This window comes from Shinella sedimenti, assembly GCF_022601905.1.
GTDB lineage: Bacteria > Pseudomonadota > Alphaproteobacteria > Rhizobiales > Rhizobiaceae > Shinella > Shinella sedimenti.
This window is the reverse complement of sequence record NZ_JAKVIN010000001.1, coordinates 699021-809886: the sequence shown is the minus strand read 5'-3', so window position 1 is coordinate 809886 and position 110866 is coordinate 699021. Positions and strand designations below refer to the sequence as shown.

The 110866-nt window shown below is 64.3% G+C and carries 112 protein-coding genes and 1 tRNA gene (2 of these 113 only partly in view); 54 read left to right on the top strand and 59 right to left on the bottom strand.

What is annotated here, in order from left to right; genetic code table 11:
- Both fdhA and MKI86_RS04070 read left to right on the top strand, forming a co-directional pair.
- Positions 1-1033: the 3' portion of a formaldehyde dehydrogenase, glutathione-independent gene (gene fdhA, locus MKI86_RS04075; RefSeq protein WP_241597648.1), read on the top strand. 158 nt of this gene lie to the left of the window's left edge; 1033 of the gene's 1191 nt are visible here — the last part of the coding sequence; the start codon falls outside the window, past its left edge; the stop codon is at positions 1031-1033.
- A gap of 116 nt (positions 1034-1149) precedes the next feature.
- Positions 1150-2232, top strand: a complete 1083-nt coding sequence (locus MKI86_RS04070; protein ID WP_241597646.1) for a DUF6925 family protein — start codon at positions 1150-1152, stop codon at positions 2230-2232.
- 4 nt (positions 2233-2236) lie between these two features.
- Here the strand turns inward: MKI86_RS04070 and MKI86_RS04065 are convergent, their stop codons facing one another.
- Positions 2237-2869, bottom strand: coding sequence for a histidine phosphatase family protein (locus tag MKI86_RS04065; RefSeq protein WP_241597643.1), 633 nt, complete (start codon positions 2867-2869; stop codon positions 2237-2239).
- 174 nt (positions 2870-3043) lie between these two features.
- On the opposite strand from MKI86_RS04065, the gene MKI86_RS04060 reads away from it, so the two are divergent.
- Positions 3044-3748 (top strand): SDR family oxidoreductase, encoded by a 705-nt coding sequence (locus MKI86_RS04060; RefSeq protein WP_241597640.1) that lies wholly within the window; start codon positions 3044-3046, stop codon positions 3746-3748.
- A 14-nt stretch (positions 3749-3762) separates the two neighbouring features.
- Here MKI86_RS04060 and MKI86_RS04055 read toward each other — a convergent pair whose 3' ends face one another.
- The 13 genes from MKI86_RS04055 to betI (MKI86_RS03995) all read right to left on the bottom strand — a co-directional run bounded on the left by MKI86_RS04055 (position 3763) and on the right by betI (MKI86_RS03995) (position 16733).
- Positions 3763-4506: a class I SAM-dependent methyltransferase gene (locus MKI86_RS04055; RefSeq protein ID WP_241597637.1), complete on the bottom strand. Its 744-nt coding sequence runs from the start codon at positions 4504-4506 to the stop codon at positions 3763-3765.
- A gap of 69 nt (positions 4507-4575) precedes the next feature.
- Entirely contained in the window at positions 4576-4911 is a 336-nt protein-coding gene (locus MKI86_RS04050) for a hypothetical protein (RefSeq protein ID WP_241597634.1), read from the bottom strand.
- A 222-nt stretch (positions 4912-5133) separates the two neighbouring features.
- Entirely contained in the window at positions 5134-5418 is a 285-nt protein-coding gene (locus MKI86_RS04045; RefSeq protein WP_241597630.1) for a putative quinol monooxygenase, read from the bottom strand.
- A gap of 45 nt (positions 5419-5463) precedes the next feature.
- Complete coding sequence (locus MKI86_RS04040; RefSeq protein ID WP_241597627.1) at positions 5464-5622, bottom strand: hypothetical protein; 159 nt, start codon at positions 5620-5622, stop codon at positions 5464-5466.
- 132 nt (positions 5623-5754) lie between these two features.
- Positions 5755-5831, bottom strand: a tRNA-Pro gene (locus tag MKI86_RS04035).
- A 548-nt stretch (positions 5832-6379) separates the two neighbouring features.
- Entirely contained in the window at positions 6380-7867 is a 1488-nt protein-coding gene (gene cysN, locus MKI86_RS04030; protein WP_241597623.1) for a sulfate adenylyltransferase subunit CysN, read from the bottom strand.
- Position 7868: 1 nt separating this feature from the next.
- Positions 7869-8822 (bottom strand): sulfate adenylyltransferase subunit CysD, encoded by a 954-nt coding sequence (cysD, locus tag MKI86_RS04025; RefSeq protein ID WP_241597620.1) that lies wholly within the window; start codon positions 8820-8822, stop codon positions 7869-7871.
- Between the two features lie 47 nt (positions 8823-8869).
- On the bottom strand, positions 8870-9622 hold the full coding sequence (locus MKI86_RS04020; RefSeq protein ID WP_241597617.1) for a phosphoadenylyl-sulfate reductase: 753 nt from the start codon (positions 9620-9622) through the stop codon (positions 8870-8872).
- 235 nt (positions 9623-9857) lie between these two features.
- Positions 9858-11219 carry a chloride channel protein gene (locus MKI86_RS04015; RefSeq protein WP_241597614.1) on the bottom strand — a complete coding sequence of 454 codons (1362 nt, stop codon included), beginning with the start codon at positions 11217-11219 and terminating at the stop codon, positions 9858-9860.
- Between the two features lie 83 nt (positions 11220-11302).
- Positions 11303-12955 carry a choline dehydrogenase gene (gene betA, locus MKI86_RS04010; RefSeq protein ID WP_241597611.1) on the bottom strand — a complete coding sequence of 551 codons (1653 nt, stop codon included), beginning with the start codon at positions 12953-12955 and terminating at the stop codon, positions 11303-11305.
- Positions 12956-13065: 110 nt separating this feature from the next.
- Positions 13066-14529, bottom strand: a complete 1464-nt coding sequence (gene betB, locus MKI86_RS04005; RefSeq protein WP_241597595.1) for a betaine-aldehyde dehydrogenase — start codon at positions 14527-14529, stop codon at positions 13066-13068.
- Position 14530: 1 nt separating this feature from the next.
- A complete protein-coding gene (gene betC, locus MKI86_RS04000; protein ID WP_256465726.1) occupies positions 14531-16057 on the bottom strand; it encodes a choline-sulfatase in 1527 nt (508 codons plus the stop codon).
- A gap of 40 nt (positions 16058-16097) precedes the next feature.
- Entirely contained in the window at positions 16098-16733 is a 636-nt protein-coding gene (gene betI / locus MKI86_RS03995) for a transcriptional regulator BetI (protein WP_241597585.1), read from the bottom strand.
- 149 nt (positions 16734-16882) lie between these two features.
- On the opposite strand from betI (MKI86_RS03995), the gene MKI86_RS03990 reads away from it, so the two are divergent.
- The 4 genes from MKI86_RS03990 (at position 16883) to MKI86_RS03975 (ending at position 21156) form a co-directional block, all read left to right on the top strand.
- A complete protein-coding gene (locus MKI86_RS03990; protein WP_241597583.1) occupies positions 16883-17431 on the top strand; it encodes an HdeD family acid-resistance protein in 549 nt (182 codons plus the stop codon).
- 209 nt (positions 17432-17640) lie between these two features.
- Complete coding sequence (crcB, locus tag MKI86_RS03985) at positions 17641-18024, top strand: fluoride efflux transporter CrcB (RefSeq protein ID WP_241597582.1); 384 nt, start codon at positions 17641-17643, stop codon at positions 18022-18024.
- A gap of 191 nt (positions 18025-18215) precedes the next feature.
- Positions 18216-20030, top strand: a complete 1815-nt coding sequence (locus MKI86_RS03980; protein WP_241597580.1) for a bifunctional diguanylate cyclase/phosphodiesterase — start codon at positions 18216-18218, stop codon at positions 20028-20030.
- A gap of 127 nt (positions 20031-20157) precedes the next feature.
- The gene (locus MKI86_RS03975; protein ID WP_241597577.1) at positions 20158-21156 is read left to right on the top strand and encodes an NAD(P)H-quinone oxidoreductase; all 999 of its coding nucleotides are present in this window, start codon (positions 20158-20160) and stop codon (positions 21154-21156) included.
- Positions 21157-21217: 61 nt separating this feature from the next.
- Here the strand turns inward: MKI86_RS03975 and MKI86_RS03970 are convergent, their stop codons facing one another.
- Positions 21218-22195, bottom strand: a complete 978-nt coding sequence (locus MKI86_RS03970; protein ID WP_241597575.1) for a sensor domain-containing diguanylate cyclase — start codon at positions 22193-22195, stop codon at positions 21218-21220.
- A 150-nt stretch (positions 22196-22345) separates the two neighbouring features.
- Positions 22346-23083 (bottom strand): DUF3750 domain-containing protein, encoded by a 738-nt coding sequence (locus MKI86_RS03965; RefSeq protein WP_241597556.1) that lies wholly within the window; start codon positions 23081-23083, stop codon positions 22346-22348.
- Between the two features lie 84 nt (positions 23084-23167).
- On the opposite strand from MKI86_RS03965, the gene MKI86_RS03960 reads away from it, so the two are divergent.
- Together MKI86_RS03960 and MKI86_RS03955 are read left to right on the top strand one after the other, a co-directional pair.
- The gene (locus MKI86_RS03960) at positions 23168-24175 is read left to right on the top strand and encodes an asparaginase (protein ID WP_241597553.1); all 1008 of its coding nucleotides are present in this window, start codon (positions 23168-23170) and stop codon (positions 24173-24175) included.
- A gap of 107 nt (positions 24176-24282) precedes the next feature.
- Positions 24283-24678, top strand: coding sequence for a VOC family protein (locus MKI86_RS03955; RefSeq protein ID WP_241597550.1), 396 nt, complete (start codon positions 24283-24285; stop codon positions 24676-24678).
- 64 nt (positions 24679-24742) lie between these two features.
- Here MKI86_RS03955 and MKI86_RS03950 read toward each other — a convergent pair whose 3' ends face one another.
- Positions 24743-24937: a hypothetical protein gene (locus tag MKI86_RS03950; protein ID WP_241597547.1), complete on the bottom strand. Its 195-nt coding sequence runs from the start codon at positions 24935-24937 to the stop codon at positions 24743-24745.
- A 103-nt stretch (positions 24938-25040) separates the two neighbouring features.
- On the opposite strand from MKI86_RS03950, the gene MKI86_RS03945 reads away from it, so the two are divergent.
- Complete coding sequence (locus MKI86_RS03945) at positions 25041-25982, top strand: LysR substrate-binding domain-containing protein (RefSeq protein WP_241597544.1); 942 nt, start codon at positions 25041-25043, stop codon at positions 25980-25982.
- Here the strand turns inward: MKI86_RS03945 and MKI86_RS03940 are convergent.
- Positions 25942-26601, bottom strand: coding sequence for a glutathione S-transferase family protein (locus MKI86_RS03940; protein WP_241597541.1), 660 nt, complete (start codon positions 26599-26601; stop codon positions 25942-25944). The two genes, MKI86_RS03945 and MKI86_RS03940, sit on opposite strands and share 41 nt — an antisense overlap.
- 232 nt (positions 26602-26833) lie before the next feature.
- On the opposite strand from MKI86_RS03940, the gene MKI86_RS03935 reads away from it, so the two are divergent.
- Entirely contained in the window at positions 26834-27217 is a 384-nt protein-coding gene (locus tag MKI86_RS03935; RefSeq protein ID WP_241597537.1) for a hypothetical protein, read from the top strand.
- A 140-nt stretch (positions 27218-27357) separates the two neighbouring features.
- Entirely contained in the window at positions 27358-27843 is a 486-nt protein-coding gene (locus MKI86_RS03930) for a copper chaperone PCu(A)C (RefSeq protein ID WP_241597535.1), read from the top strand.
- A gap of 100 nt (positions 27844-27943) precedes the next feature.
- On the opposite strand, the gene MKI86_RS03925 is transcribed toward MKI86_RS03930, so the two are convergent.
- On the bottom strand, positions 27944-29314 hold the full coding sequence (locus MKI86_RS03925; RefSeq protein WP_241597531.1) for a TIGR03808 family TAT-translocated repetitive protein: 1371 nt from the start codon (positions 29312-29314) through the stop codon (positions 27944-27946).
- Positions 29315-29547: 233 nt separating this feature from the next.
- Here MKI86_RS03925 and MKI86_RS03920 point away from each other — a divergent pair, with 233 nt between their 5' ends.
- The 3 genes from MKI86_RS03920 (at position 29548) to MKI86_RS03910 (ending at position 34780) form a co-directional block, all read left to right on the top strand.
- Positions 29548-31839, top strand: a complete 2292-nt coding sequence (locus MKI86_RS03920) for a putative bifunctional diguanylate cyclase/phosphodiesterase (RefSeq protein WP_241597529.1) — start codon at positions 29548-29550, stop codon at positions 31837-31839.
- A gap of 63 nt (positions 31840-31902) precedes the next feature.
- Positions 31903-32913 (top strand): ligase-associated DNA damage response exonuclease, encoded by a 1011-nt coding sequence (locus tag MKI86_RS03915; protein WP_241597527.1) that lies wholly within the window; start codon positions 31903-31905, stop codon positions 32911-32913.
- Between the two features lie 229 nt (positions 32914-33142).
- Positions 33143-34780 (top strand): cisplatin damage response ATP-dependent DNA ligase, encoded by a 1638-nt coding sequence (locus MKI86_RS03910; protein ID WP_241597525.1) that lies wholly within the window; start codon positions 33143-33145, stop codon positions 34778-34780.
- Here the strand turns inward: MKI86_RS03910 and MKI86_RS03905 are convergent.
- The 3 genes from MKI86_RS03905 to MKI86_RS03895 form a co-directional block, all read right to left on the bottom strand.
- Positions 34777-35736 (bottom strand): glutathione S-transferase family protein, encoded by a 960-nt coding sequence (locus MKI86_RS03905; protein ID WP_241597523.1) that lies wholly within the window; start codon positions 35734-35736, stop codon positions 34777-34779. The genes MKI86_RS03910 and MKI86_RS03905 overlap by 4 nt on opposite strands.
- A 263-nt stretch (positions 35737-35999) precedes the next feature.
- The gene (scpA, locus tag MKI86_RS03900; protein WP_241597521.1) at positions 36000-38132 is read right to left on the bottom strand and encodes a methylmalonyl-CoA mutase; all 2133 of its coding nucleotides are present in this window, start codon (positions 38130-38132) and stop codon (positions 36000-36002) included.
- A 205-nt stretch (positions 38133-38337) separates the two neighbouring features.
- Positions 38338-39732: a methylmalonyl-CoA mutase family protein gene (locus MKI86_RS03895; RefSeq protein WP_241597519.1), complete on the bottom strand. Its 1395-nt coding sequence runs from the start codon at positions 39730-39732 to the stop codon at positions 38338-38340.
- A gap of 232 nt (positions 39733-39964) precedes the next feature.
- On the opposite strand from MKI86_RS03895, the gene MKI86_RS03890 reads away from it, so the two are divergent.
- Positions 39965-40741, top strand: a complete 777-nt coding sequence (locus tag MKI86_RS03890) for a L,D-transpeptidase (RefSeq protein ID WP_241597517.1) — start codon at positions 39965-39967, stop codon at positions 40739-40741.
- A gap of 172 nt (positions 40742-40913) precedes the next feature.
- On the opposite strand, the gene purN is transcribed toward MKI86_RS03890, so the two are convergent.
- Together purN and purM are read right to left on the bottom strand one after the other, a co-directional pair.
- The gene (gene purN / locus MKI86_RS03885) at positions 40914-41582 is read right to left on the bottom strand and encodes a phosphoribosylglycinamide formyltransferase (protein ID WP_241597512.1); all 669 of its coding nucleotides are present in this window, start codon (positions 41580-41582) and stop codon (positions 40914-40916) included.
- The gene (gene purM, locus MKI86_RS03880; RefSeq protein ID WP_241597509.1) at positions 41579-42652 is read right to left on the bottom strand and encodes a phosphoribosylformylglycinamidine cyclo-ligase; all 1074 of its coding nucleotides are present in this window, start codon (positions 42650-42652) and stop codon (positions 41579-41581) included. Before purM ends, purN begins: the two co-directional genes overlap by 4 nt.
- Before the next feature lie 248 nt (positions 42653-42900).
- Between purM and MKI86_RS03875 the strand changes: the two genes are divergently transcribed.
- The 5 genes from MKI86_RS03875 to MKI86_RS03855 all read left to right on the top strand — a co-directional run bounded on the left by MKI86_RS03875 (position 42901) and on the right by MKI86_RS03855 (position 49218).
- Positions 42901-44037, top strand: coding sequence for an AI-2E family transporter (locus tag MKI86_RS03875; protein ID WP_241597506.1), 1137 nt, complete (start codon positions 42901-42903; stop codon positions 44035-44037).
- 22 nt (positions 44038-44059) lie between these two features.
- Positions 44060-44773 (top strand): DnaA regulatory inactivator HdaA, encoded by a 714-nt coding sequence (gene hdaA, locus MKI86_RS03870; RefSeq protein ID WP_241597503.1) that lies wholly within the window; start codon positions 44060-44062, stop codon positions 44771-44773.
- A 126-nt stretch (positions 44774-44899) separates the two neighbouring features.
- Entirely contained in the window at positions 44900-47092 is a 2193-nt protein-coding gene (locus MKI86_RS03865) for an RNA degradosome polyphosphate kinase (protein ID WP_241597871.1), read from the top strand.
- A 12-nt stretch (positions 47093-47104) separates the two neighbouring features.
- Positions 47105-48625, top strand: a complete 1521-nt coding sequence (ppx, locus tag MKI86_RS03860; protein WP_241597500.1) for an exopolyphosphatase — start codon at positions 47105-47107, stop codon at positions 48623-48625.
- Between the two features lie 8 nt (positions 48626-48633).
- On the top strand, positions 48634-49218 hold the full coding sequence (locus tag MKI86_RS03855) for a DUF922 domain-containing Zn-dependent protease (protein WP_241597497.1): 585 nt from the start codon (positions 48634-48636) through the stop codon (positions 49216-49218).
- Positions 49219-49301: 83 nt separating this feature from the next.
- On the opposite strand, the gene MKI86_RS03850 is transcribed toward MKI86_RS03855, so the two are convergent.
- Together MKI86_RS03850 and MKI86_RS03845 are read right to left on the bottom strand one after the other, a co-directional pair.
- Positions 49302-50660 carry an esterase-like activity of phytase family protein gene (locus tag MKI86_RS03850; RefSeq protein WP_241597494.1) on the bottom strand — a complete coding sequence of 453 codons (1359 nt, stop codon included), beginning with the start codon at positions 50658-50660 and terminating at the stop codon, positions 49302-49304.
- A gap of 161 nt (positions 50661-50821) precedes the next feature.
- A complete protein-coding gene (locus tag MKI86_RS03845) occupies positions 50822-51742 on the bottom strand; it encodes an AraC family transcriptional regulator (protein ID WP_241597491.1) in 921 nt (306 codons plus the stop codon).
- On the opposite strand from MKI86_RS03845, the gene MKI86_RS03840 reads away from it, so the two are divergent.
- The gene (locus MKI86_RS03840) at positions 51729-52136 is read left to right on the top strand and encodes a DUF2000 family protein (protein WP_241597488.1); all 408 of its coding nucleotides are present in this window, start codon (positions 51729-51731) and stop codon (positions 52134-52136) included. The genes MKI86_RS03845 and MKI86_RS03840 overlap by 14 nt on opposite strands.
- A 3-nt stretch (positions 52137-52139) precedes the next feature.
- Here MKI86_RS03840 and rnd read toward each other — a convergent pair whose 3' ends face one another.
- From rnd to MKI86_RS03810, 6 genes are all read right to left on the bottom strand, one after another.
- Positions 52140-53285, bottom strand: a complete 1146-nt coding sequence (gene rnd, locus MKI86_RS03835; protein WP_241597868.1) for a ribonuclease D — start codon at positions 53283-53285, stop codon at positions 52140-52142.
- 109 nt (positions 53286-53394) lie between these two features.
- Complete coding sequence (locus MKI86_RS03830; RefSeq protein ID WP_241597865.1) at positions 53395-54786, bottom strand: multicopper oxidase family protein; 1392 nt, start codon at positions 54784-54786, stop codon at positions 53395-53397.
- 77 nt (positions 54787-54863) lie between these two features.
- Positions 54864-56105: an MFS transporter gene (locus MKI86_RS03825; RefSeq protein WP_241597485.1), complete on the bottom strand. Its 1242-nt coding sequence runs from the start codon at positions 56103-56105 to the stop codon at positions 54864-54866.
- Positions 56106-56232: 127 nt separating this feature from the next.
- Positions 56233-56607 (bottom strand): response regulator, encoded by a 375-nt coding sequence (locus tag MKI86_RS03820; protein WP_241597484.1) that lies wholly within the window; start codon positions 56605-56607, stop codon positions 56233-56235.
- A complete protein-coding gene (locus MKI86_RS03815) occupies positions 56576-58528 on the bottom strand; it encodes a sensor histidine kinase (RefSeq protein ID WP_241597464.1) in 1953 nt (650 codons plus the stop codon). Before MKI86_RS03815 ends, MKI86_RS03820 begins: the two co-directional genes overlap by 32 nt.
- A 103-nt stretch (positions 58529-58631) precedes the next feature.
- Complete coding sequence (locus MKI86_RS03810) at positions 58632-59123, bottom strand: MarR family winged helix-turn-helix transcriptional regulator (protein ID WP_241597460.1); 492 nt, start codon at positions 59121-59123, stop codon at positions 58632-58634.
- A gap of 108 nt (positions 59124-59231) precedes the next feature.
- On the opposite strand from MKI86_RS03810, the gene MKI86_RS03805 reads away from it, so the two are divergent.
- The 4 genes from MKI86_RS03805 to MKI86_RS03790 all read left to right on the top strand — a co-directional run bounded on the left by MKI86_RS03805 (position 59232) and on the right by MKI86_RS03790 (position 61221).
- Positions 59232-59654, top strand: a complete 423-nt coding sequence (locus MKI86_RS03805; RefSeq protein ID WP_241597456.1) for an organic hydroperoxide resistance protein — start codon at positions 59232-59234, stop codon at positions 59652-59654.
- A gap of 151 nt (positions 59655-59805) precedes the next feature.
- Complete coding sequence (locus MKI86_RS03800) at positions 59806-59982, top strand: hypothetical protein (protein ID WP_241597453.1); 177 nt, start codon at positions 59806-59808, stop codon at positions 59980-59982.
- A 143-nt stretch (positions 59983-60125) separates the two neighbouring features.
- Entirely contained in the window at positions 60126-60503 is a 378-nt protein-coding gene (locus MKI86_RS03795) for an MbcA/ParS/Xre antitoxin family protein (protein ID WP_241597450.1), read from the top strand.
- A complete protein-coding gene (locus MKI86_RS03790) occupies positions 60463-61221 on the top strand; it encodes an RES family NAD+ phosphorylase (protein WP_241597447.1) in 759 nt (252 codons plus the stop codon). Before MKI86_RS03795 ends, MKI86_RS03790 begins: the two co-directional genes overlap by 41 nt.
- On the opposite strand, the gene MKI86_RS03785 is transcribed toward MKI86_RS03790, so the two are convergent.
- Together MKI86_RS03785 and MKI86_RS03780 are read right to left on the bottom strand one after the other, a co-directional pair.
- Positions 61210-62730 (bottom strand): ABC-F family ATP-binding cassette domain-containing protein, encoded by a 1521-nt coding sequence (locus MKI86_RS03785; RefSeq protein ID WP_241597444.1) that lies wholly within the window; start codon positions 62728-62730, stop codon positions 61210-61212. The two genes, MKI86_RS03790 and MKI86_RS03785, sit on opposite strands and share 12 nt — an antisense overlap.
- A 460-nt stretch (positions 62731-63190) precedes the next feature.
- Positions 63191-64756 (bottom strand): helicase HerA-like C-terminal domain-containing protein, encoded by a 1566-nt coding sequence (locus MKI86_RS03780; protein ID WP_241597861.1) that lies wholly within the window; start codon positions 64754-64756, stop codon positions 63191-63193.
- Positions 64757-65000: 244 nt separating this feature from the next.
- Here MKI86_RS03780 and MKI86_RS03775 point away from each other — a divergent pair, with 244 nt between their 5' ends.
- Positions 65001-65390: a hypothetical protein gene (locus tag MKI86_RS03775; protein WP_241597437.1), complete on the top strand. Its 390-nt coding sequence runs from the start codon at positions 65001-65003 to the stop codon at positions 65388-65390.
- A 40-nt stretch (positions 65391-65430) separates the two neighbouring features.
- On the opposite strand, the gene MKI86_RS03770 is transcribed toward MKI86_RS03775, so the two are convergent.
- The 4 genes from MKI86_RS03770 to MKI86_RS03755 form a co-directional block, all read right to left on the bottom strand.
- The gene (locus MKI86_RS03770; protein ID WP_241597435.1) at positions 65431-65943 is read right to left on the bottom strand and encodes a ClbS/DfsB family four-helix bundle protein; all 513 of its coding nucleotides are present in this window, start codon (positions 65941-65943) and stop codon (positions 65431-65433) included.
- Positions 65944-65949: 6 nt separating this feature from the next.
- Positions 65950-67104 (bottom strand): MFS transporter, encoded by a 1155-nt coding sequence (locus tag MKI86_RS03765; RefSeq protein WP_241597431.1) that lies wholly within the window; start codon positions 67102-67104, stop codon positions 65950-65952.
- A 106-nt stretch (positions 67105-67210) separates the two neighbouring features.
- On the bottom strand, positions 67211-68044 hold the full coding sequence (locus MKI86_RS03760; protein WP_241597416.1) for an aldo/keto reductase: 834 nt from the start codon (positions 68042-68044) through the stop codon (positions 67211-67213).
- A 62-nt stretch (positions 68045-68106) separates the two neighbouring features.
- The gene (locus MKI86_RS03755) at positions 68107-69300 is read right to left on the bottom strand and encodes an MFS transporter (protein WP_241597414.1); all 1194 of its coding nucleotides are present in this window, start codon (positions 69298-69300) and stop codon (positions 68107-68109) included.
- Positions 69301-69448: 148 nt separating this feature from the next.
- On the opposite strand from MKI86_RS03755, the gene MKI86_RS03750 reads away from it, so the two are divergent.
- Positions 69449-70342, top strand: coding sequence for a LysR family transcriptional regulator (locus MKI86_RS03750; protein WP_241597403.1), 894 nt, complete (start codon positions 69449-69451; stop codon positions 70340-70342).
- Between the two features lie 5 nt (positions 70343-70347).
- Here the strand turns inward: MKI86_RS03750 and tam are convergent, their stop codons facing one another.
- From tam to MKI86_RS03725, 5 genes are all read right to left on the bottom strand, one after another.
- The gene (gene tam, locus MKI86_RS03745; protein WP_241597400.1) at positions 70348-71121 is read right to left on the bottom strand and encodes a trans-aconitate 2-methyltransferase; all 774 of its coding nucleotides are present in this window, start codon (positions 71119-71121) and stop codon (positions 70348-70350) included.
- Position 71122: 1 nt separating this feature from the next.
- Positions 71123-71773, bottom strand: a complete 651-nt coding sequence (locus MKI86_RS03740; protein ID WP_241597397.1) for a haloacid dehalogenase type II — start codon at positions 71771-71773, stop codon at positions 71123-71125.
- A 107-nt stretch (positions 71774-71880) separates the two neighbouring features.
- Positions 71881-72918 carry a serine hydrolase domain-containing protein gene (locus tag MKI86_RS03735; protein ID WP_241597395.1) on the bottom strand — a complete coding sequence of 346 codons (1038 nt, stop codon included), beginning with the start codon at positions 72916-72918 and terminating at the stop codon, positions 71881-71883.
- 73 nt (positions 72919-72991) lie between these two features.
- On the bottom strand, positions 72992-73624 hold the full coding sequence (locus MKI86_RS03730) for a CatB-related O-acetyltransferase (RefSeq protein ID WP_241597393.1): 633 nt from the start codon (positions 73622-73624) through the stop codon (positions 72992-72994).
- A 187-nt stretch (positions 73625-73811) separates the two neighbouring features.
- On the bottom strand, positions 73812-74852 hold the full coding sequence (locus tag MKI86_RS03725) for a zinc-dependent alcohol dehydrogenase family protein (RefSeq protein WP_241597391.1): 1041 nt from the start codon (positions 74850-74852) through the stop codon (positions 73812-73814).
- 197 nt (positions 74853-75049) lie between these two features.
- Here MKI86_RS03725 and MKI86_RS03720 point away from each other — a divergent pair, with 197 nt between their 5' ends.
- A complete protein-coding gene (locus MKI86_RS03720; protein WP_241597389.1) occupies positions 75050-75931 on the top strand; it encodes a branched-chain amino acid aminotransferase in 882 nt (293 codons plus the stop codon).
- Between the two features lie 53 nt (positions 75932-75984).
- Here the strand turns inward: MKI86_RS03720 and MKI86_RS03715 are convergent, their stop codons facing one another.
- Positions 75985-76377: a hypothetical protein gene (locus tag MKI86_RS03715; protein ID WP_241597387.1), complete on the bottom strand. Its 393-nt coding sequence runs from the start codon at positions 76375-76377 to the stop codon at positions 75985-75987.
- 207 nt (positions 76378-76584) lie between these two features.
- Between MKI86_RS03715 and MKI86_RS03710 the strand changes: the two genes are divergently transcribed.
- The 6 genes from MKI86_RS03710 (at position 76585) to MKI86_RS03685 (ending at position 79973) form a co-directional block, all read left to right on the top strand.
- Positions 76585-77187, top strand: coding sequence for a superoxide dismutase (locus MKI86_RS03710; protein ID WP_241597384.1), 603 nt, complete (start codon positions 76585-76587; stop codon positions 77185-77187).
- A gap of 94 nt (positions 77188-77281) precedes the next feature.
- Entirely contained in the window at positions 77282-77563 is a 282-nt protein-coding gene (locus MKI86_RS03705; RefSeq protein ID WP_241597381.1) for a toxin-antitoxin system TumE family protein, read from the top strand.
- Positions 77564-77932, top strand: a complete 369-nt coding sequence (locus tag MKI86_RS03700; RefSeq protein WP_241597378.1) for an HVO_A0114 family putative DNA-binding protein — start codon at positions 77564-77566, stop codon at positions 77930-77932.
- Between the two features lie 254 nt (positions 77933-78186).
- A complete protein-coding gene (locus tag MKI86_RS03695) occupies positions 78187-78630 on the top strand; it encodes a c-type cytochrome (protein ID WP_241597375.1) in 444 nt (147 codons plus the stop codon).
- Between the two features lie 120 nt (positions 78631-78750).
- Complete coding sequence (locus tag MKI86_RS03690) at positions 78751-79659, top strand: cytochrome c (RefSeq protein ID WP_241597365.1); 909 nt, start codon at positions 78751-78753, stop codon at positions 79657-79659.
- 50 nt (positions 79660-79709) lie between these two features.
- Positions 79710-79973, top strand: coding sequence for a hypothetical protein (locus MKI86_RS03685; RefSeq protein ID WP_241597362.1), 264 nt, complete (start codon positions 79710-79712; stop codon positions 79971-79973).
- Between the two features lie 37 nt (positions 79974-80010).
- Here MKI86_RS03685 and MKI86_RS03680 read toward each other — a convergent pair whose 3' ends face one another.
- From MKI86_RS03680 to MKI86_RS03650, 7 genes are all read right to left on the bottom strand, one after another.
- Positions 80011-80661 carry a pyridoxamine 5'-phosphate oxidase family protein gene (locus MKI86_RS03680; protein WP_241597360.1) on the bottom strand — a complete coding sequence of 217 codons (651 nt, stop codon included), beginning with the start codon at positions 80659-80661 and terminating at the stop codon, positions 80011-80013.
- Between the two features lie 286 nt (positions 80662-80947).
- Positions 80948-81430 (bottom strand): DJ-1/PfpI family protein, encoded by a 483-nt coding sequence (locus tag MKI86_RS03675; RefSeq protein WP_241597356.1) that lies wholly within the window; start codon positions 81428-81430, stop codon positions 80948-80950.
- Positions 81431-81547: 117 nt separating this feature from the next.
- Positions 81548-82048 (bottom strand): GNAT family N-acetyltransferase, encoded by a 501-nt coding sequence (locus MKI86_RS03670; RefSeq protein ID WP_241597353.1) that lies wholly within the window; start codon positions 82046-82048, stop codon positions 81548-81550.
- 218 nt (positions 82049-82266) lie between these two features.
- Entirely contained in the window at positions 82267-82731 is a 465-nt protein-coding gene (locus MKI86_RS03665; protein WP_241597350.1) for a hypothetical protein, read from the bottom strand.
- Between the two features lie 67 nt (positions 82732-82798).
- On the bottom strand, positions 82799-84475 hold the full coding sequence (locus MKI86_RS03660; protein ID WP_241597347.1) for an ABC transporter ATP-binding protein: 1677 nt from the start codon (positions 84473-84475) through the stop codon (positions 82799-82801).
- A gap of 117 nt (positions 84476-84592) precedes the next feature.
- On the bottom strand, positions 84593-86926 hold the full coding sequence (locus tag MKI86_RS03655; protein ID WP_241597344.1) for a glucose/quinate/shikimate family membrane-bound PQQ-dependent dehydrogenase: 2334 nt from the start codon (positions 86924-86926) through the stop codon (positions 84593-84595).
- 171 nt (positions 86927-87097) lie between these two features.
- A complete protein-coding gene (locus MKI86_RS03650) occupies positions 87098-88606 on the bottom strand; it encodes a protein adenylyltransferase SelO (protein WP_241597341.1) in 1509 nt (502 codons plus the stop codon).
- A gap of 158 nt (positions 88607-88764) precedes the next feature.
- Here MKI86_RS03650 and MKI86_RS03645 point away from each other — a divergent pair, with 158 nt between their 5' ends.
- Positions 88765-89034 carry a hypothetical protein gene (locus MKI86_RS03645; protein WP_241597338.1) on the top strand — a complete coding sequence of 90 codons (270 nt, stop codon included), beginning with the start codon at positions 88765-88767 and terminating at the stop codon, positions 89032-89034.
- On the opposite strand, the gene betI (MKI86_RS03640) is transcribed toward MKI86_RS03645, so the two are convergent.
- Positions 89016-89642 carry a choline-binding transcriptional repressor BetI gene (betI, locus tag MKI86_RS03640; protein WP_241597335.1) on the bottom strand — a complete coding sequence of 209 codons (627 nt, stop codon included), beginning with the start codon at positions 89640-89642 and terminating at the stop codon, positions 89016-89018. The genes MKI86_RS03645 and betI (MKI86_RS03640) overlap by 19 nt on opposite strands.
- A gap of 112 nt (positions 89643-89754) precedes the next feature.
- On the opposite strand from betI (MKI86_RS03640), the gene choX reads away from it, so the two are divergent.
- Positions 89755-90684 carry a choline ABC transporter substrate-binding protein gene (gene choX, locus MKI86_RS03635; protein ID WP_241597331.1) on the top strand — a complete coding sequence of 310 codons (930 nt, stop codon included), beginning with the start codon at positions 89755-89757 and terminating at the stop codon, positions 90682-90684.
- On the top strand, positions 90681-91502 hold the full coding sequence (locus MKI86_RS03630; protein ID WP_241597327.1) for an alpha/beta fold hydrolase: 822 nt from the start codon (positions 90681-90683) through the stop codon (positions 91500-91502). Before choX ends, MKI86_RS03630 begins: the two co-directional genes overlap by 4 nt.
- Positions 91503-91505: 3 nt before the next feature.
- On the opposite strand, the gene MKI86_RS03625 is transcribed toward MKI86_RS03630, so the two are convergent.
- Together MKI86_RS03625 and MKI86_RS03620 are read right to left on the bottom strand one after the other, a co-directional pair.
- Positions 91506-93599 carry a S9 family peptidase gene (locus tag MKI86_RS03625; RefSeq protein ID WP_241597325.1) on the bottom strand — a complete coding sequence of 698 codons (2094 nt, stop codon included), beginning with the start codon at positions 93597-93599 and terminating at the stop codon, positions 91506-91508.
- A gap of 94 nt (positions 93600-93693) precedes the next feature.
- Entirely contained in the window at positions 93694-94824 is a 1131-nt protein-coding gene (locus MKI86_RS03620; protein WP_241597321.1) for an AI-2E family transporter, read from the bottom strand.
- Between the two features lie 163 nt (positions 94825-94987).
- Here MKI86_RS03620 and MKI86_RS03615 point away from each other — a divergent pair, with 163 nt between their 5' ends.
- Positions 94988-95401, top strand: a complete 414-nt coding sequence (locus MKI86_RS03615; RefSeq protein ID WP_370879875.1) for a DUF930 domain-containing protein — start codon at positions 94988-94990, stop codon at positions 95399-95401.
- A gap of 54 nt (positions 95402-95455) precedes the next feature.
- Here MKI86_RS03615 and MKI86_RS03610 read toward each other — a convergent pair whose 3' ends face one another.
- On the bottom strand, positions 95456-96316 hold the full coding sequence (locus tag MKI86_RS03610) for a VOC family protein (protein ID WP_241597855.1): 861 nt from the start codon (positions 96314-96316) through the stop codon (positions 95456-95458).
- Positions 96317-96614: 298 nt separating this feature from the next.
- On the opposite strand from MKI86_RS03610, the gene MKI86_RS03605 reads away from it, so the two are divergent.
- Positions 96615-96938 (top strand): TraR/DksA family transcriptional regulator, encoded by a 324-nt coding sequence (locus tag MKI86_RS03605; protein WP_241597318.1) that lies wholly within the window; start codon positions 96615-96617, stop codon positions 96936-96938.
- Between the two features lie 73 nt (positions 96939-97011).
- Positions 97012-97698, top strand: coding sequence for a PAQR family membrane homeostasis protein TrhA (trhA, locus tag MKI86_RS03600; RefSeq protein WP_370879874.1), 687 nt, complete (start codon positions 97012-97014; stop codon positions 97696-97698).
- 9 nt (positions 97699-97707) lie between these two features.
- On the opposite strand, the gene MKI86_RS03595 is transcribed toward trhA, so the two are convergent.
- The gene (locus MKI86_RS03595; protein WP_241597315.1) at positions 97708-98211 is read right to left on the bottom strand and encodes a hypothetical protein; all 504 of its coding nucleotides are present in this window, start codon (positions 98209-98211) and stop codon (positions 97708-97710) included.
- A gap of 113 nt (positions 98212-98324) precedes the next feature.
- On the opposite strand from MKI86_RS03595, the gene MKI86_RS03590 reads away from it, so the two are divergent.
- Positions 98325-98828 carry a GNAT family N-acetyltransferase gene (locus MKI86_RS03590; RefSeq protein WP_241597312.1) on the top strand — a complete coding sequence of 168 codons (504 nt, stop codon included), beginning with the start codon at positions 98325-98327 and terminating at the stop codon, positions 98826-98828.
- A 4-nt stretch (positions 98829-98832) separates the two neighbouring features.
- Here MKI86_RS03590 and msrB read toward each other — a convergent pair whose 3' ends face one another.
- The gene (gene msrB, locus MKI86_RS03585; RefSeq protein WP_241597309.1) at positions 98833-99240 is read right to left on the bottom strand and encodes a peptide-methionine (R)-S-oxide reductase MsrB; all 408 of its coding nucleotides are present in this window, start codon (positions 99238-99240) and stop codon (positions 98833-98835) included.
- Positions 99241-99462: 222 nt separating this feature from the next.
- Between msrB and MKI86_RS03580 the strand changes: the two genes are divergently transcribed.
- The 10 genes from MKI86_RS03580 to MKI86_RS03535 all read left to right on the top strand — a co-directional run bounded on the left by MKI86_RS03580 (position 99463) and on the right by MKI86_RS03535 (position 107669).
- Complete coding sequence (locus MKI86_RS03580; RefSeq protein WP_241597306.1) at positions 99463-101787, top strand: putative monovalent cation/H+ antiporter subunit A; 2325 nt, start codon at positions 99463-99465, stop codon at positions 101785-101787.
- Positions 101784-102203, top strand: coding sequence for a Na(+)/H(+) antiporter subunit B (locus MKI86_RS03575; RefSeq protein ID WP_241597303.1), 420 nt, complete (start codon positions 101784-101786; stop codon positions 102201-102203). Before MKI86_RS03580 ends, MKI86_RS03575 begins: the two co-directional genes overlap by 4 nt.
- Complete coding sequence (locus MKI86_RS03570; RefSeq protein WP_241597300.1) at positions 102200-102580, top strand: Na+/H+ antiporter subunit C; 381 nt, start codon at positions 102200-102202, stop codon at positions 102578-102580. Before MKI86_RS03575 ends, MKI86_RS03570 begins: the two co-directional genes overlap by 4 nt.
- 17 nt (positions 102581-102597) lie before the next feature.
- Complete coding sequence (locus MKI86_RS03565) at positions 102598-104139, top strand: Na+/H+ antiporter subunit D (protein ID WP_241597299.1); 1542 nt, start codon at positions 102598-102600, stop codon at positions 104137-104139.
- Between the two features lies 1 nt (position 104140).
- A complete protein-coding gene (locus MKI86_RS03560; RefSeq protein ID WP_241597296.1) occupies positions 104141-104614 on the top strand; it encodes a Na+/H+ antiporter subunit E in 474 nt (157 codons plus the stop codon).
- Complete coding sequence (locus MKI86_RS03555; protein ID WP_256465725.1) at positions 104614-104970, top strand: cation:proton antiporter; 357 nt, start codon at positions 104614-104616, stop codon at positions 104968-104970. Before MKI86_RS03560 ends, MKI86_RS03555 begins: the two co-directional genes overlap by 1 nt.
- Positions 104970-105326: a monovalent cation/H(+) antiporter subunit G gene (mnhG, locus tag MKI86_RS03550; RefSeq protein WP_241597290.1), complete on the top strand. Its 357-nt coding sequence runs from the start codon at positions 104970-104972 to the stop codon at positions 105324-105326. Before MKI86_RS03555 ends, mnhG begins: the two co-directional genes overlap by 1 nt.
- Positions 105327-105749: 423 nt before the next feature.
- Positions 105750-106184, top strand: a complete 435-nt coding sequence (locus MKI86_RS03545; RefSeq protein WP_241597278.1) for a Ros/MucR family transcriptional regulator — start codon at positions 105750-105752, stop codon at positions 106182-106184.
- A 224-nt stretch (positions 106185-106408) separates the two neighbouring features.
- Positions 106409-106876: a helix-turn-helix domain-containing protein gene (locus MKI86_RS03540; RefSeq protein WP_241597276.1), complete on the top strand. Its 468-nt coding sequence runs from the start codon at positions 106409-106411 to the stop codon at positions 106874-106876.
- A complete protein-coding gene (locus MKI86_RS03535; protein ID WP_241597275.1) occupies positions 106869-107669 on the top strand; it encodes a DUF6456 domain-containing protein in 801 nt (266 codons plus the stop codon). The genes MKI86_RS03540 and MKI86_RS03535 overlap by 8 nt, the downstream gene beginning before the upstream one ends.
- A 25-nt stretch (positions 107670-107694) precedes the next feature.
- Here MKI86_RS03535 and MKI86_RS03530 read toward each other — a convergent pair whose 3' ends face one another.
- Together MKI86_RS03530 and MKI86_RS03525 are read right to left on the bottom strand one after the other, a co-directional pair.
- Complete coding sequence (locus MKI86_RS03530; RefSeq protein ID WP_241597272.1) at positions 107695-108114, bottom strand: SufE family protein; 420 nt, start codon at positions 108112-108114, stop codon at positions 107695-107697.
- A gap of 164 nt (positions 108115-108278) precedes the next feature.
- A complete protein-coding gene (locus tag MKI86_RS03525) occupies positions 108279-108698 on the bottom strand; it encodes a DUF5330 domain-containing protein (protein ID WP_241597270.1) in 420 nt (139 codons plus the stop codon).
- Positions 108699-109181: 483 nt separating this feature from the next.
- On the opposite strand from MKI86_RS03525, the gene MKI86_RS03520 reads away from it, so the two are divergent.
- Positions 109182-110729 carry a sensor histidine kinase gene (locus tag MKI86_RS03520; RefSeq protein ID WP_241597266.1) on the top strand — a complete coding sequence of 516 codons (1548 nt, stop codon included), beginning with the start codon at positions 109182-109184 and terminating at the stop codon, positions 110727-110729.
- Positions 110701-110866, top strand: partial view of a peptidoglycan-binding domain-containing protein gene (locus tag MKI86_RS03515; RefSeq protein WP_241597263.1) — the 5' end (the start) only. It continues 554 nt past the right edge of the window; 166 of the gene's 720 nt are visible here — the first part of the coding sequence; its start codon is at positions 110701-110703; the stop codon falls past the right edge of the window. The genes MKI86_RS03520 and MKI86_RS03515 overlap by 29 nt, the downstream gene beginning before the upstream one ends.

The following is a 110866-nucleotide window of genomic DNA, read 5'->3' as shown; positions in this document are numbered from 1 at the left end:
GGTGCGCGGCCGCACGACGGCCATGCCCGGCCTCGTCCTCGGCCACGAGATCACCGGCGAGGTCATCGAGAAGGGTATCGACGTCGAGATGCTGCAGATCGGCGACATCGTCTCGGTGCCGTTCAACGTGGCCTGCGGGCGCTGCCGTTGCTGCAAGTCGCAGGACACCGGTGTGTGCCTCACCGTCAATCCGTCGCGGGCGGGCGGTGCCTATGGCTATGTCGACATGGGCGGCTGGATCGGCGGCCAGGCCCGCTACGTCACGATCCCCTATGCCGACTTCAACCTGTTGAAGTTCCCGGATCGCGACAAGGCCATGTCGAAGATCCGCGACCTCACCATGCTCTCCGACATCCTGCCGACGGGCTTCCACGGCGCGGTGAAGGCCGGTGTCGGCGTCGGCTCGACAGTCTATGTGGCGGGTGCCGGCCCGGTCGGGCTTGCGGCGGCCGCATCCGCGCGCATTCTCGGCGCGGCGGTCGTGATGATCGGCGATTTCAACAAGGACCGTCTGGCGCACGCCGCCCGGGTGGGCTTCGAGCCGATCGACCTTTCCAAGAGCGACCGCCTTGGTGACATGATCGCCGAGGTCGTTGGAACGAACGAGGTGGACAGCGCCATCGACGCCGTCGGCTTCGAGGCCCGTGGCCATGCGGGCGGCGAGCAGCCGGCCATCGTGCTGAACCAGATGATGGAGATCACCCGCGCCGCCGGCTCTATCGGCATTCCCGGCCTCTATGTCACGGAAGATCCGGGCGCTGTCGACAGCGCGGCCAAGCAGGGCAGCCTGTCGCTGCGCTTCGGCCTCGGCTGGGCGAAGGCGCAGTCCTTCCACACCGGCCAGACGCCTGTTCTCAAGTACAACCGGCAGCTCATGCAGGCCATCCTGCACGACCGCCTGCCCATCGCCGATATCGTCAACGCGAAGATCATCTCGCTCGACGATGCCGTGCAGGGCTACGAGAGCTTCGACCAGGGCGCGGCGACGAAGTTCGTGCTCGACCCGCACGGCGACCTGCTCAAGGCCGCCTGAAAAACCGGTACCGCGCCGGCCGCCTCTAGACGGCCGGCGCGGTCCAAACCGATGCAATGTCGCGGCCTCGCTTTCCGAAGCCGGGTTCGCGGCGTTCATTCGAGAAGGAGGAAACCATGGCGGATATCAGGGATGTCCTGATCGATCATCTCATCGACCGGCGGGCAGGGTGGAGCATGGGGTCGTATGGCGCCGTTGCGGAATTCCACCAGGACCCGGGCGAGTATCTGCAGGCCGATGCTCCGTCGCTTTTCGTACGCGCCACACCGCGCGGCGCCATCCGGCTCGATGCCGATACGGTCGGGCAGATCGTGCCCGTCGCCTACGAGGCGCTGAGCTGCCGGCCGCAGCGCTGGAGTCATGGTGTGGCGCTGTGCCTGCCGCAGCGAGACGCGGCGATGAACGGTCGCAAGGCGCTGACCGAACTCGGCCCGGATACGGAAGCCGTGCGCGTGACGGACCGGGCGGCCATCCTCTTCGATCTCGGCCTTGCCCTGCCGCAAAGCGATTTCTGTATCCGCACCGACGATCCCGCGCTGCTTGCCATCCTGCGGGCGCAGATCGGCCGCAGCCTGTTCGATCCGCACAATCCGGCGACGGCGGCCATCATGAAGGCGCATCCGCACCGCGTCGCGCTGACCCGACTCGGCCGCATCGAGGTGTTCCAGAAGATCGGCGGCCCGGATACCGGCGGCGTCTCGCCGCCGGGGCCGCACACCCATCTCCTGCCGCACCTCATCCGCTCGCGGCGTACCCATTCGGCCAACACGCCGATCCCGAAATACCATGTGCCGCTCGGCTATCTGCATCCCCCCAATCCCGTGATGGACAGCATGGGCCGCGATCTCGATTTCGATATCGACGACCATGCGCGATTCCAGGACCTGTTCGCGCAGTTCGCGCGCCCGGACCTGCCCATCCTGCGCAAGGCGGTGCTGGATGGCCTGGCGCGGCGGGTGGAGCCGGAATCCTTCCTCTCCCACACGGATCGGTTCAGCCGTGCGACCGTACGCATCACGCTGCGCCAGCAGGACAGGATGGCCCGGCGCTTCGGCGGCGGCTCCTATCTCGAACTGATTTCGCAATGGCGCGCCGTTCTCGACAGGGGCGCGGAGGGCATAGCGGCGGATGAAGACGCGCCCGGCCACGCGGAGACCGGCGCCGTCGTGTCGTTCTTGCCGCTCGCCGCGACGGGCTGAGCCGTCAAACGCCGTCGTCGTGACCAGCCGCTGGCAGGCCCGCGCCGAAACCGCGCAGCGCCCAGCGGCGTCCATCGCTCGACAGGTCGAGAAAGCCGAGCGGCTCGACATCGATGCGCCAGACCGCCGCCAGCGGTGCGCCCACGACATGCGCGAAAACCAGCTTGAGCAGGATGCCGTGCGTCACGGCAAGGACGCGCCCGCCCGTGCCATGCAGGCCGTCGAGCCAGCCCGTGGCGCGTGTGGCCGCCGTCTCGAAGCTTTCTCCGCCATGCGGTGCCGCAGCCGGATCGGCCGTCCAGTGTCGCAGCGCGTCTGGAAAGCGTCCCGCGATCTCGTCTGCGGTCTGTCCGTTCCATGAACCATAATCGAGATCGCGCAGCGCCGGGCAGGGGATCGGTGCGGCGGAAAAGGCCGCTGCCGTTTCGGCCGCACAAGCTTCCGGCGCGCAGAACACCCGGTCGAAGGGCCGCAAGCTCTTGGCAAGCGCCGCCGCGCGGGCCGGCTCCTTCGGCAGGAGGCTATCACCGGCTGAGAACCGCGCCTGCCGGTTGGCAGCGGTGGCGCCGCGGCACAGCAGGGTGATGCGGGTTGCCCGGCTCGCTCGCGCTGCGGGCGCGTCTTCTGGCGTCGTCACGATCTGTCATGCTCCATGGCAGGGGCGCTCGGTTTTTCGATTGATAGTCGCATCGGCGCCGGTGGCCAAGCGGCTTTGAAAATCGCATTTGCGGCAGGCCGGCGACGGAAGGTGCTTCGCGCGCGAGGGCGGAAGATGCTATCAACGGTTCTCATTCGAAGACGGGAGACAGGCATGAGCGAGAACAAGGTAGCGGTGATTACTGCCGGTGGCAGCGGCATGGGCGCGGCCTCGGCACGGCGGCTGGCGGCAGATGGCTTCAAGGTGGCCATCCTGTCTTCTTCCGGCAAGGGCGAGGCGCTGGCCGCCGAACTGGGCGGTATAGGCGTCACCGGGTCCAACCAGTCCAACGACGATCTCAAGCGGCTCATCGACCTTGCCGTCTCGACCTTCGGCCGCATCGACGTGCTGGTCAACAGCGCGGGCCATGGCCCCCGCGCCGAGATCACAGCCATCACCGACGAGGACTGGCACAAGGGCATGGACGTCTATCTCATGAACGTCGTGCGGCCCGTGCGGCTGGTCGCGCCCGTCATGAAGGCGCAGAAGTCCGGATCGATCGTCAATATCTCCACTGCCTGGGCCTTCGAGCCGTCGTCGATGTTCCCGACCTCAGCCGTCTTCCGCGCCGGGCTTGCCGCCTATACGAAGATCTTCGCTGACACCTATGCGGCCGACAATATCCGCATCAACAATGTCTTGCCGGGCTGGATCGACAGTCTGCCGGGCACAGAGGAGCGGCGCGAGAGCGTGCCGATGAAGCGCTACGGCACCAGCGAGGAGATTGCCGCGACCGTCGCCTTCCTTGCTTCGGAGGGTGCCGGTTACATCACCGGCCAGAACATCCGCGTCGATGGCGGGTTGACGCGCTCCGTCTGACGGATGCCGGGGCGTCAGGCAAGCGTGCCGAGCGGTATGAGCTCCCGCGCGCCCGGCGTCCAGGCCGTGCCCTGCCAGTCGCCGTACCAGCGCTCGACCCGCAGACCGGCTTCGACAATCAGCCTCTCCAGCTCTTCCCTGGTTGGAAAAGCGATGCGCGAGGCGGCGGACAGGCGCTGGCCGGTCTGCTCGATCTCGTAATGCGTTTCATAGGTCACGACGCCGGTCTCGTCGTCGAAAGCCGCATCGTTCCACGCCTGCACGGCGCCGAACCGGGGATGCGCGAGGCGGCGTCGCGATTCGTCCGGGCCCCATTCCTCCCATTCCCGGCAGGCGGGCTCGCGGCTGTCGAAGATGAAGCGGCCGCCGGGGGCCAGATGCGCGGCGATGGTGGCGAGCGCGGCACGCCGATCCTCCTGCGTGAGGAACACCTGGAAGGCGTGCCCCGTCAGCATGACCAGCGCGAAGCGCCGCCCAAGCCGCAGCGTGCGCGCATCTCCCTCGATGAATTCGACACGCGCCGCACCCGGCTTGGCGCGTGCGATTTCCAGCATGGCGGGTGCCGGGTCGACCCCGACGACCATCCTGTTGCCGGACAGCGCGACCGCCAGTTCCCCCGTGCCGCAGCCAAGGTCCAGCACGCTGTCGGCCTCGGCGGCGAGCGCCTGGCAGAAGGTGAAGTCCTCGGACCGGTCCCAGCCGTTTTCGAGATCGTAGAAATCGGCAAGGGCAGGGTCGTGGTAAAGGCGGTCTTCCATGTCTTCCTCCATGAAAAAAGGCCATGCGTCACCGCATGGCCTTGTCATCTCTGCTGTGTCAGCCGCCCATCATTTCTGCGCGGCGTCGAGCACGGTCTCGCAGTGGCTCGGGCCGCCCTTCGGATCGACGCGATCGGCGATCGCGCGGATATTGGTGATGCGGTAGGCGTCGTTCACGGTCAGCTCGACGGAGCAGGACCGGCCCTTCGAGAATCCGCCGCGCCACTTGTAGAGCGTCGTGCCGCCCGCGCTCGTGTCGGAAAGCGGCGGGCCATAAGCCGCGAAGAAGCTGCCGGCGGTCTTGCCGTTCCAGCGCGCTTGCAGCGGGTTCGTCGGAACGCTGACGGTGGTGCATGCGGTAAGGGCAAGCGCCAGGCCTGCCAGGAGTGCGATGCGGGAGTTCATATGTGCCATTTCCTTGGACTTCGTTCAGCCGTTCCCGGTGACTCGGGACGGGCCCCTGATTTCGCCATAGCGCAGTGCTCGCAAAAGGGGAATCACTCCCGCGCCAAGTTTGTGGTCATCCCCGGACATGGGGCGGGATACGTGCGGATTTGCAACAGTGGGATGCAACCGCCGGCCGGGCGCCAAGCGGCGTCATGGCCCGAACCGTAGGGAACCGACGTCTCAGAAATCGTCCATCAGGATAAAGGTGCATTCGGCGCGCTGATGGGCATTGATCTGCGGCACCAGCCGCCGGAAGTGTTCCGTCGCGCAATGGGCGTCCAGCGCGGCGCGGTCTGGCCAGGTTTCGATGAAGACGAAATGGCCGGGATCCTTTTGGTCGACATGCAGGTCGTAGCTGATGCAAAGCGGCTCCTGCCGCGTCAGCGCAACCAGCTCCTGGTAAAGCGGGCGAACGATCTCCAGCGCCTCGGGCTTGATGAAGTCCTGGGCAATCACTTTCAGCATATTGGCAATCCATTTACGGTGAGGGCATTGAATGCGGCGCGGTCGTCAACGCTTGGCAAAGAGATGGCTGGCCGTCACCAGCCCGATGACCGCCAGCAGCGCCAGGCTCCAAGGGAAGAGGCCGATCACGAAGGCGAGCAGGGCAAGACCGATACCGGCCGCCGAAACGCAAAGCAGTGCGGTCGCTATCGTCTGACGCGTCATCCACGCTCCCGATTCATGCGTTCGCCGCACGATAACAATCCGGGAAAACCTCGGCAACCGCCGCGGCTATCATCGCAATCTCGAAAGGGTTTCGGGAAACATTCAACCGCCTGATCTTCTAGCGGTTTCAGCTGGTCGGAGTGGAGTGATTCGAACACTCGACCCCCACGTCCCGAACGTGGTGCGCTACCAGACTGCGCTACACTCCGTGACCAGCGGCGCCTCTATAGAACAGGCTCAGCCGTTCGACAAGCGGAAAAGTTCAAAAAAATCCGCGATGTTGGGGAAAGCCCCGGGACGCCGCGGGATTTTTTTCGCGAAGCCTCGGACTGCAGGCCGGGGAGGGCGTTTGCGCCTTTCGCGCGGTATGGCTCACGCGTGTCACGAGACGGGAATGCCGGCGTGCGTGGCTGGCCTTTGCAAGCACTGGTACCCACCGCTGGTGGAACAAAATCGCGCAACGCGCATTTCCTGTTCAACGCAATAAAGGAAAGGAAACAACCATGGCTCGCGCTTTTATTCTCTGGTTGATGGGCGTTCCGCTCTTCGCAGTCCTGCTGATCTGGTACTTCTTCTTCTGAGGATTTTCGGATCGGCTGCCTGCAAGGCGGCAGGCCATTCCGGATCATGTAAGGCACCCTCGAACCAGGCTTGCTGGCGAAGGGTGCCTTTCTTTTTAGATGCCATATGTGGCAACGGCCAAAACGAAAAGCGGCGCCCGAGGGGCGCCGCTTTCGTATCGCCATGCGATGCCGGACTATTCGTCCAGATCGCCAAGGATTTCCGCGGCGCGGCCGACGGTGGTGTGGCGAATGTCCACATCCTGGCGGCGGCTTGCGAAGAGTTCGCTGGCCATGATCTTTTCGGCGAGGTCTGCGGGCAGGGAGAGCAGCACGCGCTGGTCGTCCTTGTGGATGCCGCCCAGTTCGGAGCGCCGCCCCGTGATCATGCCGCCGGCCACCGTGTTGTTGGTGTCGGGGTCTATCAGGATGAAGGCGCCGGTCGTGCGGTTCTGCTCATAGGTGTCGAAGATCGCCTGTTCGTCGAAGGTGAGATGAACCTTGCCGATGGCGTTCATGCCGAGACGTTCGGCGGTGCCCCACTTCGAGGTCTTCAGGTCGAGCTGGCTCACCGGCTCGATGAGCACGCGCTGGCGGCGCGAACCACTCTTCAGCCAGTAGCGCTTGCCCGGCTCGATGCCGTCGGGCTGCAGTGCCACGATCTGGGCGTCGAAGCCGCGGCCGGTCATCGGCTGGCTGTCGATGGCCACGATCATGTCGCCCCGCGACACGTCGACCTGCCGGTCGAGCACGAGCGTGATGGCATCGCCCGCGACGGCCGCGTTGCGCACGAGGTCGAAGGTCACGATCTTGGTGACGTTTGCGACCATACCGGACGGCAGGATGACCACGGAATCGCCCGGCTTCACCGAACCGCCGGCGACCGTGCCCTGATAGCCGCGGAAGCTTTCGCCCGGGCGCGAGACGCGCTGCACCGGCAGGCGGAAGCCGACCGTCTGGTTGGAACGGGTCGTGGCCTTTTCCAGCGTCTCGACGAGCGTCGGGCCGTCGTACCAGGGCATGGCGGCGCGGCCGTCATAGACGACGTTCTCGCCCTTCAGCGCCGACATCGGGATGGCGGTGATCTGCTTGACCCCGAGCGTGAGCGCGAATTCCTTGAAATCGTGCACGATTTCCAGGAAGCGGGCGCGGTCGTAGTTCGTCAGGTCGATCTTGTTGACCGCGAGCACGAACTGCCGGATGCCCATCAGCGAGGCGATGGTGGCGTGACGACGGGTCTGCTCGATAATGCCGGCGCGGGCATCGACCAAGAGCACAGCAAGGTCCGCCGTGGAGGCGCCGGTGGCCATGTTGCGAGTATATTGTTCGTGGCCGGGGGTGTCGGCGACGATGAACGAGCGACGGTCCGTCGAGAAGTAGCGATAGGCCACGTCGATGGTGATGCCCTGTTCACGCTCGGCCTGGAGACCGTCCAGCAGCAGCGCGAAATCGGGCAGGCCAAGATCGTTCTGCTTGCCGCTGTCGCGGTGCAGCGTCGCGGCCTGGTCTTCCTTGACGGCCTTGGTGTCCCAGAGCAGGCGGCCGATCAGCGTCGACTTGCCGTCGTCGACCGAGCCACAGGTGATGAGGCGAAGCGGGCGGGAATCGCGGATCGCGCGGGCCTGTTCAGCGACCGGCGCTTCGAGCGGAAGCGCTTCGGCGGTTGCGGTGGCGGAAACGGTCATCTCAGAAATACCCTTCGCGTTTCTTCTTTTCCATGGAGCCGGACTGGTCGCGGTCGATCGCGCGACCCTGGCGTTCGGAGACGGTGGCCGTCTCCAGCTCGGCAATGATGTCGTCGAGCGTGGTGGCGTTGGAGCGGATGGCGCCGGTCAGCGGGAAGCAGCCGAGCGTGCGGAAGCGGATGACGCCTTCCTGGCGCGCTTCGCCCGGCAGCAGTTCCATGCGGGGATCCTCGGCCATGATCATCATGCCGTCGCGCTCCACATAGGGGCGCTTCTTCGCGAAGTAGAGCGGGACGATCGGGATGTCCTCGGCCTGGATGTAGCGCCAGATATCGACCTCGGTCCAGTTGGAGAGCGGGAAGGCGCGCACGCTTTCGCCCTGCCGGATCATGCCGTTATAGACATTCCAGAGTTCCGGGCGCTGGTTGCGTGGATCCCAGCGATGATCGGGCGTACGGAACGAGTAGATGCGCTCCTTGGCGCGCGAGGCTTCCTCGTCGCGGCGCGCACCGCCAAAGGCGGCATCGTATTTGCCGGCATCCAGCGCCTGGCGCAACGATTCCGTCTTCATGATGTCGGTATAGAGCGCCGAACCATGGGTGAAAGGCGTGACGTTCTCGGCCGCGCCGCGCGGATTGATGTGCTCGATCAGGTCGAGATCGTATTCCTTCACGATGTTGTCGCGGAAGGCGATCATCTCGGCGAACTTCCAGCCGGTGTTGACGTGCAGCAGCGGGAAGGGCACGCGGCCGGGATAGAAGGCCTTGCGCGCCAGATGCAGCAGGACGGAACTGTCTTTTCCGATGGAATAGAGCATGACGGGGCGCTCGAATTCGGCAGCGACCTCGCGGAAGATATGAATCGCTTCGTTTTCCAGCGCCTTGAGGTGCGGATCGAGCGGCGGCTTGTGCGTTGCGTTCTGCTTCGCTTCCGCCTCGTTACGGATGTCGGACATGGAAATTCTAAACTCCGGATGGGGCGCCTTGGGAGGGCGGGTGTCTGTCAGGCGGCGCTCGGGGCCGGGATGGTGGATGCGGTGGCCTCGTGGACGTGCAGGCCGCATTCGCGCTTCTCGTCGTTTTCCCACCACCAGCGGCCGGCACGCTCGGGCTCGCCGGGCTTGATGGCGCGCGTACAGGGCTCGCAGCCGATGGAGGGATAGCCGCGGTTGTGCATCGGGTTCACCGGCACGGCGTTGTCGGCGACATAAGCCTTGATGCGGTCGATGTCCCAATCCGCCAGCGGATTGATCTTGATGAGATTGCGATCGGCATCGAATTCGGCGAAGGGCGTGTCCGCGCGGTTGCCGGACTGGCCGCGGCGCAGGCCGGTGATCCAGAAGGATGCCCCTTCGAGTGCGCGCGCAAGCGGCTTCAGCTTGCGCACGCCGCAACAGGCGTGGCGGGCTTCGACGCTCTCGTAGAAGCCGTTGAGACCATACTTCGCCGCATAGGCGTCGATATCGTCCTGGGCGGGAACGTAGCGGGCGATGGTGATGCCGTACTGGCCCTCGGTCTCGTCGATGAGATCGACGGTTTCCTTGAAGAGACGCCCGGTCTCCAGCGTCACGACATCGATGGCAAGCCGTTCGGTGCCGACTACCGCGGTGATGACCTGATCCTCGATGCCGAGGCTGGTGGTGAACACGGCGCGGCCGCCCAGCTCGGCGACCAGCGCAAGCCGCCCGGCAAGGTCGAGGCTTGCAAGTTTGTCATTAAGGGCCTGCGCGGTCCCGTTTCCGGTGAGAGCAGTCATTGCGTCCATGCCTTTGCGAAGAGTTGACGGATTATCGCAGGAGCAGGGGCGCCGAGACAGCAAAACAGGTTTCTCAAAAGTCGGCGCAGGAGCAAATATCTCTCCATTCGCCAAGAAGAGAAGAAATACTGCCGCACCGCCTCGGAAAGCGCTTTATTTCTTTATATTCTACATAAATAGTAGAAAATTATGGTTGCGCGAGACTATAGTTGGGCCTGCGATGAGGATGCGGCCGTCAACGTGCGGGTGCCCGCTCGACATCGGCCCGCTGGTTTGCCCGGTTGGCGCGGATCGAGTCGGCAATGAAGGCGCGAGACAGACCGTGATACAGCGGCTCGGATGAGATGAACCGTGCGGCGATGTAACCGAGCATGGAGGCGGCCATCAACGCGATGACGCTCTCCCGGCTGTCCGACATTTCCAGGATGATGACGAAGGCCGTCATGGGCGCCTGGACCACGCCGGCGAAATAGCCGGCCATGCCGACGAGCGCGCCCAGCGATATGCTGGCGCCCAGCAAGGTTGCCACGGTGCTGCCGAAACCGGCGCCGACGGAAAGCGAGGGGGCAAAAATGCCACCGGGAATACCCGACATCATGGAAATGAAGGTGGCGGCGAGCTTCTCAAGGAAGAAGAAGGGCGAGGGGGCCGTGCCTTCCACGGCTGCGCGTGCCTGTTCGTAGCCCGTGCCGAAGGTCGCACCGGAAGACAGGATGCCGAGCAGCGCGATGGCAAGCCCGCTTGCGCCGGCGAGCATCAGCATGCGGCGGCGGACGTCAGGCTGCGCCCAGCGTTTGATGCGCCGCGCGCCGCGCAGCGCCGCCGTGCTGAAGATCGCCCCGATAAGGCCCCCGCCGATGCCGCAGATCACGACCATCCACCAATCGGAGGCGTGCAGTGTGGTGGATGGTGCGCCGCCGAAATAGGTATAATTGCCGTTGAGGCCGAGCGCGGCGATGCCGGCGAGGATCACCGCGGTCAGCACCGCGCCATTGGTGCGCGATTCGTAGCTGCGACTCATTTCCTCAATGGCGAAAACGATGCCGGCGAGCGGCGTGTTGAACGCTGCCGCAATGCCCGCCGCCGAACCGGCGAGAATCAGCCCACGGGCCTGCTCGACGCCGCCCCACCGCGCCGCCTGCAGCATGATCGAGGCACCGACCTGAACAGTCGGCCCTTCGCGACCGATGGAGGCGCCCGACAAGAGCCCAGTGATCGTCAGCACGATCTTGCCGACGGCGAGTTTGAGATTGAGCAGCCGCGCGCGGTCTTCACGATCATGCAGATGCCGCGCGGCGATCGCCTGCGGAATGCCGCTGCCCTGTGCGTTCGGAAAGAACTGCATGGCCAGCCAGGCGCAAAGCACGAAGCCGAGCGGCGTGATGAAGAGCGGCAGCAGGAAGGTCCATTCCCCGGCCGTGCGCGCGGTGCTGAAAAGATGTTGGGCGACATCGGCAAGCCGTGCAAAGCCGACGCTGACGGCCCCGATAGCCAGAGCGCCCAGCCAGAACACCAGGCGCATGCGCCAAACCTGATAGGAACCCCACATCGCGCGGCCGCGGCGCAGGAGTTTCGATTTGCTGTAATATCGCGACATGGCGGCACACTGTCACGTCCGTCACACAGGGGACAAGACGCGAGAACAAATTTTCCCGCATCTGGTCCCCCCCGACGCGGCCTTTACCGGTCGCTGACCGCCGCGCGGGGGTTGACCCAGGGTTCCTGGTTGGAACGGGCGAGCGGCTGGCGGCCGAGGATGTGATCAGCCGCCTTTTCGCCGGTCATGATCGACGGGGCGTTGAGGTTGCCGTAGGTCACATGCGGGAAGATTGAGCTGTCGGCCACGCGCAGACCGTCGACGCCGATGACGCGGGTTTCCGGGTCGACCACCGCCATCGGGTCGCTTGCCTCGCCCATCCGGCAGGTGCCGCAGGGATGATAGGCGCTTTCCAGATGCTCGCGCAGGAAGGCGTCGATCTGCTCGTCGGTCTCGATGGCCGCACCGGGCTGGATTTCCGGGCCGCGGAATTCGTCGAAGGCCTTCTGGCCGAAGATCTCCCGGGTCAGGCGCACGCAGTGGCGGAACTTCGCCCAGTCTTCCTCGTGGCTCATATAGTTGAAGCGGATGACCGGATCGGCCATCGGATCGGCGGACCTGAGCGTCACGTTGCCACGCGATTTCGACAGGTTGTAGCCGACATGCACCTGGAAGCCGTGGCTCTTGGCCGCCGCCTTGCCGTCATAGGAGATGGCGACCGGCAGGAAGTGATACTGGATGTCCGGCTGCTTCAGCCCCGGCGCCGAGCGCAGGAAGGCACAGGCCTCGAACTGGTTGGAGGCACCGAGCCCGCCCTTGGACAATAGCCACTGCGCGCCCGCCACGCCCTGCCAGAACCATGGCAGCCAGGAATAGAGCGAAACCGGCTTGGTGGAAATCTGCTGGAAATAGAACTCCATATGGTCCTGAAGATTGGCGCCGACGCCCGGCCGGTCGACCCTCACCTCGATGCCCATATCCTTCAGGTGCTGCGCCGGGCCGATGCCGGAGAGCATGAGCAGCTTGGGCGAGTTGAAGGAGGAGGCCGAGACGATGACCTCCTTGTTGGCCCGCACCACCTCGACCACGCCGCCACGCTCGATCTCGACGCCGACGGCGCGGCCGTTCTCGATGACGATCTTGCGCGCGAAGCACCGCACCAGCGAAACGTTCGGCCGTTTCATGGCGGGCCGCAGATAGGCATTGGCCGCCGACCAGCGCCGGCCGTTGTGGATCGTCTGCTCCATCAGGCCGAAGCCCTCCTGCTTGGAGCCGTTGTAATCCTCGGTCATCTCGAAGCCGGCCTGCTGGCCCGCCTGGATGAAGGCGTGGAACAGCGGGTTTGTCATGGGACCGCGCTGAACGTGCAGCGGCCCGTCTGTGCCGCGCCAGCCGCTCTCGCCGCCGTGCGAGGTCTCCAGGCGCTTGTAGTAGGGCAGCACGTCCGCATAGGCCCAGCCGCGGGCTCCCAGCTCTTCCCAGCGGTTGAAGTCCTCCGCATGGCCACGCACATAGACCAGCCCGTTGATGGAGGACGACCCGCCCATGACCTTGCCGCGCGGCGCGGTGATGCGCCGGTTGTTGAGGTTGGGCTCGGGCTCGGAGAGATAGCCCCAGTTATAGCGCTTCATGCTCATCGGCCACGCCAGCGCCGCCGGCATCTGGATGAACGGCCCGATATCCGAGCCGCCGTATTCCAGCACCATGACCGTATGCTTGCCATCTTCCGAAAGCCGGTAGGCAATGGCCGAACCGGCCGAGCCTGAGCCGATGATGATGTAATCTGCGTTCTGCATGGTTGAGCCCCTAGAATTCTTGCATTCGGCAAGCCCCTCATCCGGTTGCCGCCACCTTCTCCCCATGGGGAGAAGGTGCCCGAAGGGCGGATGAAGGGAGATCTGCTACCTCAATACGGCGAGTCGACCTTGCCCATGGACACGTAGACTGTCTTCAGCTCGGAATAGTGCTCCAGCGCTGCGAGCGAATTCTCCCGCCCGAAGCCGGATTGTTTGGAGCCGCCGAAGGGGATTTCCACGGGGGCGAGGTTGTAGGTGTTGATCCACAGCGTGCCGGCCTCCAGCTGGTCGACGACACGGTGGGCGCGGGTGATGTCGGACGTGAAGACGCCGCCGGACAGGCCGAATTCGGTGGCGTTGCCGCGAGCGATCACCTCGTCTTCGCTGTCGAAGTCGAGCACGCACATGACCGGCCCGAAGATTTCCTCGCGCGCGATGGTCATGTCATCCGTGACGTCGGCGAAGACGGTCGGCTGGATGTAGGTGCCTTCGGCCGAAACGTCGTTCGGAATGCCGCCGCCGGTCAGGAGCGTCGCGCCTTCGGCCTTGCCCTTCCCGATATAGTCGAGAACCTTGTCACGCTGGGCCTTCGAGACCATCGGGCCGAGCTGGGTCGCTTCGTCCAGGGGATCGCCAATGACGATCTTCTCCGTGCGCTCCTTCAGGCGGGACAAGAAGCTGTCCTTGATGCCCTTCTGCACGAAGACGCGGGTGCCGTTCGAGCAGACCTGGCCGGTCGAGTAGAAATTGCCGAGCATCGCACCGCCAATGGCGCTTTCGAGGTCGGCATCGTCGAAGACGATGAGCGGCGACTTGCCGCCGAGCTCCATCGTCACGTGCTTGAGGTCGGAGGCCGCAGCCCCGGCCACCTTCTTGCCGGTCGGCACGGAGCCGGTCAGCGAGACCTTGGCGACATCAGGGTGGTTGACGAGCAGCGGCCCCGTCGAACGGTCGCCCTGGATGACGTTGTAGAGACCCTTCGGCAGGCCTGCCTCGATGAGGATCTCCGCGATCTTCAGCGCACCGAGCGGCGTGTTTTCCGAAGGCTTGAAGACCATGGCATTACCGCAGACGAGCGCCGGCGCGCCCTTCCAGCAGGCGATCTGCTGTGGATAGTTCCAGGCGCCGATGCCCACGCACACGCCGAGCGGAACGCGCTTGGTGAAGGCGAAGTCCTGGCCGAGCGGGATGTAATCGCCGTTCAGGCCTGCCGCCGCGATGCCGCCGAAGAATTCGAAGGCATCCGCACCCGAGGTCGGATCGGCGACGATGGTTTCCTGGATCGGCTTGCCGGTGTCGAGCGTTTCGAGTTCGGAAAGCGCGCGGTTCCTCTCGCGCATGATCTCGGCGGCGCGCTTGAGAATGCGGCCGCGCGCCGTCGGGCTCATCGCAGCCCATTCCTTCTGGGCGCGCTTGGCCGACGCAATGGCCTTCTCGACGATGGCGGGCGTTGCCGCATGCAGCCTGGCGATCACCTCGCCGGTGGCGGGATAGATGCTCTCGAAGGGCGTGCCGGCGGCATCCTCGACATATTCGCCATCAATGAAGTGCGAGGCTTTCGGTTGGGCTCTCATGTCATTCTCCCCGCGGGTAGCGTTTGGATTCCTCGAGATTGTCGAGGTTCATGTGGTTGCGCATATAGCGTTCGGATGCCTTTTGCAGCGGCTGGTGATCCCAGGGATAATAGCTGCCGTTGCGCAGCGCCTCATAGACCACCCAGCGCCGCGCCTGGCTTTCGCGCACGGCCGCGTCGAAGGCGGCCATGTCCCAGCGCGCCTCGCGCATCTGCCGGAAGGCGTCGAGCGTCGCCTTGACGACGCTGTCCTCTGATGCCGCGAGATTGTTGAGTTCGTGCGGATCGGCTTCCAGGTCGTAGAGCTGCTCGGGATCGAGCTCGCAATGAATGTATTTCCACTTGCCCTCGCGGATGCCGACAATGGGCGCATAGGAGGCTTCGGCGGCATATTCCATCAGCACGGGCGTCGTGCGCTCCGCGCCGTTGATGACAGGCAGCAGGCTCTCACCATCCGTCCACGGCATCACCGCGTCCATGGAAATGCCGGCGAGGTCGCAGAGCGTTGGCGTCACGTCGAGATTGGACGAGGGGGCAAGATGCAGGCCGGGCGCCACGCCGGGACCTGATATCATCAAAGGCACGCGGGCCGAGCCCTCGAAGAAGTTCATCTTGAACCACAGGCCGCGCTCGCCCAGCATGTCGCCATGGTCCGAGCAGAACAGGATCAGGGTGCGGTCCAGCATGCGCGTGCGCGTCAGCGTATCGACGAGTTCGCCGACCTTTTCGTCGAGATAGGAGATGTTGGCGAAATAGGCCTGGCGCGAGCGGCGGACATGCTCGCCCGTGATGGCGAACTTGGCGTAGTCGCAGGAATGCAGGATGCGGGCCGAATGCGGATCCTGTTCCTCCAGCATGCCGACCTCGGGCAGGAGGTGTTCGCAGTCCTCGTAGAGGTCCCAGAATTTCTTGCGCGCCACATAGGGATCGTGCGGATGGGTGAAGGAAACGGTGAGGCACCAGGGGCGCCGCGCCTCGTCGTCGTTCTCGCGCGAGAGCTGATAGAGCTTCTGGTTGGCGAGGAAGGCGACCTCGTCATCATATTCCATCTGGTTGGTGATCTCGGCCGCACCCGCGCCCGTCACAGAACCCATATTGTGATACCACCAGTCGATGCGCTCGCCCGGCTTGCGGTAGTCCGGCGTCCAGCCGAAATCGGCCGGGTAGATATCCGTCGTCAGCCGCTCCTCGAAACCGTGCAGCTGGTCCGGCCCGACGAAGTGCATCTTGCCCGACAGTGCCGTGTAATAGCCGGCGCGGCGCAGGTGATGCGCGAAGGTCGGGATGGAGGAGATGTATTCGGCCGCATTGTCATAGACCTGCGTGCGGCTCGGCAGCTGGCCTGCCATGAAGGAGGCGCGGGCAGGGGCGCAGAGCGGCGAGGAGGTGTAGTTGTTGCGAAACCGCGCCGAGCGTGCGGCAAGCGCCTTCATGTGGGGCGCATGCAGCCAGTCCGCCGGACCGTCCGGGAACAGCGTCCCGTTGAGCTGGTCGACCATGATGATCAGGATATTCGGCTTGGCGGTCACGGACAGGTCCTTGCGTGAATGAAACGTTGGTCTCGAATGTCTATCGCGGCTGTGTGACGGGTGCGCGTTTGCCCGCGTCGGCGGAGGCAGCACCCGCGACAGACGCAAGCTGTGCGTCCACGTAACTCTCCGTCAGCGCGATGGAGGATTCGATGCTGACGGGTGCGGAGCGAAGGCCCTGCCGAAGATAAAGGCCGTCGATCATCGCCGCCGCTCCATCGGCAATGGCGGCCGCCTCCTGGGGCGCGCAAAGGCGCTTCAGGCTCGACAGCAGGTTGGAATTCAGCCGCCGCGCATAGACGACGAGAAGACGCCGCACCTCTTCCGACCGATGCGCCTCGGTATAGAAGGCAAGCCAGGCCGCCACAGTCTCCGGCGCGAACTGGTGCGCCTGGAAATTGACGCGGACAACAGCCGAAACCCTGTCGCGCGGCGTGGCAGCCTGCCGGAGCGCCGCCACGGCATCCTCGCGCAAGGTGCGCAAAAGGCTGCGGATCGTCTCGATGACCAGCTGTTCCTTGGAGCCGAAATAGTGATGCGCGAGCGCTGGCGAGACACCGGCATGACGGGCGATTTCCGACATGCTGACGGTGAGCGAGCCATGGTCGCCGACAGCCCTCAACGTGGCGTCCACCAGCGCCTTGCGGCGCAAAGGCTCCATTCCGACTTTGGGCATGACGGTCTCCTGACTTTCATCAAGAATATTTTTAATTGATCGATCAATCAATAAAAAAGTTTGGCTTTCCGTCCGCAATCAGATGTCGTGACGCGCCGGTTTTTCGTGTTAGGGTCAGGCGCGTTCTCATCTGTTTTTCGAGGTGCATCATGGTCCTCTCCCCTGGAATGAACCCCCTCTCCGAAGTGCGTGCGAAATGGGGCTGGTTCGTCGCCCTTGGCGTCGTCCTGCTCGTTTTCGGCGGGATCGCCGCGGCCAATCTCTTCATCGCCACCGTCGCCTCGGTCTATTATGTCGGCATGCTGATGATCGTCGGCGGCGCGGTGCATCTGGCCCATGCATTCCAGGTAAAGGCGTGGCGCGAGACGATCGCCTGGGCTCTCAGCGCGCTGCTCTATCTCGCCGCCGGCGTGCTCGCCTTCGTCAATCCCATCCTGACATCGGCGGTGCTGACGCTGCTGATGGCATCGGCACTGCTGGTCGCGGGCCTCTTCCGCATCTTCGCGGCGTTTCGCGTTCGGCCGGAAAGCGGCTGGGGCTGGCTCCTAGCCGGCGGTATCGTCACGGCGCTGGCCGGCATCGTGTTCTTCCTCGGCTGGCCGGTCAACAGCCTGTGGCTGCTCGGCCTGTTCCTCGCATTCGACCTCGCCATGCAGGGCTGGGCGCTCATCGCCTTCGGCCTCGCGCTGCGCAAGTAAACGTCCCACGCCGCCCGAACGGTGTGCCGGGCGGCGTTTGACAGGCCGAAGTGACACAGCCTAGAAATTCCGGCATGGGATGGGGATGGCATTGCCCGACAACCGCCGTCGAGCGGCTGATCGCGCCTGCCGGACCGTCCAGCGATGGCCGTCGGAGGGCGGTTCCTATTGTCCGGATGTCGAAACAGCCTACCCGTGAGGCAGCACGCATGAATTATCTGATCGTTTTTCTCGGCGCGGGCATCGGCGGCGCGAGCCGTCATGGCGTCAATGTGCTGGCCGCGCGGCTGGTCGGCACTGCCTTTCCGGCCGGCACGCTGGTCATCAACGTGCTCGGTTGCCTGCTGATGGGTCTGATCGCCGGTTTCTTCGCGTTCCGGGGGCATCTGCCGCAGGAAGCCAGGCTGTTCCTGACTACGGGCATTCTCGGCGGCTTCACCACCTTCTCCGCCTTTTCGCTCGATGCCGCCCTGCTGTGGGAGCGCGGCGATATGGGCCTTGCCGTTCTTTACGTGCTGTCGTCGGTCATTTTTTCCCTGATCGCCGTCGCTGCCGGGCTTGCGCTTTCGCGCATTTTTCTCGCGGGCGTTTAAGCCACCACGAGCCCGAACGTCGCCAAGCCGCGCTTTCAGGGGTGTTGCGGCGCAAAGCTGGCTAAATAAGCACATCCTTCTTCAACTCCTTGTAGTCGTTGAAGTTTCATCAAACCGTCACACTGGCGAAACGCTTTTTTCAGAGATACGGATGGACACTTCCGGCAAAATCGATGCTCCGGAGTTTCCGAATGTCCGCCGCCGAATTGCTAGCCCTTCGTCGCTTCGGCGATGGTGAGATCGTCACCCTTGCCAAGCTGGTGATCGAAACGGCATTCCAGCCGATCGTCGAAGCCGCGACCGGCTCGGTCTTCGGTTACGAATCCCTCATGCGCGGTTTCGATCGCCTCGGCTTCCAGTCGCCGCTCGATCTCATCGACCGGGCGCACGACGCCGGCCAGCTCATGGCGCTGGAGCACATGGTCAACAGCCGGGCGATTGCCGCTTTCGCGGCACTGCCGGATTTTCGCGCGCGCACGCTGTTCATCAATCTCGATTCCCGCCTTGTGTCCGAGGGATCGGTCTTGGTCGATCGCCTCGCCGGCCATCTCCAGCGCGCCGGCATTCCGGCGTCCTCGATCTGCTTTGAGATTTCCGAACGCTTCGACAACGATACGCTGCCGGACTTCGCGCTTCTGGTGCGCAAGCTGCGCCTTGCCGGCTTCAAGCTCGCCATCGACGATTTCGGTGTCGGCCACAACGGCCTGAAGCTCTTGTGCGATCACCCTGTCGATTATCTCAAGATCGACCGGCATTTCATTTCCGGCATGGAGGCCGATGCGCGCAAGCGCCACCTCGTGCGCCACACCGTCAACGCCGCCCATGTGCTGGGCACCCGTGTCATCGCGGAAGGCGTGGAGACGGAAGCGGAGTTCATTGCCTGCCGTGACGCTGGCTGCGACCTCGTGCAGGGCTGGTTCATCTCGCGGCCGGTCACGGACTTCTCGGCGCTGAGCCCAGTCTATCCGCAGGTCGATCGCGCCGGCGGCATCCGCCGCAATTCCCGCACGCTCGACAGCATCCTCATCCGCCGCGAGATCGAGCAGGTCGCGGTGCTGCGCGAAAACGAAAGCCTGGAATCCGTCTTCGAGTGCTTCCGGCGCGATCCCAAGCGCACCTTCTTCCCGGTGCTGAATGCCAATGACGAGCCGCGTGGCATCCTGCACGAATATCATGTGAAGGAGCTGAGCTATCATCCCTTCGGCCGCGATCTCTTGAAGAACAAGCTCTACCAGAAGGGCCTCTCGCACTTCGTCACGACAGCACCCATTGCCGATCTCGATACGCCGGCCGAACAGCTGCTCGACGTGTTCACCGGCATGGGCGGCAACGAATGCGTCATCCTGACCGAGCGCATGCGCTATGCCGGCATCCTCTCGGCATCGTCGCTGCTCAAGATTATCAACGAGAAGCGCCTGAAGACGGCCGAAGACCAGAACCCGCTGACCGGCCTGCCCGGCAACCGCTCGATCCGCGATTACCTGCAGGACAAGGCGCTCGACGGCGACCAGCTGCGCTGCCTGTGCTATTTCGATTTCGACAATTTCAAGCCGTTCAACGATCACTACGGCTTCCACAAGGGCGATACGGCGCTCTCCCTCTTCGCCTCGCTGCTGCGCCGTGAATTCGTCGGCGACGATGCCTTCATCGGCCATGTCGGCGGCGATGATTTCTTCGCCGGCGTTTCCGGCCGGCCCGTTGCGGATGTCCGCGTGATCCTGGAGCGCCTGCTCGCTGATTTCAGCCGCGAAGTGCGCCTGTGCTATTCGCCGGAGGATCAGCTGGCCGGTGAAATTCGCGGCCATGACCGCGCGGGGCAGGCGGCGCGTTTCCCGCTCATGCGCTGCTCGGCCGTCGTGCTCGTTGTGCCGGAGGGCGAGATCATCAGTGATGCCGGGCAGATCAGCAGTCTGATCGCGACGCTGAAGGCCGATGCCAAGGGTAGCGAGGCAGGACTTGTCCTAGCGTCGACATCAGCCCATGGTGAGCCGCCAGCCGCGCTTTGAGGTTGCCGGAGCCTTCCTGAAGCTCCGCGAAAACATCCGCAAACCGGAGCAAGCGATTCAAAGGATTCACGTTTTCGGCTAGAATCGCTGCAACAAGACATACAGCGCAAACGACCGGGAGGTTTCCATGCCCCATTCAAGTTCCATGCTCCATGTCGGCCTGAACGGCTTTGGCGGACCGGAGGCCATGGTCGTGACGGAAGGCCCGGTGCCGCAGCCGAAGGACGGTGAAATCCTCGTGCGCGTCGCGGCGGCCGGGATCAACCGGCCGGACGTTCTCCAGCGCAAGGGCGAATACCCGCCGCCGCCGGATGCAAGCCCCATCCTCGGGCTGGAGATCGCCGGGGAGGTCATGGAAGTCGGTAAGGACGTAAAGGGTTATGCGCCGGGTGACATGGTCTGTGCGCTCGCCAATGGCGGCGGCTACGCGCAATATTGCACGGTGCCGGCCGGCCAGGCCCTGCCGTTTCCGAAAGGCTATGATGCGGTGAAGGCGGCGGCGCTGCCGGAGACCTTCTTCACCGTCTGGGCGAACCTCTTCATGATGGCCGGGCTGAAGGAAGGCGAGAGCGTTCTCATCCACGGCGGCTCCAGCGGCATCGGAACGACGGCGATCCAGCTTGCATCCGCGCTGGGCGCGCGCGTGTTCACGACGGCCGGGTCGGCGGAAAAGTGCGAGGCCTGTCTTGGCCTGGGCGCCAGCCGCGCCATCAATTACCGGGACGAGGATTTCGTCGAGGTCATCGCGCAGGAGACGGGCAAGGCCGGGGTCGATGTCATTCTCGACATGATCGGCGCCGCCTATTTCGAGCGGAACCTGAAATCGCTCGCCAAAGACGGCCGTCTTTCGATGATCGCCTTCCTCGGCGGCGCCGTGGCGGAAAAAGTCAACCTCGTTCCCATCATGACGCGCCGCCTGCATGTCACGGGCTCGGCCATGCGGCCGCGCACGGCGGCGGAAAAGCAGGACATCCGCGATGCCCTTCTGGCCACGGCTTGGCCGCTGCTGGAGGCCGGGCGCGTCGCCCCCGTCATCCATGCCGTCATGCCATTCGACAGGGTTGCGGACGCGCACCGGATGATGGAAGAGGGCGATCACATCGGCAAGATCGTGCTGACCTTCTGATAGCCAGAGCATGTCGAGCCGAAGCGGGATCGCTTCGGCATTGGAGAATGCGGGAAATGCGTTAGGACTCGGCGCGCTCGATGCGGTCGCGGCCGAGATGCTTGGCGCGGTAAAGCGCCCGGTCGGCGCGCTCGAACAGGTCGTCGGCAGCGTTGCCGCAATATTCGGCGACGCCCGCTGACATCGTATAGGTGCAGTCGAGGCCGGGCTGCGGCTCCTCGCGCGGTAGGTGGCGGCGCAGCCGCTCCATCGCAGCCGTCGCCTCGCTGAGACTGGTGTTGGGCATCAGCACGAGGAATTCCTCTCCGCCCACGCGCGCGAGCATGTCGCCGCCGCGCAGATGCTGCCTCCCGGTGGCCGCGAAATGGCGCAGCACATCGTCGCCGCGGGCATGGCCGTAGCGATCGTTGATCGATTTGAAATGATCGAGATCGATGAGCGCGAGCGACAGCGGCGTGCAATTGTTGAAGGCATGCTGCATGGCTGCATCCACCCGTTCCATGGCCGCCCGACGGTTGAAGAGGCCGGTCAGCTGGTCCGTGTCCGCCGCGTGCCTCGCCGCTTCATGCGCGCGCTGCAACACCTGCTCGTGCGATTTCAGAAGCGTGATATCCGTAAAGACATGCCACAGCCAGCCGCCCGGAAGCAGCGTCTCGTCCGCCTGAAGCCAGCGCTCGTCGCTGGTCTCGATTTCGAACACACGCTGCGGGCTGCTGCGCCGCTTTGTGCGCGCCATCGCCAGAAAGTCCTCGATCGGCGCATCCATCTTGGGGCCTACACGCTCCAAATAACAGTGGCGCATGATATCGGCGAAGGTACGCGCGTCGGGCTGCACGTCGAAGAGCAGCTTGAACGCGGTCGATCCGTAGGACAGTTCGTCATCCGGCGAAAACAGTGCAAAGGCGACGCCGGAGGCCTCCAGTCCGGAGAGAATGAGGCCTGTGGTCGTGCTGTCGCGCAGAAGCGCCGGCGGAAGAATCGTCTCCAACGGTGTCTCGCCGCCATGCTCGATCCATCCTTGCGGGATGTTTTCGCTCATTTTTTCCTCCAGCGACAGAATCGCCGCCTGTCGATGAAGATAGGGGCGCTTTGCCTCAGAAGCGAGCAATGTCGTGATTGCGCCCCGCGTTTGTCGTTAATGCGCTATAAATTTAGATTCTTTGTGACCCGTTCTGGAACGGCAATCCGCTCAGATTCCGATGCGGCCTATGGCGGGGATCTTGATGGCCGGGCGCATCAGGTCGACGCCCGCGACAAGGCCCATGATGTGCAGTTCCAGGCCGCTGCGCAGGCCGGCGGAAACGCCGAGAAGCCCATAGAGCGTGGCATGCACGTCCTTGCCGTCGGAGTCGAGCGCGAACAGCTTGCCCTCGGGCAGGTAGTCGCGGCCCACGGCGTCCGGCGGCAGCACCACGCCGAGTTCCGGCACGGAACGCAGCACATGCGCAACGAAGGTGTTGGAATTCGGCCCCGGCCAGATGCGGTAGGCGCCGGGCGTCGCATAGGGATAGTCGGCAATGGCCTTCTCGATCTTCGGGATCAGCCGTGCCGCCTCGCCGCCGCTGACGGACACCACCACGCGCGGCGTGTTGGAATACCAGTAGGCGTCCGGCGCATAGCCGTTCTTACGCACGGGCGTGCCCCAGCCGACCTTGTCATAACGGTTGTAGCTTGCCGCATTCGCCTCCTTGGTGACGATCCAGGCATGGCTGGCGACCGCGCCCTTCATGCCGCCCGTCGCGGCGGAGAAGATGTGGATTGTCGCCTGCGTGGTGTCCTTCGCGGCCGGCAGGATGCCGGCGGACTTCCAGCTGGCCTCGCGCCAGCTGTGCGGCCGGTCCTTGATGTACCAGTAGCCTGCCGAGGCCAGCGCCGGCATGAGATAGATGACCAGAAAGAGGACAAGGACGTTCCTCAGAAGTTTCATGCGGGGCGTCTCCGAAAATCGCGTGTGCGAAACCGTGTTTTCGGATAATACCGCACCGGAAACCGGAAATTTGAGGGCATCATCATGGCAAACCCCGTCCTTGTCGAAGTCACGCGCGGCAATCTCGTCGAAAGCCGCCATCGCGGCATGGTCGTCGTGGTCGACGGCGATGGTAAGGTGGTGTTTTCGCAAGGCGATGTCGAGGCCAGTGTTTTCCCGCGCTCGGCCTGCAAGGCCATGCAGGCGCTGCCGCTCATCGAGAGCGGTGCGGCCGATGCCCATGCCTTCGGCAACCAGGAACTGGCGCTGGCCTGTTCCTCGCACAGCGGAGAGGCGGCCCATGCGCGGCTTGCCGGCACGATGCTGGCGGCGGCCGGCGTGGATGAAAGCGTGCTGGAATGCGGCGCGCACTGGTCTTTCGAGCAGCCCGTGCTGATCAACCAGGCGCGCCTGCTCGATCGTCCGAGCGCCCTGCACAATAATTGCTCCGGCAAGCATGCCGGCTTCGTCTGCGCCGCCTGCCACACCGGCAAGGACCTCGAGGGCTATGTGCGCTACGAGCATCCGGTGCAGGCCGAAATCCGCGGCGTCATGGAAAGCCTGACCGGCGCGGCACTTGCGGTCGATAATTGCGGCGTCGACGGATGCTCTATCCCCACCTACGCCGTGCCGCTGAAGAGCCTCGCACACGGCTTCGCGAAGATGGCGACAGGCTCGGGCCTTACGCCCGAACGCGCGAAGGCCTCGCGCCGGCTGATCGAGGCCTGCATGGCCGAGCCGTTCTTCGTCGCCGGGACCGGCCGCGCCTGCACGCGCCTCATGGAAACCGCGCCCGGCCGCATCTTCGCCAAGACGGGCGCCGAGGGCGTGTTCTGCGCCGCCATCCCTGAACAGGGCATCGCGATTGCGCTCAAATGCGAAGACGGCACGACGCGCGCCGCCGAAAGCATGGTCGCCGCTACGCTCGCCCGCTTCTTCACCGAAGAACCCGATATCCACGCCGCGCTGATGGCGCAGGCCAACCGCTCGATGTCGAACTGGAACCGTATCCATGTCGGCGATATTCGCGTGACGGATGCGCTGGTCGCCTGACCGCTGATTTTTTCAGCGCGGCTTGTCGGCAAGGCATGGGCCGGTACGTCCTTGTGGCATGACGGGGTGATCGCGCCCCGCCGCGCAACGAACAAAGGAGGACATCCATGCGCATGATCTTCGTCAACCTGCCCGTCAAGGATCTGGCCGCTACGCGCCGCTTCTTCGGCGCACTCGGCTTTTCCTTCAACGAACAGTACAGTGACGACACGGCCGTCTGCATGGTCGTGGACGAGAACATCTACGTCATGCACCTGACGGAGGAGAAGTTCGCCCAGTTCGTGACCGGCAAGGTCGGCGACCCTGAAAAGCAGACGCAGGTCCTGACCTGCCTTTCGGCCAGCAGCCGGCAGGAGGTTGATGATCTCAAGGCCAAGGCGCTCGCCGCTGGCGGCCGCGAGTGGAAGCCCAACTTGGAGTTCGGGCCGATGTACGGCTGCTCCTTCCAGGATATCAGCGGCAATGTCTGGGAGATCATGTATATGGACCAGACCGGCGGCTGAGCCCGCCTACTCGAAAGCAGAAGGCCTGCGCCGGAAACGACGCAGGCCTTTTCATATCGATGTCTCAGGCCGGGTGCCTTTCGCAGCCCTCCGCCACGTCGCGCGGACGAAACAGGCCGAAGGGCAGGTCGCCCAGGGCGCGGCCGTCCATCGCGCTGATATCGGGATGGGACAGCGGGTCACGCGCCCAGACAGGTGTTTCCGAACCGTCGATTGGGGTCATGAACATATCTGTCAGCCTGGAGAAAATCTTGAACATTGCCTTCTCCTCGCGATGCGTTACCATTGATGATGGCTGATAATCGCGCCGAAACGCCGAAGCTGCAATCGAGTAGTTCGGGACAAGATTATAGAAAATCTATATGAAGAATCTCAACCAGGTGCATCTGAACGGCCTGCGCGCCCTTGAAGCCGTGGGCCGGCTCGGCTCGCTTCAGGCGGCAGCGGACGAGCTTGGCGTCACGGTGGGCGCCGTCAGCCAGCAGGTCATCAGGGCAGAGGAGCAACTGGGCCGCCCGATCTTCGACCGCACCGCGCGCGGGCTGCGCGAGACGGCGTTCGGCGGGCCGTTTCTTGCGACGCTGTCAGCGGGCTTTCGCCAGCTGTCCGAGGCGGTCACCACCACACGGCGCAGCGACGATGCCATCCTGACCATTTCCGTTGCGCCCATCTTCGCTTCGCGCTGGCTCATCCACCGTATCGACCGCTTCGCAGCGCTGCACCCCGATATCAGCCTGCGCATCGAGGCGACGACCATGCTGGTCGATCTCGCCCGTTCCGATGTCGACCTGTGCATTCGCGTCGGGCCGGGCGGATGGCCGGATGTGAAGGCGGAATATTTCCTGCCGCAGGTGCTGTTTCCGGTCTGCGCGCCGGCGCTGGCGGAAAAGATCAGGACGCCGAAGGATCTGTCGGAGCAACCGGCAGTCGTCGATGGAAACGAGGCCTTCACGTGGGAGCGCTGGCTGGAGGCTGCGGACCTTGGCGTGCCGCCGCCCCGGGCGCGGCACGTGTTTTCCGATGCCTCGCTGTGCCTCGATGCTGCCATGGCCGGGCAGGGCGTGCTGCTCGCCTTTCCGGTCCTCGCCTCCTGGGCGCTGCGCGAAGGGCGGCTGGTCGCGCCGTTCCCCATCCGGGTGGAAACCGGCATGGGCTACTATTTCGTGACGGCCCCGGGCGTGCCGGAGCCGCGCAAGGTCGCGGTCTTCAAGCAATGGCTGCGCGCCGCCATGGCCGAGGATGAGGATGGCTTTGCCGGTGCCGTTATTCCAGCTCGCCGCTCCGCGTCTCCATCATCGCCTTGAAGGCCGGCCGCGACTGGCAGCGCGCAAGCCATGCCTTCACATTCGGCGCAGCGTCGAACAGCGCCGGCTGGCCCATCGCATAGCGGAAGACCTCCGCAAGGTTGAGGTCGGCCACCGTGAAACGGTCGCCGACGACATGGCCCGTTGCGGCAAGATGCTGGTCGAGCCGCTGGAAGCCACGCGCCAGCGCTTGCGAAGCCTTGGCGATGACGCTGCGGCCTTCCTCGCTGTCCTGCGCGCCGGTATCGAAGGCCAGCACGATCTTCACCGCATGCGGCTCGACTTCCGTGGCGGCCCACATCGTCCATTGCAGCATCTCGGCCTCCTCGGTCACGGTCTGGCCGGAGAGCGGACCGCCGTGCTTGCGGGCGAGATAGAGGTTGATGGCGAGTGATTCCGTCATGACGAAACCGCCGTCGTCGATGCAGGGGACGAGCCCGGTCGGATTGACGGCAAGAAAGTCCGGCGACCGGGTATTGAGCGGCGCGTCCGTCGAAAGCGGGTCTGCGACACGCCGCGCCTGCACGACGGGGACGGACACGAAGGGCAGTCCGAGTTCGCCGGCCAGCCAGTAGTTGCGCGAGGCGCGGGAGCGATAGACGCCGTAGATGGTAAGCATGGACACTCCTGGGTAGGGTTGGTTTGCACGAGAGCAAAGAGTTCAGTTCGCCGCCGGGGCTGAAACGGCGATATCGATCCTGCCGCACCATAGGCGAGGGGCGCGCGCCGAAGTAGCGTGCTGGCCTGATCGTCCCATGAATTGTCGTGATGGCTGCCCGCTTTGTCGCATTGACCTTGCTCCGACACGAGGTTAAGGCCGAAGGATCCGCCGTCGCGGATGGAGACGAACGATGACGGGACGCATGACACGCTGGGTTGTTTGCCTGCGCATTCTCTGCGCAGTCGCCCTGCTGTTCGTCGGTTTCGCGCATCAGCCGGCGGCAGCCGGCCAGCCCACTATCCTCGAGCTTACCGACTATGTCCTGCCGGATGGCAGCATGGCCGACCTGTGCATTGGCAACACGGTGGATGGCAAGGCCAAGCACACCGGTCCCGTCAAATGCGAGGCCTGCCGCATCGGTGGCGCGATGCTGATGCCGCAGCCGGCCGATCTTGCCGGCGTGGCGCTGGCCTATCGCGTCGTCGCCGATCGTCCCCTCGTGGCCGAGTGTCTGCATTCCAGGCGTGACCGCCCCGGCGCGCCGCCGCGCGCACCACCCTTCCTGTCCGCCTGATCTTCTGCCCGTGTGCCGGCTTGCGCCGTCGCGCGCCTGAAACCGGCCTGACAGGCCTTCCTTACCCGCACTGTGTCGACTGCCGTCATGGCCGCCGTTGCGGGCCTCCATTCCGATCCTGAACCACAAAGGACACCGTCATGAAACGCATTCTTGCAACCATCGCCGCTCTCGCACTCTCGGCAGGCGTCGCATTCGCCCATGATTACAAGCTGGGCGATCTGGAAATACATCATCCGGCCTCCAAGGCAACGCTGCCCGGCCAGCCCGTCGGCGGCGGCTTCCTGACCGTCACCAACAAGGGCGGGGAGGCCGATCGCCTCGTCTCCATCACCGCGCCTGATGTGTCTGATGACGTGCAGCTGCACGAAATGGCCGTCGAGAACGACGTGATGAAGATGCGCCAGCTGACGGACGGTATCGAGATCCCGTCCGGCGCCACCGTCGCGCTCAAGTCCGGCGGACTGCATGTGATGTTCATGAGCATCAAGCGACCCTTCAAGGAGGGAGACAGCTTCAAGGCGACGCTGAACTTCGAGAAGGCCGGCGCGGTCGATGTCGACTTCAAGGTGGAAGCGGCAAAGCCCGATTCGGGCGCGGGCGAAGGGCACAACCACGGCGGCTGAGCTGCAATGTGAAGGCGGACGAGGGAGCGGCCCGGATGCTGCCCCCTCGTCCATGCGTCTCTCCGTTCGGGCAGAAGAAGAGACGCAATCGAAGACGGGCTCAGCCCGTCCTGTTCCGCTCGATCGTGAGGTGCGGATAGGCGCTGCCGGCCGTCGCAAGATCGTCCGTCGTGCGCTCGTTCCAGCGGAAGCCGGCAATGGCGGCCGTTTGGGTTTCCTCGAAAATGTTGCCGGAGATGAGCGCAGAGCCCGCGCCTTCCACCACGGTCACGGCGCAGCCGACGGGGCTGTTGCGCACCAGGTTTCCGTTCACGACGAGGCCGCGCATATAGGGCCCCCAGCCGAGTACCAGCCCCCATTTCGGCGCGTTTTCCACCGTGTTTCCCGACAGCACCGTATCGGCTTCCACCGCGATGCCGAAGCCGAAGCCCGCACCGTCATGCAGATAGGGGCCGTCGAGCTTCAGGTTGCGCACGACGTTTCCGGTGACGGTGGCGAGCCGCCCGCCCTCGTTGAAATTGACGATGAGAATGCCGTTGGCCGCGCCGTCGATGAGGTTGCCGTTGACGATGGCGCCCGTGAAGCCGAATTCCGAATAGATCGCCGTCTCGCCGCTATCGAGGCAGGTATTGCCCGATATCTGCACGTTCGAACCCGCATTGGCGCGGATTGCCGAGAAGGCGCAGCCGGAGACATGGTTGTTGGTAATCATCACTTCTTCGGCGCGGAAGATGTTGATGCCGTTGCCATATTGCCCGGTGCCGCCGCGCGTGGCGGATATGCGGGTAATGCGGTTGCCAGAGACGATGCTGCCGTCGCGGCCTGCCTGCCAGCGGTGGATCAGGATGCCGCCATTGCCGCAGTCGAAGACGTTGTTGCCCGTCACCGAAAGCGTCTGGCTGTCGATGGCGTAGATCGCGTGCTCTGCCGCGCCGGAAATCCGGCTGCGTTCGATGCGCCCGCCGGAGCGCTCCATGTAGATCGCGCTCTTGGCCGAGCCCTGGATTTCGCAATTCTCGATGGTGACATCAGCGACGGCGGAGAAATTGAGCAAACCCTGCACGCTGTCGTCCAGCCAGCGGTTCGCCCCGTCGATGACGAGATTGGCAAGCTCGATGCGTGCGGCGCCATCGGCGGCGAAGAGGTGGCCGTCGCCGCCATAGACGATGCGGGTCGCACCGGGCACGCCGGTCAGCCGCGTGTTGTCGGGCAGCGTCAGGTTGGAGATCACATAGTCGCCGGGCGGCAGGAAGACCGGCATGTTCTTCGCCGCCGCGTCCTTCAGCAGCTTGGCGAAGGCCTTGCTCTTGCGGTCGCCCGCCCCGGGGCGCACGCCATGCGCGGCCGCATCGATGCTGCCCCTCAGGTCCACATCGACGACCGGCATGCGCTGCGTCTGCGCCTGCGCGCCCGTGGCAGTGCCGGCCACGCCCAGCGCCAGACCTGACAGAAATGACCTTCTGGTAACCATCACAGCTCCTTTGGCCCGGTGTTGCACGAAGCGTGCCAGATGGTTTTGTCTCGAAACGGCACAGCTGGTTTTCCCGCCAGCCTGGGTTGTTGTTCTTCTCGAAATACGCCGAGAGGGCGGCATTTCGCCGGTTTCGTTCAGGATTGACTAACGAGTTGGGGTGTAGGGTTTTCCGGTTGTGTGAGAGGAGGCCGTTGCAGCGCGCATCCTCGCGTTCGGGAATGCAAGGGTTCATGTCGACGCAACTGTCTCACCTTGGCAAGGACGAAGCCGACGCGACAGCCCGGCTGATGTCGGCCAGCGAACGCCTGATGGCCGAGGCGGCCCGGCTGTTTCCGCTGGCGGCAGCGCAGAGCGAGCGCACCGTCTGGCTCGAAGCCATGATCGACGAGGTGCCGGACTATCTCTATTTCAAGGACCTGTCCTGTCGCTTCGTCGTCGCCAACCGCGCGATCACCAGCGACAACGCGCGTGACACTCTGGTCGGCCTGACCGATTTTGAGCTCCACCCCGAAGCCACGGCCCGCCATTTCTTCAACACCGAGCAGGAGATCATCCGCACCGGTCGCCCCATGCTGGACATGGAGGAGCAGATCCGCGATGCCGCCGGCAACCTGAAATGGATGCTCTCCTCCAAGCTGCCGGTGCGCAACGGCAATGGCGAGGTGATCGGCATCGTCGGCACGGCACGCGATATTACCGAGCGCAAGCTGGCGGAAAGCCTGCATCGCGGTCAGGCGGATCTCCTCAAGATGATCGCGCTTGGCGAGCCGCTGACCGATGTCTTCTCCGCTCTTATCCTTCTGATCGAGCGTCATGTGCCCGACGTCACCGGATCGATCCTGCGGCTTTCGCCGGATGGCCGGTATATCGTCAACGGAGCTGCCCCCAACCTCGACCGGGGCTATTGCAAGTTGATCGAAGGTCTGGAGATCGGCCCGGTCGTGGGCTCCTGTGGAACTGCCATGTGGCGCGGCGAGCCGGTTATTGTCTCCGATATCGCGACCGATCCGCTCTGGGCGGGCTTCAAGGATCTCGCGCTGGGCATCGGCTTTCGCGCTTGCTGGTCCTGGCCCATCCGGTCCTATCAGGGCAGGGTGCTCGGCACTTTTGCACTCTATAATCGCGAAATCGGGGAGCCGTCGGCCGAGTGCACGAAACTCGTCGGCATGGCGACCCACATCGCCGGCATCGCCATCGAGCGCAAGGAAGCCGAAGACAGCATCCAGTACATGGCGCACCACGACACGCTGACCGGCCTGCCGAACCGCAGCATGCTGGACGAGCGCGTGGCCTCCGCCATCGAGGCGGCCGACGATCGCGGCGGCTCCATGACGCTGGCCTTCATCGACCTTGATAACTTCAAGCTGGTCAATGACAGCCTCGGGCACCACGCGGGCGATGAACTCCTCAAGATCGTCGCTGCGCGCATGCAGGGCTGCATTCGCGCAAGCGACAGCATCGTGCGCCTCGGCGGCGACGAGTTCGTCATCCTCATTAGCGGCGCGATGCGCCGGGGCGAGGCGGTCGAAGACCGGCTGCGCTCCGTGCGCGAGGCCGTCGCCGAGCCCGTCGAGATCGACGGCCGTTCGTTCCAGGTGACATGCAGCATGGGCGTGGCCGTCTATCCGGAACACGGCCGCAATGTCAGCGAGCTTCTGGCGCGCGCCGACATGGCCATGTATCGCGCCAAGGAGATCGGCCGCGATGCGGTGCAGGTCTTCACCTTCGAGCTTGCCGCCCGCGCCCATGAGAAGCTCGAGCGGCAGGAGGAGCTGCGTCGCGCTCTTGCCCAGACCGAGTTCTTCCTTCAGTACCAGCCGCAGATGGACCTCGTGACCGGCCGTATCTTCGCCGTCGAGGCGCTGATCCGCTGGCGTCACCCCGAGCGCGGCATCGTCTCGCCGGGCGAGTTCATCCCCCTTGCCGAGGAAACAGGCCTCATCGGCCCCATCGGCGACTGGACGCTGCGCACCGCCTGTCGGCAGAACAAAGCCTGGCAGCTCTCCGGCCTGCCGCCCATCGTCGTCAGCGTCAACGTTTCCGCCCGCCAGTTCCAGGAACGCGATTGGGTCGAGCGCGTGGCGGCAGCCCTTGAGGAAAGCGGTCTGGAGGCGCGCTACCTCGAGCTGGAACTCACCGAGAGCCTCATCATGGAGGATGTGCAGCAGGCGGTGGAAACCATGCACCGGCTGGAACAGCTCGGCGTGCATCTGGCCATCGACGATTTCGGCACGGGTTATTCCAGCCTCAGTTCGCTCAAGCGCTTTCCCGTCGGTCGCCTCAAGATCGACCGCTCTTTCGTGAAGGACCTGCCAGGCGACAGCGACGATGCCGCGATCGCCACGGCCGTCATCTCGCTCGGGCACTTGCTGCAACTGCGCGTCATCGCCGAAGGCGTGGAAACGCGCGAGCAACTGGACTTCCTGCGTGCGGCGGGCTGCGACGAGATCCAAGGCTATTATATCAGCCGTCCCATCGATGCGATGGCCCTTCAGGCCCTTCTCTGCCTACCGCACTGCTGATGCGGACCGGCATCGCGGCGACCGCCCCTTGACATTGTCGTGGCGGCGCCAACGTTACCAGGCATGAAGCCCGATCAGCTCCTCCGTCCGGCCCCCGCCGGCCTCTATTGCCCCGCAGGCGACTTCTATATCGACCCCGTCCGGCCGGTGGCGCGCGCGCTGGTCACCCATGGCCATTCGGACCATGCCCGTGCCGGCCACGGCGCCGTGCTCGCCACGCAGGAAACGCTCGACATCATGGAAATCCGCTACGGCGCGGATTTTTGCGGCACCCGTCAGTCCGCCGCCTTCGGCGAGCGCATCGAGGTCAACGGCGTCACGGTTTCCTTCCATCCCGCCGGCCATGTGCTGGGCTCGGCCCAGATCGCCGTGGAGAAGGCCGGCCTGCGCATCGTCGCGTCGGGCGATTACAAGCGCGGGGTCGACCCCACCTGCGCGGCCTATGAGCCGGTACCCTGCGATATCTTCATCACCGAGGCGACCTTCGGCCTGCCGGTCTTCCACCATCCCGACCCGAAGGCCGAGATGGGCAAGCTCATCACCTCGCTCCGGCAGTTTCCCGAGCGCAGCCATCTTGTCGGCGCCTATTCGCTCGGCAAGTCGCAGCGCGTCATCCGCCTGCTGCGCGACTGCGGTTACGATGCGCCGGTCTATATCCATGGCTCGCTTGCCAAGCTGTGCGACTACTATGTCAGCCGCGGCATCGATCTCGGCGACCTGCGCCCGGCGACCGTCGAGAAGGGCGACAAGACCGATTTCCGCGACGCCGTCATCGTCGGCCCGCCCTCGGCCTTCGCCGACCGCTGGGCGCGCCGCTTCAACGAACCGCTCATCGCCTTCGCCTCCGGCTGGATGATGGTGCGCCAGCGCGCCAAACAGGGCGGCGTCGAGCTGCCCCTTGTCATCTCAGACCACTGCGACTGGCCCGAACTGACCGAGACGATCCGCGAACTCGCCCCGCAGGAGGTGTGGGTCACCCACGGCCGAGAGGAGGCGCTGGTGCGCTGGTGCGAACTCGCCGGCCTGCCGGCACGGCCGCTGCATCTGGTGGGCTATGAGGACGAGGGGGATTGATGATGGCGGCTCGAATTCAGCGGCCCGGGTGCGGCTCACCCCGGTCTGCCCTGCAGGGCATCTCCCCCACAAGGGGGGAGATCGGGTTGTTGCCACGCCTCGCCCAAAGCGGGCGATTGACATGGAGCGATGGCGGTTCTCCCAGCAAATCTCCCCCCTTGTGGGGGAGATGGCCGGCAGGCCAGAGGGGGGTAGATTGCATCCGCCGGTTCCTCGGAAGGGGAACCCCATGAAGGCCTTCTCCACCCTTCTCGACCGCCTCGTCCTCACCCCGTCGCGCAACGGCAAGCTGAAGCTGCTGGCCGATTACTTCAGCGATACGCCGGATCCTGACCGGGGCTATGGCCTTGCCGCCATCGCCGGCACGCTGGACCTGAAGAGCGTCAAGCCGGCGCTGCTGCGCGAACTGGTGCTCGAGCGCATGGACGCGGTGCTGTTTCGCTATTCCTACGACTATGTCGGTGACCTCGCCGAAACCATTGCGCTGGTCTGGGACCAGGAGCGCAAGGAGTGCGTGCCCGATGAAGCCGAACCCAGCCTGAGCGCCGTCGTCACCCGCATGAACGCGCTCGGCCGCACGGAGGTGCGTGGCGCGGTGCGCGATCTGCTCGACCGGCTCGATCCCTCCGGCCGCTTCGCCTTCCTGAAGCTCGCCACCGGCGCCCTGCGCATCGGCGTCTCGGCGCGTCTCGCCAAACAGGCGCTGGCGGAGTTTTCCGGCATGGACGTGACCGAGATCGAGACGCTGTGGCACGGACTGGAGCCGCCTTACGAGCCGCTGTTCGCCTGGCTGGAGGGCAGGGCGGAACGCCCGGTTCTGGCCACGCCGGCGATCTTCCATTCCGTCATGCTGGCCAATCCGGTGGGAGACGGCGATCTCGTCAATCTCGACCCCGCCGATTTCGCCGCCGAATGGAAATGGGACGGCATCCGCGTGCAGATGTCGTCGTCCGGCGCGACGCGGCGGCTCTATTCCCGCTCCGGCGACGACATCTCCGCTGCCTTCCCGGACGTGCTCGACGCCATGAATTTCGAAGGCGTGGTGGACGGCGAACTCCTGGTCGGCGGCACGGCGCGCATGAACAGCCCCACGCGCACCTTCTCCGATCTCCAGCAGCGGCTGAACCGCAAGACGGTCAACGCGAAGATGCTGGAGGACTTCCCGGCCTTCGTGCGTGCTTACGACGTGCTCTTCGAAGGCGAGGTCGATGTTCGCCCGACTGCCTTCACCGAACGCCGGAAGCGGCTTGCCGGCCTCATCGAAAAGACCCCGCACGACCGCTTCGACCTCTCGCCGCTGGTGCCCTTCGCGACATGGGAAGAACTGGAGGCCATCCGCCGCGACCCGCCTGATCCGGTCATCGAGGGTGTGATGATCAAGCGCCTCGACAGCGCCTATCAGGCCGGCCGCATGAAAGGGCCGTGGTTCAAGTGGAAGCGCGATCCGTTCAATATCGATGCCGTCATGATGTATGCCCAGCGCGGCCACGGCAAACGCTCGAGCTACTATTCGGATTTCACCTTCGGCGTCTGGACGGAGGGGCCTGACGGCGACGTGCTGGTGCCTGTGGGGAAAGCCTATTTCGGCTTCACCGATGCCGAACTCGAAGTGCTCGACCGCTTCGTGCGCAACAACACGACCGAGCGCTTCGGTCCCGTCCGCGCCGTGCGCGCCGAAGCCGCCCACGGCTTCGTGCTGGAAGTGGCCTTCGAAGGCATCAACCGCTCGAACCGCCACAAATCCGGCGTCGCCATGCGCTTCCCCCGCATCGCCCGCCTCAGGCAGGACAAGCTGCCCGCAGATGCCGACCGGCTGGAAACGCTGATGGCGATGATCGATGCGCGGGAGGGGGTTACCGACGTCTAGAGTCCCAGCGCCGAAAGGTCCGGCCCGAGCGGCACGATGCGGTTGGGGTTGAGCGACTTGATCGAGTAGTAGCCCTGCTTGATGTGGTCGATATTAACCGTCTCGCGCACGCCCGGCAGGTCGAGCATGCGTTTCGTATAGGCCGAGAGCACGTTGTAGTCGGCCATACGCTGGCGGTTGCACTTGAAGAGACCGAAATAAGCCGCGTCGAAGCGGATGAGCGTGACGAAGAGGCGAATGTCGGCTTCGGTGAAGGTCGCGCCGGTCAGGAAGGCGCGGCCGTCGGAAAGGCGGGCTTCCAGCTCGTCCAGCATGGCAAAGACGCCCTGATAGGCTTCCTCGTAGGCGACCTGGGTCGTGGCGAAGCCGGCACGGTAGACGCCGTTGTTGAGCACGGGATAGATGCGTTCGTTGAGGGCATCGATTTCGGCGCGAAGCGGCTCGGGATAGAGGTCGACGCTTTCATCGGCAAGCCGGCCGAAGCCGTTGTTGAGCATGCGCACGATATCGGCGGACTCATTGTTGACGATGGTCTTCTTCTCCTTGTCCCACAGCACAGGCACTGTCGCGCGGCCGGTGAAGGTCGGGGCGGCGCGCGTATAGAGTTCGTGCAGGTAGGTCGCGCCGTTCAGGTCGTCGCGGTTGGAGCCCGGGTAGTCGCCGAATTGCCAGCCCTGGTCGGAGAGCGCCGGCTGGACGACGGAGATGGAGATCACGTCGTCCAGCTTCTTCAGCTTGCGCGCGATCAGCGTGCGCGAGGCCCAGGGGCAGATATAGGCGACATAGAGCTGATAGCGGCCCTTTTCGGCGGCAAAGCCGCCTTCGCCGGTCGGCCCGGCGCTGCCATCGGGTGTCACCCAGTTGCGGAAGCTCGAAACCTGCCGCACGAAACCGCCCTTGGCGTCCGTCGCCTGAACCGGCTGCCAGTCTTCCGTCCACTTGCCATTGACGAGCATCGCGTCACCTCATGTTCCTTGCATCTCCTCCAGCCGTAGCCCGCGCGCGCGGAAACGGCAATTCGCGCAGCGATTGACACACCGTTCACAAGAGGCGGGCGCCGTGGTGTGGAGATGGTTATCCTACCTCTGTTTTGTGTTCGGCGACAGCGTTTCGCGAAAACGGTGCGCCACCTCTCCCCCAAGGGGAGAAGGAGAGGTGGCGAAGTATCGGGCATGCCAACCGTCTGTGCGAAGGCCGTCGCCAGCCCAGGGAGCTCTGCTCAAGCCATCAGCCGGTCGATGAGCGCCGAGGCCGCATCCGCGATGACGGTGCCGGGCGGGAAGATGGCGTCGGCGCCGGCCTCTTCCAGCGCGGCAAAATCCTGCGGCGGGATGACGCCGCCGACGGCGATCAGCATGTCGCGCGCGCCGCGCTTGACGAGGGCGGCCTTCAGTTCCGGCACCAGCGTCAGATGCCCGGCGGCGAGCGACGAGGCGCCCACGATATGCGCGCCCTCACGGATGGCGAGCTCCGCCACTTCCTCCGGCGTCTGGAACATGGCGCCGACGATGACATTGAAGCCGAGATCGGCAAAGGCCGTGGCGATCACCTTCTGGCCGCGGTCGTGCCCGTCCTGGCCCATCTTGGCAACGAGGATGGCGGGCTTCTCACGCCGCAGCTTCTCGAAGGCGGCGACCTTGTCGACCGCCGTGTTGAACGCCCGGTCGTTGGCGCCCATCTCCTTGCGGTAAACGCCGGAAATCGTGCGGATTTCCGCGACGTGCCGCCCGAAGGCCTTTTCCAGCGCAAGCGCGATCTCGCCCACCGTCGCGCGGGCGCGCGCCGCCTTCACCGCGAATTCCAGAAGATTGCCGTCGCCGCTTTTCGCGACGTCGGTCAGGGCATCGAGCGCGCTTTCGGCGGCGACCGTGTCGCGCGTGCCCTTGAGCTGCTGGAGCTTGGCGAGTTGGCGCGCCCGCACCTCCGAATTATCGACCTTGAGCACGTCGACCTCGATATCGCGCTCGGGACGGGAGAAGTTGACGCCGACGACGGTCTGCTGGCCACTGTCGATGCGCGCCTGCGTGCGGGCCGCGGCCTCCTCGATGCGCAGCTTCGGAATGCCCTTCTCGATGGCCTTCGCCATGCCGCCCAGCGCTTCCACCTCCTCGATATGCGAGAGCGCGCGCGCGGCAAGGTCATGCGTGAGACGCTCGACATAGGCCGAGCCGCCCCAGGGGTCGATAATGCGGGTCGTGCCGCTTTCCTTCTGCAGCAGGATCTGCGTGTTGCGGGCGATGCGGGCGGAATGGTCGGTGGGCAGCGCCAGCGCCTCGTCGAAGGAGTTGGTGTGCAGCGATTGCGTATGCCCCTGCGTTGCCGCCATCGCCTCGACCATCGTGCGCATGACGTTGTTCATCGGGTCCTGCGCGGTCAGCGACCAACCGGATGTCTGGCAATGGGTGCGAAGCGCCAGTGACCGGGCGTCCCTGGGCGCAAAATTCTTCTTCATCAGCGCGGCCCAGATCAGGCGCGCGGCGCGCATCTTGGCGACTTCCATGAAGAAGTTCATGCCGATCGCCCAGAAGAAGGAAAGTCTTGGGGCAAAGGTGTCGATGTCGAGCCCGGCGGCCACGCCGGCGCGGGCATATTCGATGCCGTCGGCAATGGTATAGGCCAGTTCCAGGTCCGCCGTCGCGCCCGCTTCCTGCATGTGGTAGCCGGAAATCGAGATGGAGTTGAACTTTGGCATGCGCCGGCTGGTATAGCCGAAGATATCGGAGATGATCCGCATCGAGGGCTGCGGCGGGTAGATATAGGTGTTGCGGACCATGAACTCCTTAAGAATGTCGTTCTGGATGGTCCCGGAAAGCTTGTCCTCGGCAACGCCCTGTTCCTCGGCCGCGACGATGAACAGCGCCATGATCGGCAGCACCGCGCCGTTCATGGTCATGGACACGCTCATCTGATCGAGCGGGATGCCGTCGAAGAGCTGGCGCATATCGAGAATGGAATCGATCGCCACGCCCGCCATGCCCACATCGCCGGCCACGCGCGGATGGTCGCTGTCATAGCCGCGATGGGTCGCAAGGTCGAAGGCGACGGAAAGCCCTTTCTGGCCGGCCGCGAGGTTGCGGCGGTAAAAGGCGTTGGATTCCTCCGCCGTGGAAAAACCGGCATATTGCCGGATCGTCCAGGGCTGCTGGACATACATGGTGGGGTAGGGGCCGCGCAGATAGGGGGCCGCACCCGGCCAGGTATCGAGATAGGAAAGGCCGGCAAGATCCGCCTCGCCATACGCGCCGGCCACCGCAATGCCCTCCGGCGTCTGCCATGCGGCATCGCCGCTGGGGGGGGTGGGGGTGGCGGGTTTCGACCAGGCGATGGATGAGAAGTCGGGAATCCGGCTCATGCGGCGGCTCCTGCTTTAAGGAGGCGCCGTGCGGGTTTACCCCCCTCTGCCCTGTCGGGCATCTCCCCCACAAGGAGGGAGATTGGATGGAGTGCCGTTCCGCCCAATATCGCCGTTGCGGATTGCGCAATGTCCGCGCCTCCTGCCGATCTCCCCCCTTGTGGGGGAGATGCCCGGCAGGGCAGAGGGGGGTATATCATCCGCATCACGCCGCCTCCACGCAATCCGCCAGCAACACCGGCCGAAGCCCCGGCGTGGCGACGTCCGACAGAGGCCCGAGCACCGTCACCGGACGCTCCTCCTTCAGCGCAAACAGCGTGGTGCCGACAATGGGCCGCCCACGTCGTGCGTCGCGCGCTGCCGCCACCATGGCCTTGATCCTCCCCGAAGCAATCGCAGCCGATAGCCCACCCGCCTTCTCGATATCCGCAAACACCGCCCACGCCTTTTCCGCCAGCGCATCTGTCAGCGCCTCGATGCCGCCCGCGCCCGCGGCGGGATCGGCGACATGGGCGAGGTGGCTTTCGGTGATGAGCACGACCTGCGTGTTGCGCGCGATGCGCCGCGCGAAGGGATCGGGCACGCCGAGCGCCAGCGTGTGCGGCAGCACCGTGATCTCGTCGGCGCCGCCGGTGCCGGCGGAAAACACGGCGATGGTGTTGCGCAGAATGTTGGTTTCCGGATCGAGCCGGGTCAGCATGCGCCAGCTCGTCTCGGCATGGATATGCGCGGGCTTCGGTTCCGAAACACCACAAGCGGCCTGCATGCGCGTATGGATGAGCCGCGCGGCGCGGAATTTCGCGGTCGTGAGGAACTGGTCCTGATCGGCCGCAAGACAGAGCGCGGTGGCGGCAAACACCGTTTCCGGTGCAAGGCCGGCGGCATCGAGGCGGCGCAGGTTCTCTGCCAGCGCGGCCGCGACGATGGCGAGTTCCAGCGCTTCGCCCGCGCCGGCATTGTGCGCAAGTCGGCCGTCGGCATTCAGAACCGTCCCCGAAAAATTAAAGCCGATCAACTCCTTGGCGCGGTCGGCGGACTCTCCTGCTTCACTGGAAGTGCCGGAAAGTGCGGCATTGTAGGGATCGAGCCCGAAATGCACCGGCGCCCTGCGGGCACCCGCCTCGTCCAGCGCGCGAGCAAGCGTCGTCGAGAGCGCATTGTCGCGGAAAGCGGCTTCGAGGCGGAGGGAAAAAGGGGCGGCGGCACATGCGGCGGCCGTCCGGGCGAAGGCGGTCTCGCTGCCGGCGGCCATGCCCGCGCCATGGGCGCTGGCGCTGCCCTTGAAGACGAGGGCGATACCCGTTGCGCCGTTCTCCAGGTCGTCGGCCATCTGCGTGCGTGCGCGGATTTGGTCGGCATCGTCGCGGCGCTGGTTGACGGTCCAGGCGTCGCCCGCATGGGGCGTGGCGGCATGGCTGTGGGCGAGCGGCAGCGCGCCTTCGCGGCGCGGGTAGATCGGCTGGATGGCGATGCCATCGTCAGTCTGCGACAGCAGTGTCGCGTCGAAATCCGCGCCCTTTAGCGCCTTTTCCGCCAGTGCCCTCCAGCCCGCCTCGTCGACGGGCGCAAAGCCCGCCGCCCTCAAGATGCTCGCATCCATGCCGTCGCCATCTCCCGTGTTGCGGCATTTCTATTCATCCGGGATACAGCGTAAAGGACCACTTTGGTAGAGTGACGCATTGGTGACACCCCGGCGGAATTGTGGCGCGCAAGCCTGACACCAGCCGCATTTGCCACATTTAGGGCAGGGTTGTGGACCTAATGCGCCCTGCATTCATTAGTGATTCAGCCTTCGCTCATCCCGCCTCCGTAAAACGGATACCGACCCTTCCATGACCGATACCGCGCTTTCCCGTCGCCGTTTTCTCCAGTTTTCCGGCCTTGCCATGGCCAGCGGCCTTGCCGGCTGCACCTCGTCCATGAACACCGACGAGTTCCGCGAGCAGACCCGGCCTTATTTCCGCAATCCCGCGCTCGAGGGACGCCCGGAATATATCGACAACCGCGGACCGATCAGCATCTACGGCCAGACGCCGCCCTCCGGCCTTCTGCCCGATTCCTCGCGCTACGCCGCCATATACGGCCCGGTGAACGACGGCGGCTTCCAGGTGCCCGCCGTGCCCTACCAGCAGATCGATGCGCGCTTCTACCGTCAGGAGGTGGAAAGCCCTTTCGCTGAGCGGCCGGGCACGATCATCGTCGATACCGGCAACCGCTTCCTCTACCTGATCCTCGCCAATGGCCGTGCCATGCGCTACGGTGTGGGCATCGGCCGGCAGGGCTTTGCCTGGTCGGGCCGTGGCGTCATCCAGTGGAAGCAGGCCTGGCCGAAGTGGACGCCGCCGGACGAAATGGTCAAGCGCCAGCCGGAACTGGTGAAATATTCCGGCGCCAACGGCGGCATGGCCGGCGGCCTCAACAACCCGCTCGGCGCGCGCGCCCTCTACATCTTCCAGAACGGCCAGGACACGCTCTACCGCCTGCACGGCTCGCCGGAATGGAAGTCGATCGGCAAGGCCGTCTCATCCGGATGCGTGCGCATGCTCAACCAGGATGTGATGGACCTCTACGACCGCGTGAAGGGCAAGGCACCGATTCTCGTGATCTGATGCATGGGGCCCGTCGGGCCCCCCTCTGCCCTGCCGGGCATCTCCCCACAGGTGGGGAGATCGGCAGACGTTCGGACATCTCTTCATGTGCAATGATAGCGTTGGGCGGGGCGCAACCGCGATTCAATCTCCCTCCTCGTGGGGGAGATGCCGGCAGGGCGGAGGGGTATCCCTAAACCGTCGCCGGCGAAATGAGATGCGCGCCTTCGATTTGCGGCAGGTCGCCGGATGTCACGGTCTTGCCGCCCTCCATGCGCACCTTGCCCTCCGCCACGAGCCGCAGCGCCAGCGGATAGCTCCGGTGCTCGACCGTCAGCACGCGGGCGGCCAGCGTATCGGCGGTATCGGCCGGCAGCACCGGCACGGCGGCCTGAACGATCACCGGACCTTCATCCATGCCCTCAGTCACGAAATGCACCGTGCAGCCGGCAAGGCGCATGCCCGCATCAATGGCGCGCTGGTGCGTGTTGAGGCCCGGAAAGAGCGGCAGCAGCGACGGGTGGATATTGAGGATGCGGCCTTCATAGCGGTTGATGAAGGTGCCGGAGAGCAGGCGCATATAGCCGGCAAGGCAGATGAGATCGGGCGCAAGCGCCTCGAGCGCCGCAAGGATTGCCGCCTCGTGGGCCTCCTTGTCGGCATAGTCCCTGCGCAGGAAGGTATGCGTTGCAATGCCGAGCGCTTCGGCCTTGGCAAGCCCGCCGGCATCCGCCTTGTCGGAGAAGACAGCGACGATCTCGGCCGGGAAATCCGCCGCTTCCGCCGCCTTTGCCAGCGCCAGCATGTTGGAGCCGCCGCCGGAAATGAAGGCGACGACGCGCTTGCGGGCAGGGGGCGTCATAGGGCGAGCGTGCCCTTGTAGATCGTGCCGGCGGCACCCTCTTCACGGCCGACCATGCGGCCGAGGCGGAAGACGGTCTCGCCTTCGGCGGAAAGCACGGCTGAAACGGCATCGGCCTTGTCGGCCGGCACGACGGCGATCATGCCGACGCCGCAGTTGAAGGTGCGCAGCATTTCATGGGCTTCCACACCGCCGGTGCGGGCAAGCCAGGAGAAAACGGCCGGCGCCTTGACGGCATCGAGGTCGATCTCGGCGGCAAGGTGCTTGGGCAGCACGCGCGGAATGTTTTCCGGGAAGCCGCCCCCGGTGATATGGGCCAGCGCCTTGATGGAGCCGGACTCGCGGATCGCCTTGAGAAGCGGCTTCACATAGATCTTCGTCGGTGTGAGCAGCGCTTCGCCGAGCGTCTTGTCGGCGTCGAAGGGGGCGGCCGCATCCCAGGCGAGGCCGGAGAGCGAAACGATCTTGCGCACCAGCGAATAGCCGTTGGAATGCACGCCGGAGGAGGCGAGGCCGAGGATGACGTCGCCTTCGGCAATGTCGCCGGCCGGCAGCAACTGGCCGCGCTCGGCCGCACCCACGGCAAAGCCCGCGAGGTCGTAGTCGCCGTGCGAATACATGCCCGGCATTTCGGCGGTCTCGCCGCCGATCAGCGCGCAGCCGGCCTGGCGGCAGCCTTCCGCGATGCCCTGCACGATGGCCGCACCCTGATCGGGATCGAGCTTGCCGGTGGCGAAGTAGTCGAGGAAGAAGAGCGGTTCGGCGCCCTGCACCACGAGATCGTTGACGCACATGGCGACAAGGTCGATGCCGACAGTGTCGTGGCGGTCGGCGTCGATGGCGATCTTCAGCTTGGTGCCCACACCGTCATTGGCCGCCACGAGGACCGGATCCGTGAAGCCGGCGGCCTTGAGATCGAACAGGCCGCCGAAGCCGCCGATCTCGCCATCCGCGCCCGGGCGGCGCGTCGAGCGCACGGCCGGCTTGATCTTCTCGACCATCAGGTTGCCGGCATCGATATCGACACCTGCATCGCTATAGGTCAGACCGTTCTTCTCCGACTGGCTCATGCTCTCGTCTCCGGGTTCAGGCTGTTCGCGCCCGATTGGCATGATGGGACGGCAAGTGCAAGTCGAATGCCGGGAAAACCGGGCTTTTTTCACCGATTTGCCCACTCCTGTGACCGGAAGAATTCCCGAGCGATATGGGGAAATCGAGGAAAACGCCTTGCCGGTTCCACTTATAGCCGCCGAGCCTTGACGTTTCTCCGGCCCGCATCCTATCTGCTGATATAAAGGCAAACACGGGAAGAGGCGCGATGGCGGCCCATATCAGCGGCGCGGGACTGAAGCGGCAGGTGATCTTCTGGATCATCGCGCTCATCGTCTTCGTGATCTTCCTCCTCATTTTCAGCGATATCCTACTGCCCTTCATCGCGGGCATGGCGCTGGCCTACTTCCTTGATCCGGTCGCCGACCGGCTGGAGCGGCTTGGCCTCAGCCGCATGATGGCGACGGTGCTCATCCTCTTCGCCTTCGTCGTGCTGTTCGCGCTGTCGCTGATGATCATCATCCCGCTTCTGGCAACACAGGCCGCCGATTTCCTGGAAAAGCTGCCCACCTACGTCACCCAGCTCCAGCAGCTCGTGGCGAGCTTCAACCCCGATCTGCTGCCCAGCTGGATCAGCAGCCAGATGGACACGATCAAGCAGAGCTTCTCTTCCATTCTGGCGGAAGGCGCGGGTTTCCTCGGCACGGTCTTCAAGCAGCTGTGGAACTCCGGCATGGCGCTAGTCAACATCGTCTCGCTGCTGGTCATCACGCCCGTCGTCGCCTTCTATATGCTGCTCGACTGGGACCGCATGATCGACAAGGTGGACAGCTGCGTACCCCGTGACCATGTCGCCGATGTCCGCCAGATCGCGTCCGAAATGGATGCGGCGATTGCCGGCTTCGTGCGCGGGCAGGGCTCCATCTGCATTATCCTCGGCCTTTACTACGGTGTCGGCCTGTCCTTCGCCGGCCTGAATTTCGGTCTGCTGATCGGCCTTTTCGCCGGCATCATCAGCTTCATTCCCTATGTCGGTTCGCTGGTCGGTCTGGTGCTGGCCATCGGCGTGGCGGTCGTGCAGTTCTGGCCCGATTACTGGATGATCGCGCTCATCGCCGGCATCTTCTTCTCCGGCCAGTTCATCGAGGGCAATATCCTCCAGCCGAAGCTCGTGGGCTCGCGGGTCGGGCTGCACCCGGTCTGGCTGATGTTCGCGCTGGTCGCCTTCGGCGCGCTGTTCGGCTTCGTCGGGCTGATGATCGCCGTGCCGGCGGCGGCTGCCGTGGGCGTGCTTGTCCGCTTCGGCCTCAACCGTTACCTTGACAGCGACCTCTATTACGGCAGCAAGAAGCCCATTCTCCTGGAGGAGAGCCTGCCGCAGGAAAGCCTGCCGCGCGGTGAATGAGACAGAGTACCCGGGTAGACGCATGACCTCGCGCAAGACCGCCGAACAGTTGCCGCTGGCCTTCGGGCACGATCCCGCAACGGGACGGGACGACCTGCTGGTCGCCGGTCCCGTCGATGCGGCCGTCGCCATGATCGATGCCTGGCCGCACTGGCCCGCGCCCGTCGTCGTCATCGCCGGACCCGTCGGCTCGGGAAAATCCCATCTCGCCGCGATCTGGCGCGAGCGGACCGGCGCGCGCCTCATCGAGGCGATGCCCGGAACCGGCGCCGAACAGGCGGCCGAACAGGGGCCGGTCCTCATCGAGGATGCCGACCGCGCCGGCTTCGACGACCGCACCCTGTTCCACATCATCAACAATGTGCGCCAGCACGGCCACACCCTGCTCATCACATCGAGGCTTTGGCCGATGTCCTGGGTAGTCGAGCTGCCGGACCTGCGCTCGCGCCTGAAGGCGGCGACCGTGGTGGAGATCGGCGAGCCCGATGACGAACTCCTGTCGCAGGTCATCGTCAAGCTCTTCGCCGACCGCCAGCTCTTCGTCGATGACAGGCTCGTCGCCTATATCGTGGCGCGCATGGAGCGCTCGCTGGAGGCAGCCCAGACGCTGGTGGACCGGCTGGACCGGCTGGCCCTTGCCCGCGGCAGCCGCATCACGCGCCAGCTGGCGCAGGAAGTGCTGGGCGAGATGGTGGGCGCCGGTGAATTTCCCGATGAAGCCCACTCTGTGGATTGACTGTCACAGTTCTGTCGTCAAACTGCTCTAAGCGCTTCGCGTTAAAGCAGAAATCGTTTCCGCCGCAAAGACGGGGGACGCGGCGGCCAAGGGACGGAACCTTTCATGGATACAGCGACTTCCGACATGTCGGGCGACAAGCCCGTCGAGCAGGCGCAGCCGGAGGGCGCGCGCGTCGATGTCGAAGCGCTGATGGCGAGCCCGGAGCGCTTCATCAACCGTGAATTCTCCTGGCTCCAGTTCAACCGTCGTGTTCTCGAGGAAACGCTGAACACCGCCCATCCGCTGCTAGAGCGCGTGCGCTTCCTGTCGATCTCGGCGGCCAATCTCGACGAGTTCTTCATGGTGCGCGTCGCCGGCCTGGAAGGTCAGGTGCGGCAGGGCATCGCCATCCGCAGCCCCGACGGCAAGACCTCGGCCGAACAGCTCGACGACATCCTGAAGGAGATCGACAATCTCCAGATGGAGCAGCAGGCCTCGCTTGCCGTGCTCCAGCAATATCTCGCCAAGGAAGACATCCGCATTGTGCGCCCGGTGGCACTGACGAGCGACGACAAGGCCTGGCTCCAGCAGGAGTTCAACCAGTCGATCTTCCCGGTGCTGACCCCGCTGTCGATCGATCCGGCGCACCCGTTCCCGTTCATCCCCAACCTCGGCTTTTCCATCGGCCTCCAGCTGGAAAGCACGATGGGCAAGGAGCCGATGACGGCGCTGTTGCGCCTGCCGGTCGCGCTCGACCGCTTCATCCGCCTGCCGGATGCCGAGGGTGCCATCCGCTACATCACGCTGGAGGATGTCGTCGGCCTGTTCATCGGACGGCTCTTCCCGGGCTACATCGTGCGCGGCTCGGGCACGTTCCGCATCATCAGAGACAGCGATATCGAGGTGGAGGAAGAGGCGGAAGATCTGGTACGCTTCTTCGAGACCGCGCTCAAGCGACGCCGCCGCGGGTCGGTGATCCGCATCGAAACCGACTCGGAAATGCCGGAATCACTGCGCCGCTTCGTCGTCGGCGAACTCAACGTGCCGGATAACCGCGTCGCCGTTCTGCCGGGCCTGCTTGCCCTCAACACGCTGTCGGAGATCGCCAAGGCTCCGCGCAACGACCTGAGGTTCGAGCCCTACAATGCGCGATTTCCCGAACGCGTCCGAGAGCACGCCGGAGACTGCTTCGCCGCCATCCGCGAAAAGGACATGGTCGTCCACCACCCCTACGAAAGCTTCGACGTGGTGGTCCAGTTCCTTCTCCAGGCTGCGCGCGATCCTGACGTTCTGGCGATAAAGCAGACGCTCTACCGTACCTCCAACGACAGCCCCATCGTGCGCGCGCTGATCGATGCGGCGGAGGCCGGCAAGTCGGTAACGGCGCTGGTCGAGCTCAAGGCCCGCTTCGACGAGGAGGCCAACATCCGCTGGGCGCGCGATCTGGAGCGCGCCGGCGTGCAGGTCGTCTTCGGCTTCATCGAACTCAAGACCCACGCCAAGATGTCGATGGTGGTGCGGCGCGAGGAGAACCGGCTTCGCACCTATTGCCACCTCGGCACGGGCAACTATCACCCGATCACGGCGAAAATCTATACGGACCTGTCCTTCTTCAGCTGCAACCCGACCATCGCCAACGACATGGCGAACATCTTCAACTTCATCACCGGCTACGGCGAGCCCGAGGCCGGCATGAAGCTCGCCTTCTCGCCCTATACGCTGCGCCCGCGCATCCTGCGTCACATCGACGAAGAGATCGCGCATGCCAAGAACGGTGCGCCGGCGGCGATCTGGATGAAGATGAATTCTCTTGTGGATCCCGACATCATCGACGCGCTTTACCGCGCCAGCCAGGCAGGCGTGGAAGTGGATCTGGTGGTGCGCGGCATCTGCTGCCTGCGCCCGCAGGTGCCGGGGCTCTCGGACAACATCCACGTCAAGTCCATCGTCGGTCGCTTCCTGGAGCATTCCCGCATCTTCTGCTTCGGCAATGGCCACGGGCTTCCATCCGACAAGGCGCTGGTCTATATAGGCTCCGCGGATATGATGCCGCGCAACCTGGACCGGCGGGTCGAGACACTCGTGCCTCTGATCAACCGGACGGTGCATGAGCAGGTACTCTCGCAGATCATGCTGGGCAATCTTATCGATAACCAGCAGAGCTACGAGATTCTTCCCGACGGAACGTCCCGGCGCATGGAAGTGCAGCCCGGCGCCGAACCGTTCAATGCTCAGCACTACTTCATGACCAACCCCAGCCTCTCCGGCCGGGGCGAGGCCCTGAAGTCCTCGGCACCGAAGGCGATCGCGGGCTGGCAAGGGCGCCGCAAGAAGTAAAACTGGATATGCATGGTCGAATCTGAAGCCCAGGGGCGTTTGCCTGGAATTGCCCCGGTCTCGGTCGTGGATATCGGTTCCAACTCGATTCGTCTTGTCATCTACGAGGGTATGAGCCGGTCGCCGGCCACGCTCTTCAACGAGAAGGTCATGTGCGGCCTCGGCAAGGGGCTTGCCCGGACCGGCCGCATGGACCAGGCGAGCGTCGACCGCGCTCTGGCAGCTCTTCATCGTTTCAAGGCGCTTTCCGCGCAGGCCCGCGCCACCACCATGTTCGCGCTTGCGACGGCGGCGGCGCGCGAGGCCGAAAACGGCCCCGATTTCATTCATCAGGCGGAGATGATCCTCGGCCAGAAGGTGCGCGTGCTGACCGGCGAGGAGGAGGCCTATTTCTCCGCGCTCGGCATCGTCAGCGGCTTCCATGACCCCGACGGCATCGTCGGCGATCTCGGTGGCGGCTCGCTGGAGCTGATCGATGTCGCGGGCGGCGCGATCGGCAAGGGCATTACGCTTCCGCTCGGCGGCATCCGGCTGTCGGAAGCCTCCGGCGGCTCGCCCGCACAGGCGCGCATCGTGGCCCGCAAGTTCCTGCGCACCGCCAATCCGTTGAAGAAGGGAGCGGGCCGCGCCTTCTATGCCGTGGGCGGCACCTGGCGCGCCATCGGTGCCCTGCACATGGAAGTGCAGAACTATCCGCTCCACATGATCCAGGGCTACGAACTGAACTTTTCCGACGCCATGGATTTCCTGACCGACATCGTCACGGCCAAGGACCAGAAGGACCCGGCCTATGCGGCGATCTCCAAGAGCCGCCGCAACCTGCTTCCTTTCGGCGCCGTCGCGCTTCAGGAGACGATCGCGATCATGAAGCCATCGCGGGTCTTCTTTTCCGCGCAGGGCGTGCGCGAGGGCTATCTCTATTCGCTGCTGCCCGAACGCGAGAAGGCACGCGATCCGCTGCTGGCCGCCGCCGGCGAACTCGCCATCCTGCGCGCCCGCTCGCCCGAACATGCCCGCGAACTTGCCGAATGGACAGGCCGCGCGATGCCGCTGTTCGGCATCACCGAGACGGACGAGGAGCGGCGCTATCGCGAGGCCGCCTGCCTGCTTGCCGATATCAGCTGGCGCGCCCATCCTGATTACCGCGGCCTTCAGGCGCTGAACCTCATCGCGCACGGCACCTTCATCGGCATCACCCATCCCGGCCGCGCCTTCATTGCGCTCACGAACTACTATCGCTTCGAGGGCCTGAACGACGATACGGTCAGCAGTTCGCTCGCCTCCATCGCCACGCCGCGCCTGCGCGAACTCGCCAAGCTGGTGGGCGGTCTCCTGCGTGTCGTCTATCCGTTTTCGGCGTCCATGCCGGGTGTCGTTCCGCATCTGGCCTTCCGCACGTCGAGCATGTCCGATGTCGATCTCGAGCTGGTCGTGCCTCCTGAGCATGCGGAACTGGCCGGCGAACGGCTCGATGCCCGCCTCCAGCAGCTTGCGCGGCTCACCGGCAAGAAGCTTGCCTATCGTTTCCTGTGAGGCAGACCATGCGCGTGACGGGCTTTCTCATCGGCCTTTTTCTTGCCACCGGCGCCATGGCGCAGGACTGGCAGGCGGTGGAGCGTGTCGAACCCTATTCGGTGCAGGGCACGACGGGCCTCGACATCTATCGCTCCATCGGCGAGCGCGGCCCCAAGCTCGGTGTGGCCCGCGTCATAGCCCATACCGGATTCAAGCTGACCTGGACGCGCAAATACGAGCGGCAGGGCAATGCCTGCGTCATCACGGTCAACAAGCCGAAGCTCATCATCACCTACACGTTGCCGCAGCTGAAGACCAAGCTCTCCGAACCGATGAAGAGCCGCTGGGACACCTTCATCGCCGGCGTGACCGCGCATGAGAAAATCCATGGCGACTTCATCAAGGACATGGTGAATGAGATCGAGGCGATGAGCGTGGGCATGCGCGTCGAGGACGATCCGAACTGCAAGAAGATCCGTCCCGCGCTCCAGGCCCGGCTTGGCGAGCTCTCGCAAGCCCAGCGCGCGCGCAGCCGCGATTTCGACAACGTCGAAATGAGCGAGGGCGGCAATGTCCACCAGCTGATCCTGCAGTTTGTCGATCCGCGGTAACAAACTGCATTGACCTTTCCGGTTGAATGATGGCCAGGCCTTTTAAGCCTTCTCCCCGCAAGCGGGGAGAAGGCTGATGTGGCTTACTCCGCCTTCAAAAACGCGCCCGCTTCCAGCAGCACGAATTCGTTGTCGTCGGCCTTGTCGAGCGCGCGGCCGGCGGAGAAGGGCAGGTTGTTGTCGTTGCCGACGATGATGTGGGTGTCGTCCACGCGGTCGACATTCTCGATGGTGACGAACGGCATGTCGTAGAAGCCGTCGCCGCCGCCCTGGCGCTTTTTGTTGTCGGGATCGGCGATCTTCAGAAGGTCGATATAGCCGATCTTGCGCACGGCCTTGCCGGCGTTGTCGTCCGTCATGGATATCTTGTAGATGCGCTTGACCTTTGAGGGCGTGGCGAAGCAGTCCGGCTTCGGGTCCTTCGCATCGGCGCAGGCCTTGTCGGCGGTACCCGCACCGTTATCGCGCTCGATCACCAGTGCCGTCGTCTCGTCCAGCATGTTAAAGTCGCCGATGGCCTCGCCGCCTTCGGCAAGTGGATAGAGCCAGCTGCGGCCCGTCCAGGCCTTGGACGCGACGTCGAGCTCGATGATGCGCAGAGCCGGGCGACCTTCGGCCTTCTCGACATTGGCATTGTCTAGCCAGATCGGGCCTTCCAGCAGGCCGTAGAGCTTCGAGCCGTCCTTCGAAAGGGCCAGGCCTTCATAGCCGCCGGAGCGCTTGAGGTTGAAGGCCGGCATCGCCTTGGACGGATCGGCCTGCACGGCAAGCGTCGGATTGTCGGGCGAAGCCACCGGCTTGCCGTCGACCTCGGTGGCGATGACGTCGGTCAGTCGGCCCTCACGGTCGAATTTCAGAATGTACGGGCCGAATTCCTCACCGACCCAGAAACCGTCGGCGACGGGCTGGATGGATTCGACATCGAAATCGGCGCCCGTGAGGTAGCGCTTGGCCGCACCCTCCATGACGATCGGGAAGGGCGCCTTCTTGTCCGGGTCGGACAGGAAGAGCGTCGTGATCGGCTCCATCGTGCCCTTGTCCCAGTCGAAGCGCACATGATGCAGCATCAGCATGGCGTCGGACGAGTTCAGCTTGGTGCCGAAACCGTTGTCCGACAGCGTCCAGAACGTGCCGTCCTCCATGGCCTTGATGCCGGAGAAGCCCTGCATTGGCTGTCCTGCGAAGGGCAGTGCAAGGCCGGTCTCGCGCACGCCGTCCTTGCCCATGACAGTGCCGGGCGCATCGCTACGCTTGCGGTCGGCGGTGGTGAACTTGCCGGAGGTCTTGAGATAATCGGCCGCGTCATCGGGGGCGGCGAGGATCGTGTCGGCCGGAAGGATCGCATGCGCCTTCAGCGTGGCGGTAAATTCGGTCTCCGCGGCGAGCGCGGTCGTGGTCATCAGCAGCGCAAGGGCAGCGGTGGTGAAAAGGTGTCTGGTCATCGTTATCCCCGTGGGTTTGCAAAGCGACGCCAGTTGATAGGCAGCGTGCATGACCGCTGCTTGACAGTTGCTTGTCGCTTTCGTGACGGGGGTGTGGATTAGAGCATTTCCGGCCGAAGCGGCATCGCTTCGGCGTGGGATAATGCGATGAAAACAATGCGCTAGCGGCCGCGCCCTGCGGAAAGCGCGGCGAAGCGTCCGGGCGTCATGCCGTGCGCTTTCTTGAAGTGGCGGCTGAGATGGGCCTGATCGGCAAAGCCGCTGGCGAAGGCGGCTTCCGCGAGGCTTTCGCCGGCAGTGATCAGAGCGCGCGCGCATTCCAGCCGGCGCATGACGAGATAGCGGTGCGGGCTGGTGCCGAGCACTCGGCGGAACTGCCGGGCAAGCGCAAAGCGGTCGAGGCCGGTCACCTCTTCGAGGTCTTGAGCGCTGACCTGCCGGACGATGTTTTCCCGCAGGAAGGCGCAGGCTCTCAGGACCTCCGGCTGCGCAAGCCGTTCCGACCGTGCCTGCGGCGCACCGGCATGGTCGAGCAGCGCGATGGCAATCTCCGCCATGAGCTCGTCGAACTTCAGCTGTTCGAACGCTTCGCCCATGCTGCCGAAGGCCTCGAGCAGCAGCCGCGCCAGCCCGACATCGTCGACGACGGGGCTTGCCACGAAGGGCAGGGCGCGCCCGCGTTCAGCCGTCGCCGGCAGGAACCGCTCCGGCGGGATATACATCATGCGGTAGGTCAGCCCGTCATCGGTGCCGGCCGCGCCGTCGTGCAGTTCGTCGGGATGCAGCACGATGACATTGCCGGGCGGGCTGAACCGCGACGCGCCGCGATAGCGGAAGGTCTGGATGCCGGCCATGGTGACGCCCAGCGCATAGGTATCGTGCCGGTGCAGGTCGAAGCCCTTGCCGCGGAACCGGGCCTCGATCCGCTCGATGCCGGCAAGCTCGGGCGCGACGACGATGCGGTCCTTGTCCCTGTCCGTGCACGAACGTTCAAGCGGGCCCTCGACCGCGCCTGCTATCGCATTGTCTGCGGAATGGTCCGCAGCCTTTTCCCGGGAGTATATCCGAATGTTCGATACCAAGTTCGCCGTCGTGCTGCGCGAGGATCTGGAGGTGTGGCAGAAGCTCAATGTCACCGCGTTCCTGTCGAGCGGCATCATCGGCCAGAAGCCGGAACTGATCGGCGAAGCTTATCGCGATGCGGCCGGCCATGTCTATAACGCGCTCAGCGTGCAGCCGATCATCGTGCTGTCGGCCGACGGCGCGACGCTTTCAAAGATCCATGCCCGCGCGCTTGAACGTGCGTTGCCCGCATCCGTCTATATCGAGGAGATGTTCTCGACCGGCCATGACGCCGCCAATCGTGCGGTCTTCGCGACGTTCCGTCCTGACGATGCCAAGATCGTCGGCATCGCGATGCATGCCGACAAGAAGACCGTGGATCGCATCACCAAGGGCGCCAGGCTTCACGCATGAAGCTTAAAGCTCGACGGCCTCGATCTTCTTGTCGACGAAGCGCAGCGCGACCTTGCCGCCGATAAGGTTGAGCGCGGTCTCGCCGAAGAGTTCGCGGCGCCAGCCGGAAAGGGCGGCGACTTCGGCCGCCTCGCCCTCGATGGCGATCTTTTCGAGATCGTCGGAATTGGCGATGATCTTGGCCGCGACGCCTTCTTTTTCGGAGACGATCTTGAGCAGCACCTTCAGCATTTCGCTGGCGGAGGCTGCGCCCTCGGGAACATGGTTCTGGCGCGGCAGACGGGGCAGGTCGGTCTTCGGGATGGCAAGCGCCTCGCCGATGGCCTCGAGAAGGGCGGCACCCGACTGCGAGCGCTCCCAGCCCTTGGGAATGGTGCGCAGGCGGGCCAGCGCCTCGGCGTCGGCCGGCTGCTGCTGCGCGATCTCGTAGATCGTGTCGTCCTTGAGGATGCGCGAGCGCGGCACATTGCGGCTGCGCGCCTCGCGTTCGCGCCAGGCGGCCACCTTCTGCAGAACGGCCAGCTCCACCGGCTTCTTGACGCGCATCTTGAGGCGGCGCCAGGCGTCATCAGGGTGCAGGTCGTAGGTCTCGCGTGATTCCAGCACGGCCATTTCTTCCGTCAGCCACAGCGAGCGGCCCGCTTCCTCCAGCTTCTCCTTGAGTGCCAGATAGACGTCGCGCAGGTGGGTGACGTCGGCCAGCGCATATTCGAGCTGCTTGTCGGTCAGCGGCCGGCGGCTCCAATCGGTGAAGCGCGAGGACTTGTCGATATGCACGCCCTTGATCTTCTGCACGAGCTGGTCATAGGACACGCTGTCGCCGAAGCCGCAGACCATGGCCGCGACCTGCGTATCGAAGATCGGATGCGGCAGCAGGTTGCCGCGGTTGAAGATGATCTCGATGTCCTGCCTTGCTGCGTGGAACACCTTCAGCACATCAGGGTTGGCCATCAGCTCGAAGAAGGGCGCAAGGTCCAGACCCTTGGCCAGCGGATCGACGATGACCTCGATCTCCGGCCCGGCGAGCTGGATGAGGCAAAGTTCCGGCCAGAACGTCGTTTCCCGCAGGAACTCCGTGTCGATCGTCAGATACTCGGAACGGGCGAGCGTCTCACAGGCGTCGCGAAGGGCTGCGGTTGTCTCGATGATCTGCATAAGGACTTGGCCGGCTTTCTCGATTTTTTGGATCGGGCAGCTTTAGACGTTCCACGGTTTTGCCACAATCGAAAATTTCGGGTTAAAGCGGCGGTGCCACGCCTTACGTCACCCGCACATAGCTCGTCATGCCGGTCTTCTGGTGCTCGATGATGTGGCAATGGAAGACCCAGTCGCCGGGATTGTCGGCCACGAGTGCCAGCTGCACCTTCTCGTCCGGCAGGATGAGATAGGTGTCGGAGAAATGCGGGCGAAACGCCTGCTTGTTGGAGTTCATCGGCTTGAAGACGAGGCCGTGCAGGTGGAGCGGGTGCACCTGCGGCGTCGGGTTTTCGACATTGAAGATATAGGTCCTGCCCGCCTTCATCTCGGCGAGCGGCGCGGTCGGGTCGCCGCTGTCATCGGCCCAAGGCACCTTGTTGATGGCCCAGAAATTGTAGCCGAGCGATCCGCAGATACCGTCCTTCGGACGCTCCTCCGCTGAGGCCGACAGGATGAACGGGATTTCCGTCGCCGCCGAAAGGTCGGGTTCGGAGAGGGGATTGGCGGCGAGCGCCGGCAGATCCTGGAGATTGCGTTTCAGCGAGGCGCCGGTGGCGCGGAAGGTGACGAGCGTGGCGGGCTTCGTGCCGCGCAGGTCCATCAGCGCGGCAACTGCGCCCTCGCTGTCGGGCATGCGCAGCGCAAGGTCCAGTCGCTGGCCGGGGCCGATCATCAGGTGATCGAGCTTGAAACGGTCTGCCGTGGGATTGCCGTCCGCGGCGATCACGAGCGCTTCGGCGCCATCCACATTCAGGGTCAGGATGCGGGTGACGTCGGTGGCGGCGATGCGCAGCCGCACGAGCCCACCCGCCGGCGCATCGTATTGTGGTGTCTGGCGCCAGTTGGCGGTGCGCACCGTGCCGAAGGTGCCGGCGCGCGCAGCGTCGCGCGGCTTGAACTGCGCGATGAACTGCCCGTCGCCGCCCAGCCGCCAGTCACGCAGATTGAGCACGATCTCGGCGTCGAAGACCGGGTCGGTCGGGTCCTCGACCACGATCACGCCGGCGAGGCCGCGGCCCATCTGTTCCAGCGTGTTGCAATGGGGGTGATACCAGAAGGTGCCGGCATCGGGCGGCGTGAAGGCATAGTCGAAACCGTCGCCGCCATAGACATAGGGCTGCGTGAGGAAGGGCACGCCGTCCATCCTGTTGTCGATGCGCAGACCGTGCCAGTGCACCGTGGTCGGCTCGTCCAGCCCGTTTTCGAGGCGCAGCGCGAATGGCAAGCCGCGGCGCATGCGCAACACCGGCGGCACCTCGGCGTCGCCATAGGTCATGGCCGCCCTGGTCGGCCCCTTGTCGGTGATGAGCGCATCGGTGCGTCGGGTGAGGAGCGTCGTTGCGGCCTTCGCACTTGCCGGTTTGCCAAGCTGGCCGGCAAGGCTCATTCCGCCGGCATAGGCACCCGCGACGAGTGCGCCCTTCATCAGCGTGCGACGTGTCAGCATGGCAATCCCTCCGGTGCGTTGCCTGCTTCTAAACCTGACTTGCGCGCTCATCAATAAGCGGTGCGAGACCAGATTGCCGCAGCTCAGCGCTTTTCGCGGCGCTCCTTCTCCGGTGCGGCCAGCTTGTTGAAGAAGAAGGAGGTGCGCAGCAGGTTGCGGAAGCGGCTGCGGCGTGCGCCCGTCGGTACTCCGGGCCGTGCGCTCATGCGCAGGGCCGTATAGCCCATAAAGGCGAAGAGGATGATGGCGGTATAGAGGAAGAGCGCCTGCGGTCCGAAGAACTGGAGCAGCACGGAGGCGAAGAGCGGCCCGATGATCGCCCCGCAGGACCAGAAGAACAGCATGCCGGCCGAAACCAGCGCATGCTCGCCTTCCCCGGCATGATCGTTGGCGTGGGCAGAGCAGAGCGAATAGAGCGGCATGGCAAAGGCACCGAAGACAAAGATGCCGACGAGGTTCTTCCATTCGTTGCCGCCGGCAAAGAAGGCGAGATAGAGCGCGGCGAGCGTTGAGCCGAACGTGGCGACGAGAATGATCAGGCGCCGGTCGAGCCTGTCGGAATAGATGCCGAGCGGATATTGCAGCACGACCCCGCCGACGATGCCCGCGCTCATGAAGCTCGCGATGGCCGTCACCGAAAGCCCGATGTCGTGGGCATAGATCGGCCCGAGATTGCGGAAGGCCGCATTGGTCAGGCCCACGACGATACAGCCGACGGTGGCGAGCGGCGAGATGTTCCACAGCTTCTTCACGTCGAAGCGGATCGCCTCCGGCACGGTGGGGCTGGAGCGGTCGGCAAGCGAGATCGGCACCAGCGACAGCGACAGTGCCATGGCGATGAAGGCGAAAATCTCGAAACCGCCGATGCCGAAGCCGGGAATGACGTATTGCGCGGCTGTCACCGAGCCGAGGTCGACCAGGCGGTAGACGGAGAGCGTGCGCGCCCGGTTGGCATTGGTGACGGAGGCGTTCAGCCAGCTTTCGACGGTGGCGAAGAGGCTGGCGAAGCAGATCCCGGCGACCAGCCGCATGGCGAACCAGAAGATGGGATCGATCACCAGCACCATGGCGATGGCCGAGGCCGACGCGATGGCCGCCATGGCGGAGAAGGTGCGGATATGACCGATGGCCCGCAGCACGCGCGTCACGTAGATGCAGCCGATGGCAAAGCCGATGCTGTAGCCCGCGCCGACGATGCCGATCACCGACGTCGAGAAGCCCTCATTGGCCGCGCGCAACGCGATGAACGTGCCCTGCAGCCCGTTGCCGCCGATCAGGATACCGGCGGTGACGAGAAGTGGAATCAGGGGGCGAATCGTGGACATGCGCCCACTATGGCGAAGCTTTTACGGAAAGGCAGGCGGGAAAGCGAAACGGGTGCGCAAATCGGTGAATGCGTGGGGGCCACAACCAGGATTGCCCCCGAAATGGGGCCAACGCCCAAAACCCCCTTCAGCCCAGCAGCTCGGCCATCACGCGCAGATGGTCGGATTCCAGCGGCTTTTCGAAATAGCTCTTGACGAAATCGTATTGCATGGCCCGTTCGCGGTCCTTGCCGAGATGCGAGCTGGTGAGCATCGCGACGACGGGGGCGTGGACCTCGAATTCCTGCGCATAGCGGTCGAGGAACTCGAAACCGTTCATCACGGGCATGTTGATGTCGAGGATGATGGCATCCGGCGTGTCGCCGCGCAGCACATCGAGTGCTTCGGCGCCGTCGAAGGCCTTGAGCACGCGGATGGCCGAGTCGTATTTGCGAATCGTGTATTCGCAGATGAACTGATCGTTCTCGTCGTCATCGACGACCAGGATCGATTGGATTTTCATGTGTTTCCTCGACGGGCAGCTCAATGATGAACCGGCTTCCCTTGTCTCTTGCTTCGTAGAGCGCAGTGCCGCCAAGCGATTCTGCGCTTTTCCTCAATATATAAAGGCCCAGCCCGCTGCCGAAGGATCGGTTTGGGTGCAGCCGTTTGAACATCCTGAACAACAAATGGCGGCTGGCGGGCGGAACGCCCAGGCCGTTGTCCTCTACCGATAGCCGTATCCCGCCGGCGGAGCGGAGGGCGCGGATATCGATCCTCGGCTGCGCCTCCTGCGGATCGTGATACTTGATCGCGTTGGACAGCATGTTGCCGACGATGACGTCGAACTTCGATGGATTGCTGATAATTGTCAATTCTGCGGCAATGTGATTTTCGATGCGGATGCGCCTGAACTCTTCCAGATGGGAGAGAGAATCGATGGCATCGGAGACCGCTGCACGAAGAGAGATGGTGCTCTTTTCCTCTTCCATCAGGCGGTTGCGCGTGATGGTGATGATGTTCTGGATGAGGTGGTCGAGCCGGCCGAAATTCTTCTCCATGCGCTGGAGTGTCTGTGCGAGTCCCTTGAGATCGCCGTCCGCCAGCATCATGCGCGAAATCTTGAGCAGGCCCATGGAGGAGGCGATCGGCGAACGCAGGTCGTGCGAGGTGCGATAGGCAAATTCCTCGAGCTCTGTATTGGCGTCGATCAGTGCGTGCTCGCTCTCCTTGCGCTCGGAAATATCGCGCACGATGCCGCTATAGATCGTCGCGCCGTTGAGATCGATGCGGGCGACGGCAAGATCGAGCGGGAAGATCTCGCCGCTCTGGCGCCGGCCTTCCACCTCGCGGCCGATGCCGATGACCTTGGCCTCACCGCTGCGCTGGTAGTTGGAGATATAACGGTCGTGGTCGCGGTGATAGGGATCGGGCATCAGCATCTTCACGTTCTGGCCGATCATGTCGTCGGAACCGTAGCCGAAGATGCGGGTGCATGCCGCGTTGACCTTGAGGATGATGCCGCGGTCGTCGATCAGGATGATGCCGTCGACCGCGTTGTCGATGACGGCGGCAAGCCGCGCGCGGCTTTCGGCAAGGTCGTCGGCCATGCGGCGCGCCCGGCGCGATGAAAAATAGAGATGTGCCACCAGCCCGCCGTAAAGCACGCCGGAGATCACGATGAGCGAGGTGAGCGTGGAGCGCCCATTGCCGGTATCCGCGGTAAACGTGATGCCGAAGGCGGTCTCATAGCGGGCCAGCTCGTAGTAGGCCATCGCCAGCAGCACGAGATAGGTCGAAAGGCCCAGAATGCTGGCGAGCGTCGAGCGGTGGTAGCCGGTTTCCTCGGTGTCGACGAAAACGATCGACATGCCGAGCGCGATGAAACAGCTGGCGCTTGGAATGGACATGCGCGTGAAGCGGATCCAGTCATGGGCGATATCGAGCGCGATCGCATAGCCGACAAGGGCAGCAGCGGCGATGATGATGGCCGAGAGCCCGAGCAGGACCTGTACTGTGTCGGTCTTCCGCCTGATGATGCGCAGCAGGAGCGCGAGGCTCACGAGAATGAAGCAGAGGGCCGTGTTCGGTGCGATGCGGCCCGGCCGGCTCGTTCCGATGTCCATGAAGGGCGTGTTCAGGAGCGTGTCGATGCCGACGTCGATCGCAAGGACGTGCTGCGACAGGGCCAGCACACCATAGATCAGGACCACCAGCAGCAGGAGCGTCGGCAGGGTCCGCAGACCGCGCGCCGACAGGAGCAGGGCGGCCCCCGTCATGACGGCCGCAAGAGCCGCATTGAACTTCATGCCGAAAAGGAAGGGCAGGTGGCCGGCGAGATCGACCGGCTCCATGAGCCAGAACGTCATCATGCCGATGCCCACGACAAGGCACCAGATGCCCGCCGCAAGGTTCGCCCGTTGCCAGGACCACTGCCAGTTCAATCGTTCCCCCAGACACGGCTCTGATCTGCCGCCTGGTGCACTCTAGCGGCAAGGGGCGGCCGGCAACAGGTCTGCGCGTGAAGGATCTGGGGAAAGGCCGTCTTTACGCGGCCGTATCGTGCCGCGCGGCTGCTTCCAGACGGGCGGAGAGCTGTTGCAGCTCGCCCGTCAGCGCCTGCAGGTTCTCTACCGTACAGCCCGTCGCCTGGCGGATCCCCTTGAGGATGCCGATGGCTGCGTCCTGCATGGCCTTGCCCTTGTCAGTGAGGGTGATCAGCACCTGCCGCTCGTCGGCCTTGTCGCGGGCGCGGCGGATATGGCCCGCCGCCTCCAGCCGCTTGAGGAGAGGCGAGAGCGTGCCGGAATCGAGCCCGAGTGTTTCGCCCAGCGCCTTCACGGTACGCCCATCTTCCTCCCACAGCGTCATCAGCACGATATATTGCGGATAGGTGAGGCCGTAGGCGTCGAGCAGCGGCTTGTAGGTGCGGTTGAACGCATGCGCCGCGGAATAGACGGCAAAGCAAAGCTGCTGGTCGAGCGCCAGCGCGCTTGGCGGAATGTCGTCGGTCTCGGCTTCGTCACGTTTGTCTGTCATGGTGCCATTGTCGCAGAAAACGACAGAAATTGCAATTTTGCAAAATCATATTGCGCACAATCTAATTTTGCGCTATCAACAATCATCAACACAGGAAAGGAGACACCCATGCCCATTCTCTACAGGACCAAGGCATCTGCAACCGGCGGCCGCGCTGGCCATGGCGCAACCGAAGACGGCACCGTCGATGTCACGCTGACGGTTCCCAAGGAACTTGGCGGCGATGGCGCCACCGGCGCAAACCCGGAAAAGCTCTTTGCCGTGGGCTATTCCGCCTGCTTCCTCGGCGCGCTCAAGTTCGTCGCCGGCAAGGAAAAGGTGAAGATCCCCGATGACGCCAAGGTTACCGCGACGGTCGGCATCGGCCCGCGCGAGGATGGCGGCGGTTTCGGAATCGAGGCTGCGCTGGAAGTGTCCGTCCCGGGCGTCGATAAGGCCGTGCTCGAGGATCTCGTCAAGAAGGCGCATGTCGTCTGCCCGTACAGCCACGCCACCCGCGGCAATCTGGACGTCAAGACGACGATCGCCTGATCAGCCGTCAGATATTCAAAAGGCCGCCCCGTCACCATCCGGGGCGGCCTTTCTGCGTGTTCCCGCGGAAACAGCGCAGGAAGCCGCGCTGTGAGACCTTTTGATCACCGGACGAGAACAGCTCGTCGTTCCCGGACATCAGGAGAGATCCATGCGCAAGTTCATCGTTTCCGCCACCATCGCCTTCATTGCCGCCGCCTCCTTCGCCGCGCCCTCGCAGGCCGGCAATTACGGTTATGGCTACAAGCCGCAGTGTTTCATCAAGAAGGTGAAGTCCTACGATTACTACGGCAACGTCGTGATCAGGAAGATCAAGGTCTGCAAGTAAGCCGCATCAGTCATGACCTCCCCAAAGGCCCGGATGTCCCTGCATCCGGGCTCTTTGCTGTCGGGGAGTGATTTGTGGCCCCGCAATCCCTTGTCATTGGAAAAATATCGGCTATATTCTTTCCCATGAAAGGAGATCGCATCATGCAGCGCAAACCTGCCCTTCAAGCCAATGCCGAAGGCGTCGTGCTCACCAAGGCGGCGGTCAATGCGGCCGAACGGCTTGGCCTAACGGCGCGTATCCTGTCAGCGGTCATCGGGGTGTCGGAGGCCACGGTCTCGCGGCTCAAGCGGCAGGATGTGCTTCTCGAGCGCGGCACCAAGCCGTTCGAACTCGCCGTCCTGCTCGTGCGCCTGTTCCGCTCGCTCGATGCCATCACCGGGGGTGACGAGGGCGTGGCCCGCGCCTGGATGAGCGCGGAGAACACGGTTCTCCAGGCCCGCCCCGTCGATCGTATCGTTTCCATTTCAGGCCTTGTCGATGTCCTTGCCTATCTGGACGCCCGTCGCGCTCTCGTCTGAGGCGCGGCCTTTTGCGGGCGAGGTGTGGCGGCTCGTCGAGGCGCAGCATCGCGTCTCCACCCTGAAACTCGTGGATACGCTGGACGAGCAGGCGCTATTGGAGGACCTGCTCGAAGAGAGCAAGCCCGTGCTGCCGCCCGAATGCGCGGGCCTCGATTATCTGCTCGCCACACCTTTCCGCTATGGCGCGGTTTATCCGCACGGGTCGCGGTTCCGCCGCGCCGGCCGCACGCTCGGCGTTTATTATGCCGGGCTGACGGTGGAGACGGCTTTGGCGGAAATGGCCTTCTACCGGCTGCTGTTCTTTTCCGAATCGCCCACGACGCCTCTGCCATCCAATGCCGCCGACTACACCGCCTTTTCCGCTGCGGTTGCGACCGGGCAGGCCCTCGATCTCACACGGCCGCCGCTCGACCGTGATGCGCCCGCCTGGACGCATCCGACCGATTATGCCGCCTGCCAGGCGCTTGCCGATGCCGCCCGTGCCGCCGGCATTGACGCCATCCTCTATCGCTCGGTGCGCGATCCCGGCGCCGGCAGCAACCTGGCGCTTCTGACGGCGAAAGGCTTTGCCGCGCCGAAGCCGGTGGAGCGCCAGACCTGGCGCATCCGGCTTTCGCCGCTCGGCGTGCAGGCGCTCTGCGACCACCCGCCAAGACGCATCGGCTTTTCACGCGAGGATTTTGCCCGCGATCCGCGCATCGCCTCACGCAAATAGCGCGGCTTCCTCGAAGAAGTCCTCCGGCCCGTCCACTTCGATCAGCCGCCGCTTTTCGATGAGCCAGAAGCGGTTCGCCACCGCCCGTACGAAAGCGCGGTCGTGCGAGACGAAGAGGCAGCTCGCCTGCTGGGCCGTCAGTTCGCGCTCCAGCGCTTCCTGTCCGTCGATATCGAGATGGTTGGTGGGCTCGTCGAGCAGGGTGAAGTTCGGATTGGTGAGCCTGAGCACCAGCATGCCGAGCCGGGCCTTCTGCCCGCCCGACAGCAACCCGACCGGCCGCCCCTGCATCTCCATGGAAAAGCCCGCGCCGGCCAGCAGGCTGCGTGCCCGCTGGTCGCCCACATCGAAGCGGTGTATGATCGTGCCATGCGGCGTCTCGTCGTCGGACAGGTCCGAAAGCGCCTGGTCGCCATAGCCGAGCACGAGCGAGGGCGTCGGCTTGATGCCCTCCTGCGCCTCACCTTCGATCGCCGCCTTCAGCCGCCGCACCAGCCGTGTCTTGCCGGTGCCGTTGAGGCCAAGTAGCACGATCCTGTCGCCCTGGCAGATGAACTTTTTGCCGGTGCGGAAGAGAAGCGTGCCGTCGGGTGTTTCGACCGGGCAATCCTCCAGCGTCACCAGCACCTTGGCATGGGTGCCGCGATTGGCGAGCCGGATGGCCCCGGCGCCGTTCTCGTGATGGGCGGGACGCGCCGCATCCTCGATGCGTTCCGCGCGGGCCTTGAGCTGCTTGGTCTTCACCACCAGCAGGTCGCTGCCGGAATTGACGCCGATATTGTGCAGCTTCGCCGCCTGGTGTCTCAGTTGCGCGGCCGTCTTCATGTCCTTCTCGAAGCGTCGCTCCTCGGCTGCGTCCGCCTCATCCAGCGCAGCGCGGGCACGGGAGTAGGGCAGTGCGAAGACCTGCGAGCGCTCGGGCCTCAGGAACAGCGTACGGTTCGTCACCGCATCGAGGAACGCCCGGTCGTGGCTGGAGAGGATGACCGGCATGTCGCGCGGCAGGGTGGCGAGCCAGCTTTCCAGCCTTGCGATCTTTTCCAGGTCCAGATGGTTGGTCGGCTCGTCGAGCAGAAGCACGTCCGGCTCGCTGACACGCACCCGGGCGATCAGCGCGATGCGCTGCCAGCCGCCGCTGAGTGCGGCGAGCGGACGCTCGCGCAGGTCCTGCGGCACCTCCAGTTCCTCGAGCGTGACATCCGCACGCCAGCTTTCGCTTTCCTGCTGCCCGGCCGACAGTGCGTCGAGCACCGCCTCGCGGAAGGTCAGCGTTTCCAGGCCGGGCGCAAGCTGTTGTTCCATATGGCCGATGGTCAGGCCGCGGGCGCGGGTAATGTCGCCCGTCGTCGGCTCGAATGCGCCCGTGATGCATTTCAGCAGCGTGGACTTGCCGCGTCCGTTGGCGGCAACGAGCCCGATGCGGTCACCGCTGGAAACGGCGAGGTTGAGGTTCGAAAAAAGGGGAGCGGAAAGCGTGACGCCGAGCGCACGGATATTGATGAGCGACATGAGAATTCTCTGGTCTGCAAGGCCTCGCGGCGCGGCATCGGCCGTCGATCACGCGGAAGGCACAAGGAAATCGGATGCGGTGAACCGCATCGCCGGAAGGGCAGACCAGAAAAGAAAGTGTGTTCGTTCCGATCAGCCCTGCAAACGCATTTGCAGGGCAAGATCAGGGCCATGTGTGCGATGTGGCAGGAAGCCGACCTTCACGGCACAGCCCTCTCTTACGTGTTGCGAACGGCGTGGAAATACCATCGGCTGGCACGGTTTGCAACGGGGCGGGCGGTTTACCCCCTCTGTCCTGCCGGACATCTCCCCCACAAGGGGGGAGATCGGCAAGCAGCGGCACCTTCGCTTCACCAGCATGCGGGAGAAGGGCAACACGGTGCCGCGACTCAATCTCCCCCCTTGTGGGGGAGATGTCCGGCAGGACAGAGGGGTGTGAGCACTGAGCCCCGATGCAGTCCTACCGCCGCAAGCTCCCCAAAATTCCGCGCACGAGCGCGCGCCCGAGGGAGGATGCCACGGTGCGGGCCACGGATTTCATCGCCGCTTCCGCGACCGTTTCGCGCTGGTAGCCCGCACGGGGCTTGGCCTGCTTGGGGGCGGACGTGGCGGCGGGTTCGTCGTCGCCGAAGCCGGGCAGGGTCCAGCGGCTGCCGCCGGAGGATTGCTGGCTCGACTGGTCGGCTTCCGCCTGCTGCTGCGCGGCGGCGGCATCGGCTGCCTTCTTGGCCCGCGCCGTCAGGATTTCGTAGGCGGACTCGCGGTCGAAGTCCTCGTCATAGAGCCCGGCGACAGGGCTCACCTTCATGATCGACTGGCGCTCCGCATCGGTGACGGGGCCGAGCCGCGAGGCCGGCGGGCGCACCAGTGTGCGTTCCACCATGGACGGCGCGCCCTTACCCTCCAGCGTGGAGACCAGGGCCTCGCCGGTGCCGAGATTGGTGATGACCTCGGCGCAATTGAAATCCGGATTGGGGCGGAACGTGTCGGCGGCGGTCTTCACCGCCTTCTGCTCGCGCGGCGTATAGGCGCGCAGCGCATGCTGCACGCGGTTGCCCAGCTGGGCGAGCACCGTTTCCGGCACGTCGAGCGGGTTCTGCGTGACAAAGTAGACGCCAACGCCCTTGGAGCGGATGAGGCGCACGACCTGCTCCACCCGCTCGGTCAGCACCTTTGGCGCGTCCTTGAACAGGAGATGCGCCTCGTCGAAGAAGAACACGAGCTTCGGCTTGTCCGGATCGCCCACTTCCGGCAGCACCTCGAAGAGCTCGGAGAGCATCCACAAGAGGAAGGTGCCGTAAAGGCGCGGGTTCATCATCAGCTTGTCGGCGGCCAGCACCGAGATCGCGCCGCGCCCGTCATTGGTGGTGCGCATGATGTCGGAAATCTTCAGCGCCGGCTCGCCGAAGAACTGCACGGCGCCCTGCTGTTCGAGGATGAGCAGTTCGCGCTGGATCGAGCCGACCGAGGCCTTGGAGATGAATCCGAACTGGTTGGAAAGCGTCGAGGCGTTCTCGCCCATATAGTTGAGCAGCGCCTGGAAATCCTTAAGGTCGAGCAGCGGCAGGCCGCCCTGGTCGGCGATCTTGAAGGCGATGTTGATGACACCTTCCTGCGCATCCGTCGCGTTCATCAGACGCGAGAGCAAAAGCGGACCCATTTCGGATATGGTGGTGCGGACGCGGTGGCCCTTCTCGCCGTAAAGATCCCAGAAGATAACAGGGAATTCCTGGAACTCGTAGGGCGTAAGCCCAATCTGGTCGGCGCGCTTCTGGAGGAAGTCCTTCGGCTCGCCCATCGCGCCGATACCCGAAAGGTCGCCCTTCACGTCGGCGCAGAACACCGGCACGCCGGCATTGGAAAAACCTTCCGCGAGGATCTGCAGCGTCACCGTCTTGCCGGTGCCGGTCGCGCCCGTCACGAGACCGTGGCGGTTGCCGAACTTCAGGTCGAGATATTCGGGCTTGTTGGTGGTATCGTCAGGCTTGCGGCTGGTGCCGATATAGAGTTTTCCGTCCTGAAGAATGGAATCCGTCACGTTGAAACTCCCTGACTGCCGGTTCCTGCCGCGATTCCCGTGAAGGGGCGGATCGCCGCGCCCGAACGGTTTTCATTGAATCGTCTCAGGGAGGTTATAAGGATAGTCAGGCACGGGAACAACACGCTTTCACGGCCGTCTCCCGGCGGTCGAATGCGCGCCTGACCGGCTTGAGTTTGCCGGAGAACTCATTTACCTTGACGTTAACGTCAATTCCTTTGGAGGATCGTCCATGAATGAACTCGTCACCCGCGTCGCCAATGCCGTCGGTATCGAACCTGCCCTCGCCGAAAAGGCGATCGGCATGATGCTGGGCTTCCTGCAGCGCGAAGCGGCCGATGGCCCGGTCGCCCGCATGATCGAAGCCATTCCCGGCGCCTCCGACCTCGTCGCCCAGTATAACGGCGAAGGCGAAGGCAAGGGCCTGCTCGGCGGCCTGATGAGCGCCATCGGCGGCGGCGGCGTCATGGGCCTCGGCCAGCAGCTGATGAGCCAGGGCCTCGGCATGGGCGAAATCACCGGCCTCGCCAAGGAAACGCTCGCTGTCGCCCGCGAACACGCCGGTGCTGAGACCGTCGACGAAGTCGTCGATTCGGTCCCGGGCCTGAGCCAGTTCGTCTGATTTTCGATACGCCATCCCGCTCAAGGGCGGGATGGCGGCCTCATGGCGTAGCCTGCGCCTTCAGCCACTTGCGCAGCCGGCCGCGGGCATTGGCATAGGGTGACGACGTGTTGAACTGGATCATCCGCCCCATCGTCCACTTTTCATACCAGCCGCGCCCATAAAGCGCTGCTTCGTCCTTGCCTTCGATGGCCGCGACGATCCGCGCCTTCGCAGCCTCGAGGCGTGCGACGAGCGCGGGATAGGGCACATCCTCATAGTCGCGGTAGAATTTCTGGGCGAGCCTGCCCAGCTCGTTCCACTTGAAACCCGTCTCGGGAAAATCGACCGGCAACCCCGCCGCATCACGATCCAGCCATTTCAGCACGAGTTCGTTCCAGCCTGTCAGGTAGGCGACGAGATCGAGCGGGCTCATCATCGTGCCCTTGGCATGGCCTTCCATGGTGCGCGTGTGAACGGTGCCCTCTGGAATGTCGTCGAGCGCCTTGCGCAGCTTGCCGAATTCCAGCGCGATCGCCGCCAGCAGCTCACCCTTGGTCTGCGGCACGGCCATGGTGGTCTACCGCTTGCGCGCCTTCATCATGAGAACCGTAAAGAAAACAAGTCCGACGCCCACCGAGAGCGGACCGGCCTTGGGGCCGCCGGCCTCCATGATCGCCCCCGTCAGGCCCGACCCCGCCCCGCTGCCGGCCGCATAGGCGAGTGCGAAGGCGGCACTTCCGGCAACCAGCATGGCGCCGCTATGGCGTTCGCCGAGCATGGTAAGGGCGCAGGTGTAGAGCGAGAAGGTGGCCGTGCCCATCAACGCGAAGACCGAGAGAATGGCGAACTCCGACGTCATGGAGGGCAAGAGCAGGTAGCTTGCCGCGGCGACTGTGACGGCGGCGAGCGCGACGCGTTCGCGCGGGAATCGGTCGAGCAGCACGCCGATGAAGGGCTGGGCGATGGCCGTGGGCAACGCCAGCACGGTCACGCTCACCGCCGCGAAGGCCTCGCTGTAGCCCATCTTCACGAAATAGACCGGCATGGCGGAAATCGCCGCGATATCGGCAAAGCTGAAGACGAAGACCATGCCGGCCAGAAGTGGCGCGGCGCGGAGGAAGCGGAAGACATCGCCGGTGGAGGAAGGCTCGGGCACCGTCTTCGTCGAGAACATCAGCATGGCCGTCGCGAAGGCGACGATGGCGAGATAGATCGCCGTCATGGCGAAGCCGATGCCGCTTGCGCTGCCGAGAAGCGGAATGGCGAGCGGCCCGGCGGCGAAACCTGCGCACATGCCCGCACCATAGATGCCCGAGACACGGCCGCGCAGGCGGTCCGGGCAGGCGGCGTTGAGCCACGCCTCGCCGAGCATGAAGATGAGGCTGGCGAAGAAGCCGAGCAGGAAGCGGGCGACAAGCCAGACGGCGAACGAGCCGGAAGCGGCGAAGGTGGCGAGGCACAGCGAGCAGCCGATGAGGCTTGCGATGATCAGCCGGTCGGCGCGCCAGCGGGCGGTGAGCGTGCCGAGCATCAGCGTCGAGGCGGCAAGGCCGCCGGCGAAGGCCAGCGCGTTTACGCCGATCAGCCCCGGCGAAAAGCCGCGCGCCTCCAGCGTCAGCGAGATCAGCGGATAGGTCAGCCCCTGCGCGACGGAAAACGCGGTGACGCCGAGCACGACGGCGACAATGGCCGGCCAGTCCGGCGCAAAGACGGTTGAAGACGAGGACTGCATGAGGGGCTCCCGACCGCACGCGCGGCGGCGCCTTCATCCATATCCGGCCGCCACGCCTTTGGGAAGCAGGTCAACGAGGCGCGGTGTGCGCCTCGTCGAACGTCGATCAGGCCGCGCGGTCCCACGCCGGAGCAAGGCCCTCGGGGCTGACGATGCGGCCGTCGGTGCGGGCAAGCCCGTGGATGCGCGTCATCTCGTCCGGTGCCAGCGTAAAGTCGAAGATCGCGCGGTTTTCGGCAAGCCGTGCCTGCGTCGCCGTCTTGGTGAGCACCACCACGTCGGGCTGCTGGATCAGCCAGCGCAGCGCGACCTGTGCTGCCGACTTGCCATGGGCCGCACCGATCTCCTTCAGCACCGGCTCGGCCGGCACCTTGCCGTCCGCCATGGCGAAGTAGGCGGTGAGTGCCATGCCGTGGGTGGCGGTGGCGGCGTGCACCTTCGTCTGGTCGAGGAACGGGTGGTATTCGACCTGGTTGGTGGCGAGCGGCGCGGGGCTGAGGCGCACGGCGTCGGCCATCAGCGCCGTGTTGAAGTTGCTCACGCCAATATGCCTGGTCAGGCCGCGTTCACGCACGGCATTGAGCTCGGCGATCTGCACCGCGAGCGGCACGGCCTCGTTCGGCCAGTGCAGCAGGAGAAGATCGACATGGTCTGTCTTCAGCTTTCGCAGGCTTTCCTCAATGGAGGCGGCAAACGCATCCTTTCCGTAATTCGCGACCCACACCTTGGTGGTGAGGAAGATGTTTTCGCGCGCAACGCCGGAGTTGCGGATCGCGTCGCCGACAGCCGCCTCGTTCTCGTAGATCTGGGCGGTATCGACATGGGTGAAACCGGCCTGCAGAGCGTTCGGCAGGATGGCGAGAACTTCGGTTTCCGGCATGCGGAACGTACCGAAGCCGAGCTGGGGGATGTGGGCGCCATTGGCGTTGACGGTTTGCATGGGTTTTTCCTTGGGTGGGGATGCGCCGGAGTTCCGGGAAGGATGTCCGGCGGGGGAAGATTTCAGGCAAGCTCAGCGGCGGCGTCCGGCTGGCTGCGTTCGCGGCGGTCGAGCGCACCGCTCAGCATCGTGAGGCCAAGCGCGCCGGCCACCAGGATCGCGCCGACCCAGGGCGTTGCGCCAAGCCCCAGCGGCGAGGCGACGACGAGCCCGCCGATCCACGCGCCGGCCGCGATGCCGAGATTGAAGGCGGCGATGTTGAGCGCGGAGGCGACATCGATGGCGGCGGGGCGGTGACGCCGGGCCATGTCGACCACGTAGAGCTGGAGGCCGGGCACGGTGGCGAAGGACAGGAAGCCGATGGCGGCGAGCGTGACCAGCGCCAGAACCGGCGAGGGCGCGGTCAGAGTCAGCACGGCGAGCGCCGCCGCCTGAAGCGCAAACATCACGGCAAGCGCCTTCACCGGATCGCGGTCCGCGATCCTGCCGCCGACAAGATTGCCGATGGCGATGGCGACGCCGTAGAGCACCAGCACGAGGCTGACCATGTTGGCGGAAAAGCCGGTAATGGTCTGCAGCAGCGGCGACAAGTAGGTGAAGGTGACGAAGGTGCCGCCATAGCCAAGCGCCGTCATGGCGAAGACGATGAGCAGGCGGCCCGAGCCGAGCACGCGCACCTGCTGCATGAGGCCGGCCGGCGTCTCGCGCTTGAGATTGGAGGGCATAAGCAGCGCGATGGCAGCGAGCGCGACGAGGCCAAGCCCGGCCACGGCCCAGAAGGTAGCGCGCCAGCCGAAGGTCTGGCCGATGAACGTGCCGAGCGGCACGCCGGTGACGATGGCGACGGTCAGCCCCATGAACATCATGGCGATGGCCGAGGCCCGCCGGTCCGGGGCGACGAGATCGGCCGCGATGGTGGCGCCGACGGAGAAGAAGACGCCATGCGCGAAGGCCGAAAGCACGCGGCCGACAAGCAGCATTTCATAGCTTGGCGAGAGCGCGGCAAGCGCATTGCCGGCGATGAACAGCGCCATGAGGCCGACGAGCAGCGGTTTGCGGCCGAGCCTGCCGGTGAGCGCGGTCAGCACGGGCGCGCCGAAGGTGACGCCGAGCGCATAGACGGAAACGATAAGGCCGGCAAGCGGCAGCGTGATGCCGAGGTCGGAGGCGACGGTCGGCAACAGGCCGACGATCACGAATTCCGTGGTGCCGATCGCGTAGGCCGCGACGGTCAGGGCAAAGAGGGCAAGGGGCATGAAACACCTTTACAGGGTTACGGGCGCGGGCCTGGGAGATGGCCCGGTCGCCGCGCGGAACGGATGGCGCGAATATGCGGCCTTGCCACTTGAATGATAATCGGCAGCAATGGATAAATGGCTGTGAAACAAATTCACAGGATGAGCCATGGACAACCGCACCGGCGAAATGGAGGTCTTCGTCTCGGCGGCCGAGACGGGCAGCTTCTCTGCCACGGCGCGCCGGCTGAAGCTCACGCCCTCGGCGGTCAGCAAGCTGGTGACGCGCATCGAGGACCGGCTCGGCACACGCCTTCTGGTGCGCACCACCCGTTCGCTGCTGCTGACGCCGGAAGGCGAGACCTATCTGGCGCGCGCCCGGCGTGTGCTGGCGGAAATCGACGAGATGGAGCGGCTGGTCGCACAGGGGGCGCAGGCCAAGCCGCGCGGGCTGCTGCGCGTCAATGCGACGATCGGCTTTGGCGAATGCTACATCATCCCGCTGGTCGGCGAATTCCTCTCGCTCTACCCGGATGTGCGGCTGGAACTGTCGCTCAGCGACGGGTTGATCGATCTCGTGGAGGAGCGCACGGACATCGCGTTCCGCACCGCGCCCATGGCCGATTCATCGCTCAAGGCACGCAAGCTCCTGGTCAGCCATCGCATCACGGTGGCCACGCCGGATTATCTCGCCGCGCGCGGCACGCCGCAGGTGCCGGCCGATCTCGCGAACCACAATTGCATCACCTTCACCTTCGGGCGCACGCCCGGTGAATGGCCGTTCCGCGATCCCGGCACAAGCACCGTCTATCCCGTGCCGGCGCCGGGGAATGTCATGGCGGCAAGCGGCTCGGTCGCGCGGCTGCTCTGCCTGGAGGGCGTGGGCATTGCCCGCATCGGCAAGTTCCATGTCGACGGCGATATCGCCGCCGGCCGCCTCGTGGAGGTGCTGGCCGAATATAATCCCGTGCAGGAGGAGCAGGTGCACGCCGTCTATGTCGGCCACGAGCACCTGGCCGCCCGCATCCGCGCCTTCATCGATTTCCTGGCCGAGAAGATCTGAAGCCGTCAGGCCTTGACCGCCATGACGAACAGCCGCGGGAAACGCAGCAGCAGCCGTCCGTCCGCAAGGGGCGGGTAGGCGGCGGCGATACGCCCTTCGTAATCGGCGAGGAAGGCCTCGTAGTGTCCGGCGGGGATATGGTCGAGATAGCGCCTGAGGCCGGTGCCCTTGACCCATTCCACGATGGCGCCGGCATCGGCCATCGGATGATTGTAGGCGGTCTGCCACGCATCGACGCGCGCGGCCTTGGGCGCAAGCGCGTCGAAATAGGCAGCGGGTGGGGGAAGGCGCTTGCGGCGTGGCGCTCCTTCGGCAAACACGCTCTGCCAGGGACCAGCAAGCGCGCTTTCCTCCATCAGCCTGTGCGAGGGCTCGTCGAAGTTGTCAGGCATCTGCACGGCAAGCACGCCGCCCGGGCGCAGCCCGTCCATCAGTTCGGCCAGCAGTCCCAGATGGTCCGGCAGCCATTGGAACACGGCGTTGGCATAGAGCAGGGCAGCGGGTGCCGGCGGGCGCCATGTCGCAAGATCGCATTCGACGAAATCCACGCCCGGCAGGCGTTGGCGCGCCGCCTTCAGCATGTCGGCCGCATTGTCCACGCCCTTCACGCCGCGGCCGGGAAAGCGTTGCACCAGAAGTTCAGTGGAATTGCCCGGACCGCAACCGAGGTCGTAGACCGTACCGGCCGGCAGATCGGCGGGCACCTGGGCCAAGAGGTCGCGCGCGGGCCGAGTGCGTTCATCTTCGAATTTCAGATACTGTGCGGCGGACCATGCCATGTCAGAGGCTTTCGAGCGAGGGAAGGATGAGCGCGGGGCCGAGATCGAAATATTCATCCGGCATGTCGCCGCGGTTGATCCAGACGGTGCGGAAGCCGAATTTCGCAGCACCCGCAATGTCCCAGCGGTTGGAGGACTGGAAGGAAACGGCATCAGGGTAAAGCCGGTAACTGGTCGTGACGAGATCGTAGACCGCGGGTGCGGTCTTGTAGGTCTTCAGCGCATCCACGGAAAAGATGTCGTCGATGACGGTGTCGAGCGCGGCGTTCTTCACCGCCGAGGCGAGCATGGCCGGCGAGCCGTTGGAGAGAATGGCGATATGTGCGCCCCGGCTCTTCAGCGCCTTCAGCACCGCCGGCACTTCGGGGTAGCAGTCGAGCGTCCAGTAGGCATCGAGCAGCTTCGACCGCAGCGCCGGGTCGACGCCGCTGACGCGCTGGAACGTATAGTCCAGCGCCTGCTCTGTCAGCTGCCAGAAATCGGCATAAGCGCCCATCAGCGCGCGCGTCCAGGAATATTCCAGCTGCTTGGCGCGCCACATCTCCGAAAACAACCGGTAATCCGGCCCCACATCCCCCGCATGCCGCCGCACCGCCGCATGCACGTCGAACAGCGTGCCATAGGCATCGAACACATAGGCGGCATGGGACATGGTGGGCGATTCCTCGGGTTTCCTCGCTCGCGATTGGCGGTGATTGGCGTGGGAATGTCAATTGTGCGTCGAAAGTACGGTTCTCCTTATCTCGGGCGCCATGGCCGTCAGGGTGAAGCGGAAGTGATCGCTTTCATCACGTCTATGAAGGCGCTGGTGCGAACACCGGACGCGTTCTGTTTGAGATCGACGGTCTGCACCACGACGAGCCGCTTCGATGGCACGACAGCGATGATCTGCCCGCCATAGCCGGAAGCGTAAAAAGCATGCGGCCCCCAGGGATCTTCGGGAAGTGTCCACCACATATAGCCGTAGCCCTGCCGTATCCGTTTCGCCTGCGAATAGGGGGTCGTCGATTCCTCGACCCACGCTTCTGGAATGATCTGCCTGCCGCCCCACTTGCCTGCATTCAGAAAAAGCTGGCCAAAACGGGCGGCGTCCCGCGCACTGAGTTGAAGCGGATAGGCCGGGTGCTCGGATACCTTTTCGAGGGCATAACGGCCGTCTCGAAGCGAGAAATCCTCCATGCCCACAGGGCGGGCAATCCGGTTTTGAAAGCTCGCGAAGATGTCTTCCCCGGTTTGCTGCCGATAGATCGTACCGAGAGTATTGAAGTCCCAGTTGTTGTAGAACCAGAACGACCCCGGTGGATGGCTCCCGCGGGCCGGCCGCTTGCGCTTGATATCGGCCGTCTCGTGCGCGGCTGGATGGTAGATACCTGATCGTGACATGAGCAGATCGCGCACTGTCGCCGTTTTTTCCTCTTGCGTCAGGCGAGGCGCCGTGTCGTCGATGCCGAGTTCGGCAAGAGTGCTCGACAGGTCGATCCAGCCGTCGGCGACAGCAATGCCATAGAGTGCGCTGAGCAGGCTCTTGCGAACGGATGCCATGTTGACCTTGCGCGACGTGTCGCCCCATCGGGCAATGACCCGCCCGTCCTGAACGATCATCAGCGCGGTCGGCTTGAGTTTTTTCGATTGCAGGCGCGCGGCCTCGAGCCGCTCCACGGACCAGCCGGCGACAGCCGGATCCACGTCCTCCCAGGCTTGGGCACGGGCTTGCGCTGACATGAGAATGGTCACGAAAAGCAGAAATGCGAAATGTCGAGCAAACATGGCCCCTCCCGTTTTCAACAGGCTGACCATCCAATCATGGCGGCTTTCCGGCTGATGATGCGCCTGTCGGCACGCGCTGGATTTTTTACCGGCAACAGTCGGTTCAGGCCCGCCGCAGGGCGGACATGTCACCGCTGCTCAGGGCCGGTAGGTTGGTTTCGATCCTGTCGAGCGGCCAGTCCCACCAGGCGAGGCCAAGCAGCTCATCGATGACGTCGCTTGGATAGCGCATTCGGATGACGGATGCCGGATTTCCGCCGACAACGGCGTAAGGCGGAACGTCCCGGGTAACGACCGAGGCGGCGGCGACGATCGCGCCCGAACCGATATGGACGCCGGGCATGATGGCCGCGTTCTGGCCTATCCAGACATCGTGATCCACGATCGTGTCTTTGACGGGCAGGTCCTTGTAGCCGAAGGTCTCCGGCTTGAAGATGCGAAACGGATAGGTGGTGAAGCCGGCCATCGGATGGTTGGCGGAACTCGTGATGAAGTAGCTTCCCCGTGCGATCTGAACGAACTTGCCGATCACCAGCCTCTCGCGGCAAGCGTGCCCCAGATAGGGCGCCAGGATCAAGGCCGTGTCTTCGAGCCTGCCGGAATGCGTGTAATAGCTGAAGTCGCCGATCTCCACGCGCGGATGATCGATGACGTTCTTAAGATACACCGTGTCCCGATAAACGGTTCCATCGGGCAGGGTGATGGGATGGATGGCCTGCGCATCAAGAAGAGCCATGGAGCGCCTTTCAGGCATTCGGCCAGCCAATCACGACGAAGCGGCATTCCGGTGAAATCTGGCGGCTAGTGTTCGTGCGACAACGCTATTGTCACCGGGCTGGGAAATCCATCGCGGCCCGGATATCGCTCCGATGAATAATTTTGATACCGAAATCGCGGGGCCGCGTCGAAACCAGACGGCCGCGTCAAAACCGCGTGATCACGCTGATGCCGAGATCGGTGGCCTTGTCCATGGCCATCAGCGCCGGCACGGCCTCGTCGAGGCTGATGTGGCGGCCGATCAGGTTTTGCGGGGCGAGCTTGCCGCTTTCGATCATGGCGAGCATGGCGTCGTAGCGCCAGGCCTGCATGCCGTGGCTGCCGTAGATTTCCAGCTCGTGGCCGATGACCTGGGCCATCGGGATCTGCGGCGCGGCATGGTCTGCCAGCATCAGCCCGACCTGCACATGGCGCCCGCGGCGGCGCAGGTTCTTGATGGAGTTGAAGCAGGTGACGGGCGAGCCGAGCGCATCGACGGAGGCATGCGCGCCACCGCCGGTGATATCGCGCACGGCGTCCGCGACATCGGCCACGTTCCTGGCGTTGATGGTGGCGACGGCGCCCATCTTGCGCGCGAAGTCGAGCTTCTCGTCGGAAATGTCGATGGCGACAGGGTTTGCGCCAAGCGCCGCTGCGATCATGATCGCCGAAAGGCCGACGCCCCCGCAGCCATGCACTGCCACCCATTCGCCGCCGGTCACCCGTGCCTGGTCCACCACCGCGCGGAAGGAGGTGGCGAAACGGCAGCCGAGGCTGGCAGCGGTCGCATAGTCGACGGCCTCGGGCAGGTGCACGAGGTTCTGGTCGGCGTAGTCGATCGCGACATATTCGGCAAACGAGCCCCAATGGGTGAAGCCCGGCTGGAACTGTTCTTCGCAAACCTGCTGGTTGCCGGAGCGGCACTCACCGCAATGGCCACAGCCGGAGACGAACGGCACCGTCACGCGCTGGCCTTCGCGGAAGCGGCGCACGCCCTTGCCGACGGCCATGACCGTGCCGGCAAGCTCATGGCCCGGCACATGCGGCAGCCTGATATCGGGGTCATGCCCCATCCAGCCATGCCAGTCGCTGCGGCACAGGCCCGTCGCCTCCACCTTGATCACCACGCCGCCCTCCGTGGGCGTCGGGTCCGGCAGGTTGCGGACATCGGGCGTGGCTTCGAAGGCTTCGAAATACATGGCGCGCATGGCTGTCTCCTTTTGCCCTCTATCGCATGCGGCCCGCGGCCTCTCAATCGCGTCACCCATGATAAGACCTGATACACCTATTCAACATCTTGAATGGACAAGCGGCCCGCTCTGTCCGAAGTCAGGCGGGCCGAAGTCCGGCGGGCTTGACCGGCCCGGCCGGCAAGGCCTTGATGGGCGAAAAGGAGTTTTTGAAAATGCCAGTCGATACCTCACCGCGCTCGATGACCTGGACCTTCGTGGACGGCGAATGGATTTCGGGCAACCCGCCACTTATCGGCCCCACCTCGCATGCCATGTGGCTCGGCTCGACCGTGTTCGACGGTGCACGATGGTTCGACGGCATCGCGCCCGACCTCGACCTGCATTGCCAGCGCGTCAACCGCTCGGCGCAAGCGCTGGGCCTCAAGGCGACGGTGGCGGCCGAGGAGATCGAGGCGCTGTCGTGGGAAGGCGTGAAGCGGTTCGACGGCAAGACGGCTGTTTACATCAAGCCGATGTACTGGGCCGAGCACGGTTCGTTCAGCGTCGTGGCGCCCGATGCGGAATCGACCCGCTTCGCGCTTTGCCTGTTCGAGGCGCCGATGGGCGATCCGAAGGCGGCCTCGTCGCTCACCGTTTCGCCCTTCCGCCGCCCGACGCTGGAATGCATGCCGACGGATGCCAAGGCCGGCTGCCTCTACCCGAACAATGCCCGCATGCTGGTGGAGGCCCGCAAACGCGGCTTCGACAATGCGCTGGTGCGCGACATGCTGGGCAATGTCGCCGAAACCGCATCGTCCAACATTTTCATGGTGCGCGACGGCGTCGTCTTCACGCCGGCCTCCAACCGTACGTTCCTCGCCGGCATCACACGGTCGCGGGTGATCAACCTGCTGCGGGAAGCGGGCTTTGACGTCGTGGAGACCGCGCTCACGCTTGCCGACTTCCAGGCCGCCGACGAGATCTTCACCTCCGGCAACTATTCCAAGGTCGTGCCTGTCACCCGCCTTGATGACCGCGACCTCCAGCCCGGCCCCATCACGGCCAAGGCCCGCGACCTTTATTTCGACTGGGCGCATTCCAACGGCGATGCCTGAAATGACAAGAGCCGGTCGAAAGACCGGCTCTGCCGCACGCGGATGTCTGGTGGTTATTCCTGCCCGGTGGGGTCCTGCGTGGTGTTGTCGCCGGTCTCTGCCTTTTTCTCGGCTGCTGCGGCGCGCTCGCTTTCGCGCACGACATGCAGGAAATCCGTGGTGATAGGCGGCGACATCTCAACCGTCTTCTTCTGCTTGTCGTAGATGCAGACATAGGTGATCTGGCTTTTGGCCTCCGGCGACAACCCCTCGATGGCGGCGATGCCGTAGGATTCCGTGCCGGTCGGCTCGACGAAGACGGTGGGCGTTCCCAGCGCCTCCGGCAGGCTCGCCATGCAGCTCTTCTCCACATCCGCGCGGAATTCCTCCCAGGCCTCGGGCGAGGAGGCGTGCGCGAGCGGGGCGGTGAGAGAAAGGGTGATCATGGCAAGGGGAAGGGCGCGCATGGCAGGCTCCGTGTTGCGGTGAGGGGCAAAATGTCCCGAATCGGAATTCGTTCCGCTTCATCGTTGATCTGACACGCAAAAACGAAAGGATTTTGTCGAAGGTCAGGAAAATTTGGGAGCCGGGCGGGTTGCCTCTTCCGGTTGCCGCTCCTATGTTCCGCTCACGGATTTCCTTGAAAAATTCCGTCGCCAAGAGGAGACATCACCATGGCTTTCGAACTTCCGCCGCTTCCCTATGATTACGAAGCGCTCGCGCCCTTCATGTCGCGCGAAACGCTCGAATATCACCACGACAAGCACCACAAGGCCTATGTCGACAACGGCAACAAGCTGGCGGAAGAAGCCGGCCTCGCCGACCTCTCGCTCGAAGAGATCGTCAAGAAGTCCTACGGCACCAACCAGGGCCTCTTCAACAATGCCGGCCAGCACTACAACCACGTCCACTTCTGGAAGTGGATGAAGAAGGGCGGCGGCGGCAAGAGCCTGCCGGGCGCACTTCAGAAGGCCATCGACAGCGATCTCGGCGGCTATGACAAGTTCAAGGCCGATTTCGTCGCTGCCGGCACCACGCAGTTCGGTTCGGGCTGGGCCTGGCTTTCCGTCAAGGATGGCAAGCTCGCCATCTCCAAGACCCCGAACGGCGAAAACCCGCTGGTACACGGCGCAGAGCCGATCCTCGGCGTCGACGTGTGGGAACACTCCTACTACATCGACTACCGCAACGCCCGCCCGAAGTACCTCGAAGCCTTCGTCGACAGCCTGATCAACTGGGACTACGTCCTGGAGCGCTACGAAGCCGCCACGAAGTAATTCGCTGACATGTGAATTTCACGAAACCCCGGTCGGAAGTGGCCGGGGTTTTTGTTTGTCGACATGAGGCCACATTGATGGCATAAATGCCAACATGGACGCCGTGCTTCTCGAACGTTCGAAGACCGTCCTGCCGGATGGCTCGATCATCGAGATCGTCTTGTGGCGGGTTCCCGAACCCGTTGCTGGGAGCGCGCATTCCTACAAGTATCGCCTGTTTTACGGGCGCGATGGCCGGCGCATCGTCGGCTTCGACAACGAGCGCGGCAAAGGCGATCATTGTCATCTTGACGGCCGCGAATTGCGCTACGCGTTCACGACCGTCTCCGCCCTGCTTACAGATTTTCAGGCTGAGGTCGCGAAAAGGAGGTCTTGAATGAAACGCGCACATATCCAGATCCGCAGCGATGCCGAAACGGCTCTCGCCGAAAGCCTCGCCCGCGCCGAGAAGGCCGCTTCCACTGGCGAACCTTCCGATCCCGTCGCGACCTTCACCTTCAGTTCGCCGGCGCAGCTTTTCTCGATCATCAGCCCGAAGCGCTGGGAGCTGATCGAGCATTTGCAGAAGATCGGCCCGAGCAGCATCCGTGCGCTTGCGCGGTCGCTTCAGCGTGATGTGAAGCGGGTTCATGAGGACGTCGTGGCACTCGTGGATTGGGGCATCATCGACCGGACGGATGAGGGGAAAATTGAAGTCCCCTTCGATGTCATTCACGCCGATTTCGATCTGAGAGCCGTGGCCTAGGGCGGCTCGTCCTCTCCCCCGATATCCTGAACTGTCAAATCTCCTCCGTCCCGCCCGTCCGCCGCGCCGCTGGCGTCCCCTTGATCCGAATTGCCGCATCAGCCCGTTGGCGACAGCGGGCGACCGGGCGATACCGCAGTATTTGTGCCGTCAAAAAGAATTTACTTTCATGCGGTTCGCAAAATGCCATCATGCCGCTGCATCGTAAACGGGCGGCGCGGAATCAACCGGCCGCCAACTATCGGGAGAACGCGATGAAGTTCAGGATTTTGGCGACGGCGGCCGCGCTCGCTATCATCGGCGCCAGCGCCGTGGTCGCGGCGGATGAGCCGCAAGTCGTCCGCGCGCAGATGATGAAGAAGGTCGGCGGCGCCATGGGCGCGCTGTCGGGAATCGCCAAGGGCGAGAAGCCCTATGACGCCGACGTCGTGAAGGCATCGCTCACCACGATGAGCGAAGTCGCCAAGGCGTTCCCGGATCAGTTCCCGGCCGGCTCCGAAACGGGGCACGATACCGAAGCGAGCCCGAAGATCTGGGAGCAGATGGACGACTTCAAGGCGAAGGCCGCCAAGTTCGGTGCGGATGCCGATGCGCTGCTGGCGAACCTGCCCGCGGATCAGGCGGCGGTTGGCGCTGCGCTGGGCACCATCGGCCCCAATTGTGGTGGCTGTCATGAGGTCTACCGCGTCAAGAAGTAAGCGGTAGACCCGACTATCCCCCAGGAGACGCAACACTGTCCCGGCGCCGGCCGCCGGGGCGGTGTTTCATGGTCTGAGGTTGCGGGCGGCGATCCCGCCACCGGCGAGAGGAAATGGCTCATGGCTTTCAAGAAGATCATCGGCGGCATTGTCGTGCTTGGCGCGATTGGCGCGGGTGCGTTTCTGTTCATCACCGCCCCGCAGCGCCTGCCGGCGGAAGCCTGGGCCGCTGCCGGCGCGCCGGACCTTACCAATGGTGAGCGTATCTTCCATGCCGGCGGCTGTGTGAGCTGTCATGCGGTGCCAGGTGCGGCCGACGACCAGAAGCTGGTTCTCGCCGGCGGCATGGCGCTGAAAAGCCCTTTCGGCACCTTCCATGCGCCCAATATCTCGCCCGATGAGACGGCCGGCATCGGCGCCTGGACGCTCGCCGAATTTGGCGACGCCATGAAGCGCGGCACGGGCCGCAACGGCGAGCATCTCTATCCGTCCTTTCCCTATGCCTCCTATTCGCGCATGACGGTGAAGGATATCAGCGACCTCTACGCTTACCTGAAGACGCTGCCCAAGAGCGGCAATGTCGCGCCCGGCCACGAGCTGCCGTTCCCGTTCAATATCCGCCTTGCGCTCGGCGGCTGGAAGTTCCTCTATCTCAACGAGGCGCCGCCGGTGGAACTCGCCAATGCCGACCAGACGGTGAAACACGGCCAGTATCTCGTGGAAGGCCCCGGCCATTGCGGCGAATGCCACACGCCGCGCGACGTGCTGGGCGGTCTGAAGACCGACCAGTGGCTGGCCGGCGGGCCCAATCCGGAAGGCGAGGGGCGCATCCCCAACATCACGCCGGCCGAAGGCGGCTTCGGCAGCTGGAGCGCCGGCGATATCGCCAACTATCTCGAAACCGGCTTCACGCCGGATTTCGACAGCGTCGGCGGCTCGATGGTCTCGGTGCAGAAGAACATGGCGCAACTGCCCAAGGAAGACCGCGACGCTATCGCGGCCTATCTCAAGGCGATCCCGGCGCGTTAGGGATGGTGGAGCGTGACGATCGTGCGGAGAGATGACGCATGCCTCGGTAGGTGAGTACCGCCATTGTCGTCGGCCTGGTCTTCTCTGCCGTGCCTTTCCACTATGCACGCTATCTCGCCCGCGGCGAGACCGAGGGCAGGCCGACATGGTACGGAGGCTTCACCAATCTCTATCTTGTGGTGCGTATTCTGAAGGCGCACGACCGGCGCGGTGACCGCTGGGCGGGACCGGCCTATATCGCCTATTGTATCAGCGCGGCGATGACGCCGGCCGTGCTGGTCGGGCTCATCGTTCAGGATTACTGGTTTCGCTGAACTAGGCCGCCGCCCGCATAGCAGCGGCTGGCGCGGGCTAATACATGCTGCGGCGATAGTCCTCTTCCAGCCCGTCATTCATCCTCTGCATCTCGTCCTTGTCGGTCGGCGCGCCGGTCGTGTCGTCAAGGATCATTTTGATGAGCGAGGGCATCTCGCTGCGGTCCTGGAAATGCTCGGCACTCCATAGGCGGGAGCGTCGGAATGCCTTGGCGCAGTGCAGGAAGACCTCGCTGATGGTGACGACGATTGCGAGCTTCGGCGCACGGCCAGCGACGGCCATGCTTTCGAGGAGTGCCGGATCGCGGGTGAGGGTGGCCCGCCCGTTGACGCGCAACGTGTCCTCGAAACCGGGGATGATGAACAAGAGCCCCACCGTCGGATTGACGATGATGTTGCTCAGTGTGTCCAGCCGGTTGTTGCCGGGACGATCCGGGATTGCGAGTGTGCGATCGTCCAGGATCGTCACGAAGCCCGGCGGGTCGCCACGCGGGCTGACATCGGCCCTCCCGTCCGGGCCCTGGGAGCCGATGCACAGGAACGGCGAGCGCCGGATGAACGCTTGGGCATGTTCCCCCAGTGAATTCCGGCACTTCTGCACGGCAAGATCGTGCGTGGGCGCAAACAGGCCCCGCAGTTCTTGTTCATCCGCGATGATGAAATCGGGATTGAGTTCCAACGTCGTCATGATCCGCCTCCCAGGCTGTTTTCATTCTGATTTCTGTCCCCACGCACAAGCCATATCCAACGCCTTTCTCGATGGCGTCAAAAATGACGTACGTACATCAAAAATCATTATAGGAATATGCGCGCCGGATCAATGTGGTTTGTCTCTATCGAAAGCGGGAGCGAGGGATGGTGGCGTGGCCTGGGAAGAACGAGAGGCATCCAGGCAGGTGCGAGAAACAGTTCGAAGCCGGTGTGAACGACGACTGCCCCTTGTGCGGCGGAGCAGGGCTGTTCGCCCCCTGTTCTCAGCCTGCCGCCGCCCGGTGCTCGTTGCCGTACATGTCGAGATAATCGACCAGGCCGGACGAGCCAAGGCCGACCGCCTGTTGGATTTCGCGCGCAAACGACACGGATGCAGCCCCCGAGGCCGTGATGACGCCGCGGTCGCGCACCGCCCGCGGCTGGTTGCGATAGAGCGCGGCCCCGCGATAGTCCGGCACCATGTCGCGCAGCTGGCCGGGGTGGTTACCGGTATGCGTGCGGTCGTCAAGCAACGCGATGCGGCCGAGCGCGACCGTCGCGTCGCAGATGCCGGCCACCGGCCTGCCGACCGCCACGAAGCGGCGGACAGGAGCCGAAAGGTCGGGTGCGTCGCCTCTCTCCCAGATCGTGGCGCCACACAAGACCAGCGCGTCGAGATCGTCGGGTTCGGCATCTTCCGCCTTGCCCGACGCGCGAACGCAAACGTCGCCGAGCGAGGGCACGTCATGGCCGCCGGGCGTCAGCACGAGAGTTTCTGCGCCCAGCGCATGGGGCGGGCCGTCGCCATCAGGAGCCCGCACTCCCAGTCGGCATAGCCCTCCGTCAGCACGATCGCCAATCGCGTGGTCATCTTGGGGCAGATGTCAGCCGAGCGCCTGCACATAGCGCATACCCGTCACGGGGCCTGCGCGGAAATTCATGTGTTCGTAGAAGCGGTGCGCGCCGAAATTGCCTGTCGCCGCGCTGACGGAGAGGTAGCCGCAGCCGGCAATGCGGGCATGGTCGCGGGCGCGCGACACGAGGTGTCGGCCGATGCCCTGTCCGCGATGGTCCTTGCGCACGAAGATCTGGTGCAGTTCCATGCCGCGCACGCCATCGCCGGCGCGGTACATCGGCACGAGCAGGGCGTAGCCAATCAGGCGTCCGCCGGCTTCGGCAACGAGCGCAGTGATCCACGGATGCACGCCGAAGAGGTCGCGGTCGAGATCGGCGGCGGAAATCTTCGCCGTGTCGCCGTGGCATTCGGCATGCAGCGCGATCATGTCGAGGATCTGCTGCAGATCGCCCTGGCGGGCGGCGCGGATGTTCAGCATCGCCGGACGTTCGGCGGCATGCGGTTCGAGCTTGATGACGGTGTTTTGCATTTCGGGCTCCCTTGGGTTTCGTGCCATCAGGAGCGTTAAAACAACAAAGCCGCCTGATGGCGGCTTGTTGACATGATCAGACAGCCGCTCCTTATCGGAACAGCCAAAAATACGTCGCGGCGATGTGCGTGCTCTTGATCATGGACGCGATATTCTCGAATTCGCGCCGTTTGTCAATCGCCTTTATCGCCGCGACGGGAAGTCGAAGCGGAGGCTGGTCAGGCCTCCGCTTCCTTCGTGCCGGCGGCGGCTTGCCCGTCCGTTGCGCCGGCCTGTGCCGTCTCGTCGACGCCGAGGCGTTGCTTGATGGCCTGGCGGATCTGCTCGTTGATTGCCGATCGTTCTTCCGGCGGCAGCTGGGCGAGGCTGTCCTCGGTCAGGCCCATCTCCTCGAGTAGTTCCTTGCGCAGGCGCTCGATCGCCGTCATCTTCGAAAGATCGAGGAATTCCGTCAGCACTTTCTCGCTTTCCTCTTGCAGCTTGTCCTGCTTGGACGCGTTCAGCCAAAGGGCGTTGGCGAGGCCGGAGGGCATGGAGGAGGCGGACGTTTCGACGGTCGGGATGTTGCGTCCCCCATTGCCGTTCCCGTTGCTCAAGCCGGGCGGAATGCCGGCGTCGCCGGAGGGGGCGCGCTGCTGGCGGGCGAGCGCATAGGCGGAAAGCGAATTGCTGTCGATCTTCATGAAAAGGACTCCCTGAAAAATGTCTCGGGAGCATGGTTAGGCGGCGCAGCTTTTGCGAAGCTTTCGGTCAGGCGCTCGCGTCGAGGTGCCCGCCGGTCAGGTGAACCACGTGGTCATCGGGCGCGATGACGCTCTTGCGATGGGTGACGGCGAGGATCGTCACCTCGCCGGCAAGGCTGCGCACATGGCGCATGATTTCCGCCTCCGTCACCTCGTCCAGCGCCGAACTTGCCTCATCGAGGAAGAGGAACTGCGGATCGGCATAGAGCGCGCGGGCAATCGCGATACGCTGGCGCTCTCCGCCCGAGAGCTTCATGCCGCGCTCGCCCACCATCGTCTCGAAGCCGTCGGGCAGCCCTTCGATGAAGGGCAGGATCGCCGCTTTCTCCACCGCGCGCCGCAGCTTCGCCGGATCCAGCGGCCGGCCGAGCACGATATTGGTGGCGAGCGTGTCGTTGAGCAGCGTCGGCTCCTGCGGCACGATGCCGATCGCGGCATACCAGTCGCGCTGCGAGATGGTCGCCAGATCGCTCCCGTCGACACTGATCCGCCCCGATGTCGGCGCGAGCGATTTCAGCGCCAGCCGCAGCAGCGTCGATTTGCCGGAACCGGTTTCCCCTACGAGATAGGTGATCCTGCCACGTTCGGCGGTGAAACTGACATTGGCCACGCCCCGGCCGTTGTCATGGGAAAACGAGACGGCCTCGAAGGCGAGGCGGCCATCGCCGGCGGAAAATCCGCCCGGCGTTGCGGCATCCGTCTCTTCCGGCGAAGCCCAGATGCGGGCGAGCGGCAGGAGCGAGGCGCGTGCCCGCACCAGGTCGTCGATCGCGTGGCCGATCATCTCGAAGGGCTGGTTGAGCTGGAGCAGCAGCGTGTTGAACAGAACGAGGTCGCCGACCGTGAGCTCTCCCGCCTGATAGCGCGGCAGAAGCAGGACGAAGGTGATGAGGAACTGTGCGGCGAGCCCCGCGCCCATCAGCGAGGAATATCCGATGCGCCGTCGGCAGAAGGTCGTCCAGTTGTCGCGCTCCTCGCGCGCCTTGCCGGAAAAGCGCGCCTGCATCCAGTCCTGGCTGCCGAAGTGACGCAGCGTCTCCATCGCCGTCATGGCATTGCCGATGAATTTGGCATTCTCCTGGCCGGCTTCGATGGCCGCATCGAGATAGCGGCGCGTGCGGTGATTGGCGATGGCCGTCAGCGTGATGAACGCGCCGCCATAGGCGATGACGACAAGCACGACCTCGAGATTAATGGCCGCGCCGAGCATGGCGAGCGAAAGCACGATCTGGGTTGTCCCGGGAACGAAGACGATGAGGGCGAGCTGCACCAGCGTCATCATCGCGCTTTCGCCGCGCCGGCCCGCACTTTCGATCTCCGCCGGATTGTGCTCGGCGAAGAAGAGGGCGCGCTTCCTGAGCAACCGCTCGAACAGGCTGGTGCTGGCGATGAAGCTGAGGTTCTGCGCGCTCATGAAGGAGAGGTATTGCACCATGTTCTGCAGTGCCGCACTCGCACCGATGAGCAGCGCGTAAAGAGCAAAACCGACAGCCAGCATGGCGGCCATGCGGTCGGCCGTCATGGTATCGACGAGGCGCGAAAACAGGTAAGGCGCGGCCACGGACGACACCGCCGACAGGAAGACGATCAGGCATACGAGAGCGAGAAGCCCGCGCGATGCGCGCCAGTAGTTCGCAAGGATGATCCTCACCGGCGCGGCGATCAGCCGCCAGTCGTCGTTCATGGCGAATCTCCCGAGGATTGGAGGCCGCATAATGAAAAGGCCGGCGCGGGGAAGCAACCCTGCGCCGGCCTTCTGTGATCGCGAGGGGCGGCCGCCGGGCCACCCCATCGTCCTGCCTTACGGCAGCGTATAGGCGATGACGTAGTCGCCAGGCTTGGTGCCGACGGAGCCGTGGCCACCGGCGACGATTAGCACATATTGCTTCTCGCCGACCGTGTAGGTCATGGGCGTTGCCTGTCCGCCGGCTGGAAGGCGGCCTTCCCAGAGCTCGCGGCCGGTCGTCACGTCATAGGCGCGGATGTAATCGTCCACGGCCGCACCCAGGAAGGCGACGCCGCCCTTGGTGATGATCGGCCCGCCGATGCCGGGTACGCCGACCTTGAAGGGCAGCGGCAGCGGGGTCATGTCCATGACGGTGCCGTTCTTGTGCTTGTAGGCGATCTTGCCGCTCGCGAGGTCGGCGCCAGCGACATAGCCCCACGGCGGCGCCTGGCACGGAATGCCGAGCGGGCCGAGGAAAGGACCCATGAACACGCCGTAGGGCGCGCCCTCGTTGCGGTTGAGGCCCTGTTCGGATGCCTTCTCGTCCTCGCCCTTCGGCGGGATCTGGTCACGCGGCACAAGGCGCGAGGTGAAGGCGAGGTACGTCGGCATGCCGAACATCACCTGCCGTTCCGGGTCCACTGCGACCGAGCCCCAGTTGAACGTGCCGAAATTGCCGGGATAGACGAGCGTGCCCTGCAGCGACGGCGGTGTGTAGCGGCCCTCATACTTGAGCGACAGGAAGTCGATGCGGCACTTCAGCTGGTCGAACATGCTGATGCCCCACATGTTCTTCTCCGTCAAAGGCGGCGGCGAGAAGGTGAGGTCGGAGATCGGCTGCGTCGGGGCAGTGAAATCCTCCGGGATCGCACCCGTTGGTGCGGGGATTTCCTTGATGCCAATGAGCGGGTCGCCGTTGCGGCGGTCCAGCACGTAGATGTCACCCTGCTTGGTGGGGCCGACAAGCGCCGGAATGGTCGCGCCGTCCTTTGTGATGTCGATCAGCGCGGGCTGCGCCGGCACGTCCATGTCCCAGAGATCGTGATGCACGGTCTGGCGCACCCAGCGCACGGCACCGGTCTTGATGTCGAGCGCCACGATGGAGGACGAGTATTTTTCGACATGCTCGCTGCGGCCCATGCCGAGCTGGTCGGGCACGCGGTTGCCGAGCGGGATATAGACGAGGCCGAGCGCGTCGTCATAGCTGAAGACGGACCAGGAATTCGGCGAGTTGACCGTATAGACCTGACCCTCCGGCAGCGGCGTGGTGACATCCGGATTGCCCGAATCCCAGTTCCAGATCAGCGCACCGGTCTTAACGTCGAAGGCGCGAATGACGCCCGATTGCGAATGGATGGAATAATTGTCGTTGACCGCACCGCCGATGATGATCTTCTCGTCGGTGATGACGGGCGGCGATGTCGAATAGTAGTAGCCGGCCGGATTGTACGGCATGCCCTGTTCGAGACGCAGCACGCCGTTTTCGGCGAAGCTGGTGCAGACGTCGCCGGTCTCAGCGTCGAGCGCGATCAGCCGGGCGTCGGAGGTCGGCAGGTAGACGCGCGTGGCGCAGGTCGTGCCCGCCGTCGCGACCGGATCGGCGTAGTAGGTCACGCCGCGGCAGGTCTGGTGCTGGCGGTCGGAGTTCATGCCGGAGTTGGAATCATACTTCCACTTTTCCTTGCCGGTCGCCGCGTCGATCGCGATCGCCCAGTTATGCGGCGTGCACATGTAGAGCGTGTCGCCGATCTTGAGCGGCGTCACCTGGTAGGTGGTCTCGCCGACATCGTCGGGCAGCTTCACATCGCCCGTCTGGTACTGCCAGGCGACCTTCATCGTGTTCACATTGTCCGTGTTGATCTGGTCGAGCGGCGAATAGCGCTGGCCGAAGGGGGTGCGGCCATACTGATGCCATTCCCCGGCCGGCACGTTGCCACCGAGCGCCGGCGTCGCATTGACCACGTTTGTCGGCAGTTCACCCGCAAGGTCATGCGGATCCTGCGTCATGGAATAGCCTGCGACGGCGATGGCCACGATGGACGCTACGGCAAGCGGCAGTGCGGATGCCGGATAGCGGATGCCGGTGGGGCTTGCGATGCCGAGCGGCCGGCGGATGGCCGGCAGCATCAGCCACAGGCCGAGAAGCACGATGATGCCGCCACGCGGACCGAGCTGCCACCAGTCGAAGCCGACTTCCCAGATGGCCCAGCCGAGCGAGCCGAGAACGATGACGGCATAGAGCCAGAGCGCAGCACTGGAGCGGCGCAGGAGGAGATAGGCCGTGACGAGGAAGGCTAGGCCGGTGATGAGGTAGTAGGGGCTGCCGCCGAGTGACAGCAGCCATCCGCCTCCGCCCGTCAGTACCAATCCGATGATGGCAAAGAGGACGGCAGTCAGCGTGAGCAACATGGGAAACTCCATTTGTGATGGCGGCCGGGAAAGCGGCCGACATGACGTCCGGCTCCGTAGAGCGGACGCGTCAGGAATTAGGGCGAAAAGGTGGCCATTCAATGCCCCGGCTCATGCGTTATTGCACGGCTGGGCTACCATGACTGCATGTCGGCGGCGGCGCAAGGGCCATCAGGTGCCGCAGAACGTTGCCGCGATCTCCTCGCCCGGCGCGGGCGGGAGGGCATAGGCGGCAAAGCGCGGCTGGTCCTCATAGGGCCGGGCAAGCACGTCGTTCAGAGCCGCAAAGAGCGAGAAATCGCCATCGTCGATAGCCGCATTGAGCGCTTCCTCGACCTTGTGGTTGCGCGGGATGAAGGCAGGGTTGACGCGCCGCATCGCCTCGGCGCGCGCGGCAGGCGAGGTTGCGTCCTGCGCCAGCCGTGCCCGCCAGGTGGAAAGCCAAGGGGCAAGGACCGCCGCATCTTCGAGGAGGACGCCGAGCGCGGGATCGGCCGCGTCGTCCTGCGCGCAGTCGGCAAGCCGGCGGAAGGCCAGCGTATAATCCGCCTTCTGTTCGTAGAGCGCGACGAGAAGCTCGCGGATCAGGTCCTGGTCCTCGTCGCGCTCGTCGTCGCCAAGGCCGAGCTTGGCGCGGATGGTGCGCGTCCAATGCGTCTGGAACCGCTCCATGAAGCGGCCGACGGCGGCGTTGGCGGCTTCCACTGCCTTGTCCTGGTCCTCGTCGAGAATGGCGAGCATGGCCTCGGCGAGCCGCGCGATATTCCATTGGCCGATGCCGGGCTGGTTGCCGAAGGCATAGCGGCCGTTGCGGTCGATGGAGGAATAGACGGTGCGCGGGTCGTAACGGTCCATGAAGGCGCAGGGGCCGAAGTCGATGGTCTCGCCCGAGATCGTCATGTTGTCAGTGTTCATCACGCCGTGGATGAAGCCGACGCCAAGCCATTTCGTGATGAGCGACGCCTGCCGCTCGGCGACGGCGTCGAGCAGCGCGAGATAGGGCTTTTCCGCACCCTTGAGCTCGGGATAGTGCCTGTCGATGACATGATCGGCCAGCACGCGCACATTCTCCGTGTCCCCGCGCGCGGCGAAGAACTGGAAGGTGCCGACGCGGATATGGCTGCCGGCGACGCGCGTGAAGACGGCGCCCGGCAGGACCCGGTCGCGATGGACCGGCTGGCCGGTCGCGACGGCGGCGAGTGCGCGCGTCGTCGGGATGCCGAGCGCGTGCATGGCTTCGCTGATGATATATTCGCGCAGGACCGGACCCAGCGCCGCCCGCCCGTCGCCGCGCCGCGAATAGGGCGTCGGCCCGGCGCCCTTCAGCTGGATGTCGCGCCGCTTTCCGTTGCGGTCAATCACCTCGCCGAGCAGGATGGCGCGCCCGTCGCCGAGCTGCGGCACGAACTGGCCGAACTGGTGCCCGGCATAAGCCATGGCGAGCGGCAGCGAGCCGGGCAGGGGAACGTTGCCGGAGAAATAGCCCGCACCATGCCGCTCCAGCCTGTCGGCATCGAGTCCGAGTTCCTCGGCGAGCGGCCGATTGAAGGCGATCAGCATCGGCGCTTCCACCGGCGTGGGATCGACCGGCGTGAAGAATGCATCCGGCAGGCGTGCATAGCTGTTGTCAAAGGGGAGGGCGCCGGTCGCGCCCGCCTGTGCCGTTGTTGCCGTGCTCATGATCCATCCATCCTTTGCCGCTTTCTCTTCAGATAGGACGTCGGGGCGGCAAACGAAAGGCTTGGCGTGCCTTGACCCAATGCTCAGCGATCCTGGATGGGATTAACCGCCTTTCCTTTTGGTATGCGCGCTCTATCCTCGTCGAAAAGGAGTGTTGCATGAAGAACCTGACCTGCCTGCTGCCCGGCATGACTGCCATTCTCCTGCTCACGGCCTGTAGCGCGCCGTCAACGCAGACGCCGGTCGGCGAGCGCCCGATGGACGAGGTGCCACGCCCGACGCAGCTTGCAAACGGCGACCGGCAATATGCGTTCCGCAACGGCTGTGTGATCGTGCTGGACTCCCGCCGGGCGGTGGTGAAGAGCGAGGGGGCTGTCTGCGCGCTCCATCATCGCGATATCGCGCTGCTCTACGGCTCCGCCGACTGATCGTGTCCCTCGCCGCCCGGTTGGTCGGCCGGTAGCCGGCGGTCGATGAAATCATACATCAGCGTCAGCGCTTCCTCGCGCGGCACGCCGCCGGATTGAAGGCCGTGCCGCAGCCAAAGGCCATCGATCAAGCCGCTGATGAGGAGCGCGGTCCGGCGCGCCGCCTCTGCCGGCATCAATTCCCGGAGTGCCGACATCAGGTTGGAATGCATGCGGGCGTGAATGACCGCCTGGATGCGGGCGAGCTGTGGTTCGCGCGGCACCTCCGCGCACAGCGCAAGCCATGCATGGGCAATTTCGGGCTGGTAAAAACGCGGGTCGAAATTGCCCTCCACCACGGCCGCGATGCGCCCGCGCGGTGTCTTCGCCTGCCTGAGACGCTCGGCCACGGCATCGCGCAGGTTGGCGTTCGCCTCGCGCATCGCCTGCTCGAAGAGTTCCTGCTTGTTGCGGAAATAGTGCAGCACGATGCCCTTCGAGGCGCCGGCATGGGCGGCGACCTTTTCCAGAGTCGCGCCGGCCATGCCTTCGCGCTGCAGCACCTCGAACGCCGCCTGCCGCAGTTCCCTGCGCCTGATGTCGACCAATTTCGTGAGCTTTCCCGCCATATGATTCCCGCTTTTCGTACCGGAAGATTGACATTTTTTCCGTGAAGTTCAAGAATTGTCCCATTGGTCAATCTTTAATCCAGTTGGACAAAGTTCAAAAAGGGGAACGCCGATGAAACGCGCCATTGCCTGCGCCGCCGCATGCCTCATGACGATCGCAGCCGCCCAAGCGGCCGAACAGGAGAGCTGCCGCAAGGTGCGCCTCGCCGAGCCCGGCTGGAACGACCTCGCCTTCACGACCGGCGTCGCGCAGTCGCTGCTGCATGCGCTCGGCTACGAGACGCAGAGCGACCTGCTCGGCATCGACGTCATCTATCTCAGCCTGAAGAACAAGGATCTCGACGTCTTCCTCGGCTACTGGGATCCCGCGATGCGGACCTATTTCGCCCCTTATGAGAAGGACGGCTCCGTCGAGACCGTCAAGCAGAACCTGACGGGCGCGAAATACACCTTCGCCGTGCCCGCCTATGTCTGGGATGCCGGCGTAAAGGATTTCGCCGAACTCAAGACACATGCCGACAAATTCGAGAAGAAGATGTACGGCATCGAGCCGGGCTCCAACCAACTCATGCTGGATGCCATAGCCGATCCATCGTTGGGCATTGCGGATTGGGAGGTCGTGGAATCGAGCGAGCAGGGCATGCTGGCCGAGCTTGCCCGCCATATCGACATGAAGACGTTCTTCGTCTTTCAGGGCTGGGCGCCGCATCCGATGAACACCGCCTACGACATCCGCTACCTCACCGGCGGCGACAAGTTTTACGGCCCGGATTTCGGCGCTGCCACGGTCTCTACGCAGGTCCGCAAGGGCTATCTCGCGGAGTGCCCGAACGTCGCGCAGCTTTTGAAGAACCTCAGCTTCGACATCGATTTCGAAAACCGCGGCATGGGCTACCTGATGAATGACGGCATGGCGCCCGAGGATGCCGGCCGCAAGGCGATCGGTGAAGAACCGAAGCGGCTCGACGCCTGGCTGGCCGGCGTGACCACGGTCGATGGCGCGCCGGGCCTGGAGGCGGTGAAGAAGGCGTTCGGCCTTTGAGTGGTGTCGATCAGGCAGGGTGGAACGGCCGCAAGCGTGCTCTGCCCCTGCGGGACGGCCGAAGCCTTGCCTTCATCGATGCGGGGGCGGGCGATGTCCCGCTCTTCCTCCTGCACGGCTATACCGACAGCAGCCGCAGCTGGTCGCTGATCGAACCACACCTCGCGCGAGGATATCGGCTGGTGATGCCTGATCTGCCGGGGCACGGCCTGTCGGCCGCGTCGCCTTCGCCCAGGCTGAAAGCCTTTGCCGACGATGTGGCCGAACTGGCCGATGCACTCGGCATTGCGCGCTTCGCGGTCGTCGGTCACTCGATGGGGGCGATGACCGCGCTGGTGCTTGCGGCGTGCCATCCCGCGAGGGTGACGGCGCTCGCCAGCATCTGCGGCAGCGTCACACCGGGACGTCTGGCGCAGACGACGCTCGGCGCGGAGATTGCGGCCCTCAGCGATCCCATCGATCCGCAGAGCGCGTTCCTGCAGGCCTGGCATGCCTGCGCGCGGCCGGTGGACGCGGCGTTCCTGCGCTGGGTCGCCCGCGAGGCGGCGGCCATGCCCGCCCCGCGCTGGCAGGCGCTCTATGCCATGCTGGAGGCCGCCGACCTGTCCCGCATTTCAGAAGCGGTGCGTGCGCCGCTATTGCTTCTGGCAGGCGAGGAGGATGCGCTGTTCGGCGAACCGCACCGCGCCGCCCTGCGCCATGCCTTCCCGAACGCCACGGTCGGGGTCCTCGCCGGCCACAGCCATAATCCCCATTGGGAATCGCCCGCTCTCGTAGCGGCCGCGCTTGCCGGTTTCCTGGCAGCGCAGCCGCTCTGAGACTTACATCTTGCCGGCGACCTTGATGGCGAAGGCATATTCGAAGGCGATCTCCTCCAGCCGCTGGAAACGGCCCGAGGCGCCGCCATGGCCCGCACCCATATTGGTCTTGAGCAGGATCGGTTCGTTGCCGGTCGTCTTCTCGCGTAGCTTCGCCACCCACTTGGTCGGTTCCCAATAGGTGACGCGCGGGTCGGTCAGGCCGGACAGTGCGAGGATCGCGGGATAGGCCTTGGCCTCGACATTGTCATAGGGCGAATAGCTCGCCATCAGCTGGTAGAAATCCTTGCTCTCGATCGGGTTGCCCCATTCGGGCCATTCCGGCGGCGTGAGCGGCAGCGTGTCGTCCAGCATGGTGTTGAGCACGTCGACGAACGGCACGGCCGCGATGATGCCGCCGAACTTTTCCGGCGCCATGTTGGCGATGGCACCCATCAGCATGCCGCCGGCCGAGCCGCCTTCTGCGACGATGTTCGCGTAGGACGTGAACTTCTCCTGATTCAGATAATCCGCCGCCGCGATGAAGTCCTTGAAGGTATTGGTCTTCTTGTCCATCTTGCCGTTTTCGTACCAGGCGAAACCCTTGTCCTTGCCGCCGCGGATATGGGCGATGGCATAGACGAAGCCGCGGTCGACCAGCGACAGGCAATTGGTGTTGAAGGACGCCGGAATGGTGATGCCATAGGCGCCGTAGCCATAGAGCAGGCACGGGGCCGATCCGTCCAGCGGCGTATCCTTGCGGTAAAGCAGGGTGACCGGCACGCTCTCGCCGTCCCAGGCCGGCGCGAAGACGCGGCGGGTGACATAGTCATCCGGGTTGTGGCCCGACGGCACTTCCTGCGTCTTCAGGAGCGTGCGCTCGCGCGTCGCCATGTTGTAATCGAAGAGCTGCGAGGGCGTCGTCATCGACGAATAGGAAAAGCGGATGACGTCGGTATCGTATTCCGCCGCCCCCGACAGGCCGAGCGAATAGGCCTCTTCGGCAAAGGCGATGGCGTGTTCCTCGCCGGTCTTGCGGTCGCGCACGACGATACGCGGCAGGCCCTCGTGGCGCTCCAGCCAGACGAGATGACGGGCGAATGCCATATGGCTGAGGATCAGCGTGCCGGGCCGGTGCGGCACGACTTCCGTCCAGTTTTCACGGCCCGGCGCCGTTACCGGCGTCTCCATGATCTTGAAGTCCTTCGCGCCGTCGGCATTGGTCAGGATGTAGAAGACGTCGCCGCCCTCGGTCATCGAATATTCCAGCCCCGTCTGGCGCGGGGCGACGACAACGGGCGTGGCCGTGAGGTCCTTGGTGGAGAGCAGCCGGTATTCGCTCGTCTCGTGGTCGTGGATGTCGATATAGATGAAGTCGTCGATCAGCGAGCCGCCGACACCCATGAAGAAACCGGCGTCCTTTTCCTCATAGACCAGCCGGTCGTTCTCCTGCCTGTCGCCGAGAATGTGGTGGAAGATCTTCGAGGGACGGTGGTTCTCGTCGAGCGCGGTGTAGAAGAAGCTGCGGGCATCCGGCGCCCAGACGCCGCCGCCGCCGGTGTTGGAAAGCGTGTCGGCGCGGTCCTCGCCGGTGGTGAGATCACGCACCTTCAGCGTGAAATATTCCGATCCCTTGTCGTCATAACCCCAGATGCCGATGGAATGGTCGGTGGAATGGTCGATGCCGGCGAGGCGGAAATAGTCCTTGCCTTCGGCCTCCTTGTCGCCGTCGAGCAGGATGACGCGCTCGCCACCGTCGCGCGGCTCGCGGAAATAGCGCGGCTGCTCCCCGCCGGTGACATAGGCCGTGCCGTAGGCATAGGGGCCATCCTTCATGGGCACGGAGCTGTCGTCCTCCTTGATGCGGCCGCGCATCTCGGCAAACAGCGTCTTCTGCAAGGCCTCCGTATCGGCCATCGCCGCCGTCATATAGGCGTTCTCGGCCTCCAGATGCGCGCGGATCTCCGGCTGCAGGATCGAGGGATCCTTGAACATGGCCTGCCAGTTGTCGTCACGAAACCAGGCATAGTCGTCGGTGCGGGTGATGCCGTGGCGCGTATCCTCCTGCGGGTTCTTGGCAGCAATCGGGGCGGCGGGCAGGTTCTTGAAGACGGACACGATTTCACTCCGGTGGATCGACAGGCGGGACCAGAGAGATAGAGAGCCATGCCCCCGGCATCAAGCAAGCTTTTGCCCGGGGCCTGGTTTTTGATCAGCCCGGCAGGATGCGCTTGGCGGCCTTGCGCTTGGCGGGACGCAGCTCGTCGGCGACGGTCTTGGCGATGATCGACAGCGGCAGCGCGAGCATGGCGCCGGCAGCGCCCCACATCCAGGTCCAGAAGATGATCGCGGTGAAGACGATGAAGGCGTTGACCTCAAGCCGCTTGCCCATCACCGCCGGCATGACGAGGTTTTCGATGGCGAGGTGGACGAGGAAGAAAAGCAGCGCCGGCATCAGCCCCATCATGATCGTGTCGTGGGTGAGAAGGCCCGCCGAGGCGAGCGCGATCGTCATCAGTGTCACGCCGAGAAAAGGCACAAAGCTGGAGATGAAAGCGAAGAGGCCCCACAGCACCGGCATGCCGAGCCCGCCGAACCAGGCGATGAAGCCCGTGATCACGCCAAGCGAGCCGTAGACCACCGCGGCGGTGGCGAAGTAGTAGCCGAGCGCCGAATCGATGGCGTTCATGATGCGGATGGTCGTCAGCCGCTGGCTGCGGCGCGGAAACGCCATGATGAGCATCTGGCGCAACTTCAGACGCGCCGAAAGGAACAGCACGAGCGCGGCAAAGAAGATCATGCCCTGCAAAAGGGCGGGGGTGAGGCTGGACGATAGGATGCTCAGTACGCTGCCGGTGTTTTCCAGAACCTTCTCCATCGACATCTGTCCGCTCTCGAAGGCGGCCGGATTGACGTTGAGCCAGCCGAAACGGGAAAACAGTGGCGTGATACGGTCATAGGCATCGCGCACCAGTTCCGGTGCATTGGCTGCAAGCTGGGTGATCGGCTCGGCCAGCGCGCCGGCGATGAGGAAGAGGCCCACGGCAAACGCGCTCGCAAGAAGGAGGGCGGCGGGCAGCGGGGGAATGCCCATCTTGTTCAGCTTCTCGGCGGCGACGCCGAAAATCAGCCCGATGACCACGGCCAGAGACAACGGAATGAGGATGGGCGCCATGAAATAGACGATGCCCATGGCCATAATGGAGAAGATGCCGATGATCGCCCAGGATGAGGCGGTCAGCAGCCCGTCGCGTCTTATCGAGACGTCGTCGACGTCGTCTTCCGTTTCAAGACTGCTTGCCAGCAGGCGGCGTTCAGCTGGCTTTGCGGACATGTCGTGCATGGATGGATCCCCCTGTCTGCTCCACAAACGCCGCCGCACGATGGATGTTCCATAAGCAAAAGCCGTTGTAACCTCCGGTGGGTTGCCGGCTGTCGTCAAATCGACATATTGCCGGGCAAACCCCAACGAGCCAACGAAAACGATGAGGCAAAGAGGAGTGAGAATGTTGAACCGGCAGACCCGCGGCCTTCGAATTGCCCTGTGCGTGCTTGCGCTGCTGCCCGTCGGCCAGTCGCCTGCCATGGCGCTCGATTCACGGGTGCGTGGAGAACTGCAGAAGCTTGATCCGGAAGAGCGGCTGGAGCAGCGGTGCGACATGGAAGCGATGGACAAGATCAGCGGTGCCAAGGAGGGCTACCGCCCCGACAAGGTGATCGCCTACGCTTTCGGCGATCCCAAGGTCGACGGCACCACGCTGAAGACGAAGGGGGCGGTGTTCCGCAGCAAGGGGGAATGGTACCGCCTGTCCTACAAGTGCGAGACCAGCGCCGACCGCCTGGAGATCAACGCCTTCAAATACACGATCGGCGAGCCCGTGCCGCACGATCAATGGGCCGCCCATTACCTCTATGATTGATGAGGCTGGCGCGAGAAGCGGGCACTGAACGCACCTGCCCCTCGCGCCGCTTGCCTATGCCGAAAGCTTCAGCCCGATGCCCCAGGGATCGACCAGCGAGACGGTATCGCCGGAGCGGGTGGTCGGGATGGCCAATTCATCCAGCTTTGCCACGGCCGCGTCGAGCCTGGCCCTGTCGTTGAAGCGCAGGGTGTAGTCCGAAAGGCCCGTCATGCCGTCCTGCCGTTTCGGCCGGCCGCGCGAGTTCCAGACATTGGCCGCCACATGATGGTGGTACTTGCCGGTGGAGAAGAAGCTCGCGCCGGGATAGGTCGCCATGATGTCGAGACCGAGCACGTCGCGAAAGAAGGCGTCGGCTTCGGGGATATCCGAGACCTGAAGGTGGATATGGCCGATAGCCGTGCCATTTTCCTGGCCTGTCCAGCCGTCCTTCGGGGCCTCGTCATAGAGCGCCTGAAGGTCGAGCCGGTTCGTTGCCATCTTCACCCCGCCATCAGGAACATAGGTCCATTCCGAGCGGTCGCGGTCGCGATAGATCTCGATGCCGTTGCCTTCCGGGTCGTCGAGATAGATCGCCTCGCTGACGAGATGGTCCGATGCTCCGGTAAGCGGCACGTTGTTGTGGGCGGCATGCGCCAGCCAGCGGCCCAGTTCCTTTCGGTTGGGCACGAGGAAGGCCGTGTGGAACAGGCCCGGTGCGGTGCGTGGCGCGCGGGCGGCGTTGCTGCCGGTCGTCAGCGTCAGGAGCGGGCGCCCGCCCACGCCGAGCGTCTCGCCCGATGCGGACGTGTCCAGCACCGAAAGGCCCATCGCCTTCTGGTAGAAGGAAGAGACCATCGGCAGGTCGATGACGTTGAGATGCGAATGGTCGACAAAGGCCGGCATGTCGATGGCATGGTTCGTGTTGGCTGTCATGGATGCGATCTCCGCGTGAAGGGGGGCGGCGGCGGCGCCAGCGATGCCTGCGGCGGCTGCGCCGAGAAAGGTTCGTCTGTCGAGGGCCGTCATGATAATGTCCCTGTTTCGGTTTCCGTCGGAAACCGTTCTGTCGGGAGGAATATGGCGGGCTGACATCGTTCACGAAAGATGGTGTTTCGGCGATTTACTGTCAATGCCGCGTTGACGGCATGAATGTGGGACTTGATTCCGATCAATGCTGGATGCCGGGCGGGATGCCACTTTTCCTGTCGTGAGGAACCCAGGAGATGGAATCGTGAAGGATCTGGCGCATTACAAGGACGTACTTCTCACCCGCAAACGCGAGCTTTACGGCCGCCTGCACAAGATCGACAGGGATCTCGATACGCTGAAAAGCAGCGACAGCGGCGAGCGCGCGGTGGAGCGCGAGAACGACGAGGTGCTGGAGGAATTCGGCGCGACAGGTCTCAAGGAACTGGCTGCGATAGATGCCGCGCTGGACCGGCTGGCGGCCGGCACCTTCGGCACCTGCGCGAAATGCGGCAAGCCCATCTCGGCAGAGCGCTTGTCGGCGGTGCCGCAGGCGGCGCTCTGCGAGGAATGCATCGCGGGGCCGTAACCGCCTGCGTTTCAGCCGGCAATTATTCTTGATCCCGCTTTCCCTTGCCTGCGCGGTGCAAAGATACCACCATATGGTCTTGTATCATTGCAGGCTGGACATCGTGGAAATCAAGGGCGTCAAGTGGAACTATGACCGGTATGAGGTGATCGCCGACGGCGTCGTGCACGGCATCGGTGTCGTCTTCGCGCTGATCGGCGTGACGGCGCTGATCTTCTACGCCACGGTCTGGGCCAGCAGCGGCCAGCTTGCCGCCGCCTGGGTCTATGGCGTGGGTCTGGTGCTCTCGCTCGGCATTTCCTTCGCCTACAATATCTGGCCTGTCTCGACGGTGAAGTGGCATCTGCGCCGCTTCGACCATTCCGCGATCTTCATCCTCATTGCCGCGACCTACACGCCCTTCCTTCAACGCGGCATCGACGATCCGTTCTTGGCGGCCATGCTCGTCGGCATATGGGTGATGGCGGCGGCGGGCGTCGCGTTGAAGTTCCTCTTCCCCGGCCGTTACGACAGGCTGGCGATCCTCATCTATCTCGCCATGGGCTGGAGCGGCGTCTTTGCCGCCGGACCGCTAACCACGCATCTTTCCACGGCCACGCTCGCGCTGATCGTCGTCGGCGGCGTGCTGTATTCGGTTGGCGTCATCTTCCATGTCTGGGAAAAGCTGCGCTTCCAGAACGCCATCTGGCACGGCTTCGTCGTGGCTGCCGCCGCCGTGCACTATTCGGCGGTCCTGACCAGCGTCGTCGCCGGCGTCTGATCCCGCCCTCTACTGCGCCGCAGGTGCGACGCCCTGCGCGCTCGTGCAGCCCTGTGCCGGGCGCATCGATTTCACCAGCCGGCCGACCAGCGGCGAAATCGCCTTCTTCATCGTATCAGGATATTCCAGAACGAAGGAGGCCGCCGCGCCATCGCACAGCACAATCGCCCGGTGATAAAGGATCGACTTGCCGCGCGTGCCCGAAAGGCTGGCCCAGCCAGCCGTCTGCCGGTCGTAACTCAGATCCCAGCCCTCGCGCGCATAGGTCGCGCGCCGTTCCGCCACATCATCCTTGAAATCGCCCTCGGCCAGCGTGTGGCCCCAGACGGCAAGCCTCGCCTCGCCATTCGCATAGCTGCGCCCATCGCCGTTGTCGGCTTCGCGCACCAGCGAAAAGCCTGGCGGTATCTCCACCGCAAAGCCGAAGCGGGCATTGGCATAGGGCGTCCATTCTGCGGCAAGCACGGCAAGAGGCAGGGAAAAAACAGCGATCAGGACAAGAAGGAGGCGCAAGCTGTAAGATCTCCGGTCATCAACAGGCAGGGAACGGATGGATCAGGCCATTTCTTCGGACTGGACAGCTTTCCCGCTCCTCCTGTAATCCATTTTCGAAAGCCGGGGGAAACATGGACATTACAATACGCGACGCCACGGAGGGCGACCTTCCGGGCATCATGGACATTTACAACGACGCTGTGGCCAACACCACGGCGATCTGGAACGAGGCGATTGTCGATCTCGAAAACCGCAAGGCATGGTTTGCCGCGCGGCGGGAGCGGGGCTTCCCGGTTCTGGTGGCGCTGCGCGGAAAACAGGTAATCGGCTACGCCTCCTACGGCGAATGGCGCGCTTTCGACGGTTATCGCCATACGGTGGAGCATTCCATCTATGTGCGCAGCGATACGCGCGGCACGGGCACGGGCGGCAAGCTGATGAAGGCGCTGATCGAGCGCGCGAGCTTTAATGGGGTGCATGTCATGATCGCGGGCATCGAGGCGGAAAACACCGCCTCGATCAAGCTGCATGAGAAGTTCGGCTTCCGAGCCGTCGGCCGCTTCAGCGAAGTGGGCATCAAGTTCGGCCGCTGGCTGGACCTCACCTGCATGGAGCTGAAGGTGCCGAAGCGTTAAGCCGTCAGTCCGGGTCGAAGCTGAGCGCCACACCGTTCATGCAATAGCGAAGGCCCGTCGGGGCAGGGCCATCGGGGAAGACATGGCCGAGATGGGCATCGCAATCCGAACAGCGGATTTCCGTGCGCGTCATGCCGTAGGAATAGTCGGCGTGATCGGCGACGGCGCCCGGCTCGATCGGCTGGTAGAAGCTCGGCCAGCCCGTGCCGGAATTGTATTTCGCTTCCGACCGGTAGAGCGGCCTGTTGCAGCAGATGCAGCGATAGGTGCCCTTCTTGGACAGGTCGAAATCGGGGCTTGAAAAAGCACGTTCCGTGCCGTGCTCGCGGGTGATGCGGAACTGCTCGGGCGTCAGGATCTGCCGCCATTCTTCCTTGGTCTTGTTGACCTTCAATGTCGTCGTTTCGCTCATGGGAACCTCCAGTTGCTCCATAGATAGGACGCCAATTGTGGCAAGACAATCGGGCGCCGGATCATGCCGAACGTTCTGATGCCTTTGCCGTCAGTCCTCATAATGTCGTGAGCAAACGCCTTGCTGTGACGATCAAGGGTGGTCATTTTCCTTCGGGCATCCTAGAAACGGCGCCGGAATGATCGAAAGAAGACGGTCGAAGCCGCACGTGAGGGAGATTGAATGACAGGCACCATGGGCTTCACCTTGCTGGCCTTTTGCCTGCCGTTTATCGGCGCGCTTGTTGCACCCTTCCTGAGGCGCCTGCTCGGCCACAACGCCGCCTGGCCGCTTGCGCTCATTCCCTTCGCCGTCTTCCTGCATTTCCTGGGCTTCAACGCCGACGTCGCAGACGGCCGCATCGTCACGGGCGGCTATATGTGGGTGCCGTCCTACAATGTCAGCTTCTCCTGGCTGATCGACGGCCTGTCGCTGACCTTTTTGCTGCTCATTTCCGGCATCGGCACGCTGATCGTGCTCTATGCCGGCGGATATCTGAAGGGGCACAAGCATCAGGGGCGGTTCTTCTCGTTCATCCTGATGTTCATGGGTTCGATGCTCGGTCTCGTCGCGTCCGACAGCTTCCTGATGCTGTTCGTCTTCTGGGAACTGACCTCCATCACCTCCTTCCTGCTGATCGGCTTCGACCATGCGCGCGAGGCCTCGCGCCGCGCCGCCCTGCAGGCGCTGATCGTGACCGGCGGAGGCGGGCTGTTCCTGCTGGCCGGCCTCTTGCTCCTGTGGGACGTGACTGATGTCACGCAGTTCTCGCTGCTCATGTCTTTCGGCCCGGAGGTGCGCGCAAGCCCGTTCTACCTGGCGATCCTGTTCCTCATGCTGGGCGGCGCCTTCACCAAGTCGGCGCAGTTTCCGTTCCATTTCTGGCTGCCCAACGCCATGGAAGCGCCCACACCGGTCTCGGCCTACCTGCATTCGGCGACCATGGTGAAGGCGGGCGTCTATCTCCTGATGCGGCTCAACCCGGTGATGGGCGCAACACCCGCCTGGGAAACCATCCTGCCGGCCTTCGGCGGTCTCACGCTGTTGGTGGGGTCGGTGCTTGCCATTCGCCAGACGGACCTGAAGCTGATGCTGGCCTATACGACGGTCGCCTCGCTCGGCCTGCTGGTGATGCTGACCGGCTTCGGTTCAGAGCATGCGATTGCGGCAGCCGCGCTTTATCTCGTTGCACATTCGCTGTTCAAGGGTGCGCTCTTCATGGTCGCCGGCCTCATCGATCACGAGACCGGTACGCGTGACGTTACGAAGCTTGGCGGCCTGCGCCGGGCCATGCCCATAACCTTCCTTGCCGCCCTCGTGGCTGCGCTCTCCATGGGCGGGCTGCCGCCCTTTTTCGGCTTCCTCGCCAAAGAGGAAATCTACGCCGCGCTGGCAGGCGGCAATGCGCGCGCCATTGCCTTCACTTCTGCCGCCGTTATCGGCAATGCGCTGATGTTTGCCGTGGCCTTCGCCGTGGCGCTGAAACCCTTCCTCGGCAATGCCGTTGCGACACCGAAACAGGCGCATGAAGGACCGGCGCTGCTGTGGATCGGGCCAGTGCTGCTGGCGGTGACGGGGCTGGCGATCGGCATCTTCTCGGGGCTTGCCCACGCGCTGATGACCTCGCCGCTCGCCTCTGCCATATCGGGCATAGCGCAGACGGTCACCATCTCGGCGGTGCCGCATGCCGGCATCGCACTCTATCTCTCGCTGCTGACCGTCGCCATTGGCGTCGCTGTCTTCCTGAAGCTGAACGCGGCGCGCGGGGCAGCCGACCGGCTGATCGAGGATATCGGCTGGGGCCCCGACAGGGGCTTCGACCAGGCGATGCGCGGTCTTGTTCGCTTTTCGACACGGGTCGCGCGCTTCACCCAGCCCGGCCTCATGGAAATCTACATGACCGCCACCTTCGTCGTGGTCGCACTGGCGCTGCTGGTGCCGCCGGCAGTGTACGGCGAATGGCCGCGTGCCCCGGTCTGGCCCGCCGACATGCCGTTCCATGAACTGGCGGTCATGGTGCTGGCCGCGCTCGGCATTGCGGCGGTGCTGATGGCCAGGAACAGGCTGACGGCCATCGTTGCGCTCGGCATCCAGGGTTTCTGCGTCGCCATGCTTTTCCTGCTGTTCGGTGCCCCGGACCTCGCCTTCACGCAGTTCATGATCGAGACGCTTTCCGTCGTCATCCTGGCGCTTGCGATGACGCGGCTGAAGCTGACGCCGCGCGACCATCGTCCGCTGCGCGAGAAGATCCCCGATGCGGTGATCGCCATCGCCTGCGGTCTCGGTTTCGCGCTCTTCCTGCTGAGGGTCACGCAGGCGCGCTTCGACACTGCGCTCACCGACTTCTTCAACCTCTATTCCAAGACGATTGCGCACGGCGCCAATGTGGTGAACGTCATCATCGTCGATTTCCGCGGTACGGACACGCTGGGCGAAATCGCCGTCGTCATGGTGACGGGCCTTGCGATCCTCTCCCTCATCCGCGTCCGCAAGGGGAGGCGGGCATGAACACTCTGATCTTTCGCACCGTTGCGCCCTTCCTCACCGCCCTCATGGTGCTGTTTTCGCTGTTCGTGCTGTTGCGCGGCCATAACGAGCCGGGTGGTGGCTTCATCGGCGGGCTGATCGCCGTGTCGGCGCTTGCCATCTTCGGCATTGCCAACGGCATTTTAGCCGTGCGCCGTGCGCTGTGGTTCCATCCGATGGCGATCTCGGCCTTTGGGCTGTTCATCGCCTGCCTCGCCGGGCTGATGTCCGTCTTCTTCGCCGTGCCCTTCATGACCGGGCTGTGGATCACGCCGGTTATCCTCGGCGTGGAGATCCCGCTGTCGTCGGTCATGCTGTTCGATACCGGCGTCTATCTCGTCGTGGTCGGATCGATCACCTCCATCGCGCTGGCGCTCGAGGCGGGGGACGACGCATGATGGAGTTTCCTTTTGCACTGCTCGTCGGCCTGTTCTTCGCCGCCGCCGTCTATCTCATGCTCTCGAAGTTCCTCGTGCGCGTGCTGCTCGGCGTGGTGCTGCTCGGCAACGGCGTCAACCTCCTGATCTTCACCAACGGGCGCATCCTGCGCGAGGTGCCGCCGATCATCCCTGACGGGCACGACGTGCCGACGATGCTCACCGCCAATCCGCTGCCGCAGGCGCTGATCCTGACGGCCATCGTCATTTCCTTCTCTTTCTTCGCCTTTCTTCTCGTCTTGGTCTACCGCGCCTATCAGGACCTCGGCACCGACAACGGTAACGAGATGCGCGCGGCCGAGCCGGAAAACGATCCCCTTCCGCCGACCGGCTACTGACAGGAACCGACCCGCCAATGGCCGCAAGCCCCGCCGATCTTTCTGCAGCTTTCCTCATGACGCCGGTCGCGACCGCCGACTGGCTGGTCGTGCTGCCGCCGGCCTGGTGCATCCTTGCCGGCGCGGTTCTCCTGATGCTGCGCAAATCGCTGCACCTGCAGGCCTGGCTGGCCGTGCCGGCGCTCGCCATCCTCGTCGTACTCGACGGGTTGCTGCTGAGCCATGTTCTGGCCAACGGCCCGGTAACCATGGTGATGGGCCGCTGGCTGCCACCCTTCGGTATCGCGTTCACCGCCGACCTGACGGGCGTGCTCTTCGCGCTCGCCGGCGCGGTGGTGGCGCTGGCGGGCGCGGTCTATGCGATCGCCGATATCGACGGCAGCGGGCGGCGCTATGGCTTCTACCCGTTTCTGCTTCTGCTGATGGCCGGTGTCTCCGGCGCGTTCCTGACCGGCGACATCTTCAACCTCTATGTTTGGTTCGAGGTGCTGCTGATCGCGTCCTTCGGGCTGATCACGCTGGGTTCCGAGCCGCGCCAGATCGACGGTGCGATCAAATATGCCTTCCTCAACCTGATCGCCACGACGCTGTTCCTCGCCACGACGGGCTATCTCTACGGCATCTTCGGCACGCTCAACATGGCCGACATCGCCCTGAAAGCGGCGACCGGGCGTGACAGCCTGCCGCTGATGACGCTCGCGACGCTCTACCTGCTCGCCTTCGGCATGAAGGCTGCGGCCTTCCCGGTGAATTTCTGGCTGCCGGCTTCCTATCATACGCCGCGCATCGTCGTGGCCGCGCTCTTCGCGGGCCTGCTGACGAAGGTCGGCATCTACGCGCTGCTGCGCACGCTCATCATGCTGTTTCCCGTCGAGCGGGAGGAGCTCAGCTTCGTCATCGCGCTTGCCGGCGCCGCCACAATGATCGTCGGCGCGCTCGGCGCACTCGGCCAGAGCGATGTTCGCCGGATCCTCGGCTATGTCGTCATTTCTGGCATCGGCATCATGCTCGCCGGCCTTTCGCTCGGCAGCCCGGGCGGCGTCGGCGGCGCGATCTTCTATGCGCTGCATTCCATGGTGGTGATGACGGCGCTCTACATGGCCGTGGGGCTGATGGGCCGGCTTGCCGGCAGTTTCGACCTCAACCGCCTCGGCGGGCTCTACGGCCGCTCGGCGCTGTTTTCCGGACTGTCGCTCGTGCTGTTCTTTGCGGCATCCGGCTTGCCGCCCTTTTCCGGCTTCTGGCCCAAGGTCATGGTTGCCAAGGCGGCGCTGGATATCGGCGCCTGGTGGCTGGTGGCGGCGGTCTTCCTCACCGGCTTCCTCGTTACCATCGCGCTCGGCCGGGTCTTTGCGCTCGCTTACTGGCGTCCCGCGCCGGAAGCCCTGCCGGCGACGGCCATTCCCGCAAGCCTGCTGCTGCCGCTGGCCGCCCTCACGGCGCTGACGGTGGTCTTCGGCCTGTTTCCGGACGCCCTCCTGTCGACCATCCAGGCCGCCGCGCAGGGGCTGTCCGATCCGAGCGCCTATATCGGCTCGGTCTTCCCGGGAGGAACCTGACATGCGGCCCGCCGTCATCGTCGCGCTCTTCGCGCTGGTCTGGCTTGCCGTTTCCGGCAGCTTCACCATCCCCAATCTTCTGCTCGGCCTTGCCGCCGGGGCGCTGTCGCTCTGGCTCATCCGCGGCCATATCCAGCTGGACGGCCGTCGCGTCCGGCCGCTGAAGGTGTTGTCGCTCGTCCTGCTGTTCATCAAGGAGCTTGCGCTCTCGGCCTGGAAGGTCGCGGTTCTGGTGGCAAGTCCGAAAATGGCGCTGAAGCCGGGCATCTTCGCCTTTCCGCTGACGGTCGACCGGGATTTCGAGATCACGCTGCTCGCCAATCTCATCACGCTGACGCCGGGCACCCTGTCCGTTGATGTCTCCGAGGACCGCAAGGTGCTTTATGTGCACGCGATCGACTGCTCCGATCCGGCCGGCGCGCGGCGGGATATCGCAAACGGTTTCGAGAAGAAGATCATGGAGGCCTTCCGCTGATGGGCGCTGAAACGATCCTCTCCGCCGCGTCGACGCTCGCGCTCGGGCTGATGTGCGTGGCCTTTTTCCTCACCGCATGGCGCGTCATCCGTGGCCCGACCCTGCCGGACCGCATCGTCGCGCTCGACATGCTGGTGGCTATCGCCATCGGCTTCATCGCCGTCATCGCCATCCGTACCGGCTTCAATCTCTATATCGACATCGCCATCGCCCTCGGGCTCGTCGGCTTTCTCGCCACCGTGGCCTTCGCACGCTTTGTGCTGAGCCATGGCATGTCGGAGGATGGTGAAGACCCAGCACTCGTGCCGGACAGGCCGCAGCGCGGCAAAGGCCGGCGCAAGGGGAGGGCGCGCTGATGCTCGATCTTGTCCTCGCCCTCATCGTGGCCGTCATGCTCGTTGCGGGCGGCATCTTCGTCTTTCTGGCCGCGCTCGGCATCGTGCGCCTGCCGGATGTCTATACGCGCATGCATGCGGCCTCGAAGGCCGGGACGGTGGGGTCCGGGCTCATGCTCTTTGCAGCAGGCATCCATTCGCTCGACATCGCGATCTTCATGCGGGCCTTTGCCGGTTTCGTGTTCTTCGTGCTGACCGCGCCGGTGGGGGCCCATCTTCTCGCCCGGGCCGCGCACAAGGCCGGATACCGCCTCGCGAGGGTCTCGACGGTGGACGAGATGCGCGATTCCGAACGGCGCGACGCCAAGAAACGCTGATATCCATTCAATAGTATATTCTAAAACGTGGAATAGTTCTTGAATTCTTCCGTGCGAAGAGACTTGGCAAAATCTATTGCTTCCTAACGGCAAGATAATGCTGGACATTAAATTGCGTAATGATATTTCAGATGAAGTAAAGCCGATGCGCTGATTTAATTCGTGTTCATTTTTCCTGCTTAGGTTGTGCGTCTCCCTAATCTAGCTCGCCCGCTATAGGTTTTGTTGAGATCGCCTCGCAGAAGCAGAGTATGTGATTGCAGAAATTATATTGGTGTAGAATTTCGGTGTTTTGGCAGGCGCGCCCGAAGACGGGTGTTGTTTCGCGGCCCGGACGTCGAGGAACAAGGCTTTGTGCACAAATTGAAGTGTAGGCGGATGGGAAGAGACTATCGGCTTGCGCACGTTCGACAGGAGAAAGACATGACTGATAATACCCTTGCCGCCGGCTCCACCCTGCTCGTTGAACTGACCGCGGACATCGTTGCCGCCTATGTCGGCAACCACGTCGTGCCGGTCTCCGAACTGTCGGGCCTGATCGCCGATGTGCATGCCGCGCTGAACAACACGACGCAGCCCGCCGCCGCCGTCGAGGCACCTGTCGTTGCCGAAAAGCCGAAGCCGCCCGTGCCGGTGAAGAAGTCCGTGCAGAACGACTACATCATCTGCCTGGAAGACGGCCAGAAGTTCAAGTCGCTGAAGCGCCACCTGATGACCCATCACGGCATGACGCCCGAGGAATACCGCGAGAAGTGGGATCTGCCGGCCGATTATCCGATGGTTGCGCCCGCCTATGCGGAAGCCCGTTCGCGCCTCGCCAAGGAAATGGGCCTCGGCCAGCGCCGCAAGGGCAAGTAAGCGCCGCATCGTCGTCGCAGGAATCGAAAGGCCGGCGCCTCCAGGGGCGCCGGCCTTTTCTTTTGCTGAACGGGAACATCATTGAGGAATAAAAGCCTAGGTGCGGGGATAAGTTTCAAAAAAATGTTAAGATTTTCAAGGAAAGGTTGCGCTGAAGTGCTTCATTCATCCCCGTTTGCGCTCTAGGGTGTATGAATAAATTCCTATCAACGGAGTGGCTCTTCATGCATCAGTTCCTTGTTCCGCACGCCCGCCCGTCCTGCCGGCCCGTTCCCGCCGATGGCGCGCCGGAAACCAAGAGTGCCGAACGCGTGGGCCGCTCCGCGCGGCCGGGCCGCGCCATGGATGGTCCGGACGGGCCCGTCGTCCCACCGGATATCGCTTGCCGAATCGTCCGCCATCTCGTGCTGGAAATGACGGCGCTGGCGAGCGACCGCCCGCTGTGGCGGCGCGACGGGCGTCGTTCCACCAGCCATGTGCGTCAGGTCGCCATGTATATATGCCACGTGGTGCTGAGCCTGTCGCTTTCCGATATCGGCACCGCCTTCGGCCGCGACCGCACCACGGTCGGCCATGCCTGCAACCGGGTGGAGGATCGCCGCGACGATGCCTCCTTCGATGCCTTCGTGGCGTCGATCGAGCGCGCCGTACTCGCCGTCTTCGGCCCCTCGGGGATCGGCAGCCATGCGTGAGACGGTAAACGGGAAAGACGATGCGGGGCTGACGCGGCTCCTGCGTTTCATGCTTGCCGCCAGGGTGGCAACGCTTGGCGGTGGCGACACGCTCACAGACCGCGACGGGCGCACCATGCCTGCGACGCCGACGGTCCTCTCCCGGGCGCTCCGTGACGGCCTGATCCGGCAGGAGGGGGATCGGCTGGCAGCGACGCCTGAGGCCCGGGCCTATCTGAAACGCCGGCTCGACGCGGCGGAAACGCCTTTCGCCGGCCAGCACCGCGATCTCACCGGCGTCATGGTAGTGCAGGACGGCGCGCGCGAAACGGCGGTGATGAACCGGCTCGAATCGCCGTTGTTAGGCATCGCGCGGCTGAAGGAGAAATCCGGCGAGGCCTATCTGCCCGAAAGCGCGATTGCCGCCGGCGAGCGCCTGCATGCGGATTTCACCCGCGGCGGCCTGCAGCCGCGCATGACCATGTCCTGGGAGCCGCGCATCGCGAGCCGCCAGAAGGGCGAGGCGGGGGCGGCCCGCGAGATCAGCGATACCGCACTCGCCGCGCGACTGCGCGTCGCCCGCGCCGTCGAGGCCATCGGCCCGGAACTGTCGGGCGTGGCGCTGGACGTCTGCTGCTTCATGAAGGGGCTGGAAACGGTGGAGCGTGAGCGGCAATGGCCTGCCCGGTCCGCCAAGCTGATGCTGCGCGCCGCCCTCATGGCGCTCGCGCGCCACTATGCACCGCCGGCCGCCAGAGGACAGCGCGCGCATCGATGGGGTGCGGAAGACTATCGGCCGGAGATGGGGCGGTAGGTGTGGGACACCCGACGAGGAGCGGTTACGCCGCCACCTTTATTGCCGCTTCCTCGCGGATGCGCTTGACCATAGAGCGCAGGCCGTTGGCGCGCTGGGAGGAGAGGTGTTCGACGAGGCCGATCTCGTTGAAGGTATCGATGGCGTCGAGGGCTGCGATCTCGGAGGCCCGCTTTCCTGAATATATGGCGAGCACGATCGCAACGAGCCCGCGCACGATGTGGGCGTCCGAATCGCCCTCGAAGGTCATGACCGGGTCGGCGCCGCCGGCACTGTGGCTGACGAGCCAGACCTGGCTGGCGCAGCCCTGCACCTTGTTGGCCGCCGTGCGCTTGTCTTCCGCGAGATCCGGCAGTGCCTTGCCGAGTTCGATGACATAGCGGTAGCGGTCCTCCCACTCGTCGAGGAAGGCGAAGTCGTCGATGATCTGCGTAAGCTCTGCCATGGTCCGTCCATTCCACTGTTCCCCTTCATATAGGCGAGGGCACGGGCGATTTGAACCGAAAACCGCCGTCATGGACCGTATGAAAAAAGAAACGCCGCAGGGAACGGGTCCGTGCGGCGGTTGCAGTGCAACGAGTCAGGCAGGCAGTAAAACGTGAAAGAGGCTCAGCTCTTGCGATCGGGACGGCGGGTCGGGATGGCGACGGTGCCGGTGATGACCTCGTCCTCGGCATTGATGGTGGCGACGGCCGGAAGCGGCTGGTTCAGCGCTTCCTTCTTCGAATGGGCGGTCTGGGTGGCCTCGTCTTCGGCGAACTGGGTGTCGAGGAACTGGTAGGCGATGCGGGCACCCTCGCGGGCCCGGTGGCCGAGCGCAACGAAGGTTTCGCTGCCCTTCTCGCAGACATCGGGTTTTTCCAGGCACAGCGCCGTCAGGTAGTGAACGGCTTCCGTGGCGGCGGTGAAGGTATCGCCGATCTGCACGGTCGGGCCGTTTTCCAGCTTCGTCGCCGATTCAGGGCTCAGAAACGGGAGCAGGACCAGAACCATTGAGAACCAGAACGTTCCCTTGATCAGAAACCACATCGCTTGCCATCCTCGTTAAGGCCTCGGCTCTTTGCGGCCTTCGGCTTGATTGGTCCTTGGCGAACCGTTGATGCGAGAATAGGGCCCGGAAGGAAATTCCCCTTTGCAAGAATCATTCGGGTTTTGCCCAGTTTTGATTAAAATTCGAACGAATCCGACCTTCCCGGGCATTTGAGGCAGATTTTAGCATTCCCCGTTAAGGATGATGGCGTCCTCCACAGGCACGAGCGCCCGGAATGCCGGAGGACACCATGGGCCGGCTTTGCCCCAGAAGTTAATATGAACAGAAAAATGCCGCAAAATGAGGCGCTTACGCCCCGTTAACCACGCCGGACGAATGGCCGTTGGATTGCCCCGAAATGGGATTTTTCGGCCTTTTTCGACCCCTTCCGGCCCCCCGCGTTTATTCTTTCCTTAAGTCGCCGGTGCGATTTTGGGCTCACATAAAAAGTACATAAACGGCAGGGTTTTGCGTTGCGCCACATGAACAACATCGCTGACAGAATGGCCGCCCGTCTGGGCGCCGTCGCCGGCGTTGCTGGTGCTGACACGGCCGACGCGCGTCCCTCCGCCGCGCTTCGCGCGACCACGCTCGCCCTTCTGGCTGCGGTGCCCGGACTGCCGCTCGTGCTGTCGGCCGTCATGCCCGCCTCCGCCGCCCTTCCGGCTGGTGTGGCGCTGGCCGGAGCCGGTGCGCTGCTGGCAACGGCCGCCAGTGCCGTGCGCAAGCCCGCGCCTGCACCCGTGCGCAGCTTTTCCGAAGAACTGGACGTCTCGGCACCGCCCGCCGTCTCGCCCTACGATCTCTTCGCCGGCCTGGTGACGCTGCATGATGCGCGTGGTTTCGTGACCGCCGTGCATGGCCGCGACAAGGCCGATGTGCTTGCCTGGATGCGCGACCCCATCGGCCGTGGTTATCTCGACCAGATCCATGTGTCCGATAGAATCGGCTTCCTCGCCGCCATCGACCGCCTGCGCCAGGGCGGTACGCGCGAGACCGTGGATATCCGCATCGACCGGCCGAGCCTTGGGGCCGATGCCGAGCAGTTCACGCACATGCGCGTGGAGATGACGGCGCTTGCCGGCCCCGACGGCGCGCTGATCAACGTTATCGCCCAGTCGCACGACATTTCCGCCGAAGCCCGGCTGAAGGGCGAGAACGTGCGCCGCGCGGCCGACGCCGAATCGGCCAACGACGCCAAGACCCGCTTCCTTGCGGCCGTCAGCCACGAGCTGCGCACGCCGCTCAACGCCATTCTCGGCTTCTCCGACGTGCTGTCTGGCGAGTATTTCGGCAAGCTGGAGAACGACCGTCAGCGCGAATATGTCGCGCTCATCCACCAGTCGGGATCGCACCTGCTGTCGGTGGTCAACACTATGCTCGATGTCTCCAAGATCGAAGCCGGCCGCTATGAGCTTCTGACCGAGCCTTTCCGTGTCGCCGAAAGCGTGAAGGCCTGCGAGCAGATGCTCGGCCTCCAGGCACGCGACAAGGGTATTCAGCTGACCAGCCGCGTGCCGCGCGCCGTCGGCGAGGCCGTGGCCGACCAGCGGGCGATCCAGCAGATCCTCATCAATCTCGTCGGCAACGCCATCAAGTTCACCGACCGCGGCGGCATCGTCACCATCGATGCGGCGCGCGAGGGCAAGGACCTGCTGCTCGTCGTCAGCGACACCGGCATCGGCATTCCCGCCGACAAGCTTGCGTTGATCGGCCAGCCCTTCATGCAGGTCGAAAACGAATATACCCGCAAATACGAAGGCACCGGGCTCGGCCTGTCGCTGGTCAAGGGCCTCGTCGCTCTGCACGGCGGCAGCCTGACGATCCAGAGCCAGCCGGGCGAGGGCACCGTCATCACCGTGCGCATCGCGGCGGATGGTTCGGGCGTCGTGAGCGACACGAACGGCCGGACGGCATCGTCCACCGTCGATTTCCCGCCCCGCCTTGCGAGCGACAAAGAGACCGTTTACGAGCCGTCGAACGATGGCAAGGACACGCAAGATGAACGCGCACGTCAGAAGACAGCCTGAGCGGGGGCCGAAGGGCCAGGCCCGCAAGGGCCGGTCCGGCGGACGCAACCAGCCGCAGCGCCGGCCGAATGTCGCGCTCACCGCGCTCTCGGCGCTGGGCGGCCTCGTCGCGCGCCATCCCGCCACCGTGGGCGGCA

Excerpts from the sequence above, each read along its gene's own strand:
- MKI86_RS04070 (WP_241597646.1), top strand. The coding sequence starts at position 1,150 with ATGGCGGATATCAGGGATGTCCTGATCGATCATCTCATCGACCGGCGG.
- MKI86_RS04060 (WP_241597640.1), top strand. The coding sequence starts at position 3,044 with ATGAGCGAGAACAAGGTAGCGGTGATTACTGCCGGTGGCAGCGGCATG.
- MKI86_RS04055 (WP_241597637.1), bottom strand. The coding sequence starts at position 4,506 with ATGGAAGACCGCCTTTACCACGACCCTGCCCTTGCCGATTTCTACGAT.
- MKI86_RS04050 (WP_241597634.1), bottom strand. The coding sequence starts at position 4,911 with ATGAACTCCCGCATCGCACTCCTGGCAGGCCTGGCGCTTGCCCTTACC.
- MKI86_RS04045 (WP_241597630.1), bottom strand. The coding sequence starts at position 5,418 with ATGCTGAAAGTGATTGCCCAGGACTTCATCAAGCCCGAGGCGCTGGAG.
- MKI86_RS04040 (WP_241597627.1), bottom strand. The coding sequence starts at position 5,622 with ATGACGCGTCAGACGATAGCGACCGCACTGCTTTGCGTTTCGGCGGCC.
- cysN (WP_241597623.1), bottom strand. The coding sequence starts at position 7,867 with ATGACCGTTTCCGCCACCGCAACCGCCGAAGCGCTTCCGCTCGAAGCG.
- cysD (WP_241597620.1), bottom strand. The coding sequence starts at position 8,822 with ATGTCCGACATCCGTAACGAGGCGGAAGCGAAGCAGAACGCAACGCAC.
- MKI86_RS04020 (WP_241597617.1), bottom strand. The coding sequence starts at position 9,622 with ATGACTGCTCTCACCGGAAACGGGACCGCGCAGGCCCTTAATGACAAA.
- MKI86_RS04015 (WP_241597614.1), bottom strand. The coding sequence starts at position 11,219 with ATGTCGCGATATTACAGCAAATCGAAACTCCTGCGCCGCGGCCGCGCG.
- betA (WP_241597611.1), bottom strand. The coding sequence starts at position 12,955 with ATGCAGAACGCAGATTACATCATCATCGGCTCAGGCTCGGCCGGTTCG.
- betB (WP_241597595.1), bottom strand. The coding sequence starts at position 14,529 with ATGAGAGCCCAACCGAAAGCCTCGCACTTCATTGATGGCGAATATGTC.
- betI (WP_241597585.1), bottom strand. The coding sequence starts at position 16,733 with ATGCCCAAAGTCGGAATGGAGCCTTTGCGCCGCAAGGCGCTGGTGGAC.
- MKI86_RS03990 (WP_241597583.1), top strand. The coding sequence starts at position 16,883 with ATGGTCCTCTCCCCTGGAATGAACCCCCTCTCCGAAGTGCGTGCGAAA.
- crcB (WP_241597582.1), top strand. The coding sequence starts at position 17,641 with ATGAATTATCTGATCGTTTTTCTCGGCGCGGGCATCGGCGGCGCGAGC.
- MKI86_RS03980 (WP_241597580.1), top strand. The coding sequence starts at position 18,216 with ATGTCCGCCGCCGAATTGCTAGCCCTTCGTCGCTTCGGCGATGGTGAG.
- MKI86_RS03975 (WP_241597577.1), top strand. The coding sequence starts at position 20,158 with ATGCCCCATTCAAGTTCCATGCTCCATGTCGGCCTGAACGGCTTTGGC.
- MKI86_RS03970 (WP_241597575.1), bottom strand. The coding sequence starts at position 22,195 with ATGAGCGAAAACATCCCGCAAGGATGGATCGAGCATGGCGGCGAGACA.
- MKI86_RS03965 (WP_241597556.1), bottom strand. The coding sequence starts at position 23,083 with ATGAAACTTCTGAGGAACGTCCTTGTCCTCTTTCTGGTCATCTATCTC.
- MKI86_RS03960 (WP_241597553.1), top strand. The coding sequence starts at position 23,168 with ATGGCAAACCCCGTCCTTGTCGAAGTCACGCGCGGCAATCTCGTCGAA.
- MKI86_RS03955 (WP_241597550.1), top strand. The coding sequence starts at position 24,283 with ATGCGCATGATCTTCGTCAACCTGCCCGTCAAGGATCTGGCCGCTACG.
- MKI86_RS03950 (WP_241597547.1), bottom strand. The coding sequence starts at position 24,937 with ATGTTCAAGATTTTCTCCAGGCTGACAGATATGTTCATGACCCCAATC.
- MKI86_RS03945 (WP_241597544.1), top strand. The coding sequence starts at position 25,041 with ATGAAGAATCTCAACCAGGTGCATCTGAACGGCCTGCGCGCCCTTGAA.
- MKI86_RS03940 (WP_241597541.1), bottom strand. The coding sequence starts at position 26,601 with ATGCTTACCATCTACGGCGTCTATCGCTCCCGCGCCTCGCGCAACTAC.
- MKI86_RS03935 (WP_241597537.1), top strand. The coding sequence starts at position 26,834 with ATGACGGGACGCATGACACGCTGGGTTGTTTGCCTGCGCATTCTCTGC.
- MKI86_RS03930 (WP_241597535.1), top strand. The coding sequence starts at position 27,358 with ATGAAACGCATTCTTGCAACCATCGCCGCTCTCGCACTCTCGGCAGGC.
- MKI86_RS03925 (WP_241597531.1), bottom strand. The coding sequence starts at position 29,314 with ATGGTTACCAGAAGGTCATTTCTGTCAGGTCTGGCGCTGGGCGTGGCC.
- MKI86_RS03920 (WP_241597529.1), top strand. The coding sequence starts at position 29,548 with ATGTCGACGCAACTGTCTCACCTTGGCAAGGACGAAGCCGACGCGACA.
- MKI86_RS03915 (WP_241597527.1), top strand. The coding sequence starts at position 31,903 with ATGAAGCCCGATCAGCTCCTCCGTCCGGCCCCCGCCGGCCTCTATTGC.
- MKI86_RS03910 (WP_241597525.1), top strand. The coding sequence starts at position 33,143 with ATGAAGGCCTTCTCCACCCTTCTCGACCGCCTCGTCCTCACCCCGTCG.
- MKI86_RS03905 (WP_241597523.1), bottom strand. The coding sequence starts at position 35,736 with ATGCTCGTCAATGGCAAGTGGACGGAAGACTGGCAGCCGGTTCAGGCG.
- scpA (WP_241597521.1), bottom strand. The coding sequence starts at position 38,132 with ATGAGCCGGATTCCCGACTTCTCATCCATCGCCTGGTCGAAACCCGCC.
- MKI86_RS03895 (WP_241597519.1), bottom strand. The coding sequence starts at position 39,732 with ATGGATGCGAGCATCTTGAGGGCGGCGGGCTTTGCGCCCGTCGACGAG.
- MKI86_RS03890 (WP_241597517.1), top strand. The coding sequence starts at position 39,965 with ATGACCGATACCGCGCTTTCCCGTCGCCGTTTTCTCCAGTTTTCCGGC.
- purN (WP_241597512.1), bottom strand. The coding sequence starts at position 41,582 with ATGACGCCCCCTGCCCGCAAGCGCGTCGTCGCCTTCATTTCCGGCGGC.
- purM (WP_241597509.1), bottom strand. The coding sequence starts at position 42,652 with ATGAGCCAGTCGGAGAAGAACGGTCTGACCTATAGCGATGCAGGTGTC.
- MKI86_RS03875 (WP_241597506.1), top strand. The coding sequence starts at position 42,901 with ATGGCGGCCCATATCAGCGGCGCGGGACTGAAGCGGCAGGTGATCTTC.
- hdaA (WP_241597503.1), top strand. The coding sequence starts at position 44,060 with ATGACCTCGCGCAAGACCGCCGAACAGTTGCCGCTGGCCTTCGGGCAC.
- MKI86_RS03865 (WP_241597871.1), top strand. The coding sequence starts at position 44,900 with ATGTCGGGCGACAAGCCCGTCGAGCAGGCGCAGCCGGAGGGCGCGCGC.
- ppx (WP_241597500.1), top strand. The coding sequence starts at position 47,105 with ATGGTCGAATCTGAAGCCCAGGGGCGTTTGCCTGGAATTGCCCCGGTC.
- MKI86_RS03855 (WP_241597497.1), top strand. The coding sequence starts at position 48,634 with ATGCGCGTGACGGGCTTTCTCATCGGCCTTTTTCTTGCCACCGGCGCC.
- MKI86_RS03850 (WP_241597494.1), bottom strand. The coding sequence starts at position 50,660 with ATGACCAGACACCTTTTCACCACCGCTGCCCTTGCGCTGCTGATGACC.
- MKI86_RS03840 (WP_241597488.1), top strand. The coding sequence starts at position 51,729 with ATGTTCGATACCAAGTTCGCCGTCGTGCTGCGCGAGGATCTGGAGGTG.
- MKI86_RS03825 (WP_241597485.1), bottom strand. The coding sequence starts at position 56,105 with ATGTCCACGATTCGCCCCCTGATTCCACTTCTCGTCACCGCCGGTATC.
- MKI86_RS03820 (WP_241597484.1), bottom strand. The coding sequence starts at position 56,607 with ATGAAAATCCAATCGATCCTGGTCGTCGATGACGACGAGAACGATCAG.
- MKI86_RS03810 (WP_241597460.1), bottom strand. The coding sequence starts at position 59,123 with ATGACAGACAAACGTGACGAAGCCGAGACCGACGACATTCCGCCAAGC.
- MKI86_RS03805 (WP_241597456.1), top strand. The coding sequence starts at position 59,232 with ATGCCCATTCTCTACAGGACCAAGGCATCTGCAACCGGCGGCCGCGCT.
- MKI86_RS03800 (WP_241597453.1), top strand. The coding sequence starts at position 59,806 with ATGCGCAAGTTCATCGTTTCCGCCACCATCGCCTTCATTGCCGCCGCC.
- MKI86_RS03795 (WP_241597450.1), top strand. The coding sequence starts at position 60,126 with ATGCAGCGCAAACCTGCCCTTCAAGCCAATGCCGAAGGCGTCGTGCTC.
- MKI86_RS03790 (WP_241597447.1), top strand. The coding sequence starts at position 60,463 with ATGTCCTTGCCTATCTGGACGCCCGTCGCGCTCTCGTCTGAGGCGCGG.
- MKI86_RS03785 (WP_241597444.1), bottom strand. The coding sequence starts at position 62,730 with ATGTCGCTCATCAATATCCGTGCGCTCGGCGTCACGCTTTCCGCTCCC.
- MKI86_RS03775 (WP_241597437.1), top strand. The coding sequence starts at position 65,001 with ATGAATGAACTCGTCACCCGCGTCGCCAATGCCGTCGGTATCGAACCT.
- MKI86_RS03770 (WP_241597435.1), bottom strand. The coding sequence starts at position 65,943 with ATGGCCGTGCCGCAGACCAAGGGTGAGCTGCTGGCGGCGATCGCGCTG.
- MKI86_RS03765 (WP_241597431.1), bottom strand. The coding sequence starts at position 67,104 with ATGCAGTCCTCGTCTTCAACCGTCTTTGCGCCGGACTGGCCGGCCATT.
- MKI86_RS03760 (WP_241597416.1), bottom strand. The coding sequence starts at position 68,044 with ATGCAAACCGTCAACGCCAATGGCGCCCACATCCCCCAGCTCGGCTTC.
- MKI86_RS03755 (WP_241597414.1), bottom strand. The coding sequence starts at position 69,300 with ATGCCCCTTGCCCTCTTTGCCCTGACCGTCGCGGCCTACGCGATCGGC.
- MKI86_RS03750 (WP_241597403.1), top strand. The coding sequence starts at position 69,449 with ATGGACAACCGCACCGGCGAAATGGAGGTCTTCGTCTCGGCGGCCGAG.
- tam (WP_241597400.1), bottom strand. The coding sequence starts at position 71,121 with ATGGCATGGTCCGCCGCACAGTATCTGAAATTCGAAGATGAACGCACT.
- MKI86_RS03740 (WP_241597397.1), bottom strand. The coding sequence starts at position 71,773 with ATGTCCCATGCCGCCTATGTGTTCGATGCCTATGGCACGCTGTTCGAC.
- MKI86_RS03735 (WP_241597395.1), bottom strand. The coding sequence starts at position 72,918 with ATGGTCAGCCTGTTGAAAACGGGAGGGGCCATGTTTGCTCGACATTTC.
- MKI86_RS03730 (WP_241597393.1), bottom strand. The coding sequence starts at position 73,624 with ATGGCTCTTCTTGATGCGCAGGCCATCCATCCCATCACCCTGCCCGAT.
- MKI86_RS03725 (WP_241597391.1), bottom strand. The coding sequence starts at position 74,852 with ATGCGCGCCATGTATTTCGAAGCCTTCGAAGCCACGCCCGATGTCCGC.
- MKI86_RS03720 (WP_241597389.1), top strand. The coding sequence starts at position 75,050 with ATGCCAGTCGATACCTCACCGCGCTCGATGACCTGGACCTTCGTGGAC.
- MKI86_RS03715 (WP_241597387.1), bottom strand. The coding sequence starts at position 76,377 with ATGCGCGCCCTTCCCCTTGCCATGATCACCCTTTCTCTCACCGCCCCG.
- MKI86_RS03710 (WP_241597384.1), top strand. The coding sequence starts at position 76,585 with ATGGCTTTCGAACTTCCGCCGCTTCCCTATGATTACGAAGCGCTCGCG.
- MKI86_RS03705 (WP_241597381.1), top strand. The coding sequence starts at position 77,282 with ATGGACGCCGTGCTTCTCGAACGTTCGAAGACCGTCCTGCCGGATGGC.
- MKI86_RS03700 (WP_241597378.1), top strand. The coding sequence starts at position 77,564 with ATGAAACGCGCACATATCCAGATCCGCAGCGATGCCGAAACGGCTCTC.
- MKI86_RS03695 (WP_241597375.1), top strand. The coding sequence starts at position 78,187 with ATGAAGTTCAGGATTTTGGCGACGGCGGCCGCGCTCGCTATCATCGGC.
- MKI86_RS03690 (WP_241597365.1), top strand. The coding sequence starts at position 78,751 with ATGGCTTTCAAGAAGATCATCGGCGGCATTGTCGTGCTTGGCGCGATT.
- MKI86_RS03680 (WP_241597360.1), bottom strand. The coding sequence starts at position 80,661 with ATGACGACGTTGGAACTCAATCCCGATTTCATCATCGCGGATGAACAA.
- MKI86_RS03670 (WP_241597353.1), bottom strand. The coding sequence starts at position 82,048 with ATGCAAAACACCGTCATCAAGCTCGAACCGCATGCCGCCGAACGTCCG.
- MKI86_RS03665 (WP_241597350.1), bottom strand. The coding sequence starts at position 82,731 with ATGAAGATCGACAGCAATTCGCTTTCCGCCTATGCGCTCGCCCGCCAG.
- MKI86_RS03660 (WP_241597347.1), bottom strand. The coding sequence starts at position 84,475 with ATGAACGACGACTGGCGGCTGATCGCCGCGCCGGTGAGGATCATCCTT.
- MKI86_RS03655 (WP_241597344.1), bottom strand. The coding sequence starts at position 86,926 with ATGTTGCTCACGCTGACTGCCGTCCTCTTTGCCATCATCGGATTGGTA.
- MKI86_RS03650 (WP_241597341.1), bottom strand. The coding sequence starts at position 88,606 with ATGAGCACGGCAACAACGGCACAGGCGGGCGCGACCGGCGCCCTCCCC.
- MKI86_RS03645 (WP_241597338.1), top strand. The coding sequence starts at position 88,765 with ATGAAGAACCTGACCTGCCTGCTGCCCGGCATGACTGCCATTCTCCTG.
- betI (WP_241597335.1), bottom strand. The coding sequence starts at position 89,642 with ATGGCGGGAAAGCTCACGAAATTGGTCGACATCAGGCGCAGGGAACTG.
- choX (WP_241597331.1), top strand. The coding sequence starts at position 89,755 with ATGAAACGCGCCATTGCCTGCGCCGCCGCATGCCTCATGACGATCGCA.
- MKI86_RS03620 (WP_241597321.1), bottom strand. The coding sequence starts at position 94,824 with ATGCACGACATGTCCGCAAAGCCAGCTGAACGCCGCCTGCTGGCAAGC.
- MKI86_RS03615 (WP_370879875.1), top strand. The coding sequence starts at position 94,988 with ATGTTGAACCGGCAGACCCGCGGCCTTCGAATTGCCCTGTGCGTGCTT.
- MKI86_RS03610 (WP_241597855.1), bottom strand. The coding sequence starts at position 96,316 with ATGACAGCCAACACGAACCATGCCATCGACATGCCGGCCTTTGTCGAC.
- trhA (WP_370879874.1), top strand. The coding sequence starts at position 97,012 with ATGGTCTTGTATCATTGCAGGCTGGACATCGTGGAAATCAAGGGCGTC.
- MKI86_RS03590 (WP_241597312.1), top strand. The coding sequence starts at position 98,325 with ATGGACATTACAATACGCGACGCCACGGAGGGCGACCTTCCGGGCATC.
- msrB (WP_241597309.1), bottom strand. The coding sequence starts at position 99,240 with ATGAGCGAAACGACGACATTGAAGGTCAACAAGACCAAGGAAGAATGG.
- MKI86_RS03580 (WP_241597306.1), top strand. The coding sequence starts at position 99,463 with ATGACAGGCACCATGGGCTTCACCTTGCTGGCCTTTTGCCTGCCGTTT.
- MKI86_RS03575 (WP_241597303.1), top strand. The coding sequence starts at position 101,784 with ATGAACACTCTGATCTTTCGCACCGTTGCGCCCTTCCTCACCGCCCTC.
- MKI86_RS03570 (WP_241597300.1), top strand. The coding sequence starts at position 102,200 with ATGATGGAGTTTCCTTTTGCACTGCTCGTCGGCCTGTTCTTCGCCGCC.
- MKI86_RS03565 (WP_241597299.1), top strand. The coding sequence starts at position 102,598 with ATGGCCGCAAGCCCCGCCGATCTTTCTGCAGCTTTCCTCATGACGCCG.
- MKI86_RS03560 (WP_241597296.1), top strand. The coding sequence starts at position 104,141 with ATGCGGCCCGCCGTCATCGTCGCGCTCTTCGCGCTGGTCTGGCTTGCC.
- MKI86_RS03555 (WP_256465725.1), top strand. The coding sequence starts at position 104,614 with ATGGGCGCTGAAACGATCCTCTCCGCCGCGTCGACGCTCGCGCTCGGG.
- mnhG (WP_241597290.1), top strand. The coding sequence starts at position 104,970 with ATGCTCGATCTTGTCCTCGCCCTCATCGTGGCCGTCATGCTCGTTGCG.
- MKI86_RS03545 (WP_241597278.1), top strand. The coding sequence starts at position 105,750 with ATGACTGATAATACCCTTGCCGCCGGCTCCACCCTGCTCGTTGAACTG.
- MKI86_RS03540 (WP_241597276.1), top strand. The coding sequence starts at position 106,409 with ATGCATCAGTTCCTTGTTCCGCACGCCCGCCCGTCCTGCCGGCCCGTT.
- MKI86_RS03535 (WP_241597275.1), top strand. The coding sequence starts at position 106,869 with ATGCGTGAGACGGTAAACGGGAAAGACGATGCGGGGCTGACGCGGCTC.
- MKI86_RS03530 (WP_241597272.1), bottom strand. The coding sequence starts at position 108,114 with ATGGCAGAGCTTACGCAGATCATCGACGACTTCGCCTTCCTCGACGAG.
- MKI86_RS03525 (WP_241597270.1), bottom strand. The coding sequence starts at position 108,698 with ATGTGGTTTCTGATCAAGGGAACGTTCTGGTTCTCAATGGTTCTGGTC.
- MKI86_RS03520 (WP_241597266.1), top strand. The coding sequence starts at position 109,182 with ATGAACAACATCGCTGACAGAATGGCCGCCCGTCTGGGCGCCGTCGCC.